Here is a 114,018-nt window from a genome sequence, read left to right on the forward strand (position 1 = left end):
AGCAAGTTCTAGAGTCCTGTAGCCCGATGGTGGGCGAGAAGGGACGATGAACGTATGGCTGGTCGGAAGCGGAACTCCGCAGAAGACATCGTGCGCAAACTGCGCCGTGCGGACGAACTGGCCGCCGAAGGCAAGACCGGCGAGGAAATCGCAGCCGAACTCGAGGTGTCTGCGGCGACGTTGTACAACTGGCGTCGCGCCTACGGCGGGATGGACACCGATGCCGCCAAGGAACTCAAGGAATTGCGCGAACAGAACGCCCGACTGAAGCGATTACTGGCCGAGGCCGAGCTGGTCAAAGACGCCTTGCGGGAGGTCGCAAAGGGAAAATTTTAGGCCCAGCTGCCAAGCGCCGCGCCGTCGGCATGCTCACCTCCATGATGGGCATGTCGGAACGGTTGGCGTGCAAAGCCGTTGGGCTGCCCCGCTCCACCTGCCGTCGCCTGCCGTTGTCGCAGACCCCCGCCGATCCCGATGCCGAGATGCGGGCCTGGCTGCGCACGTACGCGACGAAGAACCCATGCCATGGGTTCCGCCGTGCCTGGGCGGCGTTGCGCTACGACGAGCGCCGTGAGGTCAATTTGAAGAAGATCCACCGGCTGTGGCGCGAGGAAGGGCTGCAGGTGCGGGTGCACAGTCCGCGCAAGCGGGCCGGGGTGTCGTCGATCCCATCGATCGAGGCCGATGCCCCGAACGTGGTGTGGGCGATCGACTTCCAGTTCGATTCCACCGTCGACGGCAAGGCCATCAAGATCGCCTCGATGATCGACGAGCACACCCGCGTCTCACTGCTGCACATCGTTGAGCGGTCGATCACCGCCGACCGACTCGTCGCCGATCTCGCCAACGTGTTCGCCGCAGCGGGTGGGCCGCCGAAGGTGCTGCGGATGGACAACGGTCCGGAGTTCATTTCCCAAGCGCTGCAGCAGTTCTGTGACGGTCGGACTGGTATGTCGTATATCCCGCCAGGAGCGCCATGGAACAACGGACACATCGAATCGTTCAACAACCGACTACGCAAGGAGTGCCTCAACCGCAACCACTGGAACACCCTGCTCGAAGCCCGCGTGGTCATCGGCGACTTCAAGCACGAACACAACTACCGGCACCGCCACTCGGCCCTGGGCTACCGCACCCCGGCCGAGTACGCTGCCGTCTGCAGCTGCACCCACACCCCGATGGACTGCAACATCAACTGAAACTGGATCACACCACCCCGACTCAAGAACCGGGTGGACTCAGAATCGGGGACTCGCCAGCACGGCTGGGTGTCCGCGGCTCAATGCGTTACGCGGCGTGACACACGCCGATGGGACCGCGGCGTCAGACCAAGAGCGTTAGTTGATGCACGCGAAGCCGATTTGGCCGGATCGGTATTGATGTTGCGTAAGGATTCAAGCATCGCGTCTACGTCCGCATTCGTCATGCGCCATTGCCGCCCGAATTTGCGGGCGGGAACGCGGCCCGCGCGGATCTGCTCTTGCAGCCACCGCACGGATGGGGCGTTAATAGCGGCGACCACCTCGTCGAGCGAGTAAGTGGCGATGATAGGGGCGGCAAGCGTCATGGCAGTGTCTCCCGGTATGTAGTTGTAGGTGAAGCAACGCGAACGCTACGTCAGCAGTTACTCAAAATGGCGCCATGGTGCCCCAAATGACGTCTCAAAGCATTAAAGCCGTTGAGGTATCAACACTTCGGCGTCACGTTGTGTGTCCCGTCCCGGCCGGGGTCGAGCTGAGCGGCAATCGCGGCGGCGACCGCCTTGCCGTGCGAACGGTCCAGATGTCCGTACACGCCGACAGTGACCTGAATCGACTCATGCCCGAGGTGCTGCTGAATGGCGGGCAGCGGGACACCAGCAGCGATCAACCAGCTCGCGCACGTGTGCCGCAGATCGTGAATGCGGGGCTTCACGTCAAGGCCCGACCGCTTGATCGCGGGCTGCCAATGGTTCTCGTGAAAGTTGTGGCCGCGCACCGGGGCGCCGCGGGTATTGGCGAACAGCCACTCACCGGAATAGTCAAGCTTGTCGAGCACGGCGGGGTCGACGTTGATCGTGCGACGGGAGCGGTTGGTTTTGGGGGCGCCGAGCGCGTAGCCGCCACTCTCGTACGTGCGTTTCCATGCGCGAGAGATACGCACCGTGCAGTCGTCCCGGTTGACGTCGGAGGGGCGCAGTGCGGTGACCTCGCCCCAGCGCGCGCCGCTGGCGACCAAGAACTCCACGAGTGGTTGCCAACGCAGGGCAATGTTGTCGTGCAGCTTCGAGTACTGCTCTCTCGTGAGAAACACCATTTCGGCCCGCTCGGTACGCGGGACAGCGACGAGCCCGGCGCCACCCACCGCCGGGTTGGACTTGATATGCCCGGCGCTCGCCGCAACGTTGAGCGCCGAGGACAAGAATCCGTGCTTGTTCCGGATCGTCTTTTCGGCGAGGCCCCGCTCGTCGGCGAGCCACCGCACCCACTTGGCGACGTCTTCAGCCGTCAGCGCCGCGAGCGGAATCGCGGCGAGCACCGGCGCGATGTCTTTCTCGACGACCTTGCGATAGTCGTAAATGGTCGACTTCTCGACGCCGGTCTTGTGGTCGAGGTAATGGTTAAGCCAGGCGCCGAGCGTGTAGTGACGGGCGCTCGCGTCTGTCGACTCCAATACCTCCAGCGCCTTGGCCGGGCCTAGCTGATCGCACATCCGTTTGAACTCGACGGCCCGAGCAGCGTCGTCGAACGAGGTTGACGTCTCCTTGCCGTTCAGCCGATAGCGGACCTGCGTGTATGTGCTGCCGTCTTTGCGGGTGCCCGGCCGGAGCGATGCCATAGGCGTGGATACTAACGAAATGTGGATGGCAGTGTGGATATAGAAACGCCCCAATCAGAGAATATTTCTCTGACCAGGGCCTTCACAGGTGGAGCTGCCGGGAATTGAACCCGGGTCCTACGGCATTCCCTCAAGGCTTCTCCGTGCGCAGTTCGCTATGTCTCTACTTGGATCTCCTGCTCACGCGAACAAGTCAGGATGACGATCCCAGTCGCTGTTTGATGTCCCTACGGGTCCCGCGACCGAACCCGTAGGTGGGTCCCTCTAGCTGATGCCAGGGTCCGGGCCGAGGGCGCTCCCGGTCTGACAGACACGCAGTCGCTTAGGCAGCGAGTGCGTAGTCGCGCTGATGAGAATCGGCGCTTAATTGGTTGCAACGACGCTTACGGTGGTCATTTGCCTGCACCGGCACGCTTCCCTTGATTCGATGCGCGAAGTCGAAACCGTTCAGCCCCTCGCACCCTGGCCGAACTCCGGCCAGACGAACCATGCTACGCGATGTATAACCGCGAACTGAAGTGCATTAATTCCCGCGTCGAGATCGACGTTGCGACGGCCTTCTCCTGGGACTTCTCCCGCCGTTTGTCGGTTTCGGCGCGGAGAAAATGAGACTCTGTCTATTCTGAGCCGATGTCTGACGGCCTGCGGGTTCGCAAGCGGCAGCGGACCCGCGAACGCATCGCCACCGCGGCCGCCCATCTGGTCATGCGTGACGGCCTGGCGGCCACCACCGCCGACCGGATCGCCGAAGAGGCCGATATCGCGCGCGCCACGTTCTTCCGCTACTTCGAATCCAAGGAGTACGCCGTCGCCGAGGGCTTCACGTCGACGTGGACCGCGGCGATCACCGACGCGCTGCGCCGCCAACCACCGCAGCTGTCCCCCACCGCGGCATTGACCGCCGCGTTCAGTGAACTCGCCGCCGACTTCGATGTCGTCGGCAATCAGATCGCCGAGATCGAACTGCGCACTCGCGAGTCGCTGAGCCTGCGGGCCTGGACGCTGCTGTGCTACCTGAACTTCGAGACCGCGATCGCCGAGTCCATCGCCGCTCGGCTGCCCGGCCTGGGCGTCGACGACCCGCGTCCCCGGCTGATCGGCGCGCTGGCGATGGCGGCGGTCCGCATCAGCATCGACGACTGGCTGCGCGACGGCGGCTCGCTGGCTGACCGCATCTCCCGCGCCGTCAACGCAGTGGTTGTCCGCCCGATCAACGAACGAGGTCCCGATGAGTGGTGAGAAGTCCCTGGAGGCGTGGGCCTTCGTCCGCACGGTGCTCGACGACCTGACCGCGCAGATCACCGCCGACGCCCGTGACGAGCGTGAGCTGCTCGAGGGTCTGCGAGTGCTCAACCGGGTCAGCGCGCTGTGCACCGAACTGTCCGTCGACTCCGATCCCGACCATCCGCACTTCGTCGACATGAGCACCCCGTTCCGCTTCGTCGGCGGCCCCAACCCGCACGGTTCCTACCCGCTGGCCATGATCAGTGCCGACCGCGCCTACCGGGTCACCGGAAGCCGCGGCACGTCGACCTATCTGGGGTTGCAGGTGCTGGCCGGCACCGGAATGAACCCGCGCCGGATGAGCGACTACCTGTCCGACCGTGACCTCATCCTGGACGCCGACGGCCGCTTCGACATCGTCTTCGCCGCCGATCGCCCCGCCGATCTGGCCGGCGCACAGTGGGTGCAGATCCCTGCGGACGCCACGTCGATCGTGGTGCGCGACTACATTGCCGACCCCACCACGGAAACCGCTGCCCAGCTGAACATTTCACGGATCGGCCAGGCGCCCCCACCGGTGCCGCTGACCGACGATCAGCTGGCCGCGCAACTGACCGCGATGGGATGGACGATCGTCAAGCTGACCACTTTGCACCGCACCGTGCGGCCCGACCTGCTGGAGACGCCCAACATTCTGATCACCTCCGGCGCGGAGAATCTCGGCGGCGAGAACACCACCCCGGACAACCTCTACATGCTCGGCATGTTCTCGCTCGAGCCGCACCAGAACCTGCACCTGCAGTTCCGCCCACCCGAAACCCGGTATTGGTCGGTCACACTGGAGAGCATCTGGCATGAATGCCTCGAGCCGCTGACCACAACCAGTTCGGTGACCAACAAGGGCATCACCCCGGACGCCGACGGCTACGTCCGGCTGAGCATCGGCGCCGAGGACGACGACACCGGCTACTGGCTGGACACCGGCGGACGGGAGCGGGGCTTCGTCATCGTCCGGTGGCTGGACAACCCGAACGCCCCCGACGTCACAGTTCGTCTGCAGGACAGGAAGACTCAGCGATGACCAGTGCTATCGCCGCCCGGTTGGACCCGGAGACGCTGATCGAGCAGGCCTGCGAATTGGCCGGCAGTGACAACTTCGGCGAAGACGACGGCTGGCGCGAGAACCTCGACCGGCTGGTCGACGACCTGGTCGCCGAGGCGGACCTGTCGCCACTGGGCGTCGAGATCGCCGCCGGCGACATCGTCGTCCCACTGCGAAACCGGCTGCAGATCACCGCATGGCGCGCCGCCCACCCCGAGGTCGCCGGCGAACGGATCGAAGCACCGATCGTCATCATGGGTCAGCCCCGCACCGGGACCACGATCCTCTACGACCTGCTCACCCAGGATCCCGATCTGCGGGCGCCATTGACGTGGGAGGTGGACCGCCCCTTCCCCGTCCCGCAACCCGACACCTACCAGACCGACCCGCGGATCGAGGAGATCCAAGCCCAGCTGGAAATGGTCGAGCAGCTGATGCCCGGATTCATGAAGTGGCATCCGATGGGCGCGCGGCTCGGCCAGGAATGTGTGCGGATCACCGCCGGGACGTTCTGCAGCATGATCTACAGCACGCAGTATCGGCTGCCCAATTACGCGCACTGGCTGATGCACGAGGCCGACCACAGTGCGGCTTACCGCTACCACCGCAGGTACTTGCAGCACCTGCAGTCCGGGGTGCCCGGGCAGTGGCTGCTCAAGACCCCGGCGCACCTGTGGCAGCTGGACACGCTCATCGCCGAGTACCCCGACGCGATCCTGGTGCAGACCCACCGCGACCCGCTGGTGGTGATCTCCTCGATCAGCGCTCTGATGGCGCATCTGCAGAAGCTCGCCAGCGACGGGGCATCCGTGCGCCGCACCGCCGGGCAGTGCAGCGCCGAGATGCTGCTCGGCCTGGAGCGCGGGATGAGGATGGTCGACGACGGGGTGATCGCCGAGGACCGCATCATCGATGTCCGGTTCGCCGACTTCATGGCCGACCCGTTCGCCACCATCAGGACCGTCTACGAGCGGATCGGCCGGGATCTCACCCCGGTCGCCGAACAGCGGATGCGCGAACATCTTTCGGCCAACCCCGGGGACGGCGGCGGAAGCCGCTATCGGTGGGCCGACACCGGACTCGACTCCGCCGAGTTGCGCGAGAAGGTGCGCGCCTATCAGCAGCGCTACGACGTGCCCACCGAACCGCTGCGCTGAGCGCGGTCAGCGCAGCGAGATCATCGCGACGGCGGTCAGCGCCAGCACCATGCCGACGACCTGCCAGCGGGTGACCCGCTCGCGCAGCACCACGATCGCCAGCAGCACCGTGGCCGCCGGATAGAGCGACATGAGCACACTGGCCAGCGAGAGCATCGAGGCCTGCAACGCCAGCAGCATCGCCACGTTGGCGCCGGTATCCAACAGCGCGGCCGCCAACGCCAGCTTCAACGGAAAGCCGCGCGGTGCACGGAAATTGCCGGAACCGGCCGCCACCGCGAGCACGATCGCGGTCGCCGAGAGCCGCGCGAAGAACAGCGGCCACAGCCGAGCGTCGACCGGTGCCTGGTGGATCAGCACGAAGTTCAGCCCGAAGGCCAGACCCGAACCGATCGTCAGCCACGCGACAGACGCCGTGAAGCGGTGCGGACGGCTGTCCTGGTCAGTGGCCTCCCGGCTTACCAGCACGACGGCCAGCAGAGCCAGCACCGTCCCGACCCCGGCGAGCACCCCGGGCCGCTCACCCAGCGCCAACCCCACGCTGACCGGAACCGCGGCCACCAGCACCGCGGTCAGCGGCGAGACCACCGAGATCGGGCCCGAACCAAGCGCAGCGTAGAACCACCACACCCCGAAGGCCTGGCTCACTCCGCACAGCAGGCCCCACACCACCGCGGGCGTGGTGACCGTTCCCCCGACGACGGCCGCCAAGATCCCGAGCAGGACCATCGCCACCGGATAGGAGACCAGCACCACCCGCAGCGCGGCCACTCGCCGGGACGCGATTCCGCCGACGAAATCACTGATGCCGTAACCGACGGCGGAAGTCAGCGCGAGCAGAACCCCGATCAGGAGATGCCCTTGGCCCGGCGGCCGAGTTCTCGGATCACCTCGCGCTCGGCGTCACGGCGCGCCAGATCTTGGCGCTTGTCGTGCGCCTGCTTACCGCGCGCCAGCGCCAACTCCACCTTGACTCTGCCGTCGGTGAAGTACAGCGACAGTGGCACCAGGGTCAGGTTGCCGTCGCGGATCTTGCCCACCAGCGTGTCGATCTGGCTGCGGTGCAACAACAGCTTGCGGTTGCGTCGCGGCGCATGGTTGGTCCAGGTGCCGTGGTGATATTCGGGGATGTGCAGGTTGCGCAGCCAGATCTCGCCGTCGTCGACGGTCGCGAAGGCGTCGGCCAGCGAGGCATGACCCTCGCGCAGGCTCTTGACCTCGGTGCCCTGCAGCACCACCCCGGCCTCGTAGGTGTCGAGGATCGAATAGTTGTGACGCGCCTTGCGGTTGGTGGCCACGACCTTCTTACCGCCCTTGACATCACCTGCCTTGCTGGCCGGCAGCTTCTTGGCCACGGCTACCTCCGCACGTATAGGCGCAGCGTCACATAGCCTGTGACACCGGCCATCAACACGCCGACGGCGAACATGATCGGTGAGATGTAGAGAATGTCGGCGTAGTCGATCCTGGCGATCAGGTTGGCTTGGTAGAACTGGTTGAGCGCGTTCTCCAGGAACGCCGCCCGCACCACGATCAGCCCCACGATCGCGATCACCACACCGATCGTCGCTGCCAGCACCGCCTCCAGCAGGAAGGGCAGCTGGGTGTACCACCGCGTGGCGCCCACCATCCGCATGATGCCGATCTCGGTTCGTCTGGTGTATGCCGCGACTTGAACCATGTTGGCGATCAACAGGACCGCACCGATCGCCTGCACCACCGCCACTGCGAACGCCGCACTGGACAGCCCGTCGAGCACCGCGAAGAGCCGGTCGATCAGCTCCTTCTGGTTGAGCACGTTTAGCACACCCGGCTGCCCCTGCATCGCGGCGTCGAAATCCTTGTGCTGCTCGGGATTGTCGAGCTTGACGATGAACGACGCCGGGAAGGAGTCCTTGCTCGCGACATCCTTGTACTGGGGGAACTTGCGGATCGCGTCGTTGTAGGCGTCGTCGCGATCCAGGAACCGCACCGACTTCACGTCGTTGCGCGCCTCGATCTTGGCGCGCAACGCCTTGCACTGGTCGGCGTCACACGTCGGGTCGTTGGCCGAGAGGTCGTTGGTGAGGAACACCTGGGTCTCGACGCGATCGAGATAGATGTCGCGGGAGTGGTCGGCGAGCCGCACCACCAGCAGCCCGCCCCCGAACAGACCGATGGAGATCGCCGTAGTCAGGATCATCGCCACCGTCATGGTGACGTTGCGGCGAAGTCCGGTGTAGACCTCGTTGAGCAGGAAGCCGAAGCGCACTATCGATCCATTCCGTAGACACCACGCTGCTCGTCGCGGACGAGTCTGCCCAAGGACAGCTCCACCACACGCTGCCGCATGGAGTCGACGATGTGGTGGTCGTGGGTGGCCATCAACACGGTGGTGCCCGTCCGGTTGATCCGTTCGAGCAGATCCATGATGTCCTTACTGGTCTCTGGGTCGAGGTTTCCGGTGGGCTCGTCGGCCAGCAGCACCAGCGGACGGTTGACGAACGCCCGCGCGATCGCGACGCGCTGCTGCTCGCCGCCGGACAGCTCGCCGGGCAGCCGGTTGGCTTTGCCGGACAAGCCCACCATCTCGAGCACCTCGGGTACCACCCGGTTGATGGTGTCGGGCTTCTTGCCGATCACCTCCAAGGCGAAGGCGACATTCTCGAACACCGACTTCTGCTGCAGCAGCCGGAAGTCCTGGAACACACAGCCGATCACCTGCCGCAGCTTGGGGATGTGCCGGCCGGACAATTTGTTGACGTGGAACTTCGAAACCTGGATTTCGCCGGAGGTGGGCGTCTCCTCGGCGAGCAGCAGCCGCATGAAGGTCGACTTGCCCGAACCCGACGGACCGATGAGGAAGACGAACTCACCCTTGCCGATCTTGACGCTGACATTGTCGAGGGCTGGCCTAGCCGACGACTTGTACTGCTTGGAGACATGGTCAAGGGTGATCATCACGGCACGCCAGTGTAGCCGTCCGGGCCCGGCGGCCCGGTCGGCCGGTTACAGCGTCGGCGCGGCAGGGGTCGACATGGGCCCTTGCCCCGGCGCTGGAGACGGCGTCGGGGTGGGTGCCGGAAGGCCGGGGACGGGCGGCTCCGTGGTGGTCGGGGACGTCGGCGAAGTCGGGGATGTCGGCGGAGTTTCGGTGGGACTCGGCTCGGTCGGTGACGTCGTGTCGGTCGGCGGCGTCGTTTCGGTCGTCGTCGTGGTGGTGGTCGTCGTCGGTGTCGTCGTCAGGGTGCGGCGTACATCGGTGCGCGGCACCCAGGTGTAGGACGGGTCCGGGATGAAGCCCGGTGGCACCACCTGGGTCGCCGGCGCCTGCTGCGTAGCCGGGGGTTCGTAGTTCTGGTAGATCACGAACAGCGCCACGAACGCCACCGCCAGCGCGACCGTCGATGTCCGGACCCAGCCGCCGGGCAGATACTTCGGCCACACGTGGTCGTCGCGCTTGCCCTTACGTGGCGAATCGCTCATCGCTGTGTTTCCTGACCTCGCGCGGCCACCTCGTCGCTCGTCCCCGACGGTGTCATCGTGCCCAGGGTGGGTGTTCTTTCCGCCGGTGAGGTGATGCCAGCCTGAGCCAGCGCGGCGATCACCATCACACGCAGCCGCCGGCCGACGTCGAACTGCTTACCGGGCAACGTGCGCGCCACGATACGCAGGTTGACCGTGTCGACCTCGAGGCTCTCCACGCCCATCAACGCCGGCTTGTCGAGCAGCAGCTTGCGCAGACCGTCGTCCTCCATGGCATCGCTGCAGACTTTCTGCAACAGGTCGTTGACCCGGTTGAGGTCCGCTGAGGTCGGTACCGGCACGTCGACGACCGCGCGCGCCCAGTCCTTGGACAAGTTCAGGGACCTGACGATGTTGCCGTTGGGGACGGTGTACATCTCCCCTTCGGGGGTTCTCAGTTTGGTCACCCGCAAGGTGACCTCCTCGACGGTGCCCAAAGAATCGTTGGGCGCCCCGACCATGCTCAGCTGGACCAGGTCACCGAAGCCGTACTGGCGCTCGGTAATGATGAAAAACCCCGCCAGCAGATCCTTCACCAGGTTCTGCGCACCGAAGCCGAGCGCGGCACCCAATACCGCCGCCGGGGCCGCCAGCGAACTGACCGGAATCGACAACACGTCACCGATCTCGACGACGACCATCACGAACAACAGCGCGATGGACACCCAGGACACCACCGACGCCACGGCCTGCTGATGCTTGGCGCTCTCGGTGCGCACGATCTGGTCGGTCTGCTGATACTGGGCGTCGATCCTGTGCGTGATCCGCCTGGCAAGCCACGAGATGAACCGTGCTCCCAGCAGACCACCGATCAGCAGCAACGCGATCCGCACACCCCTGGTGACGATCCACACGCCGTACTGGCCCTGCCAGAAGCCGGTCCAGTGCTCGAGCAGGCCGAAGGCCAGGAGATTAGTCGTCATCGCGCCGGTTGCGCCATCGGATCCCCGCCTCCAGGAATCCGTCGATGTCCCCGTCCAGGACCGCCGAAGGATTGCCGACCTCGTACTCGGTCCGCAGATCCTTGACCATTTGGTAGGGGTGCAGCACGTAGGAGCGCATCTGGTTGCCCCAGGAGCTTCCGCCGTCACCCTTGAGCGCATCCATCTCGGCGCGCTCCTCCTGTCGCTTGCGTTCCAGCAGCTTGGCCTGAAGCACGCGCATCGCCGAGACCTTGTTCTGCAGCTGCGACTTCTCGTTCTGGCAGGTGACGACGATGCCGGTGGGAATGTGCGTGAGGCGGACCGCCGAGTCGGTGGTGTTCACCGACTGGCCGCCGGGGCCGCTGGAGCGGTAGACGTCGACCCGCACGTCCTGCTCGGGGATGTCGATGTGGTCGGTGGTTTCGGTGACCGGCAGCACCTCGACGTCGGCGAACGACGTCTGGCGCCGGTTCTGGTTGTCGAACGGGCTGATCCGCACCAGCCGGTGGGTGCCCTGCTCGACCGACAGCGTGCCGTAGGCGTAGGGCGCGTGGACGGCGAACGTGGCGCTCTTGATGCCGGCTTCCTCGGCGTAGGACGTGTCGAAGACCTCGACGCCGTAGTGGTGCTGCTCGGCCCAGCGGATGTACATCCGCATCAGCATCTCGGCCCAGTCCGCGGCGTCCACACCGCCGGCCCCGGACCGGATGGTCACCAGGGCTTCTCGCTCGTCGTACTCGCCGGACAGCAGCGTGCGCACTTCAAGCGTCTCGATGTCGGTCTGCAGCGACTTCAGTTCGGCGTCGGCCTCGGCGCGCGCCTCCTCAGCGGCGTTGCCCTCTTCCTCGTCGGCCATCTCGTAGAGCACGGGCAGGTCGTCGAGTCGCTGCCGCAGGCCTTCCACGCGGCGCAGTTCACCCTGGGCGTGCGACAGCTCGCTGGTGACCCGTTGGGCGTGACTCTGGTCGTCCCACAAGTTGGGATCGGCCGCCTCGTGCTCGAGCTTGTCGATCTTGGCGCGCAGACCATCGATGTCGAGCACCCGCTCCACCGTGGTGAGGGTGGTGTCCAGGGCGGCGATATCAGATTGACGGTCGAGGTCCACGGGTTCTCAGGGTACCGGCGCCGCGATGCGGTGTGATCCGCGGCAGCTCCTGGGAGTTCTGGGGTGCATAACCAGGTTCCGCGTTTAACATCACTTTCGTACCTAGGGTGTGTGCCGCGCGATCCTCCGCCGCGGCGCGTCTCGACTGCGGCGAGCAGCCCATCGCGCGCAGCCGGGCTGATGAGAAAGCTCGAGAATGCGTCCTTACTATGTCGCGATCGTTGGTGCAGGCCCCTCCGGATATTTCGCGGCGGCGGCGCTGCTGAAGTTCGCCGATACGTCGGTCACCGCGGGCGGCCCCGACGTGCGGGTCGACATGCTCGAGATGTTGCCCACCCCTTGGGGTCTGGTCCGCTCCGGCGTTGCTCCGGATCACCCGAAGATCAAGTCGGTCTCCAAGACATTCGAGAAGACCTCGAACGACCCGCGGTTCCGTTTCTTCGGCAACCTGACCGTCGGCGAGGACGTGCGGGCCGACGAGCTGGCCGACCGCTACGACGCGGTGATCTACGCCGTGGGTGCACAGTCCGACCGGGCGCTGCACATCCCCGGCGAGGAACTGGCGGGCAGTGTGGCCGCCGTCGACTTCGTCGGCTGGTACAACGCTCACCCACACTTCGAGGACATGGCTCCGGACATCACCAGCGGCCGCGCCGTCGTCGTCGGCAACGGCAACGTCGCTCTCGACGTCGCCCGCATCCTGGTCACCGATCCGACCGTCCTGGCCAACACAGACATCGCCGACCACGCCCTGCAATCACTGCACGACCGCGGTGTCGACGAGGTGGTGCTGCTCGGGCGTCGCGGCCCGCTGCAGTCCACCTTCACCACCCTCGAACTGCGCGAGCTCGGTGAGCTGGAGGGCGTCGACATCGTGGTGGACCCGGCCGACTTGACCGACATCAGCGACGAGGACGCCGAGGCGGCGGGCAAGATCACCAAGGGCAACATCAAAGTGCTGCGCGACTATGCGCACCGCGATCACACCCCGGGGCACCGCCGCATCGTGTTCCGATTCCGCACCTCCCCGATCGAGATCCGCGGGACTGAGCGGGTCGAGGAGATGGTCCTCGGCCGCAACGAGCTGGTGTCCGACGAGAGCGGACGAGTCGTCGCCAAGGACACCGGTGAGCGCGAGACGCTGCCGGTGCAGCTGGTGGTCCGTGCAGTCGGTTACCGCGGTGTACCGGTGCCCGGCCTGCCGTTCGACGAGAGCTCCGGGACCATCCCGCATTCGGCGGGCCGGGTCGCCGGCCGCGCCAAGGAGTACGTCGTGGGCTGGATCAAGCGCGGGCCGTCGGGGATCATCGGCACCAACAAGAAGGACTCCCAGGACACCGTCGACACCCTGCTGGCCGATCTGCAGGAGGCCCAGCTGCCCGACCTTGCGCCGGACTACCCCGACGAGTTGGTCAGGTGGCTGGTGGACCATCAGCCGCTGCTGGTCACCGACGACCACTGGCAGCTGATCGACGCCTACGAGCGCACGGCCGGCGAACCGCACGGCCGCCCGCGGGTGAAGATTGCCAACGTGGCCGAGCTGTTGCGCATCGGCCACGGCTGACCTCAGACCTTCGCACCCACCGATTCGGGGCACTCGGGCTCGACGGACAGACCGCTGACCGGACCGATCGAGCGGGCGACCAGCGGAGCCCCGGCGGCCAGCAGCGCCAGCAGTGCCGCGACGGCAACCACCGCGAACGGGCCGTGCGCGTCGGCGACCACGCCGCCGAGCGCCGTTCCGACCGCACCACCGGCCAGCGCACCACTGTTCAACCAGCCGAAGGCCTCGGCTGTCGAGTCCTGGTCGGTCTCGCGCGACACCATTACATAGATCGCGGCCAGCGCCGGGGCGAAGCCCAGACCGGAGGCGAACAGCGCCGCCAGCTGCAGGGCAAAACCGTCGACCAACCCGAAGACCAGCGTGCCCGCGGCGACCACGGTCATCGCAGCCGCCAGTCCGCGCACGCCCAACCGGCGGTGACCGAACACCACTCCGCCGACCAGTGACCCGAGACTGGCCACGCCCAGCGCGATGCCCGCCGACAGGTTGTGGTTGCCGTACAGCGCCAGCACACCGACCTCCAGCGCCATGAACGACGCCACCAGCGCGAGGCTGACGATCATGGCCAGGATGACCGCGCGGTTGGCCAGTACCTTGCCGAACGCCACCGCGCTGCGGACCATCTGGGGCCGGAAGTTACGGGCACTGGTCAGGAACCAGGCGGTTCCCGCGACGGTGACCGCCGCGGAGAAGATCAGGGGGATGGCGGTGGAGATCGTCGAGGCGAGGAAGGTCGCGGCGACGGGCCCGACCACCCAGATCAGCTCCTGCGCGGTGGTGTCGAGCGCGAACAGCGCCCGCAGCCCGTCGCCGGGCACCATCTGGGGGTAGAGGGTCCGCACCGCGGGCAGCAGCGGCGGGACCGAGGCCCCGATGGCGAAGCCCAGAACCATCAGCAGTCCGGCGGGCACGTGGAGGAGCGCCAGCGCCACCATGCTCACGCCGTTGACCACCGCAGCCGACACCAGCGTGGTGACCATGCCCAGGCGGCCAAGTAGGCGCGCGGTCATGGGCATGGCCAGCGCTTCGCCGATGCTCGTACAGGCCACGACCGCTCCGGCGACGGCGTAGGAACCGGTTCGCGCCTGCACATGCAGCAGGATCGCGAGCGACAGCATGCCCAGGGGTAGACGCGCGAACAGCTGCGAGGCGGTCACATTGACCACGCCCGGCACCCGAACGAGCTCGATGTAGGCGCGCACCGTTATCACTTCCTTACTAGATCAATCACGCCCCATCACTGTACCGTCCGGACGGTACAGGCCGAAAGCGAATAACTAGCGAATAAACTCGGGGCGATGACGACCTCGCGCGAGCGCATTCTCGACGCCTACGCCGAGGCGCTCGCCGTCGACGGGGAACGCCACGCCACCCTGGAGGCGGTCGCGACCCGGGCCGGCGTGTCCAAGGGCGGCCTGCTCTACCACTTCCCCAGCAAGGACAACCTGGCCGAAGCGTTGTGCGATCGGCTGGTCGCATTGGCCGCCGACGACATCGACGAAATGCGCAATGCTCCCGACGGTCCGGCCCGGCATTACATCCGCACCTCGCACTACGCCGACACCCAATTGGACCGCACGCTGGTCGCGGTGGCGCGGCTCCAACAGGCCGGCGACCCGCGGGCACGCGCCGCCATTGAGCTGATCTCCGATCAGTGGCTCAGCGTCCTGCACGAGGCGATCGGCGATCGGGACATCGCCCGCGCGATCAAGCTCATCGGCGACGGCCTCTACCACAACGCCCTGTCCAGCGCCCTCGGCGGCCAGCACATCCGCACCGAGCTCGACGAGGGCCTGCTGGCGGTCATCGACCGACTCGTCGGCCGCCGCCTCGACGCGCCCCTGCCCTGACTCGGAACAGTCGCCCTAATGCAGGTCGGGGGTCGGCTGCTCCGGCGGGGCGAAGTACCAGTTGTCCGGATTCTTCGGCGAATAGACGACGGGGATGAGCTGACCCATCGTCGGCCAGCTGTCCACGTCGACGGCCATCCGTTGGTACACCACATGCTCGACGACCGTGGGGCCGGTGATGACGCCGCTGATAGTGACGTACTGCTCGCCGGGGACGTCCGGGCGCGGGCTGACCCCCGTGACCAGCAGGGTGCCCTGGGCCATCTCGCCGCGCGGGCCGCGGCGCCTCAGCCGCGGGCCCAGCACGAGGACCAACGCACCGACGATCAACAGCAGCACCGCGAATTCCCACATGACGCCCATGGTAGGACTGCTGGCATGAGCGGCCATGGCGTACAAGCAGACCTCGCAGTGGCGTTGGACCTCGCCGAGCGGGCCGACGCGATCACCTCAGACCGATTCGGCGCGCTGGATCTGCGGGTCGACACCAAGCCCGACCTGACCCCGGTGACCGACGCCGACGAGGCCGTCGAGGCCGCCGTGCGGGAGATCCTCGCCCGCGAGCGACCCGAGGATGCGGTACTGGGCGAGGAGTACGGCGGCACCGCGGTGTTCGAAGGCCGCCAGTGGGTCATCGACCCGATCGACGGCACCAAGAACTTCGTCCGCGGCGTTCCGGTCTGGGCGAGTCTGATCGCCCTGCTCGAGGACGGCGTACCGGTGGTCGGCGTCGTGAGCGCGCCCGCCCTGAACCGCCGCTGGTGGGCCGGGCGCGGTCTCGGAGCGTTCGGCTCCGTCGGCGGCGGGGCGCCGCGCAACCTCGCGGTCTCGGGGGTGGCGGCGCTGGACTCGGCCAGCCTGTCGTTCTCCAGCCTGTCCGGATGGGCCGACCTCGGCCGGCGCGAGGCGTTCATCGAGCTGACCGACGCGGTGTGGCGGGTGCGGGGATACGGCGACTTCTACTCGTACTGCCTGGTCGCCGAGGGCGCCGTCGACGCCGCCGCCGAGCCCGAGGTCAAGCTCTGGGACCTCGCGGCGCTGGACATTCTGGTGCGCGAGGCCGGCGGCACCTTCACCAACCTGGCCGGCGATCCGGGCCCACACGGCGGCAGCGCGGTGGCCACCAACGGCCTGCTGCACGACGCCGTGCTGAGCCGCCTGGGCGTGTGAACCACCTAACAGACCGGGCTCACCTTACTCTGGAGTAAGATAGCGTTCAGGAGTTCTGTTCAGCACCGCCCACCGTCGCCGAGGCTGCCAATGACCAACACCCTTCCGCCCAAGTCCACCAACCCGCGTGCCCGTGACAGCGCGGTCGGACAGTACAAACACCGGCGCTCGGCCACCGACATCGGCCTGGCGATCATCACACCGCTGATCGGTCAGGAGTTCCTGGACCGCTACGGCCTGCGCGACCCGATGAACCGGGGCCTGAAATATGGTGTCAAGCAAGCATTCTCGACCGCAGGGGCGGCGACCCGGCAGTTCAAGAAGATCCAGGGCCTGGGTAAAGCACCGACTCGCCTGCGACCCAGCGGCGCCGACTACTTCGATCTCACCCCCGACGACGACCAGAAGATGATCGTCGAGACGGTCAACGAGTTCGCCGCGGAGATTCTTCGTCCGGCTGCCCACGACGCCGACGACGCGGCCGCCTATCCCCCGGATCTGATCGCCAAAGCGGCCGAACTCGGCATCACCGCGATCAACGTGCCCGAGGATTTCGACGGCATCGCCGAACATCGCAGCACGGTGACCAACGCACTGGTCGCCGAGGCCATGGCCTACGGCGACATGGGGCTGGCGCTGCCGATCCTGGCGCCCGGCGGGGTGGCGTCCGCGCTGACCCACTGGGGCAGCGCGGATCAGCAGGCCACCTATCTGGCGGAGTTCGCCGGCGACCGGGTGCCGCAGGCCTGCGTGGCCATCGCCGAGCCGCACGCCCTGTTCGATCCGACCGCACTGAAGACCACCGCGGTGCGCACGCCCAGCGGCTACCGGCTCGACGGAGTCAAGTCGCTGGTGCCCGCCGCCGCAGACGCCGAATTATTCATCATCGCAGCACAATTGAACGGAAAGCCGACGCTGTTCATCGTCGAATCGGCCACCGCGGGGCTGTCAGTGACCCCCGACCCGAGCATGGGCATCCGCGCCGCCGCACTGGGCCGAGTCGAGTTGGACAAGGTGTCGGTGCCGCTGTCGGCGCGCCTCGGCGGCGGCGGCGCCGACGAAGCCGACTACGCCCGGTCCTACTCGGAGGCCATCGCGCTGTCCCGGCTGGGCTGGGCGGCGTTGGCCGTGGGAACCTCACATGCGGTGCTGGACTACGTCATTCCCTACGTGAAGGACCGGGAAGCGTTCGGCGAACCCATCGCCCGCCGCCAGGCGGTGGCGTTCATGTGCGCCAACATCGCCATCGAGCTCGACGGGCTTCGGCTGATCACCTGGCGCGGCGCCGCCCGCGCCGAGCAGGGGCTGCCGTTCGCGCGGGAGGCCGCCCTGGCCAAGAAACTCGGCACCGACAAGGGCATGCAGATCGGCCTCGACGGCGTCCAGTTGCTCGGCGGTCACGGCTACACCAAGGAACACCCGGTCGAACGCTGGTATCGCGATCTGCGCGCTATCGGCGTCGCCGAGGGTGTCGTCGTTCTCTGAGTCCTTTCCCGAACGCTACCGGTCAACGAACGGAAAACACTGTCATGGCAATCAATCTCGAAATGCCGCGCAAGCTGGAAGCCGTGATCGAGAAGGCTCACCAAGGCGCAGCGGAGATGTTGCGCCCCATCTCGCGCAAGTACGATCTCGACGAGCACGCCTACCCCGTCGAGCTCGACACCCTGGCCACCCTGTTCGAGGGGATCTCCGAAGCCAACACCATCTCCTTCGCCGGCACGGAGGCTTTCCGCGACAGCGAAAGCGGACCCAAGGGAAACATCAACGGCGGCAACATGTCAGCGTTGCTCAACGCCCTCGAGATCTCCTGGGGGGACATCGCGCTGCTGCTGTCGGTGCCCCGTCAGGGACTGGGCAACGCCGCGATCTCCGGGGTTGCCACCGACGAACAACTCCAGCGGTTGGGCAAGAACGTGTGGGCCGCCATGGCCATCACCGAGCCCTCGTTCGGGTCGGACTCTGCAGCGGTGTCCACCACTGCGGTTCTCGACGGCGACGAGTACGTGATCAACGGCGAGAAGATCTACGTCACCGCCGGCTCGCGCGCCACTCACATCGTGGTGTGGGCGACGCTGGACAAGTCTAAGGGCCGTGCCGCTATCAAGTCGTTCATCGTGCCGCGCGACCATCCCGGCGTCACGGTCGAGCGGCTGGAACACAAACTGGGCATCAAGGCCTCCGACACCGCGGCGATCCGCTTCGACAATGCCCGCATCCCGAAGGAGAACCTGCTCGGCAGCCCCGAGATCGAGGTCGAGAAGGGCTTCGCCGGGGTCATGGAGACCTTCGACAACACCCGCCCGATCGTAGCGGCCATGGCCGTCGGCGTGGCCCGGGCCGCTTTGGAGGAACTGCGCCAGATCCTGATCGACGCCGGTGTGCAGATCGACTACGACAAGCCGGCCCACGCCCAGAGCGCGGCAGCCGCGGAGTTCCTGCGGATGGAGGCCGACTGGGAAGCCGGCTATCTGCTGACCGTGCGCTCGGCATGGCAGGCCGACAACGGGATTCCCAACTCCAAAGAGGCGTCGATGGGTAAGGCCAAGGCCGCCAGAGTGGCCAGCGACGTCACCCTCAAGTCCGTCGAAATGGCCGGCACCACCGGGTATTCCGAGCAGACGCTGCTGGAGAAGTGGGCCCGCGACTCGAAGATCCTGGACATCTTCGAAGGTACCCAGCAGATCCAGCAGTTGGTGGTGGCGCGCCGACTGTTGGGCTTGTCGTCCACCGAGCTGAAGTAGTCAGGCCACTGTCGTCAGGCCACGGTCGTCAGGCCGCGGCGGTCAGCTCGCGCTGGGTCTCCGCACCGAGTTGGATGTCTGCCACGGCGAGGTTTTCCTCCAGGTGGGCCAACGAGGACGTGCCCGGGATCAGTAGCACGTTGTCGGCCACGCCGAGCGTCCAGGCGAGCGCGATCTGGGCTGGGGTTCTCCCCAGTTGCTCGGCGGCCCGTTGGATGACATGGTGCGACAGAACCGGATTCACCTCGTGGAAAGCCGAACCGAGCGGGAAGAACGGCACGAACGCGATGTCGCGGGCGATGCACTCGTCGAGCACCGCCTGTGACGAACGGTCGACGAGGTTGAACGGGTTCTGCACGCAGGCGATGTCGGTGAGGTCCAGGGCATGCAGCAGCTGTTCGTGATTGACGTTGCTCAGCCCGATACCGTTGATCAGCCCCTCGTCGCGGGCAGTGATCATCACGCCGAGCTGGTCGGTGAACAGCTGGTTGGTCTCGCCGTCGTCCATCAGCCGCAGGTTGACCGCCGCCAGCCGGTCGGTGCCCAGGGCGCGAAGGTTCTCCTCGATACCGGCGCGCAGTCGGTGCGGTTCGGCGTCCGGCAACCATGCGCCCGCGCCGTCCCGCCTGGCACCGACCTTGCTGACCAGAGCGAGGTTCTCGGGGTACGGGTGCAGCGCCTCGCGGATGAGTTCGTTGGCGACGTCGGGACCGTAGAACTGGGCGGTGTCGATGTGATCGACGCCGCGATCGACCGCCCTGCGCAGCACGGCCAACGCCTGATCACGGTCACGGGGAGGCCCGAAGACGCCGGGGCCGGGCAGTTGCATGGCACCGAATCCGACACGGTGGACGTCGAAGCCCGCAAGCGGAAAGCGTGGCATAAACGATGCTCCATTCCCCAAATAAGTTGACATCAAATTGTTTGATCTCAAACTATATTGCGGGCGCGGTACGCTCCCTGTCAACCCCGAGGAGGTGAGCCACATTCCGCACCCAACACCCGGCGCCGACCGGGCCGCGCAACTCGCCGACGCATTCGGGCGGGCCGGCAAGACACTGGTCCGCGCGCTCGACGAGCGCCTCGGCGACCACGGGGTGTCCACTCCGCGCTCGAAGGTGCTGTTCGAAGTGAACCGCTGCGGTCCGGTCCGCCTCACCGACCTCGCCAGGACCGTCGGCATCACCCAGGGGACCGCCTCCACCCTGATCGAAGCCTTGGTCCGCGAGGGACTGGTGGAACGATGCGCCGACGACTCCGACCGGCGGGTGACGCTGCTGCAGACCACCGCGGCCGGTCGCCGTCACGCCGACAGCTGGGGAGAGGCCTATACCGCGGCGGCGCAGGAGGTGTTGGCGGGACTGTCCGCCAAGGAGCAGGCCCAGCTCACCGATCTTCTCAACCGGCTCGCCGATTCGGTCGGCGACTGAGCCACAACCCCCAAACGACGAAGCGGGCCACCGGTTTTCACCGGTGGCCCGCTTTGCGAAACGACTGCGTCAGCCCTGCGGAGTGGCTCCCAGGTGGCTGATCAGGTCGGGCTTCATCGCCTGCAGTTCACGACCCCAGTAGGCCCAGTTGTGGGTGCCGTTGTCGGGGAAGTTGAACACACCGTTCTTACCGCCCGCGGCCAGGTAGTTGTCGCGGAAGGTGAGGTTGGTGCGGATCGTCAGACCCTCGAGGAAGGTGGCCGGCAGGTCTCCGCCGCCCAGCTCGTCGGGCTGGCCGTTACCGCAGTAGATCCAGATGCGGGTGCCGTTGGCGACGATCTTGGGAATCTGCACCATCGGGTCGTTGCGTTTCCAGCCGCTGTTCGGATCCTGCGTCGGGCCCCACATGTCGTTGGCTTTGAAGCCACCGGCGTCGCCCATCGAGATGTTGATCAGGAACGGCCAGGAACCCTCGGAAGGGTTCAGGAAGCCGGACAGCGAGGAAGCGTAGATGAACTGCTCCGGGTGGTACACCGAAAGGATCAGCGAGGCGGAACCGGCCATCGACAGGCCGACAGCAGCGCTTCCGGTGGGCTTGACATCCCGGTTAGCGGACAGCCACTGCGGCAGCTCCTGGGTCAGGAACGTCTCCCACTTGTAGGTCTGGCATCCCGTCTTGCCGCAGGCTGGCGAGTACCAGTCCGCGTAGAAGCTGGACTGCCCACCGACCGGCATGACGATCGACAGACCGGACTGGTAGTACCACTCGAACGCCTGGGTGTTGATGTCCCAGCCGTTGAAGTCGTCCTGCGCGCGCAGTCCGTCCAGCAGGTACACCGCGGGAGAGTTGGGACCACCGCTCTGGAACTGAACCTTGATGTCGTGGCCCATAGACGGTGACGGAACCATCAGGTATTCGACCGGAAGGCCGGGCCGGGAGAAGGCCCCCGCCGTTGCCGATCCGCCCACCAACCCGATCAGGCCGGGCAGCGTCGCCACCATGGTTGCGACGATCGCGAATCGGCGCGGCCAGCCGCGCACCTTGTCGAACATGGACTTCACCAATCCACCCCAGCTTTCTATGACCCCGGTTCACGGATTTCAGACTTGAGTAAAACACGCCGTCGTGAGCCATTGAAAGTCCATGAGGCTACACAACAGCTGCTCGACCCTTGCCAGCAGCCTGAACAAAAACTAATGTCACTTTTAGTTTTCTGGGCGCCCGTACCTCAACGCCGAAACCGGGAGAATCCATGGAATCCTTCACCCACCTGCGCAAAGGCACCACCCCGCGGCGCGTGCACGCCGACCTGGACGGTCTCAAGGACGACGAGCTGGGCCGCGGTGGATTCACCGGCCGGACCGCCAATCTCTACCGACGTAACGATCCGACTCATTTCCGCGCCACCGGCCCATTGCGTCCGATCGGCGTGTTGTCCAGTGAGCTGAAACCGGACGATGCCACCGACGCTTCGGGCGCACCGCTGCTGATGTTCTCCAACGCCGATTGCCGCATCTCGCTGAGCAAGCGCAGCCAGCCGATGCCGTTCTACGTCCGCTACGTCGACGGTGACCTGCTGTGCTTCGTCCATGAGGGCGCCGGGCGCCTGGAGACCGAGTTCGGGCCGATGTCCTACCGCGCCGGCGACTGGATCTATCTGCCCAAGGCGACCACCTGGCGCCAACTGCCGTCCTCGGGGACCGATCCGGCCGCGAGCACCTGGCTAATGATCGAGGCCACCGACGAGTTCCGGGTACCCCCCGCCGGTCCACTGGGACGGCACTGGCCGTTCGACCCGGCCCAAGCTGTCGTGCCCGACCCGGCCGCGCTCGACGACGACGGTCGCGACGAGTACGAAGTGCGCCTCTACCACCGGCCCGTCGACGGCATCGAGAGCACGACGCTGCGGTATCCGCACCATCCGCTCGATGTCGAGGGATGGCGCGGGGACAACTACGCGTTCACCTTCAACATCGCCGACTACAACGTCATCACCTCCGACAGCGTGCACCTGCCGCCGATGGTGCATCTGTTCATGGCGGCCACCGGCGTCTACGTCTGCAATTTCCTGCCCAAGCCGGCCGAATCGGTGCCCGGAACCGAGCGCACACCCTGGTATCACCGCAACGTCGACTTCGACGAGATCGCGTTCTTCCACGGCGGCTCGCTCTACGGCATCCCGATGCCACCCGGCCTCATCAGCCACGCCCCGCAGGGTGTGCACCACGGCGCACCCGAGAAGGCGCGGGAGCGCGCCCGGCGCACGTTCGACGAGTACCACAGCGTCGACTGGCAGGTGATCGCCGTCGACACCCGGCGACGGTTGACCCCGTCGGCCGAAGTGCTGGCCAACGATCTCGAAGCGGCAGTGGCCGCGACATCGGACCAAGGCCAGCACTGATGGTCGCACCGGTCAAGCAGACCTACGAACGTCTCCCCTATCTCGTCGCCTACCGCAACGATTCGAGTGTCCGCGACGTCTACGGCGGCGTCGCCGAGCTCGTCGTGCTGGAGAGCTACCTGCTCAAACCCTCGACACCCTCGGACACCGTGCTGGTGTTCATGCATCCCATCGGCGGCGGCGCCTACCTGCCGATGATCAACGCCCTGGCCCGAGCCGGTCATCACGTCGTCTACTGCAACAGCCGGTTCCGGGGCACCGACTCCGCGCTGCTGATGGAGAAGGTGGTCCAAGATCTCGGTGAGGCCATCAAGGACGCCAAGAACCGGCTCGGCTACGCCAAGGTGGTCTTGGCGGGCTGGAGCGGCGGCGGCTCGCTGTCGCTGTTCTATCAGCAGCAGGCGCAGAAACCGACCGTCACCGCGAGCCCGTCCGGCGACGGACCCGACCTGACCAAGCTCGGATTGCTCCCGGCCGACGGCATCATGCTGCTGGCTGCCCACATCAGCCGCCACGGCACCCTGACCGAATGGCTGGATGCGTCCATCCTCGAAGAGTCGGACCCGTCCAAGCGCGATCCCGAACTCGACCTCTACAACCCCGACAACCCCAACCAGCCGCCGTACTCCCCCGAATTCCTGGAGCGCTACCGCCAGGCGCAGATCGCGCGGAACCGGCGGATCACGGCGTGGGTCAAGGCAAAGCTGGCCGAACTCAGGGCGAGCGGACGTCCAGACGACGAGTTCGGGTTCGTGGTGCACGGGACCATGGCTGACCCGCGCTGGCTGGATCCCACCGTCGACCCCAACGACCGCACCCCGGGGACCTGCTACCTGGGTGATCCCGCGGTGGTGAACATGAGTCCGGTCGGCCTGGCCCGGTTCTGCTCGCTGCGCAGCTGGCTGTCGCAGTGGAGCTACGACGACGCCCATGGCGACGGCGTCGAATGCGGTCGCGACATCGCGGTACCTGCCCTGGTGATCGGCAACCTCGCCGACGACGCGTGCACGCCGAGCCACACCCGCCGGCTCTTCGAGGCCATCGGGCACCCGGACAAAGAGATGTACGAGATCGACGGCGCCAACCACTACTACTCCGGGCCGGATCAGCGTGGCACCCTGGCCAAGGCGGTCGGCGTCGTGACCGACTGGCTGACCCGGCACGACTTCGCAAAGGTGGATTGATGACAGGTGACACGGTCACCGGCGCACTGGACGGCATCCGGGTGCTCGAGGTCGGCACCCTGATCTCCGGGCCGTTCGCGGGCCGGCTACTCGGCGACATGGGCGCCGAGGTGATCAAGATCGAGCCGCCGGGTGCCCCGGACCCGCTGCGCACCTGGGGCCAGGCCGAGGTCGACGGGCACCACTTCTTCTGGACGGTGCATGCCCGCAACAAGAAGGCCGTCACCCTCAACCTGCGCCAGCCCCGCGGTCGTGAGCTTTTCCTGAAGCTGGTCGAACAATCCGACGTGATCGTCGAGAACTTCCGGCCCGGCACGCTGGAGAAGTGGGGACTGGGCTATGACGTTCTGCGCGAACGCAATCGGGGCATCATCCTGGTGCGCGTCTCGGGTTACGGGCAGACCGGGCCCGACGCACACAAGGCGGGATACGCCTCGGTGGCGGAGGCGGCCAGCGGTCTGCGGCACATGAACGGCTTCCCCGGTGGTCCGCCGCCGCGGCTGGCACTGTCGCTGGGCGACAGCCTGGCCGGCATGTTCGCCGCACAGGGCGCGCTGGCGGCGCTCTACCGGCGCAGCGTCACCGGGGAAGGTCAGGTCGTCGATGCCGCACTGACCGAGGCGTGCCTGGCCATCCAGGAATCCACCATCCCCGACTACGACGCCGGCGGAGTGGTGCGCGGCCCGTCGGGGACCCGGCTGGAGGGCATCGCGCCGTCGAACATCTACCGGACCGCCGACGGCAGCTGGGTGGTGATCGCCGCGAACCAGGACACCGTATTCCGCCGGCTGTGTGCGGCGATGGGCCAACCCGAGCTGGCCACCGACGACCGGTTCGTCGACCACGGCGCGCGCGGGCGCAACCAGGACGAGCTGGACAAGATCATCGGCGACTGGGCCGCCCAGCGACAGCCCGACGACATCATCGAGACACTCAGTGCGGCCGGTGTCATCGCCGGACCGATCAACACCGTCGCCGAGGTGGTGCTCGATCCGCAACTGCGCGCCCGCGGGATGCTGGTCGAGCACTACGACGAAGGGATCGGCCGTACCGTGCTGGGCCCCGGTGTTATCCCGGTGCTCTCCCAGACCCCGGGCGGCGTACGCAGCGCTGGGCCCGCCCGGCCCGGCCAGCACAACGCCGAGGTCTACGGCGAGCTGCTGGGCCTCGACGCCGAGGAGATCACCGACCTCGAAGGCCAGGGGGTGTTGTGAGCGCGCTGCCCGAGCACGTCACGATCCGAGAGGTCGCCCTGCGCGACGGCCTGCAGATCGAGGCGCCGATTCCGTTGTCCGCCAAGCTCGAACTGCTCGCGGCTATCGCGGCCACCGGGGTCCGCGAAGTGGAGGCGACGGCCTTCGTGTCGCCGTCGAAGGTCCCGGCCCTGGCCGACGCGCCGGAGCTGGCCGCCGCCCTCGGCGACTACCCGGACATCGAGTTCTCCGCCCTCGTCGCCAGCCCGAACGGCGCCAGGCGGGCCATCGCGGCCGGCCTGCGCTCGCTGGAGTACGTGGTGTCGGCGGCCGACGGACACAGCCGCGCCAACGTCGGGCGCAGCAGCGCCGAGGCCGCCGCCCAGATCCCGGAGATCGTCGCCATCGCCCACGACTGCGGCGCTAGTGTCGAGGTCATCATCGCCACCGCGTGGGACTGCCCGTTCGACGGGCCCACCCCGGCCCGGCGGGTACTCGACATCGTCGACGCCGCGGTCGATCACGGCGCTGATCGGCTGGCCATCGCCGACACCATCGGCACCACCACGCCCGGCCGAGTGACCGCGTTGGTCGATCAGGTGCGGCCGCGCATCGGTGATCTGCCGCTGGGCGCGCATTTTCACAACACCCGCGGGGCCGGGCTGGCGAGCGCCTACGCCGCGGTGGCCGCCGGGGTCCGGCGGCTGGACTCGTCGGTGGGCGGGTTGGGCGGCTGCCCGTTCGCCCCCGGCGCCAGCGGCAACATCGCCACCGAAGACCTGGTCTATCTGTTGCGCGACAGCGGAATCGGGGTGGACGTCGACCTGCCGGCAGCCATCCACGCCGCCGCGGTCGCACGCGATGTGGTCGGCCACGAGCTGCCCAGCGCGCTGCTGCGCGCCGGGGACCGCATCCTGCATTGAGGCCCGGCAGGCCATGATGGGTGTCATGGAGGCGACCCGCGTCGATCGATGGTTGTGGGCGGTCCGGCTGACCAAGACCCGGCCCGACGCCGCCGCGGCATGCCGCGGCGGGCACGTCCGCGTCAACGACCGGCTGGCCAAACCGTCGACGATGGTGTCCCCCGGCGACCAGATACGAGCCCGGGTCGGCGAGACGACCCGCATCGTCGAGGTGGCGCGGATCATCGCGAAACGGGTCGGCGCCGTCGATGCCGCGACCTGTTATCTGGACCGGACACCCCCACCGCCGCCGATCGCCGCGGTGCCGGTCGCCGCCCGCGACCGCGGCGCGGGCCGGCCCACCAAGCACGACCGCCGAGCGCTGGAGAAGTGGCGAGCCAGTCAGCGCTGAGGTCTGGCGTCCATTTGGTCAGGGTGAACTGACAAACGTCGGTGTAGCGGTTACCGAACAGATCCGCGCACCCGGTCAGGTATCGCATGTAGGTGTCGTAGACCTCTTCGGACTGCAGCGCGATCGCCTCGCCGCGACGCGACTCCAGGGCCGCGGCCCAAGAGGTCCAACGTCCTGGCGTGGCGCGGCCGCAGCGGTTGCACCAGGTCGACGGAGAACCCGGCCTTGCCGGACAGTCCTCGACCAGGTCGGCCGTGGGCAGGCGCCCGCCGGGAGAGATCTCCACCGAGATGAACTTGAAGAACTTCAGCAGGCTCATCGTGATCGGCAGGCCGAGTTTGCCGAGCGAGAGGTCGATCTTGGCCAGCTGCGCTTGCTGCAGCGTCATGTCGTCGCGCTCGAAGTAGGCGCAGCTGTAGGTCTGCGTGAGGTCGAGGAAGAGTCGGAAAGAGTCGTCAGACAGGTCGTAGTGGGACTGGACGTCTTCAAAGTGGGGCACACCCACGTGCCGAACGCCCGCCGGTGTGGCGCTCTTGCCATCCGGAAAAACCAAAAGTAATGTCAACTTCAGTTTTTGACCGGCAACCGCGGGGGCCCCTCATGGAACCGTCCAGCCGTTCGCACCGGGCGGACGGGAGTGCCGACAGCCCCCGCGCACTGAGCTCCAAGGGCCGCCAGACGCGTCAGGCGATCGAAGAAGCCGCGCGAAAACTGTTCGCCGAGCGTGGTTTCCACGGCACCAACCTGGTCGATATCACCTCGGCAGCAGGCAAATCCCCCGCAGTCTTCTACCGGTACTTCGACGACAAGGAGGACCTGCTGGCCGCGATGGCCGAGGAGTTTCTGCACCAGTCCGTTCTCCCGTCCGGTCTGCGGGTCCATCTGCCGGACTCACCGCACGACATCCGATTCTTCGAGACCGTCGTGACCGCCTACTGGGCGATGTTCAAGCCGAACATCGGCATCATGGTCGGCATCGACCAGCTCGCTAACACGATGCCCCGATTTGCGTTGCTGCAGAACCAGTTCCGCCAGTTCGGCATCGACATCGTCACCGCGTCGGTGCGGCGGGCCCAGGACCACGGCTACGCCGCCACCCTCCAGCCTGAACACACCGCGCTGGCCATCGCGCTGCTGTTCGAGCAGTTCACCACCGTCTGTCTACGCCCGGATGCCGCCGGCCTGGGTTTGCGACTGTCCGACACCGAGGCCATCGCCACCCTGTCCGCAATCTGGAAGAAGACGCTCTACGGCTTCTAACCGAGCAAGGAGATCACCGTGGATTTCACGCTGCCCGAACACCTGTCCGATCTACTGACCGAGATGGACGCCTTCATCGAGGCGGAGATCAAGCCGCTCGAGCATGAGCACATGCAGTATTTCGACCGGCGCCGCGAGTTCGCCCGCACCGATATCGACAACGGTGGGATCCCGCGCCGGGAGTGGGAGGACCTGCTCGACGAGATGCGCCGCCGCGCCGATGCGGCCGGCTGGCTGCGCTACGGCCTGCCGTCGAAGTTCGGGGGCCGCGACGGCAGCAACCTCGACATGGCCGTCATCCGGGAACATCTGGCGCACAAGGGACTCGGGCTGCACAACGATCTGCAGGACGAGTCGTCGATCGTCGGGAACTTCCCGCAGGTCATCATGATGGACAGGTTCGGTACCGAGGATCAGAAGGCCGAGTGGATCGAGGCGATGCTGACCGGCACCCGCTCGATGGCGTTCGGTCTCACCGAGCCCGAGCACGGATCCGACGCGACCTGGCTGGAGACCACCGCGGTGCGAGACGGTGCCTCACCTGATTCAGACTGGGTGATCAACGGCTCGAAGCGCTGGAACACCGGCGTGCACCGCGCGACCCACGATCTGGTGTTCGCCCGGACCTCCGGCGAGCCGGGCCAGGCCCGCGGCATCACCGCCTTCCTCGTCCCCTGCGACGCCAAGGGCTTCGCGGTGCCCTACTACTGGTGGACGTTCAACATGCCCAGCGACCACGCCGAGGTGGAACTGCGCGACGTCCGCGTCCCCGCCGACGCGGTACTCGGCCAGGTCGACCACGGACTGGAGGTGGCGCAGACGTTCCTGCACGAGAACAGGATTCGCCAGGCCGCCAGCAGCCTTGGTGCTGCGCAGTACTGCATTGACCGCGCGGTGGACTATGCGGGCAGACGGGTGACGTTCGGCAAGCCGCTCTCGGTCAACCAGGCCGTGCAGTGGCCACTGGTCGAGTTGCAGACCGAGGCACAGATGGTCCGGCTCCTGGTCCGGTACGCGGCCTGGGAGCTCGACCGCAACCACCACCTCGAAGTGTCCGACAAGGTGTCGATGGCCAACTACCGCGCCAACCGACTCGTCTGCGAAGCCGCCGACCGGGCCATGCAGGTGCACGGCGGCATCGGCTACAGCCGCCACGAACCGTTCGAGCACATCTACCGCCACCACCGCCGCTACCGGATCACCGAGGGCGCCGAGGAGATCCAGATGCGCCGGGTGGCGCAGCGGATGTTCAAGTTCGGCAAGCCGGCCCGCTGATATGACCACCGCAACCCTGGCCACCGGCTTGGCGACGGTACTCGCCCCCGTCTTGGGTGCGCCGACCGACGTCGACAACCTGCGGGCGCTGACTGGTGGCGCCAGCCGCACCACCTGGGCGTTCGACGCGGTGACCGGCTCTACCCGGCGCGCGCTGATCCTGCGCACCGCACCACCCGACGATATCCATGCCGGCATGGAACTCGAGGCGGCCGTCCAGTCGGCGGCAGCAGCGGCGGGCGCGCCGGTGCCCCACGTGCTGATCGCCTCTAATTCCTTTGCCGCGCTGGGTCACCCGTTCCTGATCTGCGACGAGATCGCCGGTGAGACGATCGTGCGGCGCATCCAGCGGCAGCTCGACGATGACGGGCGGGCACGGCTGCTGGCACAGTGCGCGCAGGCCCTGGCCGCGATCCATCGCGCCACGACCGATGTCCCCGGGCTGACCGAACAGGACCAGCTGGCGCAGTGGCGCGAACGTCTCGACGAGATGGGCGATACCACAGCGACTTTCGAGTGGGCGATCCGCTGGCTGTCGGCGCACCGGCCACCCCCGTCCACGCCGCGGCTGGTGCACGGCGACTTCCGGATGGGCAACCTCATCATCGGCGACTCCGGCCTGGCGGCGGTGCTGGACTGGGAACTGGTGCACATCGGTGAGATCTACGAGGACCTGGCGTGGTTCTGCATCCGCGCCTGGCGATTCGGTGCCCCGCCGGAGTTGGGCGCCGGCGGCCTGGGCAGCATCGACGAGTTCGTGTCGGCCTACGAGTCGGCCGCGGGTGTCGACGTCGACCGCGGGGTGTTGCGCTGGTGGCTGGTGTTGGCGACATTGCGCTGGGGGGTGATCTGCCGGTTCCAGGCCGAACGGCACCTGAGCGGACAGACCCGGTCGGTGGAACTCGCTGCGATCGGCCGCCGGGTGTGCGAAACCGAATGCGATGTGCTCGATCTGCTGGAGGCTGAGCTGTGAGCGGACTCAATGGGCGCCCCACGGCCGCGGAGCTGGTCGCCGCCGTCGCGGAATTCCTCGAGGGCGACGTCCGTTTGGCTACCACCGGTTCGGTGCAGTTCCACGCCCGCGTCGCGGCCAACGTGCTACGCACCGTCGAGCGCGAGCTGCTCGACACGAGTTCCGTCGAACCGCTGGCCGCGCTGGACTCGCTGGGCTATCCCGACGAGGACGCATTGGCGGCGGCGATCCGGGCCGGTGATCTCGACGACCGCAGCGCCGAGGTGCTGGCGTGCCTGCGTTCGCTGGTGCGGCATCGGCTCGCCATCGCCCATCCCGGCTACGACCAGTCCGGCCAGGCGAGGCCATGATGCGCGGCACGAGCTGATCGTCGACGCCGCCGATCAAAAGTTCGCCGCGATCGCCCAGAGCGACCCCGGCTGGTTCGTCGGCGCCACCCCGGATCGGCGAAACGGTGGCGTTGCGGGTATGTCTGGTGGTGAAGATGGGACAGCACGGCCTGATCTGGCTCCGCTGCACGGCCTGATCTGGCTCCGCTGCTGTCCTGAACGGAACAAGACACGGAGGCGACATGACCACCCTGCACGCGCTACTCACCGACCCGGACGTCGTCGGCGCCTGGAATGTGGTGCCGGCCCGCTCGTCGGTGCGGTTCCGGAACAAGACCTTCTGGGGGTTGCTGACCGTCAAGGGCGAATTCACCGAATTCAGCGGTGACGGCCAGATCACCGCCAAAGGTGCGGTGTTCGGCAGCCTCGACATCCGTGCGGCGTCGCTGAGCACCGGCATCAAGAAGCGCGACGAGCACCTGCGCTCCCCGGATTTCTTCGACGTCGAGAACCATCCCGAGATCCGGGTCGAGGTCACCGGCCTGGAGCCCACCGGAGAGAGCACCGCCGACCTGCGTGCCACGCTTACCGTGCGCGGTACCACCGCGCCGCTGCCGCTGACCGCGACGGTCAGCCGGCTCGGTGACGGCAACATACAGGTGTCGGCACGCGCCACGGTCGACCGCACCACGCTGGGCGTCAACGGCAACATGGTGGGCATGATCCCGGCCGGCACCGCGCTGGTGGCCGACATCGTCTTCGCCAAAGAGTGATTTCGGCGCGCTTTCGTTCGCCCAGCGAACGTTTCCGCGCCGAAATCGCAGATGCGGCAGTAGCATCGGCGGCGTGTCTCGCCCCGGTGCGCAACCGATCCGTGTCCTGATCTACAGCAGCAATGCGCGCACCCGCGAGCAGGTGCGCCTCGCGCTGGGCCCACGGGTCCACCCCGAACTGCCGGAGCTGGCCTACACCGACGTCGCCACCGGCGCCATGGTGATCCAGTTGATGGACGGCGGCGGCTTCGATCTGGTGATCCTCGACGGCGAGGCCTCCCCGGTCGGCGGCATGGGCATTGCCAAACAACTCAAGGATGAGATCAGCGACTGCCCGCCGGTGTTGGTCCTGACCGGACGGGCCGACGACGCGTGGCTGGCCAACTGGTCGCAGGCCGAGGCAGCGGTCCCCCATCCCATCGATCCGATCCGGTTGGGTGAGGCGGTCGTCAGTTTGCTACGAACCAAGATTCAGTAGCCCGCGCAGCAATTGCACTGTCGCCCTTGCCCTCTCGACTCGAGAAGGCTGCGTCCAGCTCTTGAAGACATCCTAACGAAAACGCGCCGACCCACGTCCGGACATCTGTAGGCTGTGTCGTAGCTCACATCCAGCTCACATCGGCAGCCCAGAGCGAGGAGCGGCACAGCGGTATGAGTCTTTACACGCCCATTTTGGTGTTGGGGATTATCGCGGCAGGTTTCGCGGTGGTGTCTGTGGTCATCGCGCTGGTGGTCGGTCCGCGACGGTTCAACCGGGCGAAGCTGGAGGCCTACGAGTGCGGGATCGAGCCGGTGGCGGGCGGCGCGGTCGGCCAGCGGTTCCCGGTGAAGTACTACCTGACCGCGATGTTGTTCATCGTGTTCGACATCGAGATCGTGTTCCTCTATCCGTGGGCGGTGACGTTCGACGCGCTGGGCACCTTCGCGCTGGTCGAAATGCTGATCTTCATGGCAACGGTTTTCGTTGCCTATGGGTATGTGTGGCGGCGAGGCGGCCTGGAATGGGATTAGAGGAACAGCTGCCGGGCGGCATCTTGCTGTCCACCGTGGAGAAGGTGGCCGGGTTTGTCCGCAAGGGTTCGTTGTGGCCGGCGACGTTCGGGTTGGCGTGTTGCGCCATCGAGATGATGGCGACCGCCGGACCACGCTTCGACATCGCCCGCTTCGGGATGGAGCGGTTCTCCGCAACCCCGCGCCAGGCCGATCTGATGATCGTGGCGGGTCGAGTGAGCCAGAAGATGGCGCCGGTGTTGCGACAGGTCTACGACCAGATGGCCGAGCCGAAGTGGGTGCTGGCCATGGGCGTGTGCGCCTCCAGCGGCGGAATGTTCAACAACTATGCGGTGGTCCAGGGCGTGGATCACGTGGTGCCGGTGGACATTTATCTGCCCGGCTGTCCGCCACGCCCGGAGATGTTGTTGCACGCCATTCTCGCGTTGCACGCCAAGATCGCACAGATGCCGCTGGGCGTACATCGCGCCGAGGCGGTCGCCGCCGCCGAGCAGGCCGCGCTGGCCGCCCCGACCACCCTGGAGCTCAAAGGACTGCTGCGGTGAACGACGGGGAGAGCATCGGTGTCCGGCGCGGCATGTTCGGCATCAACGGCAGCGGTGACACCTCGGGGTACGGTCGCCTGGTCCGCGAGGTCGCCCTGCCGGGAAGCTCTCCGCGGCCCTACGGCGGTTACTTCGACGAGGTCGTCGACCGGCTGGCCGAGGTGCTCGGCACCGGTACTTTCGAATCAGCCGTCGAACGGGTCGTGGTGTTCCGCAGCCAGCTGACGCTGGAAGTGCGGCGCGAGCACCTGATGGACACCGCACAAGCGTTGCGTGACGACGAGGCGCTGCGGTTCGAGTTGTGTTGCGGCGTCTCGGGTGTGCACTACCCGCAGGACACCGGCCGTGAGTTGCACGCGCTCTACCCGCTGATGTCGATCACACACAATCGGCGCGTCCAGGTGGAGACGACCTGCCCGGACGCCGATCCCCATGTGCCGTCGCTGTTTTCGGTGTACCCCACGTGCGACTGGCACGAGCGGGAGACCTACGACTTCTTCGGTATCGTCTTCGACGGGCATCCGGGTTTGACCCGCATCGAGATGCCCGACGACTGGGTCGGCCATCCGCAGCGCAAGGACTATCCGCTCGGCGGTGTACCCGTGGAATATCACGGTGCGCAGATCCCCCCGCCCGACCAGCGCCGGTCGTATCACTGATGGGCGAGGAGATGTCCGGTGGCGACGGCGTGATCGTCCTGGGCGGACAGGACTGGGACGAGATCGTCGCCGCCGCACGCCAGGGCGAGGCCGGTGAGCGGATCGTCGTCAACATGGGACCCCAGCATCCCTCCACCCACGGGGTTCTACGACTGATCCTGGAGATCGAGGGCGAGACGGTCACCGAGGCCCGCTGCGGAATCGGCTATCTGCACACCGGCATCGAGAAGAACCTCGAGTACCGCACCTGGACGCAGGGCGTCACCTTCGTCACCCGGATGGACTACCTATCGCCGTTCTTCAACGAGACCGCGTACTGCCTTGGAGTGGAACAACTTCTGGACGTCACCGAGCAGATCCCGCCCCGCGCCGCAGTGGTGCGGGTCATGCTGATGGAACTCAACCGGATCTCCAGCCATCTGGTGGCCCTGGCCACCGGCGGCATGGAGCTGGGGGCGATGACGCCGATGTTCTTCGGATTCCGGGAACGCGAACTGATCCTCAGCGTGTTCGAGGCCATCACCGGTCTGCGGATGAACAACTCCTACATCCGGCCCGGCGGGCTGGCCGCGGACCTGCCCGACGACGGCGCGCAGCGAGTTGCCGACCTGCTGAAGATCATGCCAGGCCGGTTGCGCGAGCTGGAAGACCTGTTGACCGAGAGCTACATCTGGAAGGCCCGCACCCAGGGCGTCGGCTACCTGGATCTGACCGGCTGCATGGCGCTGGGTATCACCGGCCCGGTGTTGCGCTCGACCGGCCTGCCGCACGATCTGCGCAAGAGCCAACCGTATTGCGGCTACGAGACTTACGACTTCGACGTCGTGACCGACACCGGCGCCGACTGCTACGGCCGCTACCTGATCCGCGTCGGTGAGATGCACCAGTCGCTGCGCATCGTCGAGCAGTGCCTGGAGCGGCTCGAGCCGGGACCGGTGATGATCGAGGACAAGAAGCTGGCCTGGCCCGCCGATCTCAAGCTCGGCCCCGACGGGCTGGGCAACTCTCCCGAGCACATCGCCAAGATCATGGGCACCTCGATGGAGGGGCTGATCCACCACTTCAAACTCGTCACCGAGGGCATCCGGGTGCCGGCCGGCCAGGTGTATGTCGCCGTGGAATCCCCGCGCGGGGAACTTGGCGTACACATGATCTCCGACGGCGGCACCCGCCCCTACCGGGTGCACTACCGAGACCCCAGCTTCACCAATCTGCAAGCGGTGGCCGCGATGTGCGAAGGCGGCATGGTCGCCGACGTCATCGCCGCCGTCGCCTCCATCGATCCGGTGATGGGAGGCGTGGACAGGTGAGAGCTCGATGACAATTGATTTGGTCCTAGGCCCCCGGCCGGAGGAACCCGGCCCCCCGATCGGCGGACGGGAGTCCTATCCCCCTGACGTCGAACAGCGCCTCGCCGCCGACGCCGCCGCCGTCGTCGCCCGCTATCCCCAGCCGCGTTCGGCACTGCTGCCGCTGCTGCACCTGGTGCAGTCCGAGGACGGCTACCTCACCACCGCAGGCGTCCGCTTCTGCGCAGCCCAACTGGGATTGGCCGAGGCGGAGGTCGCCGCGGTGGCTACCTTCTACTCGATGTACCGGCGCACCCCCACCGGCGACTATCTGGTCGGGGTCTGCACCAACACCCTGTGTGCGGTGATGGGCGGCGACGCGATCCTCGAGGTGTTGGAGGCCGAGCTGGCCCTCAGCGCAGGTGAGACGACCCCCGACGGGCGGATCACCCTGGAACACATCGAATGCAACGCGGCCTGCGACTACGCCCCGGTCGTCATGGTCAACTGGGAGTTCTTCGACAACCAAACACCGTCGAGCGCACGCCAACTCGTCGCAGACATTCGCACCGGACAGCGACCGCAAGCCACTCGCGGCGGCCAGGTCTGCCCGTTCCGGGAAACCGCACGCACGCTCGCGGGACTGCCGGGTGCGGCGGCCGGCGACGGCGGCGGACCGGGCACGGCGACGCTGGCCGGCCTGCGCATCGCCCACGAACGGGGCATGGCGGCGCCGCCCCGCCCGGACGGGGAGGCCCGATGACGCCCGCCACGCCATTGACGCCGGTGCTGAGCCGGTTCTGGGACGAACCCAAGCCATGGACGCTGCAGACCTACCTGCGCCACGACGGATACCAAGCCCTGCGTTCGGCATTGAGCATGAAGCCCGACGACGTCATCGCCACCGTCAAGGAATCCGGGCTGCGCGGCCGCGGCGGTGCGGGCTTCCCGACCGGGACGAAGTGGTCGTTCATCCCCCAGGACGCGACCGGCGCGGGGGCCAAACCCAAGTACCTGGTGGTCAACGCCGACGAGTCCGAACCCGGCACGTGCAAAGACATTCCGCTGATGCTGACCACGCCGCATTTCCTCGTCGAGGGCGCGATCATCGCCGCGTATGCCATTCGCGCGCGGCATGCGTTCATCTACGTGCGCGGTGAGGTCGTTCCGGTGTTGCGGCGGTTGCAAGCCGCGGTGGCCGAGGCCTATTCCGCGGGCTATCTGGGTACTGACATCCAGGGTTCGGGATTCGACCTGGACCTGATCGTGCATGCCGGAGCAGGCGCCTACATCTGCGGTGAGGAGACCGCACTGCTGGACTCGCTGGAAGGCCGGCGCGGCCAACCGCGGCTGCGTCCACCGTTTCCCGCGGTCGCCGGTCTGTACGCCAGTCCGACCGTGGTCAACAATGTCGAATCCATCGCCAGCGTCCCGCCGATCCTGCTCGGCGGAGTGGACTGGTTCAAGTCGATGGGCTCGGAGAAATCCCCCGGATTCACGCTGTATTCGCTGTCGGGACACGTCACCACCCCCGGTCAGTACGAAGCCCCGCTTGGCATCACCCTGCGCGAGTTGCTCGAGTATGCCGGCGGCGTCCGGACCGGTCACGAACTGAAATTCTGGACCCCGGGCGGGTCGTCGACCCCGTTGTTGACCGCCGAACACCTCGACGTGCCACTGGATTACGAGGGAATGGCCTCGGTCGGTTCGATGCTGGGCACCAAGGCGCTGCAGATCTTCGACGAGACCACCTGTGTGGTGCGCGCGGTGCGCCGCTGGACCCAGTTCTACGCCCACGAATCCTGCGGCAAGTGCACCCCGTGCCGGGAGGGCACCTATTGGCTCACCCAGATCTACGAGCGGCTCGAAACCGGCCGCGGCACCGAGGAAGACATCGCCAAACTCCTCGACATCTCCGACATCATCTTCGGAAAGTCGTTCTGCGCGTTGGGTGACGGGGCGGCATCGCCGATCATCTCCTCGATCAAGCACTTCCGCGCCGAATACGAAGCACATCTGGAGGGCAGTTGCCCGTTCGACCCGTACGCCTCGATGTTGGCCGCACCGGAAGGAGTGGGCGCATGACTCGTATTCCTTCCGCGACCAGACACAAACTTATAGTTTTGACGCTGATTTCGCATAAGTTTGTGTCTGCTCGCGGCAGAACTCGCGGCAAAGACGGGGTGCGGGTATGACGCAGACCTCGGACACCGGGACGCAGGACGCGCCGGCGGTGGAGATGGTCAGCCTGGTCATCGACGACGCCGAGGTGACGGTTCCCAAGGGCACGTTGGTAATTCGCGCCGCAGAGCTGATGGGGGTGCAGATCCCCCGATTCTGCGATCATCCGCTGCTCGATCCGGTCGGGGCGTGCCGGCAGTGTCTGGTGGAAGTCGAGGGCCAGCGCAAACCGATGGCATCGTGCACCATCACCGTCTCCGAAGGCATGGTGGTACGCACCCAGTTCACCTCGGCGGCGGCCGACAAAGCCCAGCACGGGGTCATGGAGCTGCTGTTGATCAACCACCCGCTGGACTGCCCGGTCTGCGACAAGGGCGGCGAGTGCCCGCTGCAGAACCAGGCGATGTCCAACGGCCGGGCCGAGACCCGCTTCACCGACGTCAAACGCACGTTCCCCAAGCCGATCAACCTGTCCGCGCAGGTTCTGTTGGACCGCGAGCGCTGCGTGCTGTGTGCCCGCTGCACCCGGTTCTCCGAACAGATCGCCGGCGATCCCTTCATCTCGCTGCTGGAACGTGGGGCACTGCAGCAGGTGGGCATCGCCGCGGGCGAGCCGTTCGATTCCTACTTCAGCGGCAACACCGTCCAGATCTGCCCGGTCGGGGCCCTGACCGGTGCGGCGTACCGATTCCGGGCCCGGCCGTTCGATCTGGTGTCGAGCCCGAGCGTGTGCGAGCACTGCGCCTGCGGCTGCGCCCAGCGCACCGACCACCGCCGCGGCGTGGTGCTGCGCCGGCTGGCCGGTGACGACCCCGAAGTCAACGAAGAATGGAACTGTGACAAGGGGCGCTGGGCCTTCACCTACCCCCGCGTCGGTGACCGGCTGACCACCCCTTTGCTACGCGACGAGACCGGCGCGCTGCGGCCCGCGTCCTGGTCGGAGGCCGTCGCGGTGGCCGCCGCGGGACTGTCCACCGGTCGAACCGGCGTCCTGGTGGGAGGCCGGGTCAGTGCCGAGGATGCCTACGCGTATTCGAAGTTCGCTCGCATCGCGCTCGGCACCAACGACATCGACTTCCGGTCCCGGCCGCACTCGCTGGAGGAGCAGGACTTTCTGGCGGCTCACGTCGCTGGCCGGCGCGACGTCACCTACACCGACGTGGAGGCAGCACCGCTGGTGGTGCTGGCCGGTTTCGAACCCGAGGACGAGTCCCCGATCGTGTTCCTGCGGTTGCGCAAGGCCGTCCGCAGACGGGGCCTGCCCGTCATCAGCATCGCACCGCTGGCCTCCCGCGGGTCGACCAAGCTTGCAGCGCAGGTGATCCTGACCACGCCCGGCACCGAGGCCGACGCGCTCGACGCACTGGCCGCCGACCTGCCGCCGGGGACCATCATCCTCGCCGGTGAACGGCTGGCCACCAGTCCGGGTGCGTTGTCGGCGGTTGCCCGGCTCGCCGCGAACACCGGCGCCCGGCTCGCGTGGATCCCCCGCCGCGCCGGCGACCGCGGCGCCGTCGAAGCCGGATGCCTGCCCAATCTGCTGCCCGGCGCCCGGCCGGTCACCGATCCCACCGCCCGCGAGCAGCTTTCGTCTTCCTGGAACGTCGACGAGCTGCCGGCCGAGCCCGGCCGCGATACCGTCGGCATCCTGGATGCCGCGGCCGCGGGCGACCTCGACGCATTGCTCATCGGTGGACTGGACCCCGCCGATCTGGCCGACCCGCACGCCGCGCTGGCCGCGATCGAGTCGGCGGATTTCGTGGTCAGCCTGGAACTGCGCGAGTCCGCGGTCACCGCACTGGCCGATGTCGTGTTCCCGGTCGCGCCGGTCGCCGAGAAGGCCGGCTCGTTCCTCAGCTGGGAGGGTCGGGTGCGCTCCTTCGCACCGGCCCTGTCCTCCAACGCATTTCCCGATCTACGGGTGCTGCAGATCATGGCCGACGAGCTCGGCGTGGACCTCGGCTTCCGCACCGCCGAGCAGGCCCGCCGCGAACTGAGTGAACTGGGGTTATGGGACGGCCACCGCCCGACGCCGCCGGGCACGCCCGCCACACCGCCGACTCTCGTGGAGCCCGGTGAGGCCGTGCTGGCCGGCTGGCGGCTGCTGTTGGACGACGGGCGGCTCCAGGACGGCGAGCCCCACCTGGCGGGCACCGCCCGCCGTGCGGTGGTGCGACTGTCCGCGGCCACCGCCGCCGGAATCGGTGCGGTCGACGCAGACCTGGTCAGTGTGTCCAGCGGCCGCGGCACGATCAGCCTGCCGCTGGTGATCGCAGACGTGCCCGACGGGGTGGTCTGGCTGCCGCTGAACTCGCCCGGCAGCGCGGTGCACCGGGAGCTCGCGCTCACCACCGGAGCAGTGGTGCGCATCGAGCGGGAGGCGACGCGGTGAGCTACCCGGACATGACGGTGTTCGGCCACGACCCGTGGTGGCTGGTGCTGGGCAAGGCGGTGGGCATCTTCGTCTTCCTTCTGCTGACAGTGCTGGTGGCGATTCTGCTCGAACGAAAAGTGCTGGGCCGCATGCAGATGCGCTACGGACCCAACCGGGTCGGACCGTTCGGGATCCTGCAGTCGCTGGCCGACGGGATCAAACTGGCCCTCAAGGAGGGGCTGGTTCCGGCCGGCGTCGACCGGCCGATCTACCTGATGGCGCCGGTCATCTCGGTGATCACCGCGATCCTGGGCTTCGCCGTGATGCCGCTAGGTCCGGTGGTTTCGGTGTTCGGGCACCGGACTCCGCTGCAGCTGACCGATCTGCCGGTGGCGGTGCTCTATGTGCTGGCGATCACCTCGATCGGGGTGTACGGAATCGTGCTGGCCGGCTGGTCGTCGGGGTCCACCTATCCCCTGCTCGGTGGCCTGCGGTCCACCGCCCAGGTGGTGTCCTACGAGACCGCGATGGCGCTGTGCTTCGCCGCGGTGTTCCTCTACTCCGGCACAATGTCGACCTCGGGCATCGTGGCCGCCCAGGAGAAGACCTGGTATGTGTTCCTGCTGCTCCCGTCGTTCGCGGTCTACCTGACCGCGATGGTTGGTGAGACCAACCGCGCACCGTTCGACCTGCCCGAGGCCGAAGGTGAACTCGTCGGCGGTTTCCACACCGAGTACAGCTCATTGAAGTTCGCCATGTTCTACCTCGCCGAGTACGTCAACATGACGACCGTCTCGGCGCTGGCCACCACGTTGTTCCTGGGGGGTTGGCATGCGCCGTGGCCGATCAGCCTGATTCCCGGGGCCAACACCGGCTGGTGGCCGTTGATCTGGTTCGTGGCCAAGGTGTGGGCGTTCCTGTTCCTGTTCATGTGGCTGCGCGCCACCCTGCCCCGGCTGCGCTACGACCAGTTCATGGCCCTGGGCTGGAAGCTGCTCATCCCGGTGTCGCTGGTGTGGATCGTGGTCGTCGCCCTGCTGCGCACCGCGAACCTGACCGGTGTGATGCCCGGCCTGATCGCCGCCCTGGCATTGCTGCTCGCCCTCGTCGCGGTCAACACGTTGCGGCACAGGCGGATCCGGCGGACGGTAGTCCCGACGCCACCTGCCGACGCTCGAGCGTTCCCGATCCCCGCGCTGCCGGTAACCCCGACAGTCCGCCCCGCAGTCAGCAAGGAGACAGCCGATGCCTAAGTTCCTGGATGCGGTCAAGGGTTTCGGCGTGACGTTCTCGACGATGTTCAAGCGGCCGATCACCGAGGAGTACCCGGAGAAGCCGGGTCCGGTGGCGCCGCGCTACCACGGCCGCCACCAACTCAACCGCTACCCCGACGGCCTGGAGAAGTGCATCGGCTGTGAGCTGTGCGCCTGGGCCTGCCCCGCCGATGCCATCTACGTGGAGGGTGCGGACAACACCGAGACCGAACGCTATTCACCCGGTGAGCGCTACGGGCGGGTGTACCAGATCAACTATCTGCGCTGCATCGGCTGCGGGCTGTGTATCGAGGCCTGCCCCACCCGTGCGCTGACCATGACCAACATCTACGAACTCGCCGACGACAACCGCTCCGACCTGATCTACGACAAAGACAAGTTGCTGGCTCCCCTGACGCCCGGCATGACGGCGCCGCCGCACCCGATGGCGCCTGGGCTGTCCGACGACGACTACTACCTCGGGCAGGTGCCGGGCGGGCTGCGACAGGCCGGGGAGGTGACCCGATGACCGTCGCACTGCTGGCCGCCGAAACCCTCACCCGCACCTCCACTGCCGAGGCGGTGGCGTTCTGGATCCTCGCCGCCGTCGCGGTGACCGGCGCAGTCGGGGTGGTCGCGGCACCCAAGGCGGTGTACGGGGCGATCTTCCTGGCGACGACGATGATCGCCCTGGCCCTGATGTACGTGGCGCAGGACGCGCTGTTCCTCGGAGTCGTGCAGGTGGTGGTCTACACCGGTGCGGTGATGATGTTGTTCCTGTTCGTCTTGATGCTCATCGGCGTAGATTCCTCGGAGTCGCTGACCGAAACCATTCGGGGCCAACGCTGGGCGGCCGGGGTGGCCGGAGTCGGCTTCGGCATCCTGCTGATCGCCGGGATCGGCAGCGCTGCCACAACGGGTTTCACCGGGCTGGCCGCGGCCAACGAGGGCGGCAACGTCCAAGGTCTGGCGATGCTGATCTTCACCCGCGACCTGTGGGCGTTCGAGTTGACCAGTGCACTGTTGATCACCGCGGCGCTGGGCGCGATGGTGCTGGCGCACCGGGAACGCTTCGAGCGGCGAAAGACCCAGCGCGAGTTGGTCGTCGAGCGGTTCCAAACCGGGGCGCGCGCCACCCCGCTGCCCAACCCCGGTGTCTATGCCCGCCACAACGCCGTCGACACCATGGCCCGGCTACCCGACGGCTCCCGGGAGCGGTCCTCGGTGAGCACCATCCTGCACCGCGACGAGACCGGGGACGATCAGCGATGAACCCGGGCAACTACCTGTACCTGTCGGCGCTGCTATTCACCATCGGTGCGGCCGGGGTTCTGCTGCGGCGCAACGCCATCGTGATGTTCATGTGCGTCGAGCTCATGCTCAACGCTGCCAACCTCGCATTCGTCACCTTCTCGCGTATGCACGGACACCTCGACGGTCAGGTGGTCGCGTTCTTCACCATGGTGGTGGCCGCCTGCGAGGTGGTCGTCGGACTGGCGATCATCATGACCATCTTCCGGACCCGACGCTCGGCGAACGTCGACGACGCCCACCTGCTGCGGCATTGAACGGCACCGGGATGCAGACACTTCTCTTTCTGACCGTGGCCCTGCCGCTGGCCGGTGCGGTGGTGCTCCTGTTGGGCGGGAAAGCCACCGACGCGTGGGGCCACCTGCTGGCCTGCGCCGCCGTCCTCGGCGCCTTCACCTGTGGTGCGGTGCTGTTCACCCATCTGCTCGGGCTGCCCGCCGAGCGGCGAGCCGTGCACGAGGTGTTGTTCTCCTGGGTACCGGTCGGGGTGCTCAAGGTGGACTTCGGCCTGCAACTCGACGCGCTGTCGGTGTGTTTCGTGCTCCTCATCACCGGAGTGGGTGCGCTGATCCACATCTACTCCATCGGCTACATGGCCCATGACCCCGGCCGCCGTAGGTTTTTCGCCTATCTCAACCTGTTCGTCGCCGCCATGCTGCTGCTCGTTCTCGCCGACAACTACCTCGGCCTGTACACGGGTTGGGAGGGCGTCGGTCTGGCGTCCTATTTGTTGATCGGGTTCTGGTCGCACAAGCCGTCGGCGGCAACCGCGGCCAAGAAGGCGTTCGTGGTCAACCGGGTCGGCGACATGGGGCTGGCGATCGCCCTGATGGTGCTGTTCGCCACCGTCGGATCGGTCACGTTCAGCACCGTCTTCGCCGCCGTCCCCGCCATGGGCGACGGGGTGTTGACCGCGGTCGGATTGCTGCTGCTGCTCGGCGCATGCGGCAAGAGCGCCCAAGTGCCGCTGCAGTCCTGGCTCGGTGACGCCATGGAGGGCCCCACCCCGGTCTCGGCCCTGATCCACGCGGCCACCATGGTCACCGCCGGGGTGTACCTGATCGTGCGGTCCGGGCCGGTGTTCACCGCGGCGCCGGCCGCGCAGGCCGCCGTGGTGACCGTAGGAGCGGTCACGCTGTTGTTCGGAGCGATCATCGGCTGCGCCAAGGACGACATCAAGAAGGCCCTCGCCGCCTCGACGATGTCCCAGATCGGCTACATGGTGCTCGCCGCCGGCCTGGGCCCGGCCGGCTACGCGGTGGCCATCCTGCACCTGCTCACCCACGGCTTCTTCAAGGCCGGGCTATTCCTCGGTGCAGGCTCGGTGATGCACGCCATGGGCGACGAGACCGACATGCGCCGCTACGGCGAGCTGCGCAAGGTCCTGCCCATCACGTTCGTGACCTTCGGGCTGGGGTACCTCGCGATCATCGGTGTGCCGCCGTTCGCCGGGTTCTTCTCCAAGGACGCCATCATCGAAACCGCCTTCAATTCGGGAGGTTTGAGGGGTTGGGTGCTTGGCGGCGCGGCCCTGCTGGGGGCGGGTATCACCGCCTTCTACATGACCCGCGTCATGCTGCTCACCTTCTTCGGCCGGGCTCGCTGGACCGAGAAGGCCACCGAAACCTACCCGCACGAATCACCGGCGTCCATGACCGCGCCCATGATCGTCCTGGCGCTGGGTTCCGTCGGCGCCGGCGCCCTGCTCACGATCGGTCACACCCTGGCACGCTGGCTCGAGCCCGTGGTCGGCAGCCACGAGTCCGAACACGTCGTGCCCGCCTGGATGATGACGACCACCGCGCTGGGCGTCGTCGCCATCGGTGTCGCGGTGGCCTACCGCCAATACGCCAACCACAACGTGGCCAGCGAAGCCCCGCGAGACGTCTCCGCGCTCACCGTGGCGGCCCGCCGCGACCTCTACGGCGACGCCGTCAACGAGGCCGTGTTCATGCGCGGCGGTCAGGAGTTCACCAAAGGCCTTGTCATCGTGGATGAGAAGGCGATCGAGGGGGTCACCCAGGGCCTGGCGCGCGCCGTCGGCCGGGGATCGCAGCGGTTGGCTCAACTGCAGACCGGTTTCGCCCGCTCCTATGCCCTGTCCATGCTGGCCGGTACGGCGCTGGTGATCGCCGTCGTCCTGTTCACGGCGTGGCAGTGACTGCCATGACAACCGTGCCGTTGCTGACCGTCCTGTGGGCGATCCCCGTCGCGGGGGCCGCCCTGATCATCGTGCTGCCCGCCTCGCTGCGCCAGTTCGCCAAATACGCCGGCCTGGCCGTCTCGCTGGCGGTGCTCGTCGTAGCTGTGTTGCTTGCGGCGAGGTTCGACCCAGGCGGTGCACAGTTCCAGTTCGTCGAAAACCACCCGTGGATACCGTCGTTCGGGACGGGCTACGTGCTCGGCGTGGACGGGATCGCGCTGGCACTGGTGGTACTCACCGCGGTGCTGGTGCCGCTGCTGCTGATCGCCGGCTGGCACGACGCCGACGAGCGGCCGGGGTTGTCCGGCCGCGGACCGCACAGCTACATCGCCCTGATGCTGGCTGTCGAGGGCATGGTGCTCATGTCGCTGGTGGCGCTGGACATCTTGCTGTTTTACGTCTTCTTCGAAGCCATGTTGATCCCGATGTACTTCCTCATCGGCGGATTCGGGGGAGGAAACCGGGCCCAGTCGAATGTCGCCGGCTCCGCGGCTCCGGCGGCTGCGGTGAAGTTCCTGCTGTACAACCTGTTCGGTGGGCTGATCATGCTGGCCGCCGTCATCGGGCTCTATGTGGTGACCGCCGCCAGCACGGTTTTCGACGCGGGCACGTTCGACTTCCGCGCGATCGCCGCCGCAGTGGCCGACGGGTCGTTCACCATTCAGCCCGGCATCGCCAACGCACTCTTCGGTGGCTTCATGTTCGCGTTCGCGGTGAAGGCTCCGCTGTGGCCGTTCCACCGATGGCTGCCCGACGCCGCCGTCCAGGCCACGCCGGCGTCGGCGGTGCTGATGATGGCGGTGATGGACAAGGTCGGAACCTTCGGCATGCTGCGGTACTGCCTGCCGTTGTTCCCCGACTCGGCCACCCTGTTCCGGCCGATCGTCATCGCGCTGGCGGTCGTGGGCATCGTCTACGGCGCCGTCCTGGCCATCGGGCAGACCGACGTCATGCGGCTCATCGCCTACACCTCGATCAGCCACTTCGGGTTCATCATCCTGGGCATCTTCGCGATGACCAGCCAAGGCCAGGCCGGCTCCACCCTCTACATGGTCAACCACGGGATCTCCACCGCCGCACTGTTCCTGATCGCCGGGTTCCTGGTCAGCCGCCGCGGCACCCGCGCCATCGCTGCCTACGGCGGAGTTCAAAAGGTCGCGCCCGTGCTCGCCGGCACCTTCCTGGTAGCCGGCCTGGCCACCCTGTCGCTCCCCGGCCTGGCGCCGTTCATCAGTGAGTTCCTGGTCCTTATCGGCACATTCACCCGCTACCCGGTGTTCGCCGTCATCGCCTCGACCGCGCTGGTGCTCTCGGCGGTCTACGTGCTGTGGCTCTACCAGCGGATGATGACCGGCCCGGTGACCGACGGCAACGAGCAGGTCCGCGACCTCGGCAAGCGCGAACTGCTGGTGGTGGCGCCGCTCATCGCCCTGCTGATCGGGCTCGGCATCTATCCCAAGATCGCACTCGACGTCATCAACCCGGCGGTCACCGCCACCCTGACCTCGATCCATGAGCCCGACCCGGCGCCCACGCTCGCAGAGGGAGCCCACCCATGACCCCGCCGAGCATCGAATACACCCAGCTCTCGCCAATGCTGATCGTGCTCGGCACCGCCGTCGCCGGGGTGGTCGCCGAGGCGTTCCTGCCACGTAAGAGCCGCTACCCCACCCAGGTCGCGCTGAGCCTCACCGGACTGGTGGCCGCGTTCGTGGCGGTCGTCCTACTGGCCCGTGACCTGCGCGGCGGGCTGGGCCAGTCCGCGGTGTCCGGTGCCGTCGTCCTCGACCGGCCCGCGCTGTTCCTGCAGGGCACCATCCTGCTCATCGGTGTGCTCGGGGTGCTGTTGATCGCCGAACGACGCGCCCCCGTCGAATATGACGACAGCGCAGTCGCTCTGGACGCCTTCACCGCCGACGCTTCGACGGTCCCGGGCAGCGTGGCCGAGAAGATCGCCACCAAGGCCGCGCTGGTGCAGACCGAGGTCTTCCCACTGACGATGTTCGCCGTCGGCGGCATGATGTTGTTCCCGGCTGCCGGTGATCTGCTGACCATGTTCATCGCGCTTGAGGTGTTCTCGCTGCCGCTGTACCTGATGTGCGGCCTGGCCCGGCGCCGCCGGCTGTTGTCCCAGGAAGCTGCCCTGAAATACTTTCTGCTGGGTTCCTTCTCGTCGGCGTTCTTCCTCTACGGCATCGCCCTGCTCTACGGCTTCGCCGGCACCCTGAGCCTGACCGGCATCGCCGCCGCCACCCGCACCGAAACCGACGACACCACCCTGGCACTGGTCGGCGCCGCCCTGCTCACCGTCGGTGTGTTGTTCAAAGTCGGTGCCGTGCCGTTCCATTCCTGGATACCCGATGTCTACCAGGGTGCCCCCACCCCGATCACGGCGTTCATGGCCGCCGCCACCAAGGTCGCCGCCTTCGGTGCGATGCTGCGCATCTTCTACGTCGCCGTTGCCGGCCTGGCCCATGACTGGCGACCCGCACTGTGGGTGGTGGCGATCCTGACCATGGTGGTTGGCACCGTGACCGCGGTGACGCAGACCGATGTGAAACGAATGCTCGCGTATTCGGCTGTGGCGCATGCCGGCTTCATTCTGGTCGGCGTGATCGCCGCCAATCCGGCCGGCCTGTCGGGGACGCTGTTCTACCTGTTCGCCTACGCCTTCTCCACCCTGGGTGCCTTCGCGGTGGTGAGTGTGGTCCGCGACGCGGCCGGCGCCGAAGAGACGGACATGGCGCGCTGGGCAGGCCTGGGCCGGCGTTATCCCCTGGTGGGGGTGGTGTTCTCGCTGTTCCTGCTGGCCTTCGCCGGCATCCCGCTCACCAGTGGGTTCGTCAGCAAGTTCGCGGTGTTCAAGGCCGCCGGCCAAGGCGGGGCGATCCCACTGGTCATCGTTGGTGTGATGGCCTCGGCCGTGGCCGCCTACTTCTACGTGCGGGTCATCGTGTTGATGTTCTTCACCGAGCCGCCCGAGGACGCCCCCGAGGTCGTCACGCCCAGTGCGCTGAGCGTCGCGACCATCACGCTGACCGCGGCGATCACCTTCGCCTTGGGTGCATTGCCCCAGCCGCTGCTCGACCTCGCCGACAGTGCGGCTAGATTCCTGACTTGATGATCCTTCTCAGCGACGACCACGGCATGGTCCGGGTCTTGACGATGAACCGGCCCGCGGTGCGAAACGCGTTGAGCACCGAGCTGTTCGAGGCACTTTACGCCGCACTGGGCGCGGCAGACGCCGACGACGCAGTCCGTGCCGTGGTGCTCACCGGTACCGACCCGGCGTTCTGCGCCGGCGTCGACCTCAAGCAGGCGCAGAATCTGGGCCGCGATTACTTCGCCCGGTTCGACAAGATGAACTGCATGGACGCGATCGCCGGCCTGCGCAAGCCGGTGATCGCCGCGATCAACGGCGCGACGTTCACCGGCGGTTTGGAGATCGCGCTGGCGTGTGACTTCATGATCGCCTCACAACGGGCGTATTTCGCCGACACCCATGCCCGGGTCGGCATCCTGCCCGGCGGCGGTATGACCGCTCGGCTGCCGCAGGTGGTGGGATCGGCGATGGCACGACGGCTGTCGATGACCGGCGAGGTGGTCGACGCCGCGCGCGCCGAGCAGATCGGGTTGGTCACCGAAGTCGTTGCCCACGAACACCTTCTACCGCGCGCACTGGAACTCGCCAGCCAGATCGCGGAGGTGCCGGCCGTGACCATGGCCGGGCTGACAGAGATCTACCGCAGCGGAAGCGCGGCCGTCACCGATCCTGCGCTGGCAGCTGAACGCACGGTGGCCGCGACGGCCTCCGTGGATCTGGGCGGTCTGGCCGCGCGCCAGCGTGAAGTCGCCGACCGCAACAGGCAGCAGATCGGTCCGAGTTAGGCCGATAGCAGCGGCCCGTCACCGATGAGCTACCCCAGCGCCGATGCGGTGTCGGTGAACGGGGCGAAGCTGCCGTCGAGCACTTCGAGGTGGCCGACGGTGCGGCCGGTGACCTCAGCGGCGTCCACCAAAGTGAGCTCCACGACTGCGCGGGCGAACTCGTCTTCGGTTGAAACGCTGGCGAATTCGCTGCGGTAGTACGACAGTCCCGGGGTCTGAATCGGGCGCGACGGCGCGAGTGCGTTGACGGCGATGTTGTGCCGTTGCAGATCGAAGGCGGCGCACGAGGTCAGGTGTTCCAGCGCCGCCTTGGATCCGCCGTAACCCGGCAGTACGCCGCCGTCGAAGTTTCGGTACGGCCCGTCGCCGGGCACCCGCGAGGCTACCGATGTCACGTTGACGACCGAACCGACGCCGGCCTCGACCATGTCCGGGCAGACCAGCTGCATCAGCTCATACGGGGCGAACACCCCGATCTCGAAGTGCCTGCGGTAGGCACCCACCGGAATGGTGAGAAAGCCCGGCCAATCGGTGTTGCCAGTGCTCGATTTGTTCACCGGGGCCACCTTCTTCGGCGGCGCGCCCAGCCTCGGCGGTCGCCCGGGCGCGGTGAAGGCGGCGTTGTTGACCAGGATGGTGATGGGCCCGAGCGCTTCGCGTGCCTGGTCGACCAACCGCGGGAGGTCGTCGCGGTCGAGCAGGTCGGCCTGGATGGCGACGGCGCGGCCGCCGGCCGATTCGATGGCCGCGACGGTCTCGCCGATGGTGCCGGGCAGCCGCTCGTCCCACTGCTGCTCGGTGCGCGCCACCACCGCCACCGCGGCGCCCTCGGCCGCCAGCGCCAGGGCCGTCGCCCGGCCAAGCCCGCGGCTGGCGCCGGTGACGATGGCGGTGCGGCCTGCCAGTCGTGCTGTCATCGCGTCATCCTCCGTGTCATCGCAAGGTCACAGGGCCACACCGTGTACCAGGATGGCCGTCGTCTGGTCGACCCAGCTGTCGTCCACGGCGTCCTCGGGGTACAGCAACAACCGCATCATCGTCACACCACCGATCAGTTCGATGAGGCGGTCGGGGTTGACGTCGGGATGCACCTCGCGACAGTGCACCGCCTCGACCAGACGATCGCGCACCGTGGCGAACAGCCCGGTGAACCTGGCCAGCACGCGCGCGTTGAGCGCGGGGTCGGCGCCCATGTCGGCGATCAGCCCGGGCAGGGCCGCCCGCACCACCGGGCTGGTGAACACGTCGCGGGTGGAGGCCAGCATGGCGCGTACGTCGGCGGCGATGTCACCCGCCGGGGCGAGCAGCGCGGTGGGCGTGACCGGGAAGGCCGCCTCGTGCACTAACTCGGCCTTGCTCGACCAGCGCCGGTACAGCGCGGTCTTGGTCGTGCCGGCGCGTTCGGCGACGGCCGCCAAAGTCAGATTGGGATAACCGATTTCGACAAGCAGCTCCGCAGTAGCGAGCAGTATGGCAGCGTCGATACGCGGATCGCGGGGACGCCCGGCGGTCCCGGCCTTGTCAACCGATGATGGGTCTGCTTTCATAACGCTACCCACCGTATCGTAATAGGGTTGGAGGACAAAGGTGACCAACCAACCGAACGTCGACGTCGACGTCGACGTCGACGTCGACCGGCTACAGCGCTCCGGCCGTGACGTGAGCACCATTCCAGGCGTGCTGTCGAAATGGCTGTCCACGGTGATGCCCGACGGCGTCACGCCCGAGGTGACCGTCGAAAGCGGCATCGACTCCAACGGCATGTCCTCGGAGACCATCATCCTCACCGGCCGCTGGGAGCGAGACGGCACACCCGTCGAGCAGAAATGGGTCGCCCGGGTGGCCCCCACCCAGCAGGACGTTCCGGTATTCATCACCTACCGGATGGACCACCAGTTCGACGTCATCCGGTTGGTGGAGGAACTGACCGACGTTCCGGTGCCGAAGGTGCGGTGGATCGACGCCGCCGGCGACGTCCTCGGCAGCCCGTTCTTCCTGATGGATCACGTCGAGGGCGTCGTGCCGCCCGACGTGATGCCGTATACGTTCGGCGGGAACTGGTTCGCCGACGCGACGCCCGAGCAGCAGCGCGCCCTGCAGGACGCGACGATCGAGATCCTGGCCAAGCTGCACTCGATCCCCGACGCGGCCGACACATTCGACTTCCTCGCCCAGGCCCAGCCGGCCGGCGATACCCCGTTGCGCCGGCAACTGAATTGGCTCAAGGGCTGGTACGAGTTCGCGGTGCCCGACATCGGGCGCTCACCGCTGGTCGAGAACGCACTGGGCTGGCTGGAGGAAAACTTCCCGGCCGACGTCGCGGCCGGCGAGCCGGTGCTGGCGTGGGGCGACTCGCGCGTCGGCAATGTGCTCTACGAGGACTTCCGCCCCGTCGCCGTGCTGGATTGGGAGATGGCGACGCTGGGCCCGCGGGAGCTGGACGTCGCATGGATCATCTTCGCGCACATGGTTTTCCAGGAACTCGCGGGCTTAGCCGGCATGCCGGGCCTGCCGGAGGTGATGCGCGAGCAGGACGTGCGCGACACCTACCAGAAGCTGACCGGCGTCGAGCTCGGTGACCTGACCTGGTTCTACGTGTACTCCGGGGTGATCTGGTGCTGTGTGTTCATGCGCACCGGCGCGCGACGGGTGCACTTCGGTGAGATCGAGAAGCCAGAGGACGTCGAGTCGATGTTCTACCACGCCGGGCTGCTGCGCCGGTTGATTGAGGATCCGGCGGGCAGGAGCGCAGCGCCCCGGGGAAACAAGGAGGCCTGAGGCCCATGCTCGGACCGCTCGACGAATACCCCGTCCACCAGGCGCCGCTACCGATCGCCTCGCCGAGCTCCTCGGACCGGAACTTCTACGACCGCAGCTATTTCAACGCCCACGACCGCACCGGTGACATCTTCCTGATCACCGGTATCGGGTACTACCCGAATCTCGGGGTGAAGGACGCGTACGTGCTGGTGCGCCAGGGCGACTCGCAGACTGCGGTGCACCTGTCCGACTCGATCGACCAGGACCGGCTCAACCAGCACGTCGGCGCCTATCGCGTCGAGGTCGTCGATCCGCTGCAGACCGTGCGGATCGTGATGGACGAAACCGAAGGAATGGCAGTCGATCTCACCTGGCGCGGATTGTTCCCGGTGGTCCAGGAGCAGCCACACATCATGCGGCAGGGCAACCGGGTCACCTTGGACGCCCAGCGGTTCGCCCAATTGGGTTCATGGGAAGGTCATCTCGTCATCGACGGGCGAGAGATCGCCGTCGACCCGTCGGTGTGGATCGGCAGCCGCGACCGGTCCTGGGGCATCCGCCCGATCGGTGAGGCCGAACCCGCCGGGCGGCCGGCCGACCCACCATTCGAGGGCATGTGGTGGCTGTACGTCCCGATGGCGTTCGAGGACTTCGCGATCGTCCTCATCATCCAGGAGGCGCCCGACGGTTTCCGCTCGCTCAACGACTGCACGCGGATCTGGCGCGACGGCCGCGTCGAGCAGCTGGGCTGGCCGCGGGTCAAGATCCACTACCGCTCGGGCACCCGCATCCCCACCGGCGCCACCATCGAGGCCACCGATTCCGCCGGCGCGGCACTGCGTTTCGACGTGGAGTCCAAACTTCCGGTGCCCATCCACGTCGGCGGCGGTTACGGCGGTGACTCGGACTGGATCCATGGGATGTGGAAGGGCGATAGGTTCACCGAACGGCTCACGTACGACATGAACGATCCGGCGATTATCGGCCGCGCGGCGTTCGGGGTGATCGACCACGTCGGGCGGGCGGTCTGCCACGACGGCGGGTCCTCAGCCGAGGGGTGGGGCTTGTTCGAACACGGCGCGCTGGGGCGGCACGACCCGTCGGGCTTCACCGATTGGCTGACGGTCGCACCCTGATTGCCCCCGATACCCGCCCGTTCGTGCACCGAGGTCGGGGACTATGGACCCATGGGTTACGACGTAGTGGTGATCGGCGCGGGCTTCGCGGGCCTGACCGCCGCCCGTGAACTGACCAGAAGCGGCTTCCACACCGTGGTGCTGGAGGGCCGCGACCGCGTCGGCGGACGTTCGGACACCGCGACACTGGCCGGTGTGCCCGTCGATCTCGGCGGCACCTTCGTCGGCCCGACCCAGGACGCGGTGCTCACGCTGGCCGCCGAACTCGGCTGCGCCACCACACCGACCTACCACCAGGGCGCCAACCTGATCCGCTGGCGGGGCAAGGTCCGCTCCTACCGCGGCACCATCCCGCGGCTGTCGCTGCTCACCCTGCTCGACATCGGCCGCATTCAGTGGCAGGTCGAACGGCTCGGCCGAGACGTCGACATCCGCCGGCCCTGGGCGTCGCCGAAGGCGAAGAAGCTCGACGCGGTGACGCTGGCGCAGTGGCTGCACTCGGTCGGTGCCAGCCGGGCATCCCACGATCTGCTGGCGATCATGGCCAGGGTGACCTGGGGCGCCGAACCCGACGAGCTCTCGATGCTGCACGTGGTGCGCTACATCAAGGCTGCGGGTGGGCTGGACCGCCTGCTCGACGTCGTCGGTGGCGCTCAGCAGGACCACTTCCCCGGCGGCACCCAGCAGATCGCCGAGACGATGGCCGCCGAGCTCGGCGACCGGGTGCGCCTGGGCGCCGTGGTGTCCCGGATCGAATGGTCCGAGGACGCGGTCGCCGTCGCCTCGTCGACGCCGGTGGTGGAGGCCCGCCGCGCCGTGCTGGCGATCCCCCCGGCCCACCGGCTGGGCATCGACATCGCCCCGCCACCGCCGATCGGTTACCAGCAACTCGCCCAGCGGTGGCCGCAGGGCGCGCTGAGCAAGGCCTATGCCGCCTATCCCCGGCCGTTCTGGCGCGAGCGCGGGCTGTCCGGGCAGTCGTTGTCCGATCAGGGTCCGGTCTTCATCACCTTCGACATCAGCCCCGGCGACGACGGTCCCGGGATCCTGCTCGGGTTCGTCGACTCCCGCGGCTTCGATGCGCTGGATCCCGAGCAGCGCCGCCGGCATGCGATCGACGGCTTCACCGCATTGTTCGGCCCGGACGCCGAGAGCCCGATCGACTACCTCGACCAGTGCTGGGGCGCAGAGACATTCGCGCCCGGCGGCCCCACGGCAGCGGTACCACCGGGCATGTGGACCGAGTTCGGTCCGCTGCTGCGCAGGCCGGTCGGGCCGCTGCACTGGGCCGGCACCGAGACCGCCGACGAATGGACGGGCTTCCTGGACGGGGCGGTCCGCTCCGGGCTGCGGGTGGCCGCAGAGGTCGCCGCCACGCTCAGGAGCTGATGCGCTGGGCGCTCACCGTCTCCACGAGCGCCCGCAGGTGCCCGTTGACCGCTTCGGGGTGTTCCAGGATCGCGCAGTGACCGCCGGGCATCTCGACCAGCTCGACCAGGTTGGGGGCGGCCGCGGCGATCTTGCGGGCCTGACACATCGGCAGCAGCCGGTCCTGGGTACTGCCGATGACCAGGGTCGGCACCGTCAAACCGCTGAGGTCGATGTGCTTCTTCCCCATCTGCTCGACGAGCACCCGCGCCCATGCGCCGCGCCCGGCGGCGGGGGTGGCGGCGAACAGGTCGTGGACGAAGTCGGCCACCGACGGATCGGCCTGCGCGCCGACGGCCATCATCGCCACGAACCGGCGGCTGCCGGGCTGGGCGCCGCGGATCAGCGGGGCCCCGCCGAAGGTCTGGATCATCCGGCGCGCAGCCAGTGACCGGCCGCCGGCCAGCAGGCGCGGCACCCGCAGCAGGTTGATCTCCTCGAGCAGGTCACCGGTGGTCGTGTTGATCAGAGCGACGGCGTCCGCGCGACGTTCGACGCGGTGGCGATAGCGATCCGACCACGAGCTGATAGCGATGCCGCCCATCGAATGACCGGCGATGACGGCCCGCTCCCCGGGGCGCAGCGTGGCCGACAGCACCGCGTCGAGGTCGCCGGCCAGGTGGCCGAGGCTGTAACCGGAGCGGGGCGGCAAGCCGGAGCGGCCGTGGCCGCGGTGGTCGTAGGCGATGACCCGATAGTCGCGGGAGAGATCGTTGATCTGCTCGTGCCAGACCCGCAGGGCACAGGTGATGCCGTGGGCCAGCACGATGGGATAGCCGTCGTCCGGGCCGAAGACCTCGGCGTGCAGGCGGGTGCCGTCGGCGGCGCGAACATCGACCATCCGGCTCCGGGGCAGCTTGGGACCGCTGATGACGGCCGTCCTGGACGCTGACATGGCCCACTCCTCGCTCAGTGTGGCGACCCTGCCGCACCGGAGTTTCAGATTAACCCGCACCTGGGGATTCGACTGGAGGACGGCACGGGTCGTTACCGCACCGGGACCCTCTCTAGGATGGCCCGGTGACCGAGCACGCGTTCTCCGCGCCGGAGCGCCGCGCGGTATATCGGGTGATCAACGAACGCCGGGATATGCGCCGGTTCGTCCCCGGACAGCCGCTGTCTGAGCCGGTTCTGGCGCGATTGCTGGCCGCGGCCCACGCCGCGCCCAGCGTGGGGCTGATGCAGCCGTGGCGGTTCATCCGCATCACCGACGAAAATCTGAGGGGGGCCATCCACGCCCTGGTCGACGAGGAACGCCGGCGCACCGCGGACGCGCTGGGCGATCGGGGTGACGAGTTCCTGGCGTTGAAGGTCGAAGGCGTCCGGGACTGCGCCGAATTGCTGGTGGTGGCCCTCGGCGACGGCCGCGACGCCCATATCTTCGGTCGGCGCACCATGCCGCACATGGACCTGGCCTCGGTGTCGTGCGCCATTCAGAATCTGTGGCTGGCGGCACGCGCCGAAGGTCTCGGCATGGGCTGGGTGTCGATCTTCGATCCGCGCCGGCTGGGTGAATTGCTGGGCATGCCGACGGGCGCCGAACCGGTGGCCATTCTGTGCCTCGGTCCGGTGCCCGACTTCCCCGACCGACCCGCGCTGGAGATCGACGAGTGGACGTTCGGACGGCCGCTGAACGAGTTCGTCAGCGAAAACTGTTGGGATTAGCCGACGTTCGCGCAACCCACGTAGGGGATGCAACCACTGGCGCCACCCGGACCTGCCGATCCGCTCGGGCCGTTCGGGATGACGCCGCTGGCGCCGCCGGGACCTGCACTGCCGGCGGGGCCGCCGGGGATGACGCCGGCCGCGCCGTCGGGACCGGCGGTGGCCACCGGGCACGGGCTGCCGTCGGGGTTGACGCAACCGGGCGGTGCCGGCTCTGCTGTTGCCAGCGGTGCGAATGCGACAGCCGTGGCCGCAGCACCGGCGAGGAAACCTGAGGTGAGAGAGATCTTCTTCAGTGCCATGCCATTGCTGTACCCTCCGCGCCGCAAAAAAACTCATCCCAGCTGCCCCGAGTGCATCGATGTTCGGTCCGGCCCGAACACGTGTAGGCTTGGCACAGGTTGACTTTCCAGCCGCGGTATTCGTCGCAGGCGTGCGGTGTGCTCTGCACCCGCTATGCGAGCCTCTCGGGCGCGTCCCACACAGCGTGTGTATTTCCTCCTAAACCTCATCGGAGTCATCGCCATGACTTGTTCCAACCCGAGTACGCCGGTGACCGGCCGAGCCGGTCCCCGCAACCTCGACAGCACTGACCAGAGCGCAAATCGCCTGCAGCTCTTCACCGAATGGTGTAACAGCACCGACGTGCGGATCACCGCGGTGGGCCATATCGACATGTCGACCGCTCACCGGTTCAGTGACTACGTCTTCCGGCGCGCGGGCAACTGCCGTCAACTCACCCTCGATCTGAGCCAGGTCAGTTTCTTTGACTGCGCGGCCTTTTCCGCGCTCTGCCACATCGACGACCGATGCCACATGGCAGAGGTCGCCTGGACGGTGCACCCGTCCGACTGCGTTTCCCGGGTTGTGGAGATCTGCGATCCGCTTGACCGGCTCCCGCTCTCGACCACCGCCGAAGCCGCCTGAACACCCACTTCCACCGAAGGGATCTGTCATGGATCAGCTTTTCTCGCACCCCGTCCAGCCCGAGCCTGTCGTGACCGAAAACGAGCAGTCCTCGGCACCCGTAGAGAACCCGGTGTTCTCCGACCGCCAGATCACGGGTGCTTCTTAGGCCCCTTACCCGGCCCGTGACCCGGGCCGGGCGGCGTGTCCGCCTGAACCGGCTCGGAACTCGGCACGGGAGCCGGCGGTACCACCGTCGGCGATGACTCCGCCGTGCTGGCGACGACCGGTTCCTGCGCAGGCGCCGACGCCGGCGGATCGCTGGCCAGCGCCAGCACGGAGACGACCAGAGCCACCAACGCCAGGGCCCCGAACACCGCCCTGCGTGCGGTGGGCCGCCGGTGCCGGCGCGGCGGCGGCACCACGTACGGGGCTGACGCGACGGGATGTTCCAGCACCTTGGTCGGCGGCCGCGACACGGCAGCCGGACCGATTAACGCCTGCCGATCACCGGCCAGGGCCGCCCGCATCTGATCGGCACTGGCAAAGCGCTGCAACGGGTTTCGAGTCATTGCTCGATCGACGACGGCGGCAAGAATCGGGTCGACGTCGGAGCGGACCGCGGCGACGGGCGGCAGCGTGGTGTTCATGATCGCGCCGGCCATAGCCGCGGCATCGTCGTGCCGGAACGCCGGCCGGCCCACTAGCGCCTCGTACGCCATCAGACCCACCGCATAGAGATCGTCACCCACCGACGCCGGCTCGCCGGCGAGCCGTTGCGGGCTCAGGTAGCTCATCGTGCCGACGATCTGCCCGGTCGTCGTGTGCGCGGTGCCGACAGTCTTAGCAATGCCGAAATCGGCGACCTTCATGGCGTCGCCCGTCGCGGAGACCAGGATGTTGCCCGGTTTGACGTCGCGGTGCAGCATCCCGGCGTTGTGCGCCGCGCCCAACCCGGCGAGGACGTCGTCGAGCATGGACCGGACATGCTGGACCGGCATGGGACCGGCGCCGATCAGGTCTGCCAGCGTGCGCCCCGGTAGACGCTCGAGCACGATGAACGGGTTGCCCCGGTGCTCGCCGAAGTCGTAGACGGCGACGATATTGGGATGGGACAGGCTGGCCGCCGAGCGGGCCTCGTCTTCGAAGCGACGCCGGAAGTGAGCTTCGCAGCTCAGCGCCGGATGGAGCAGCTTGACAGCAACCTGCCTGGTCAGCCGGGTGTCCCAGCCGTCGCGGACTTCTGCCATGCCGCCGCGGCCGAGAACCCCGAAGAGCGCATAGCGACCCAGGACCAATTCGCGGCCGATCATCTGGTGTCCGTAGCCCGAACCGCAGCGGCGCAAACCCGGACGGGTCGAATAGTCAGACGATTGTGGAGTCACCGCTCCCATGCCGAGCCGGTCATCACAACGCTTAGTTCCTGCCATGCTCTCTGCGGCGAAAGGAACGGTATGAAGTTCGCGCAGTCGAGCAGGTTGTCCAGCCTCTCGCACGAGATGCCGGGCCCGATCGGGGAGCATGCCACGCGGTTCGAGGCGGAGGGGCACGCCGTGGTGCGGCTCGACACCGGCGATCCGTATCCATTCGGGTTCGACTCACCCAGACCCGGGATGGTGTTGAGCGCGCCCCCGCGGGAGGCGCGATGGTCGACGGCGTAGTCGACTACTCGTGGACGTACCACGGAACTGCGCCTGTCATGACCCCCGTCTAGTCGGTCTAACTGGCCCGAACCCTAATGCAGTCGGACCCCGTTCGAGGGGTCTTGAGGTGGCGGACAAGCCGTTCGGCGAGCTCACCGAGTGGGTGGGCCCCGGACTAGCGCGGACTAGCGCGGACTGGCCGTCGCCGCCAGATCGGCCGGCAGCGCTTGGTTGCGCACGCTGTCGAGCGCCTTGGCGAGCAAGCGCGAGACGTGCATCTGCGAGCAGCCGACTCGCTCCGCGATCTGAGTCTGGGTGAGGTTGTCGAAGAACCGCAGGGCCAGCACAACACGCTGCCGCTCGGGTAGAGCGGCGATCAAGGGCCGCACCGTCTCGATGTTGAGCACCCTGTCCAGGTGCGGGTCGATGTCACCGAAGGTGTCGGCGATGGTTCTGGTCTGGTCGCCGGCGCCCATGGGCGCATCGCTGGGCACGGTGGCGTAGTTGCCGCCACCGATGGTCGCCTGGACGACGACGTCTCGGTCGATGCCGAGATGGTTGGCGATCTCGGTAGCGGTGGGCGCTCGATTCAGCCGTTGCGTCAGCTCGGCTCGGGCCCTGATCATTTGCGGCTGAAGCTCTTTGATCCCGCGGGGAACCTTGACCGCCCAGCCGTAGTCGCGGAAGTGGCGGCGGACTTCGCCCATCATCGTCGGTACCGCGAACGACACGAACGCAGCACCGGAGTCGACGTCGAAGCGATTCACGGAGTTGAGCAGGCCCACCCGGGCGGCCTGCACCAGGTCGTCGAACGGTTCGCCGCGACCCCGGTAACGGCGCGCGATGTGGTGGGCGAGGGGCAGGCTGCGCTCGATGATGGCGTCACGGAGTCGACGGAATGCCGGTGACCCCTCGTCGAGTTGCTTGAGGCGCCGGAACATCTCCGTCACGTCGGAATAATCTGACTTGGGAGCGTGGCGTTCGGGCATCGGCAGATCCTCACGATCATCGGTAAGCGGTAAGTCGTCACCGGCTCGTGATCTGAACCTGCGATTGGAGTATTACCCAGCCATCTACCAGGCCAAAAGTTCACCAGGCCGGGCGCCTCCCGGCGGCGATCCGGCACCGTGACAGACGAGTGCCCCTACCGCTGCACGAGGCAGCGGCGCGCACACCCTTTCGACTGGACAACAGGCGGGACATGACCGACACTCTAAAGGTCGACCAACCAACCTTTAAGAGATCCACGGCGGCTCTCGCACTGCCCTGAGGATCGAGATGATCTACCGTCAACAACTGTCCGGCGTCACCTTTACGTTCGACGGCCTGGTCGATGTGATGGCGAAGGCGACCCCACTGCGGTCGGGCGATCAGCTGGCGGGCTGCGCGGCCGAGTCCGACGCGGAACGGGCGGCCGCAGCCTGGGTGCTGGCCGATCTACCCCTGGACATCTTCCTGCGCGAGGCTGTGGTCCCCTACGAGACCGACGAAGTCACCCGGTTGATCATCGACAGCCACGACCGAAACGCCTTTTCTGCCATCTCACACCTCACGGTCGGCGGATTTCGCGACTGGCTGCTGGAGAACTCCTCTGAAGCTGACAGCGCGTCGCGGCTCACCGCCATTGGAGCGGGTGTCACCCCGGAGATGGCGGCCGCGGTCAGCAAGATCATGCGCAACCAGGACCTCATTGCCGTGGCGTCGGCGATGGAGGTCACCGCAGCGTTCCGCACAACCGTCGGCGCGCGGGGCACGATGGCCACCCGCCTGCAGCCGAACCATCCCACCGACGATCCGCGCGGGGTCGCCGCCGCCGTGCTCGACGGACTCCTGATGGGATGCGGTGACGCCGTCATCGGGATCAACCCGGCGACCGACTCGCCGCACGCCACCTCCGACCTGCTGCGGCTGCTCGACTCGATCCGGGACAGGTTCGACATTCCCACCCAATCCTGCGTGCTGTCGCACATCACCACGACCATCGGGCTGATCGACGAGGGCGCTCCCGTCGACCTCGTCTTCCAATCGATCGCCGGAACCGAGGGGGCCAACGCCGCCTTCGGAGTGAACATCGAGCTGCTGCGCGAGGGTAATGCCGCCGCCCGCTCACTGCAGCGGGGAACCGTCGGGGACAACGTGATGTATCTCGAGACCGGACAGGGGTCGGCCTTGAGCTCCGGTGCCCATCTGGGCACCGGCGGAAAGCCGGTGGATCAACAGACCTTGGAGGTGCGCGCCTACGCCGTCGCGCGCGATCTCCAGCCGCTGCTGGTCAATACGGTGGTGGGCTTCATCGGCCCGGAGTACCTGTACGACGGGCGGCAGATCATCCGAGCGGGTCTGGAGGATCACTTCTGCGGCAAGCTGCTCGGGCTGCCGATGGGTGTCGACGTCTGCTACACCAACCATGCCGAAGCCGACCAGAACGACATGGACAACCTGTTGACCCTGCTGGCCGCGGCCGGCGTCGCCTTCGTCATCACCGTCCCGGGCGCCGACGACGTGATGCTGGGCTATCAGAGTTTGTCGTTTCACGACGTGCTGCTGACGCGGCAGACTCTGGGCCTGCGGCCCGCTTCGGAGTTCGAGGACTGGCTGCGCACCGTCGGCATGGTCGACGAACGGGGCCGCCCGAAGCCGTTCGACGTGACGAGTTCACCACTGCGAGAGCTGACGTCGGCGGAGAGCCGATGACGGACAATGTTGCGCGCCAACAGTTCTGGGACACGCTGCGGCAGAGCACGCAGGCCCGGATTGGGTTGGGACGCGCCGGGAATGCCTTGCCGACACGCGAAGTGCTCCAGTTCGCCGCGGCACACGCGGCCGCGCGCGACGCGGTGCACATCCCGCTGGACACCGAACGCGTGGCCGCCGCGATCGGCGATATCGGCATCGGTGAGCCCGCTCTGGTTACCAGTCAAGCGTCGTCGCGGGGTGAGTACCTGCGCCGCCCTGATCTCGGCCGGTTGCCCGCGGATCTGTCGTCGGTTCCTGTCGTGCCGGCGGACATCGGATTCGTGCTCGCCGACGGGCTCTCACCCAGCGCGCTGATGCATCACGGGGCGGCGCTGCTGGAAGCTCTGGTCACCGAATTGGGTTCTGGCTACACGCTGGCGCCGCCGGTGATCGCGACCCAGGCGCGGGTGGCCCTCGGCGACCACATCGGCGCGCGCGGGCAGTACACCACGCTGGTGGTGCTCATCGGCGAGCGGCCAGGGCTCAGCGTCGCCGACAGCCTGGGTATCTACCTCACCCACCGGCCGCGGCCCGGATGCACTGACGCCGAACGCAACTGCGTCTCGAACATCCATCCCCCCGACGGTCTGGGGTACCGCGAAGCCGCGCGGATCGCCGCGGGTCTGGTCGCCGGGGCGCGTCGGCTCGGGCGATCTGGGGTGGAGCTCAAGGACACCTCGCGTGGGGTGGCCGTTGAGGGTCCGGGACCCGGGGAGCTGGGGTAGCTCGGGTTCCTCCCCCGGCTAGGCGTTACCCGTCGTCGAGTTTCCATAGTCCCAAGACCGGGTTCGCACCGGGGTCATGTAGATGTAGGCGGCACCTGGTCTGGGTGCGGTGGGCCATTCGGCCTCTGGCACGCCGCGGGCCTTGGCGCCCCGCCGCGCGAGCTCGAGTGCTTCACCTGGTTCCCGAACGATGCGGGCCAGACCTTGGAACATCACGCCCCGAATATCGGCCATCGTGGAGCCGTCTTCGAGCATGATGCTCACCTTGGGATTGCTTTCGATGTTCGCCACTTTGCGTGTCCGGTCCCGCACACCCATGACGATGTCGGTGCCTAGGCGAAAGTAACCCAGGGGCACGGTGTGCGGAAACCCGTCCTCGTCGATGGTGGTCAACATCGCCCATCCCGGGCGGCTATCGAGAAACGCCTCGATTTGTTCGTCACTGAGCTTTGCCGGCATGCGCAAAAGGTTAACAACGGCGAAGTCGGCTCTCGGCCAGCCGCCATCATGGCGGGCACCTCTGCCACACGGTCCGTCAGAACCGATCGAAGATCGAGTTGACGATGTCGTCGCCGATGCCAATGCCAGCGCCGGTCACCATCGCCTGGCCGAAACGCCCGCCGAGGAAGCGCTGCAGCGCGCCACCTCCGGGGGCGGGCTGTTGATACTGCGGGTATTGCGGCGCAGCCGGATACGCGGCGGGGCCGGAGTATGCGGCTTGCGGCACCGCTGGCTGTTGCGCAGACGCCACGTGGTTGTCGACGAGGGCGTGAATGGCTTGCAGCAGTTCGGTGGTCGTGGTCTGCTCGTCTCTGATCGCCAAGGCGATCTCTTTCAGGTCGAGCCCCCACTCACGGGCGTTCGCGTCACCCGCTGCCGCGGCCGTCGACAACTTGTCGGCCAACGCGCGGATCAACGATGCGGTCTGGTCGGCCTGCGTTTGCAGCGCGGCGAACTGCCGGTCCACGGTGTCGGTATTCATCAATAGCGTCCTTTCGCTCTTCTCCCCTCCGACCTACTCCAGCCAACTGAGCACCAGCTGAGAGATGGCTGATGGGAGACGGATTGGGACGCACAGCACAGTGTGGAATGGTTTTGACTTCCGGCAGTGCCGGGGCCATGATCGACCGCGGTCAGCACCTTGCTAGGTGAGGCTCCTACGTGAACACAGGCCACTGATCTGACGACGTCGAGAGACGCCCAAGATCAGGACAGGTCTTCCCGGATTAAGGGATGACCCAAAGTGGCTCCCCGCGATGGTGGGGTACGTCGCGTAGTGCCGAAGCCCTGTGCGCCATTCGTAACCCGTCGGCGAACACTGCAGCGAGTACCACCGCCTTCCGGCTAGTACACCGACTACTCCGAGGTTCTCGTCGAGACGTCCCGCGGCAGGTCGCTATGATCGGCGCCGGCATCAAGTGTCGTCCCTTCGAATGGATTCACCATGACCGAACACGTCGAACAGCTGGAGTTCCAGGCCGAGGCCCGCCAGCTGCTGGACCTGATGGTCCACTCCATCTACTCCAACAAGGACTCCTACCTGCGGGAGTTGATCTCCAACGCGTCCGACGCGCTGGACAAACTGCGCCTGGAGGCGTTCCGCAACAAGGACCTCGACGTCGACACCTCCGATCTGCACATCGAGATCGACATCGATAAGGCCGCCCGCACCCTGACGATCCGCGACAACGGGATCGGGATGACCCGCGACGAGGTGGTCGCCCTGATCGGCACGTTGGCGAAATCGGGCACCGCCGAACTGCGCCAGCAACTGCGCGAAGCCCAGAACGCCGCGGCCTCCGAGGAGTTGATCGGACAGTTCGGGATCGGCTTCTACTCGTCGTTCATGGTGGCCGACAAAGTCACCCTGGTGACCCGTAAGGCGGGCGAGGCTTCGGCGACGCGCTGGGAGTCCGCCGGCGATGGCACCTACACCGTGGCCACTGTCGACGATGCTCCGCAGGGCACGTCGGTCACCTTGCACCTCAAGCCCGAGGACGCCGAGGACGAGCTGCACGACTACACCGCGGAATGGAAGATCCGGGCGCTGGTCAAGCAGTACTCGGACTTCATCGCCTGGCCGATCCGGATGCAGGTCGAGCGCCGCAGCCCGGCCGACGAGGACGGCGGCGAGGAGCAGGTCACCATCGAGACCGAAACCATCAACTCGATGAAGGCCTTGTGGGCCCGTCCCAAAGACGAAGTGTCCCAGGAGGAGTACGTCGAGTTCTACAAGCACATCGCGCACGCCTGGGACGACCCGCTGGACGTCATCCCGATGAAGGCGGAGGGCAACTTCGAATATCAGGCCCTGTTGTTCATTCCGTCGCATGCGCCGTTCGACATGTTCAACGCCGACGCCCGGATCGGTGTACAGCTGTACGTGCGGCGGGTCTTCATCATGGCCGACTGCGAGGAGTTGCTGCCGCCGTACCTGCGGTTCGTCAAGGGTGTCGTCGACGCGGCGGACATGTCGCTCAACGTGTCTCGGGAGATCTTGCAGCAAGACCGGCAGATCAAGGCGATCCGGCGCCGGCTCACCAAGAAGGTGCTCTCGACGATCGCCGAGATGCAGAAGGAGCGGGCCGAGGACTACCGCACGTTCTGGGGCCAGTTCGGCCGAGTCCTCAAGGAAGGCCTGCTCTCCGACGTCGACAACAAGGACACGCTGCTGGCGGTGTCGTCGTTCGCCTCGACGCACAGCGACGAGCAGGCCACCACGCTGGCCGAGTACGTCGGGCGGATGAAGGACGGTCAGGAGCAGATCTTCTATGCCACCGGTGAATCCCGTACGCAGCTGCTGAGTTCACCGCACCTGGAGGCGTTCAAGGCCAAGGGTTATGAGGTACTGCTGCTCACCGACCCGGTCGACGAGGTCTGGGTGGACATGGTGCCCGAATTCGACGGCAAGCGACTGCAGTCGGTCGCCAAGGGCGAGGTGGACCTGGACGCCGAGGAAGACAAGAGCGAGGCCGAACGGTCGCAGCTGGAGCAGGAATTCGGTGATCTGCTGGAATGGCTCAAGGAGACCCTCTCCGAGCAGGTGAAGGAAGTGCGGTTGTCGACCCGCCTCACCGAGTCGCCGGCCTGCCTGATCACCGACAGCTTCGGCATCACACCGGCGCTCGCCCGGATGCTGCAGGCCTCCGGACAGCCGGTCCCCACCGAGAAACGCATCCTCGAGCTCAACCCTGATCACCCGCTGATCGCCGGGGTGCGGGAGGCGTTCACGTCACGGGGCGGTGATCCGGCCCTGACCGAAACGGCTGAACTGCTCTACGGCACCGCACTTCTGGCTGAGGGCGGCACACTGGACGATCCAGCGAAGTTCGCCGGGCTACTCGCTCAGCGGCTGGCGCGCACCGTCTAGCGGCCTGTAACGAGGCCATACGGTGGCAACCCGACACCGCTGACCATGAGCTGGCCGGACGGGATTTTCTCGACCAGCCGCACCCGGACCGGGCAACGCTGTCCGGCGACCTCGAGTTCGGCCTCGCCGTCGAATACACCGTCGTCTGTGCTCACAGGAAGTTGGCCCGCGTCCACATCCGCCGGCTGATCCGGTTTGAATCCCCCGGCGAGTCCGGGTGCTCCCCTTCTTGGGAAGGTTGGGGTCAGCTCAGGTGGTTAGTCGAGGAGGTACCCGCCGGAGCTGCGTGAGCGGGCGGTGCGGATGGTCGCCGAGATCAGTGATCAGCATGAGTCGGAGTGGGCAGCGATGACCGAGGTCGCCCGGTTGTTGGGGGTCGGGACGGCCGAGACGGTCCGCAAGTGGGTCCGTCAGGCTCAGGTCGATGCCGGCGCCCGGCCCGGGACCACGGCCGAGGAGTCCGCTGAGTTGAAGAAGCTGTGCCGGGAGAACGCTGAATTACGAAGGGCCAATGCGATTTTGAAGACGGCATCGGCTTTCTTCGCGGCCGAACTGGACCGGCCACACCACTGACCTGACGGTTCATCGCCGAGCATCAAGGCCATCGAGACGGCCCTGATGGTCTGCGGTGGGGATCTCAAGGCTGAGATCACTCGTGTCCACGCCGCCAACTACGGGGTCTACGGGGCCCGCAAAGTGTGGTTGGCGCTCCACCGTAAGGGCGTTGACCTGGCCCGATGCACCGTCGAGCGGCTGATCGCTGAGCTCGGCCTGCGTGGAGTGGTGCGCGGCAAGGTCAGACGCACCACGATCGCCGACCCCGAGGCTGTCCGCCCGGCCGACCTGGTCAACCGTGTATTCGGCCCCCGAGCGCCGGATCGGCTGTGGGTGGCCGACCCGACCTATGTGTCGACCGGGTCGGGATTCGCCAACGTCGCGTTCGTCACCGACGCCTATGCTCGGCGGACCCTGGGCTGGCGGATGGCAGCGACCATGGCCACCTGCAACTGAGCACCGCGCAATGGGTCGACTGGTTCAACCACCACCGGCTCTACGAGTACTGCGGCTACACACCACCAGCCCAGCTTGAGGCCGCCCACCACGCTCAACAACAGACACCAGCCGCCGGCCGAGTTCTCACATCAGGAAGTCTCCGGACTCACCCGGGGGGACTCAGCACTCCAGGTCCACTTCTCTGCAGCCCTGGCCCCCTGTCGGCCTGGCAAGAGCATTCGAGAAGGAAGTTTTGAGAGGCGGGACTCTGATTCCCAGGATTTTGTTCAATTGCGCCGAAAGGGACGCACAGATGACAACCCAACTGGGATTAGGACAAATCTACTGGGATCCTACACCATCATTGACACAACTCGGTCTGTGTCGTAATCATAAGACATGACCGCAGTTGTGTCTCACACCGCCCCGGCCCGGTTCGAGTTGGCGACGGCACAGACGTGGGGCGACCCCTGGCCGATGTACCGGGCGCTGCGCGACAACGACCCCGTGCACCACGTCGTGCCGGACAACCCCGATCACGACTACTGGGTGCTCTCGCGGCACGCCGACATCTGGCAGGCCGCCCGCGACCATCAGACGTTCTCCTCCGCGCAAGGCCTGACCGTCAACTACCGCGAGCTGGAACTGATCGGGCTGCAGGACAACCCACCCATGGTGATGCAGGATCCGCCGTCGCACACCGAGTTTCGCAAACTGGTCGCCCGCGGGTTCACCCCCCGCCAGGTCGAGGCAGTCGAACCGAAGGTCCGCGAGTTCGTCGTCGAGCGCATCGAGCGACTGCGTGCCGCCGGCGGCGGGGACATCGTCGCCGAGTTGTTCAAGCCGCTGCCGTCGATGGTCGTCGCGCACTACCTCGGCGTCCCCGAGCAGGACCGCGCCCAGTTCGACGGCTGGACCGAGGCAATCGTGGCCGCGAACGCCAGTGGGTTGGATGCCCTGGGCTCGGTCGGCGACGCGATCGGGTCGATGATGGCCTACTTCACCGAACTGATCGAGCGACGCAGGCGTGAACCCGGGGATGACACCGTCTCCCACCTGGTGGCCGCCGGGGTGGGGGCTGACGGCGACCTCGCCGGCACCCTGTCAGTGCTGGCGTTCACGTTCACCATGGTCACCGGCGGCAACGACACCACCACCGGGATGCTCGGCGGCTCGGTCCAGCTGTTGCATCAGCAGCCCGACCAGCGCCGCCTGCTGGTCGACTCACAAGACCTGATCCCCGACGCCGTCGACGAGTTGCTGCGGCTGACCTCACCGGTCCAGGGGCTGGCCCGCACCACCACCCGTGACGTGGAATTGCACGGCAGGACAATCCCATTCGGCCGTAAGGTGCTGCTGCTCTACGGCTCGGCCAACCGCGACGAACGCCAGTACGGCCCCGACGCCGGCGAACTCGACGTCACGCGCCGGCCGCGCAACATCCTGACGTTCAGCCACGGCGCCCACCACTGCCTCGGAGCCGCGGCAGCCCGCATGCAGGCACGGGTGGCTCTGACCGAACTGCTGACCCGCTGCCCAGATTTCGACGTCGACGAAGCCGGTATCGAATGGGCCGGTGGCGGCTACGTCCGCCGACCGTTGTCCGTCCCGTTCCGGGTGCGCAGCTGATGGCGGGCAACAACTGGCTGGCCTCGCGGCGCGCGGAGGTGGCCGCCGACCGCATCCTCGACGCCGCCGGTGAACTGTTCGCCCGACGCGATGTCGGCAGCGTGGGCATGAACGACATCGCCCGCACCGCGGGGTGTTCCCGGGCGACGCTGTACCGCTACTTCGAGAACCGCGACATGCTGCACACCGCCTACGTACACCGGGAGGCCTACCGGCTGCACGAGCAGATGTCGGAGTCGATCGGCGGCATCGCCGACCCACGCGAACGCTTGCTCGCAGGGCTGACGATGTCGATGAAGGTGGTCCGCGAAAGTCCGGCGCTGTCATCGTGGTTCGCCACTGCCGACTCCCCCATCGGCGCGGAGATGGCCGAGCAGTCCGAGGTCATCCAGGCGCTGACGTCGGGCTTCTTGCTCTCGCTGCGGCCCGACGACCCCGCGGTGGTGAACCGCCGGGCGCGTTGGCTGGTGCGGGTGCTCACCTCGCTGCTGATCTTCCCCGGCCGCGACGCCGACGACGAGCGGGCGATGCTCGAAGAATTCGTAGTCCCGATGGTGTGCCCAGCCGAGTCCGACCCTGCGGTGGACGCGCCGAGTCTGCGCACAGATCGACCTTCATCCCCATAGGGACGCGCTGGGCGCAGACTCGGTAACCCCGGAAGCGGTCGTCGGTCGCACAGTGTCGGCATGACGACCCTCGACGACCCGTTCATCGGTAGCGAAGCAATTGCCAAAGGCGTTCTGCGCGACCATCAACTACGCGCGCGCTATCGCAGGGTTTTTCCCGGCGTCTATGCCCAGCAGGGAGTTGAGTTGACCGTCGCCCAGCGCGCGCGGGCGGCATGGTTGTGGTCGCACCGCAGCGGGATTGTCATGGGGCTTACGGCAGCTGCGCTGCACGGGACGAAGTGGCTGGATGCCAGCTTGCCGGTCGAGCTGGTGGCGTCGAATGCCAGGCCGCCGCGCGGTGTGCGCACCCACGATGTGTGCATCGACCCCGACGAGCGCACGTGGTTGGGCGATCTGCCGGTCACCACCGCACCGCGTACGGCATTTGACATCGGCCGACGCCATCCCACGCGCTCGACGGTCGCCCGGATGGATGCACTGTTACGCGCCACAGGCATTGGAAGTGACGACGTCGCCGCAGTGGCGGCCCGACACCGCGGAGCGCGAGGCCTGCGCCAGCTTGAGACCGTGCTGGATCTGACCGACACAGGCGCGCAGTCACCGCGGGAGACCTGGCTGCGGTTGACTCTCGTCGACGCCGGCTTCCCCCGTCCACGAACACAGATTCCCGTGCCCTGCCCCGACTCATCCGCGACCTACTACCTCGACATGGGATGGGAAGAGGTCATGGTCGCCGTGGAGTACGACGGGGACCACCACCGCACGGATCGGTGGCAGTACACCAAAGACGTTCGCCGGCACGAAGATCTGGAGCGGCTCGGGTGGATCGTGATCCGGGTGCTGGCCGCAGACTCAACAAGCGACATCGTCCGCCGGGTACGCGACGCCTTTGCGCGGCGGACCTCGAGTCTGCGGTGAGCGCATCGAGTCTGCGCTCAGCGCGAAGTTCGGCCGAGAATCGCGCGCTCACCGCAGACTCGAGCTGATTGGGACGCCTACGTGCGCACCCGGGTGAATCGATGCAGCAGCCACGCCACCGGGATCGTCATGAGCAGGGTGACCACGAACAACGCCGGCATCGAGCCGGTGTAGACCGGCCAGCCCAGCACCTCCACCATGGCGATCTCCATCACCACCAGGTGCACCAGGAAGATCTCGTAGGAGATCTCCCCCAGCCACACCATCGGCCGGCTCGCCAGCAGCCGCGCATACCAGCCGCGGTTGCCCAGCGCCAACGGCGCCACCACGAGTGTCGCGATAACGGCGTAGAAGCCGGTCTTGACCAGTGCCTCGGTCAGGCCGGTCGGGGATGTCGTGGGCTCACCGGCGATCGGGGTGGACACGATGAGAAAACAAATGACCGCCAACGGAACCGTGATGAAGCCGTAGACGCGAACTCCCTTGACCTGCAACACGGTCAGCAGCATGCCGCCGACGAACCAGGCCAGGTAGCCGGGCAGCCACAGCCGCGCCCCGCTCGGCAGGAAGTGCGTGGAGTGCACCAGCGCCATCCATGCCGGGCTGACCAGAGCGAGCACCACCAGACCGGTCAGCAGCACACCCGGGCGCCACTGACGGCGGCACAGCACCACGATCAACAGGTAGGCCAACACCGGCAGCGCGACATAGAACGCCACCTCGACGGCCAGGCTCCACATCTGTGTCAATCCCTGGTGCAGATAGCCGTTGAACATGTAGTTGTCGGTGTAGATCTGGGTCAGCGTCAGGTTGCGCAGCAGCCCGACCCAGGTGTGGCCCGGGTTGGGTCCGGCGTCACGGAAGTGATAGATCAGGTAAGCCGCCAGCACAGTGACGACATAGGCGGGCATGATGCGCCGCACCCGATGCCAGGCGTAGCGCCGCACCGACGGCGACGGCCCGGCATCGGCGAGTGCCCGCACCCACGGCCCGAACAATAGGTAGCCGGAGAGCACGAAGAAGATCGGCACACCGATCTCCATCCGCGAATACACCAGGCCGACAAAGCCGTGGGTGTACTTGCCGGTGGTGTAGGCAGCGTGGGTGGCGAGCACCAGCAGCGCCGCCACCGCGCGCACCCCCGTGAGGGAGGCAACCCGGTCGACTCCCACGACGGCCTCCAGGCCGCCCTGGTCGACCGCGCCGGACGCGGTCATCGGCTCGGGCGCCGGGGCTTCCCGCCGGAGGGACGCGAGTCGTATCGTGGGCTGCCACGGTCGGGCTTGAGGTCGATCAGGATCCCGGAGATCCGGGTCTTCTCAAGGGCTTTCAATGTCGACTTGGACAGGTCGGTGGGCAGTTCGACCAGCGAGAAGTCACTCTTGATGGTGATGTGCCCGAAATCGCTGCGGTGCAGGCCGCCCTCGTTGGCGATCGCCCCCACGATCGAGCCGGGACCCACCTTGTGCCGCTTGCCGACGGCGATGCGGTAGGTGGTCAGGTCGTCACGGGTCTTGCGGGGGGCGCGCTCACGATCGCCCCGATCGGACGACTCCCGCTCGCGGCGCTTCTCCGGCGGCGGTTCGGTCATCAGGAACTCCGCGCCGTTGCGGCTCTGCAACGCCAGTGCGGCGGCGATGTCGGCCATCGGCACGTCGTGGTCGCGCTCGTAATCCTCGATGAGGCGACGGAACATGTCGAAGCCCGGCGCGTTGAGCGCCTCGGTGATCGAATCGTGGAACTTGGCCACCCGCTGGGCGTTGACGTCTTCGACGCTGGGCAACTGGTCTTCGGTGACCGGCTGGCGGGTGACCTTCTCGATCGACTTCAGCAGGTGGCGTTCCCGAGGCGAGACGAACAGCAGCGCGGTCCCGGATCGCCCGGCTCGCCCAGTGCGCCCGATCCGGTGCACATAGGACTCCGGATCGTGCGGGATGTCGTAGTTCAGCACATGGGAGATGCGTTCGACGTCCAGCCCGCGCGCCGCGACATCGGTGGCGACCAGGATGTCGATCGCCCCGCTCTTGAGCGCGGCGATGGTCCGCTCGCGAAGCGCCTGCGGGATATCGCCGTTGATGGCCGAGGCGGCGAACCCGCGGGCTCGCAGCTTCTCGGCGACCTCCTCGGTGGCCTGCTTGGTCCGGACGAACACGATCATCGCCTCGAACGGCTCGACCTCGAGCAGCCGGGTCAGGGCGTCCATCTTCCGCGGCCCCGCGACCTGGATGTAGCGCTGGGTGATGTTCTCGGCGGTGGCGGTCTTCGACTTGACCGCCACCTCCACCGCGTCGTGCAGGTACTTGGAGGTGATCTTGCGGATCCCCGGCGGCATCGTCGCCGAGAACAGCGCGACCTGCTTGTATTCCGGGGTGTCGGCCAGGATCCGCTCGACGTCCTCGGCGAAACCCATCTGCAGCATCTCGTCGGCCTCGTCGAGCACCAGGTAATCCAGGTGCGAGAGGTCCAGGCTGCCCTTCTCCAGGTGGTCGATGACGCGCCCGGGCGTCCCGACGACGACCTGCGCGCCGCGCTTGAGTCCGGCCAACTGCGGGACGTAGGACGAACCGCCGTAAATCGGCAGCACATTGATGTTTCGGTGCGCGCCGTAGCGGCTAAACGCCTCGGCGACCTGCAGGGCCAACTCACGCGTCGGGGCCAGCACCAGCGCCTGGGTGACGCGGCTGGTCGGGTCGATCTTGGACAGGATCGGGATCGCGAACGCCGCGGTCTTGCCCGTGCCGGTCTGCGCCAGACCGACCACGTCGGAACCGGCCAGCAGCGCCGGAATGGTGGCCGCCTGAATCGCTGACGGCGTTTCGTAACCGACGTCAGCAACGGCTTGCAGGACGGCGGGGTGTATCTGCAGGTCGGCGAAGGTCTGCGGGGTGGCCTCGTCGGCGTCGGGGCCGGCGTCTTCCGAGATTGTCATTGGATCTGCAGTCTAATGCCGGAGCGTGCCGTAACCCCGCTCCGGCGCCGAGGGACGGTACCGTCAGCCGATGTGGGGCATCGGCTGAGCATGGCTGCGGCGGGCGCGGCGCTGGCCGCAACCCTGGTGAGCTGCAGCTCGGGGGACTCCACCGTGGCCAAGACCCCGGACGTGACGACACCGGCTGTGACCACCACCTCCACGCCACCGCCGCCGCCGACCGCTGTGCCGCCGCCCCCGCCGCCCCCGGCTCCGGCGCCCGATCCGTGTGCGGTCAACCTCGCCGCGCCCGCCATCGCGCAGGCCGTGTCAGACCTTCCCCGCGACCCACGCAGCAACCAGGGCTGGTACCCCGTGCCGGTGGCCGGAAACTACAACGAGTGCGCGCAGCTGTCCGCGGTGATCGTGCGGGCCAACACCAACGCCGAAAATCCCAACACCCGTGCGGTGCTGTTCCACCTCGGCAAGTACATCCCGACCGGAGTGCCCGACACCTACGGATTCAACGGCCTCGACTCCACCCAGAGCACCGGCGACACCGTCGCCCTGGCCTACGTCAACGGTCTGGGCATGCAGAGCGTGGTGAAGTTCCGCTGGAACGGCAACGGCGTCGAGCTGATCGGCAACACCTGAGGCGTCGGTGGGCGGCGATCACCGAGGCAAACTGAGCGCGTCGGCGACACCGCAACGCCTGCCGCATATTCTTGCCTAACCCGACGAACTGGCAAACCAAAGCACACCGAGGCCAGGTTACCGGCGCGTAAACTGCGGGCCTGGAGGCATCGGAGGGGCCATGAAGGGCATCATCTTCAACCTGCTCGAAGACGTAGTGATCGCCGGCCACGGGGACCAAGCCTGGGAGGATCTGCTCGATCGAGCCGGACTGGATGGGGTCTATACCTCGCTGGGGAGCTACGACGACGCGGAGATGATGCGGCTGGTCGCGGCCGCCGGGACCGAACTATCGTTGACCGACGACGAGGTCTTGCGCTGGTTCGGACGACGGGCGATCCCCTTCATGAGCGAGCGTTGGCCAGCCTTCTTCTCCGCTCACCAGCACACGGTGCCGTTCCTGCGCACCCTCAACAGCGTCATTCATCCCGAGGTGCGCAAGCTCTACGCCGGAGCTTATTGCCCACATTTCGATTTCACCTCGGCCGCGGACGGAAGTCTGTTGATCGGTTACCGATCGCAGCGCCGGCTCTGCGGGCTGGCCCACGGCTTCATCCTGGGTGCCGGCGACCACTATGGGGAGGAGCTGACCGTGCGGCATGAACAGTGCACGTCCCGTGGTGCGGACCGATGCGTGCTAGCGGTCAGCCCTGCGTAGGCGCTGTGATGGCGGGGGATGACGCACTCGACTCAGCCTCTGATGGGTTGGTCGAGGCACTGACGGCAGAGAACAAGCGTGTACGTCGGCGACTGGAACGGGAACGCAAGATCCGGCACCAAGCCGAGGAGATCGCCGAACAGGGCCTGCGCGATCTCTACCACCAGCAGCGTGAACTCGAATTCCTCTCCGAGATCACCATCATGGCCAACCAGGCCGGTTCGGCCAGAGAGGTGCTGGCGTCCGCACTGCGGTATATCTGCCACTTCACCGGATGGCCGGCCGCACATGCCTACATCGTCGGCGGGGAGGGCCCGGCCCGGAGGATGTGGCCGTCCAACATCTGGTATCACGATCCCGCCCTGGACATCTCCGAATTACAAACCACCACAGCAGAACTCGTATTCGCGCTCGGTGAGGGCCTGCCCGGCCAGGTCTGGCAGACAGGTGCAGCTCAATGGCTGGATGATGTGACGACGAGCAAGAACTTTCCCCGCGCCCATAGCGCGTTGCGATCCGGCCTGCGCTGCGCATTCAGCGCCCCGCTCCTGATCGGATCCGAGGTGGCGGCATCGCTCGAGTTCTTCGGGCCCAATCCGACGGCGGAGGATGCGGCCCTGCTGTCGATGATCTCCAGGGCCGGAACTCAACTCGGCCGGGTGATCGAACGGGATCGTGCCAAGGCGCGGCTGCACGACGCGATGCATGACTCGCTCACCAACCTGCCCAACCGCGCCCATTTCGTGCAAGAGGTGGAGCAGGCGTTCCGGGAATACTGCCTGGACCGACAAGCCGGTTTCTGCGTCCTATTCGTCGACTTGGACCGGTTCAAGATGGTCAACGACAGTTTGGGCCATGCTGCGGGGGATGCCTTGATCATCCAGGTCGGCGCCCGGCTGAAGGATGCGATCCGGGACGGCGAGGTCACCGGCCAGCGCCCCGGCGATGAACCCCGGGCGCTGCTGGCACGCATGGGCGGCGACGAGTTCACATTGCTGGTGCGCCAGATCGGCAAATCCAGCGAAGCTACGGCGATCGCGGACCGGATCCAGGCGTTGCTGCGTAAACCCTTCCGGGTGGAGGGGCATGAGGTTGCGACCGGGGCGAGCATCGGGATCGCGATGAGCTCCCCAGAGCACGGTTCGGCGGACGAGATGGTGCGGCACGCGGACATGGCGATGTATCGCGCCAAGGCCCAGGGCAAGGCTCGCTGCGAAATCTACGACGCAACCATGCAGGACCTCGCGACGCGGCGGATGACACTGCACAACGAGCTCCGCCGCGCCGTACGCGACGAGTCGTTCGAACTGCATTACCAACCGGTGGTGTCCATCGCCGACGGTGAGGTCGTCGGGTTCGAAGCGCTGGTCCGTTGGCGGACGTCACCGACCACACTGCGTTACCCCGACGAGTTCATCCCGGCCGCCGAGGAAACCGGGCTGATCATCCCGATCGGCGCCTGGGTGTTGCGTGAGGCGTGCCTGGCCGTACACCGTTGGAACGCCAACCGGGACGGTCAGCGGCCGTTGACGGTCAGCGTCAATCTCTCCCCACGCCAGTTCGCCCAGGCAAACCTGGTCGAACAAGTGCGGAGCATCATGGCCGAGACCAAAGTCGAGCCGGAGATGCTGAGGCTCGAAATCACCGAGTCCATGACGATGGACCACGCCGATCACGCCACCGATGTGCTCACCCGTCTCGGTGCGCTCGGTATCCGGATCAGCATCGACGACTTCGGGACCGGCTTTTCCTGCCTCAGCTATCTGCACAGGTTCCCCCTGCATGTGCTGAAGATCGACCGCTCATTCATCTCCCGGATGGAAACCCACATGGAGAGCCTGCAGATCGTGAACACGATCGTGGTGCTGGCGCGCAGTCTGGGGATGGAGGTCGTGGCCGAGGGGGCCGAAACCCTGGAGGAGGTTGACCGGCTGCGGTCGCTCGGCTGCGATTTCTGTCAAGGCAACTACTTCTCACCGCCCTTGCCCCCCGAGGAGTTGGGCCCATTTCTCGAGCCTGTCCCGCCGACGCTGCCGCTCAGCGACGTTCCGTGAGGCAGCCGCGGCTGACGCGTCGGTGCGCCCGCCTACAGTAAGTCTGTGTTCGTCGCCGACGACCGCGTCATCTACAGCGCATCCGATCTCGCGGCGGCCGCCCGTTGCGAGTACGCGCTGCTCCGCGCCTTCGATGCCAAGCTGGGCCGGGGCCCTGCGGTGTCCGTCGAAGACGAGTTGCTGGCCCGTACCGCCGAGCTCGGCGGCCAGCATGAGGAACGCCACCTCGATGAGCTGCGCTCGGCGACTGACGTCACGGTCATCGGCAGGCCCGCCTACACCGTCGCGGGACTGACCGCGGCCGCCGAGGCCACCCTGGCCGCGGTCGAGCAACGCGCGCCCGTCATCTACCAGGCCGCGATGTTCGACGGCCGGTTCGCCGGATTCGCGGACTTCCTGCTGCTGGATGCCGACCGATATCGGCTACGCGACACCAAGCTCGCCCGATCGGTGAAGGTCGAAGCACTGCTGCAACTGGCCGCGTACGCCGAGACACTGTCGGCTGCGGGGGTGGCCGTGCACGACGAGGTGGAATTGGTGCTGGGCAACGGAACAACGCGGGCCTACCGGGTCGACGAGTTGCTGCCGGTGTACCGGTCCCGGCGCACCGCCCTGCAGGACCTACTGGATCGGCACCTCGCCGGTGATGTCGCGGTGAGTTGGGAGGACGAGTCCGTGCGCGCGTGTATGCGCTGCCCGGAGTGCCAGGCGCAGGTTCGCCGACACGATGACCTGCTACTGGTCGCGGGCATGCGAATCAGCCAGCGGGCCCGGCTGATCGATGCCGGCATCACCACCGTTGCCGAACTGGCCGCCCACGAAGGCCCCGTTCCCGGCATGCCCGCCCGCGCGGTCGCCGCGCTGAGCGGGCAGGCGCGACTTCAGATTGCTCCGCGGGTTGCCGGAGAGCCACCATTCGAGGTGGTCGACCCACAGCCGCTGATGCTGTTGCCCGATCACGACAAGGGTGATCTGTTCTTCGACTTCGAAGGTGACCCGCTGTGGACGGCCGACGGTACCGACTGGGGTCTGGAATACCTGTTCGGCGTGCTCGGTGTCGGCGGAGAATTCCGGCCGCTGTGGGCCCATGACCGCCGACAAGAACGCAAGGCGCTCAAGGGCTTTCTGGAGATGGTCCGCAAGCGGCGCAAGCGGTATCCCAAGATGCACATCTACCACTACGCGGCGTACGAGAAGACGGCCCTGCTTCGGCTCGCCGGCCGCTACGGCGAAGGCGAGAACGAGGTCGACGACCTGCTGCGCAACGGCGTCCTGGTGGACCTGTATCCCCTTGTCCGCAAGAGCATTCGGGTCGGCACCGAGAACTACAGCCTCAAGTCGCTCGAGCCCCTGTATATGGATGCCGAACTGCGCACCGGCGATGTCACCACCGCCACCGACTCGATCACGATGTATGCCCGTTACTGCGAACTGCGCGCCGACGGCAACCACGACGAGGCCGCGACTGTACTCAAGGAGATCGAGGACTACAACCTCTACGACTGCCGATCCACCCGCAAGCTGCGGGACTGGTTGCTGCAGCGCGCATTCGAATCCGGTGTCCCGCCGCTGGGCTTCCAACCGGTGCACGAATCCGGTCAGGTCGAGGTCGATGACGACGTGGCTCGCACGCTGACCCGGTTCGCCGGCGACGACATCACCACCCGCAGCCCGCAGCAGCGGGCAGCCGCCATGGTCGCGGCGGCAAGCGGCTACCACCGGCGCGAGGACAAGCCGTTCTGGTGGGGACATTTCGACCGGCTCAACAGCCCGGTCGACGAATGGTCCGACACCCCAGGGGTTTTCCTGGCCGAGCGCGCCGAACTCGAGGCCGACTGGCACGTTCCGCCGCGGGCCCGAAAACCCCAGCGGCGACTGCGACTGACGGGCTCGATCGCCGCCGGGGAGCTCAGCGGCGAGATGTTCGCCCTCTACGAGCCGCCGACGCCGGCCGGGCTGTCCGACGATCCCGAACGGCGGGGCTGCAGTGCGGTGACCGTCCTCGAGTGCGACGATCCGGCCGCCCCGACCGAGGTGCTCGTCTTGGAGCGAGAACCCAAGCAAGGCGGTCCTTTCGGTCAGGTGCCGTTCGCCCTCACCCCCGGTCCACCGTTCCACACGAAGGCACTGCGGGAGTCGATCGACGCCACCGCCGCAGACATCGCGGCCACGCTTCCGCAGTTGCCGGCGTCCGCGGTCGTCGACATCCTGTTGCGCCGCCCACCCCGCACCGGCGGCCCATTGCCGCGCACCGGGGACAGCGCTGCCGACATCACCGCCGCGCTGCTGGCCCTGGACTCCTCGTACGTGGCCGTGCACGGGCCGCCCGGCACCGGCAAGACACACACCGCGGCGCGCGTCATCGCCGGCCTGGTCAACGACCGGCGCTGGCGCATCGGGGTGGTCGCACAGTCCCACGCCGTGGTGGAGAACCTGTTTCGCGACATCATCGCCGCCGGGGTCGACCCGGGTGCCGTCGCCAAGAAGCCGGGCGGCACCGGGCCGTGGACGGTCATCAACGAAAAGGACTATCCGGCGTTCATCGCCGGTGCCGAGGGTTGCGTGATCGGCGGCACGGCATGGGATTTCGCCAACGCCTCGCGGGTGCCCCGCAGCAGCCTGCAGCTGCTGGTGATCGAGGAGGCAGGACAGTTCAGCCTGGCCAACACCATCGCCGTCGCACCGGCGGCGGCGAACCTGCTGCTGCTGGGCGATCCGCAGCAGCTGCCGCAGGTCAGTCAGGGCACCCATCCCGAGCCGGTGGACGCCTCGGCGCTGGGCTGGCTCGTCGACGGCCACCATACGCTGCCTGAGCAACTCGGCTATTTCCTGGATCGGTCCTACCGCATGCATCCGGCGGTGTGCGCCGCGGTCTCCCGGCTGTCCTACGATCGGCGGCTGCACTCGGTGCAGGACCGCACGGCAGCTCGCCGCCTGGCCGGCTTCGAGCCCGGGGTGCACGTCCTGAGCATCGATCACGACGGCAACTCGACTGACAGCATCGAGGAGGCCGAGGCGATCGTCGCCGAGACCACCCGGCTGCTCGGTTCGGCATGGACCGACGAGGACGGCACCCGCGCGCTGACCGGCGCCGACGTGCTGGTCGTCACCCCCTATAACGCGCAGGTGCTGCTGCTGCGCCGGCTGCTCGACGCCGCAGGCCTGACCGACGTGCAGGCCGGCACGGTGGACAAGTTCCAGGGCAGACAGGCCGCGGTGGTGTTCGTGTCGATGGTGGCGTCCTCGATCGCCGAGGTCCCCCGCGGAATCTCGTTCCTGCTCAACCGGAATCGCCTCAACGTCGCCGTGAGCCGAGCCAAGTACGCCGCGGTGATCGTCCGCTCGGCGATGCTGACCGACTATCTGCCGTCGACGCCGGCCGGTCTGGTCGAGTTGGGGGCGTTTCTCGCGATGTGTGATAAACCCTCGCCATGACCGCTTCACTGACCCAGACCCTGCAAGGCATCGTCGGCCCCGCACACGTCGTCACCGATGCCGATGTGCTCGACGGGCGCAGTGTCGACTACACCGGGCGCTACCGCGGGCACGCCAGCGCGCTGGTGCGCCCGGCGTCGGCCGACGAGGTGGCCGCGGTGCTACGGGCATGTCGGGACGCGGGGGTCTGCGTGACGGTGCAGGGCGGGCGGACCTCGCTGGTGGCGGGAACCGTGCCCGAACACGACGACGTGCTGTTGTCCACCGAACGACTGACCGAAGTCGGCGAGGTCGATGTCGACGAACGGCGGATCAGGGTCGGCGCCGGCGTCACCGCGGCGGCGGTGCAGCGGGCGGCCGCCGCGGCGGGCCTGCTATTCGGGGTCGACCTGGCCGCCCGGGACTCGGCCACCGTCGGCGGGATGGCGTCCACCAACGCCGGCGGGCTACGCACGGTGCGCTACGGCAACATGGGCGAACAGGTCATCGGTCTGGACCTCGCCCTGCCCGACGGCACGGTGGTGCACCGGCACAGCCAGGTGCGCGCCGACAACACCGGCTACGACCTGGCCTCGCTGTTCATCGGCGCCGAGGGCACCCTCGGGGTGATCACCTCGCTGGACCTCCGCCTGCACCCCATTCCGGCGCACCGGGTTACGGCGGTGTGCGGCTTCGCCGACCTGGCGGCGTTGGTGGCCGCCGGCCGGGTGTTGCGGGACACCGAGTCGGTGGCCGCGCTGGAGCTCGTCGACGGCCGCGCCGCGGCACTGGCGGCCAAGCATTTCGACGTCGCGGTCCCCACCGACGCCGACTGGTTGCTGCTAGTCGAGCTGGCCGGGGACAGCGACCTGACCGAACGCCTCGCTGACGCACTCGACGGTGCCGAGCTCAGCGACGAGCCCGCGGTGGGAGTGGACAACACCGCCCAGCAGCGTCTCTGGCAGGTCCGCGAATCCACCGCCGAGGTGGTGGGACTGTTCGGGCCGCCGCTGAAATTCGATGTGTCGCTTCCCTTGTCGGCGATTCCGGCGTTCGCCGACGACTCCGCCGCGTTGATCGGCACGCACGCGCCCGACGCGATCGGCGTGCTGTTCGGCCACATCGGCGAGGGCAACCTGCACTTGAACGTGCTGCGCTGCGGCGTCGAACAGGAAAGCCAGCTGTACGCGGCCATGATGAATCTCATCGCCGCCCACGGCGGCAACGTCAGCTCCGAACACGGGGTCGGCAGCCGCAAACGCGCTTACCTGGGGATGTCTCGGGAGGACTCCGACATCGCCGCCATGCGCACGATCAAGGCGGCCTTCGACCCCACGGGGTTCCTGAACCCGGCGGTGTTGTTCGACTGACCGCTCGGTCGGCCCGACGGCCGACTAGGACCGCGGCCGTACGAGCACCGACTGCTGGATGCTGCCCACCGCGCCGTCGTCGTCGAACAGGGTGCCCACCGTCGTCCCGATCCCGTCAGGTCCGTACCTCGTCTCCGAGCGGATGCCGACCCACTCACCGACCGGCACCCGGTGGACGTGCACCGCGAGGTCGGTGTTCATGAACGTGTACTTGGTGATGTCGATCTTGGTGCCGATCCCGTTGGCCGAGTCGGCGATGGCGAACAGCCGCTCCAGCGGTGTCATCGTCTCGCCGTGCACCAGACCCGCCAGTGGGCGGATCCACGACTCGCCGGGACCGGCCGCCAGCGGCTTGGTCAGCCACAGCCACTCGGTGCTGTGCACGTAGTTGCGGTCGAACTTCTCGGCGAGGTTGCGGTTGACGCCGGCCGTGCGCGGGGCCAGCGGTGGCACCGGGGCAGCAGTCAGGCCGGGGGTGGGAACGGTCCGCAGCCGCCAGCCGCTGGCCTTGGCCACCGGCCGGGGGCTGCCGTCGGGTCCCTGCCCCAGCATCACCGCGCTCACCAACTCGATCTGCCGGCCGGCCCGCTCGACGGTGGCAGCGACCCACAGGTCTCCGTCGGCGGGCACCCCGCCGAGCAGATCCACCACCACCCGGCTCAACCGGGTGTCGTCGCGCTGCTCGCAACGCTGCATCGCCCGCACCAGCAGCGCCGACACCGGACCGCCGTGCTGGATACGCGGAGACCACGTGCTGCGCACCAGATCGGTGGCGCCGAACCGCTCACCGCGCGGATCGGCGGGGTCGAGCAGCTCGTAGTAGCTGTCGGTCATGCTCACCTTTCGATCGACGGATAGCCGGCGCCGGGGATCTCGACCCTGACGGTCTCGACGCAGGAGCGGCGCGTGCCGGCCAGCCGTTGCGGGTAGGCGTCCGAACTCGACACCAGGAACAGGGTGCGCCGGTCGGGGCCGCCGAGCATGCAGGCGATCGCCGCCCGCTCGCCGATATCGATGCGATCGGTGACCGCACCACCGGCGACCACCCGCTGGAACTGATGCGCCAGCGTCATCGCCGTCCACACGCCGCCCTCGGCGTCCAGCGCGATACCGTCCGGCGGCCCCTCGAGCCCGTCGGCGAACACCCGGCGCGCCGACAGCGCACCGTCGGCGTCGACGTCATAGGCGGTGAGGCGACGGCCGGTCGACTCGGCGACGATCAGGGTCCCGCCATCGCCGGTGATGGCCATGCCGTTGGGGAAGTCGAGGTCGTCGGCGACCACGGCGACCGTGCCGTCGGGGTCGATGCGCACGATGACCCCGCCCTGGCGGGCCTGCGCGCCGACATAGGCCCGGCCGTGGGCGTCGACCACCATGTCTCCGACGCCGGCCGGCACGACGCCGGACAGGTCGGCGATCGGGGTGGTCTCCTCCCCGTCGTACCGCAGCACCATCCGGCGTTCGGTGGAGGCGATCAGCAGCGTCCCGTCGGGACGGAATCCGAGGCCGGCTGGGGCGTGGCCGTCGAGTGTCAGCGTGGTCACCGATCCGTCCAGGCTGACGGTGTGCACAGCCGCGCCGAGCATGTCGGACAACCACAGCAGGCCCTCGAACCAGCGCGGCCCCTCACCGAAGGAGAACCCGTCGGCCAGCGGGGTCGGCCGCAGCGAACCGGCGACACTCACGTGATCGCCGTACCTTTACAAAACATCGGACAAGTGTCACGCTCCGTACGTGGCACTGTCAACGACGCGTACGACGCGGGAAGGCTGACCCGTGTGGTGTTACCGACTCGTCGCGCCCTATACCTTCGAGCGTGGGACGCTACCGCAGCCGGCGCCCGATGAGCTGCGCGACGGGCAGGTGCTGCTGAAATTTCTCGCCGCCGGAGTCTGCGGCAGCGACCTGCCCGGGTTCAAGGGCGTGCAGGGACGGCTGCCCGGCGACACCGGGACACAGGCCGCCGAGATGGCGGGATTTCCCATCCACGAGATCGCCGGCGAGGTGGTGGCCAGCGCGCACCCCGGCCACCGTAGCGGCGACCGGGTGGTGGGCTGGGCATCCGGCTTCGACGGCCTGATGGAATTCGTCGTCTCCGACGGAAACGGGCTGGCACCCTACGATCCGGCCCTGTCCCCCACCCATGCCGTGGGCCTGCAACCGCTGGCCTGCATTCTCTATGCGCTCGAACAACTCCCACCGCTGACCGGCAAGCATGTGGCCGTGATCGGACAGGGCTCGATCGGCCTGCTGTTCTCCTACGTCGCCAAGGCTCGTGGCGCGACCCGCGTCACCGGCGTCGACCCAATCTACCGTGACGACGTGGGCGCGAAGTTCGGCGTCGACACCGTGGTGCGTTCCACCAGCGACCGCTGGGTGGCCCACCTGTCACCGCACGACAAACCCGACATCGTCATCGAGGCGGTGGGCCATCAGGTGTCCACCCTCAACAACGCCGTGGAGGCAGCCGCCTTCGGTGGCACCGTGTTCTACTTCGGCGTTCCCGACGACGACAGCTACCCGATCAGCATGCGCACCATGCTGCGCAACAACCTGACGCTGAAATCCGGTGTGACGCTAGATCGCCGGCGCGTGCTGGACGAGGCCGACGAGTTCGCTCGCGAGCATCCGGACCTGCTGGGGATGTACGTCACCCACACCTTTCCGGCCACCGAGGTTCAGGATGCCTTCGAGTTCGCCTGCCGGCCGACCCCCGGACGGGTGAAGATCGCGATCACCGCGCCGTGACCCCGAGCAGACTGCAGGAGTCACTGGCCGCCAAAAGCACTGTCTGGGGCGGCTGGGTCACCGGCCCGTCGTTCGCCGGACCCGAAGAATTCGCAAGGGCCGGATACGATTACGTCGGCTTCGACATCCAGCACGGTTATCTCGACGACGCCGACGTCGCGGTGATCCTGCGCCGCCTGGAGCAGGTCCCGATCGCCACCGCGGTGCGGGTGCCGACCGCGGCGGCCGCCCCCATCGGGCGGGTGCTCGACGCGGGTGCCGACGCCGTGATCGTCGCGATGGTCGACAGTCCAGAGCAGGCCGCCGAGGCGGTGGCCGCGGCCCGATTCGCCCCTGACGGGATCCGCAGCTTCGGACCGCTGCGCGCCACCCTCGGCCACGACCCCGCCGAGCTGGCCGCGCGGGTCAGCGTGTTCGCGATGATCGAAACACAGGCCGGCCTGGCGGCGGTGGACGAGATCTGTGCGGTGCCGGGGCTGACCGGCGTGTACGTCGGTCCGGCAGATCTGGCGATCACGCTGGGCGCTTCGGTGCCGGGGGCGACGAGCCACCCCGCGGTACGTGCGGCGATGATCCGGGTACAACACGCAGCCACGGCGGCCGGAATCGTGGCCGGCGTCCATGCCGGAGACGGTCTGATCGGAAAAGAACTGGCGGCGTTGGGGTTTCAGATGATCACCCTCAGTGCGGAATCTCAGGCGTTGCGCCGCGGCGCAACGCAGTACCTGCGCGAGGCGGGGGGACTGCCGTGAACGGACCGAAGGTCGCCCTGGTCACCGGGGCCGCGCGAGGCCAGGGCCAGGCGATCGTCCGGCGGCTGCGCGCCGATGGGTTCTCGGTGGCTGCCGCCGACCGCCTCGACATCGCCACCGACGATCCCGGGGTGCTGCCAATCGAACTCGACGTGACGTCACAGGAGCAGTGGACCGCCGGGATCGCCCGGGTGGTCGAGCGGTTCGGCGCACTGAGCGCCCTGGTGAACAATGCCGGAGTGCTGCACCGTGCGCCGTTGGACGAGGAGACGGCCGAGGGATTCGAACGGGCTTGGCGGGTCAACACCTTGGGCCCCTTCCTCGGTATTCGCGCGGCACTGCCGCAGCTGCGCGACACCGAGGGCGCCGCGATCGTCAACACCTGCAGCACCGGAGCCATCCGGCCGTTTCCCTTCCACGCCGCCTACGGTTCGTCGAAGTGGGCCCTAAGGGGCCTGACCCAGATCTCCGCAGCCGAGCTGGCCGGTGCGGGCGTTCGCGTCAACGCCGTGTTCCCCGGCCCGGTGGAGACACCGATGCTCGACGACAGGACACGCGAGCGGCTGGTGGCGCGGGCCTACAGCGGACGGCTGGGTCAGCCGATGGAGATCGCGGACGCAGTGGCCTTCCTGCTCTCCGACCAGGCGTCGTTCATCACCGGCGCGGAACTCGTCATCGACGGTGGCCAGTGCCTACGAATCGGCTGAGTCCCACCGTCGGCATCATCGGTGCCGGACCAGGGGGCATCGCACTCGGAATCTTCTTGCGCAAGGCCGGCTTTCACGACTTCACCATCTTCGACCGGGAGGACGGCGTCGGCGGTACGTGGCGCATCAACAGCTATCCCGGCCTGGCCTGCGATGTGAAATCGCACCTGTATTCCTACTCGTTCGACCTCAACCCCGACTGGAGCCGGCTGTGGCCCGGGCAGCCGGAACTGCTGGACTACTTCGAACGCTCCGCCGACCGCCACGGCGTGCGTCCACACCTGCGGCTGAACACCGAGATCACCTCGGCGCACTGGAACGCCGGCCAACGCAGCTGGACGTTGACCACCTCGGCGGGGCAGCAGCACACCTTCGACATCGTGATCTCGGCGGTGGGCATGTTCACCCGGCCGCTGCTCCCCGACCTCGAAGAGCAGGAGCCCTTCACCGGGACGCTCATGCACACCGCGCAGTGGGACCACAGCGTCGACCTCACCGGGGCGCGGGTAGCGGTGCTGGGCACCGGTTCGACGGCATCGCAACTACTGCCCGAGGTCGCGAAGGTGGCCGAGACGGTGTACTCGGTGCAGCGCTCCCCCACCTGGGTACTGCCCAAGCCCGACCGGCCCTACACCGAGCGGGAACGCTGGCTGTTCCGGCGAATACCGCTGGCCAAGAAGCTGTATCGGATCCGGTTGTGGTTGCGCAGCGAAGCCAACATCGCGGTCATCGAGAACGGCAGCGACAAAACCCAGGAGTTCAAGAACATCTCGCTGCGCTTCCTGGAATCGGAAGTCGACGATCCGCAGTTGCGCGCCCGCCTCACCCCGGACCATCCACTGGGCTGCAAGCGCCTGGTGTTCGCCGCCGACTATCTGTCGACGCTGGCCCAGCCGCATGTCCAGGTGGTCGCCAGCCCGGCCCGCGCACTGCGCGCCCGCTCGCTGGTCACCGAGGACGGCTCGGAACTGGACGTGGACGTCGTGCTGTGCGCCACCGGGTATGCCGCCACCGACTATCTCGGCCAGATCGACGTGGTCGGTGAGGGCGGGCGGTCGCTGCACGACACCTGGCGCGACGGCGCGTTCGCCTATCTGGGCATGGCCGTCCCCGGCTTCCCGAACTTCTTCCTGCTCTACGGCCCCAACACCAATGTCGGCTCCAACAGTGTGCTGTTTGTCCTGGAGGCCCAGGCCCGCTACATCGTGCGGGCCCTAAAACACCTGCGCCGGAACCGCTACCGCTACATCGCGGTCCGAGCGGAGACGACCGCACAGTTCCTGGCCGACATCGACCGCTGGATGGAAGGCACCGTCTGGACCACCCGGTGCAGCAACTACTTTCGCGCACCGAACGGGCGGGTGGTGACCCAGTGGCCGCGCAGCGCCCGCGCGTTCTGGGCGATGACCCGCCGGTTCCGGTCTCGTGACTACACGTTCACGCCCCCGGGAAACGGGTGACGGCACTGGACACCCGGCTGCTCGACCGACTGGACCCGGCACTGCACCCGTTCACGGCGGCACGCATCGACCTGTCCGTCGACGGCCTTGCGGGCGTGCGGGTTTCACTCAACGATCGACGTCGAGATGCCGTCGCACTGGTCGACGCCACCGGGGTGCAGATCAGCCAGGCCACAGTGCCGCGCGAGGATGGGCCACCGGTCGCCATCCGCCTCTACCGTGCGGCCCCGGCACCATCGCCGGTGGTGATCTACCTGCACTCCGGGGCCTTCGTGCTCGGCAACCTCGATACCGACCACCGCCAATGCGTCGAACTGGCCCGCCGCGGCGGCTGCACCGTGGTGTCGGTCGACTACCGGCTGGCCCCCGAGCACCCCTACCCGGCCGCACTCGACGACGCCGCCGCGGTACTGCGGTGGGTGTGGACGACGGCGTCGGAGGCGGGGTTCGACCACACCCGGCTGGCCCTGGCCGGCAACAGTGCAGGCGGCGCACTGGCGGCCGGGCTCGCCCAGCGGGCAGCGGCAGGCACCCTACCGCCTGTCGTCGGCGTGCTGTTGCACCAGCCGGTGCTCGACGACCGGCCGACGGCGACCAAGGCAGAGTTCGTCATCGCACCGGGTTTCGACGGGGCCGCCGCGGCGCAGATGTGGCGGCACTACCTCGGTGACAGCACGCCGGGTCCGACATTTGTTCCGGCGCGGTACAGCCGATTGACCGGTCTACCAAGCACATTCATCACCTGCTCGGAGCTCGACCCGTTGCGCGACGAGGCTGTCGACTACGCCGGGAGATTGCTGCGGGCGGGCGTGCGTACCGACCTGCATCTGTTCAGCGGAACCTGTCACGGCTTCGATTCACTGTGCCCGGACTGGGAGGTGAGCCGGGCCGTCCTAGACCTGCACGGCGCCGCACTCCGGGGCTTCCTCGGCAAAGCATGAGCTTTACAGATTAACGCTTGAATGTCACGCTGGTGGGCGTGCGTGCACCCGGTGATGGAAGGTCCGCGAGAGCCGACATGTCCGACCTCGACGAGCCGCCCCGGACGCCGCGGCGCGCCGGGACCCGGCAGCGGGCGAGCTACCGGCTCGACGTGATCGGTATCCACGTCGCCGACGTGGTGAACTCGGCCGGCGGGTGGCTGTTCGACCGGGTGATGGCGGGCTGGGATGTCCGGGTGGCCGTCTCCGAGGACAGCGACATGGCGGCGCTGCAGATCCTCGGCGTGCGCACGGCGGACCTGGCGACCATCGTCGGCAACGGCGAAAAACCGCTTGCGCTCGCCGTGGCGGGATCGCTGTGTGGAGCCGACGAGCGGGTCGGCGATGTGGTAACCGCCGCCGCCCGCTCGACACGTACCGAAGTGACGGTGTGGGGCGAGTTCTGGGTACCGGGGATGCGCCGCACCGGGAACGAAGTTCGGCACGAATTGAGCGCGGCCGCACGGGTGTTCAAGGCGCAGGCCGTGCTGGCCGCCGGGGCCGGCCCGACCGCCCCGGGCGCCTACGAGATGTTTCGCAGCCACGGCCGGACGGCGCCGACCGAATACCCGGACCTGCTCCCGGTCCGCTGACGGCTGGGCGTAGGTGTCAGTCGCGCCGGGGCATCGAGTGGCGGCCGTAGCTTTCGTGTTCGTCCCCCTCGCCCCGGTAGTGCCGCGCAGATCGCTGATCTCCCTCGTCGCTGAGCCGATGCCGCGACGGCTGCTCGATGTCGACGCTCACACCGTCCAGGCTCGGTGACCTCTCGATCCCGAAACCGTTGAGGGCGGGCGCTCGGTACAGCTGCGGCTCCGGCACCGACCACGCGATGCGTTCGGTCTCGTCGTCGAACTCATCGTCGCGCTCGTCGTCGAGCTCATCGCCGCGCTCGAAGACCGTCGGGCGATGCACGGGCTCCCGGTCGAGGAGGTACTCGACGTAGGCGTCGTCGTCATAACCCTCGTCGTAACCCTCGTCATACACCGGGATTTCGTCGGTGATCTCCTCGTCGGCATGGTCCGAATCGCTGCTGCGCCCGACCAAGCCGCCGAGCAGGAACACCGCGCCGACGATGCCGAACAGCGCGACGAATGCCGGCAGCAGCATCGACTGCGACAAGGCGGCGGCGAACGACTCGTGCAAGAACGAGGGCAAGGCCAACACCGCCGCCTCGCCGGGCGTCGCGCCGACTGATGCCGCAGGCAGCTCGTCCCCGATCCGCGCTGCCATGAACGCCGCCATGCCGGCGCTGCCCAGGACCGAGCCGACCTGCCGCGTCGCGTTGTAGACACCCGAACCGGCGCCGGCCAGCTGCGGCGGCAGGTTACGGGTCGCGGTGGCCGCCAGCGGCGACCAGATGAACGCCATCCCGATGCCCATCGCGGTCAGCGGCACCACCAGCCGCCAGATCGGAGTCGTCGGCGTCATGTCGGTCGAAAGCCAGGTCAGGGCAATCGCCAGCACCGAGAACCCGAAGCCGATGATCGGCCCGGGATGGGCCCGGTCGACCAGCCGGCCCACGAATGGCGCGAGCACGCCGCTGGCTACCGCCATCGGCGCGATCAGCAACGCTGACCGGGTCGGACTCAGACCGCACACCACCTGCGCGTAGAACATGACCGGCACGATCATCGCGGTGACCACGAACCCGATCACCGCGACGCCGAGATTGGCCAGGCTGAAGTCGCGGTCGGCGAACATCGCCAGCGGGACCAGCGGCTCGTCGCGGTTCATCGCCTGCCAGTAGACGAAGGCCGTGAAGAACCCGATGCCGGCAACGATGACGGCCCAGATCCACGCCGCCCAGTGATGGCTCTGCCCCTCCTGCAGTCCGAACACCACGAGGAACATCCCCAGCCCGGACAGCACCACACCGGGCACGTCGAAGTCGTGCCGGCGGGTGGGCAGCGCGGGGATCAGCCACACCGCCAGCGCCAGCCCGATCACGCCGACCGGCACGTTGACGAAGAAGATCCACTCCCAGCCCAGATGCCCGACGAGCACGCCGCCGGCGAGCGGTCCGACCAACGTCGCCACTCCGGCCGTCGCGCCCCACAGGCTCATGGCCACGCCCCGACGCTCCGGCGGAAAGATGCGGGTGATCGTCGACAGGGTCTGTGGCGTCAGCAGCGCCGCGCCCAGGCCCTGGACCACACGCGCGGCGATCAGGGTGTCGATGGAACCGGCCATCCCGCACCACAGGGAAGACGCCGTGAAGACGGCCAGACCCACGATGTAGAGGTTCTTGGGTCCATAACGGTCGCCGAGCCGGCCGGCCAGCAGCAGCGGTACCGCATAGGCGAGCAGGTAGGCGCTGGTCACCCAGATCACGGTGTCGTAGTCGGTGATCTCCAGCGCGTCCATGATGCTGGGGTTGGCCACCGCGACGATGGTCGAGTCGACCAAGATCATGAAGAAGCCGACCATCATGGCCCACAGCGCAGGCCATGGATTCGCCGGCGGCCCGTCAGCCGGCCGCGGGCCGGTTTCCAAGTCCACGCCCGGCTCCCGGCCGGCCATGTTCCTGGTCATATCCACACCTCGTTTCGGCTTACTGCGACGCTGTCGGCCAACCGCTGCTGCCGCCGCACCGGATCGATCGATCGTGGTACCCGGGTGCATAACGCCGCCACCGGTGCGCACACTTCCGGCGGTCGCGCTGCCCCGGTCGAGACTATCGACTCGCCGATCAGGTACCCGGAAGCGGCCTGTCGACGAAGGGCCCCGTAGGCGTACGTTGATGAGGTCAGCTGTCGAGGGTTCAGCCCCTGTGCGATCCCTGTGGAGAACCGACACCGCAACGATTTACAGCTGAGGAGTAGCCATGCATTCGGATCGATTCCGCCCGTTGGTGGACGCGAAGGGTCCGTTCGTCTCAATCTATTTCGACGACTCTCATGACACCGAGGACGCCGCCGCCCAGCTCGACGCCCGGCTACGTGACATCCGCAAGCACCTGGAGGGCGAGTCCGTCGAGCCCGCGGTGATCGAGGCCATCGACAGTGCCGTCCGCGGCGCCCATCCGCCGGTGGGCCGCAGTGGGCGGGCGGTGATCGCCGCCGGTGACACGATCGTCTTCGACGAGCGCCTCATCAGACCACCGACCACCACGATCATCCGGGTCTCCGAGCTGCCTTACCTACTGCCGGTCGTCGAGCACGGACCCCTGCACACCGTCTACCTCCTGGTGGCCGTCGATCACGCCGGCGCCGACATCACCGTGCACCGGCCCAACCGGGTCGACACCGAAAGCGTCGAGGGCGACGGCTACCCGGTGCACAAGGCCAAGTCGGCCGAGGGCCACGAGTACGGCAAGGAGCACGCCGTCGAAGAGGCCACCCGCAGGAACATCCGCGGGGTCGCCGATCGGGTCACTCATCTCCTCGACGATGCGGGCGCGCAGGTCGTGTTCATCAAGGGTGAGGTCAGCTCGCGCACCGACCTGGTGTCCGCCCTGCCCGACCGGGTGGCAGACAAGGCGGTGCAGCTGCATGCCGGAGCCCGCACCGGCGGCACCGACGAGACCGAGGAACAGGACGAGATCACCCAGGAACTGCTCAAGCGGCGACTCGCGGTCATCGACGACGCGGCGCAGCGCTTCGCGGCAGGGCGCGGCACCGGCCTGGCCGTCGAAGGACTGGCCGACGTGACAGCCGCACTGCGCGACGGCGCGGTGGACACCCTGATCATCGGGGAGATCGGGGACGTCACCGTCGTCGCCGACACCGACCTGGCGATGGTCGCGCCGGACGCCGACACCCTGTCCGACCTCGGCGGCGCGCCCGAGCGCACACTGCGGGCCGACGAGGCACTGCCGCTACTGGCGGTGTCGACCGGCGCGGCGTTGGTCCGCACCGACGAGCGGCTCAACCCCGCCGACGGGATCGCCGCGGTGCTGCGGTACGCGGAGAACAGCTCCGCGGGTTAGCCCGCCGAGTACGAGTAGCGGTGGCGTCAGGCCTCATCCGGGGCCGGCGCGCCGACCGCCACCAACGCCAGCAGGGCGATCGCGACGCCAGCGGTCATCACCAACGAAAGCGCGAGTTCGTCGTTGCCGAGCAGGCCGACCACCGGGGCGATGACCGCGCCGAGGCCGAACTGCGCCGCCCCGAGCAGCGCGGCGGCCGTTCCGGCGGCCTCGTGATGGCGCGAGAGCGCCACCGCGGGGGCATTGGGCATGACGAAACCCAGCATGGCCAGCATCGCCCACACCGGTAGTACGAAGCCGAACAATCCGCCGGTGTGCGTCGCCGAGAGCGCGATGAACACCACGCCGCACCCGGCGGCCGCGGCCAGCGCGGACACCGCGATGCGCTGCGGCGAGAAACGGCGCAGCAACACCACGTTGAACTGGGTGGCGCTGATCAACGCGATCGCGCCCGCACCGAACACCAGCGCGAAGCTCTGTTGGTCCAGGCCATAGCGGCCCTGCAGCACGAACGATGCGCCGGCGATGTAGGCGAACAAACCCGCCATGGCCAGCGCCGCGACCAGCACCAGGACCACGAACCGCACATCACGCATCAGCATCAGATAGGTGGCCGCGATCGAGCGCACCCGCAGCGGGCGCCGATGCGCGGTGGGCAGCGTCTCCGGTAGTGCCAGGGCAGCCATCACCAGCAGCAATCCCGCCAGCACGATCAGCACGGCGAACACCCAATGCCACGACGCCTTCAACAGCACCACCGCGCCCAGCGACGGCGCGACCACCGGGGCCACTCCGAGGACCAGCATCAGCCGGGACATCACGGTGGCCGCCTGGGTGTCGTCGAACAGGTCGCCCACCACCGCGATCGCCACCACCATGGCCGCGGCCGCCCCCATCCCCTGCAGTCCGCGTGCCAGGCTCAGCACCGCCACGCTGGGCGCCACCAGGCACAAGACCGAGGCCAGCATGTGCAGCACGATCCCGGCGATCAGCGGGCGGCGCCGGCCGAGCGAGTCCGACAGCGGACCCACGATGAGCTGGCCCAGCGCCAGACCCGCCAGCGTTCCGGTCAGCGTCAGCTGGGCCACCGACGAGGACACCCCGAGTTCCTCGGCGATGCGCGGCAGCGCGGGCAGGTACATGTCGATGGTCAGTGGCCCCAGCGCCACCAGTGCGCCCAGCACCAGAATCATCCGAATTCGGCCGGGCGCCTGCGTCTCCGGGGCGACCGGCGGTGTGCTTCGGGTGTCGGTCACACTCTGGGATGTTGCCATGACTGACCACAGCACGCCGGGCCGGTTATTTGTTCCTCCTGCGGCAACTACGGCACGCGGTGACAGGGATCACCGCGGGGCACGTCGAGGGGGCATCCGTTCGTTAGCCTGGTGGGACCAGCAGGAAGGCGCAGGCATGAAAGTTCGACGACGGGGCACTGGCTCTGATGCCACCGGCCGAGCGGCTGCCCAGCTGCCGGCCCAGATCGACGGTGGCAGCGAGGATGACGCCAGCATGTCGGCGCGGGTGCTGTCCCAGATCCTCGAGCGCAGCGCCCGGGCCCAGGCCCCGGCGGTCAAGGCTTATGTGGGCAGGCTGCGCCGCTCGCATCCCGACGCCACCCCCGCCGAGATCGTCACCAAGCTGGAAAAGCGCTACCTGGCCGCGGTGATGGCCAGCGGCGCCGCCGTCGGTTCGGCCGCCGCCTTCCCCGGCATCGGCACGCTGGCCGCCCTGTCGGCGGTAGCCGGTGAGACGCTGGTGTTCCTGGAGGCGACGTCGGTGTTCGTGCTGGCCGTCGCCGAGGTGCACAACATCCCGCTCGAACAGCGGGAGCGGCGCCGGGCGCTGGTGCTGGCCGTGCTGGTGGGTGAGGAAAGCAAGGGCGCGATCGCCGAACTGATCGGGCCGGCGCGTACCAGCGGCGCCTGGCTCACCGAGAGCGCCGAGTTGTTGCCGCTGCCGGCTTTGTCGCAGCTCAACACGCGGCTGATGCGGTACTTCGTCAAGCGCTACACGATCAAGCGTTCGGCGATGGCATTTGGCAAGATGCTGCCCGTCGGCATCGGCGCAGCCATCGGTGGTGGCGGCAACCGAATGATGGGCAAGAAGATCGTGAACAACGCGCGCACCGCCTTCGGGCCTGCGCCAAATCGGTGGCCGGCGAGCCTGCACCTGCTGCCTGCCATTACCAACGAAAGGTAGCCCCGAGGTAACCGCTCGCCGACGGAGTCGAACCGGTTGCCGCAGTAGTTCTGACCATGGCGCTGAGGTGCTTCGGGAACACCGAAGAGGGGTTAGCCTTTTAAGCGGCGGCCATGTGTCGGGGCACAAAAGTGGGGGCAATCCGTCCAAACGCGGCTTGCCCGGATGAAGGAATTGAGGCGAGCACCTGCCGTGAGCAGTACGAGTTCACCATTCGGCCAGAACGAGTGGCTGGTCGAGGAGATGTACCGCAAGTTCCGCGACGACCCCTCCTCGGTCGACCCGAGTTGGCACGAGTTCCTGGTCGACTACAACCCGGAGCCGACGACGGAGACGGCCCCCACCGGTAAGTCGACCGGGAATGGCCGCGCGGTCCCGAGCGCGGCACCGGCCGCCCCGCCGCAAGCCGCGCCGACCGCACCGGTGACCGCCAAGGCGGCGCCGACCCCGGCCCCCGCCAAGGCCGCCCCGTCGGGCAACGGCTCCCCCGTACCGGCCGCCAAGGCACCGGCCCCCAAGCCGGCCCCGGCTGCCGCGGTGTCTGCGGACAATGGCGAGGAGACGCAGGTGCTCCGTGGTGCGGCGGCGGCCGTCGTCAAGAACATGAACGCCTCGCTGGAGATCCCGACCGCCACCAGCGTTCGCGCGATCCCGGCGAAACTGATGATCGACAACCGGATCGTCGTCAACAACCACCTCAAGCGCACCCGCGGCGGGAAGATCTCCTTCACCCACCTGCTCGGCTACGCGATCGTGCAGGCGGTCAAGAAGTTCCCGAACTTGAACCGCCACTACGCCGAGATCGACGGCAAGCCCAACGCCGTCACCCCGGCACACACCAATCTGGGCCTGGCCATCGACCTGCAGGGCAAGAACGGCAGCCGGTCGCTTGTCGTCGCGGCGATCAAGAACTGCGAAACCATGCGGTTCGGTCAGTTCATCGCCGCCTACGAGGACATCGTGCGCCGCGCCCGCGACGGCAAGCTGACCGCCGAGGACTTCGCCGGTGTGACGATCTCGCTGACCAACCCCGGCACCATCGGCACCGTGCACTCGGTTCCGCGGCTGATGTCCGGGCAGGGCGCCATCATCGGTGCGGGCGCCATGGAGTACCCGGCCGAATTCCAGGGTGCCAGCGAGGAGCGGATCGCCGAGCTGGGTATCGGCAAGCTGATCACGCTGACGTCGACCTACGACCACCGGATCATCCAGGGTGCGGAGTCGGGTGACTTCCTGCGCACCATCCACGAACTGCTGCTCTCCGACGACTTCTACGACGAGATCTTCTTCGAGCTCGGCATCCCCTACGAGCCGGTCCGGTGGCGCACCGACAACCCGGACTCGATCGTCGACAAGAACGCGCGTGTCATCGAGCTGATCGCCGCCTACCGCAACCGCGGCCACCTGATGGCCGACATCGACCCGCTGCGGCTGGACAAGACGCGTTTCCGCAGCCACCCGGATCTTGACGTCAACACTCACGGTCTGACGCTGTGGGACCTCGACCGGGTGTTCCGCGTCGACGGGTTCGCCGGCAAGGAATCCAAGAAGCTGCGCGACGTGCTCGGCCTGCTGCGCGACGCCTACTGCCGCCACGTCGGGGTGGAGTACACCCACATCCTCGAACCCGAGCAACAGAAGTGGCTGCAGGAGCGCATCGAGGTCAAGCACGACAAGCCGACCGTCGCCCAGCAGAAGTACATTCTGTCCAAGCTCAACGCCGCCGAAGCGTTCGAGACCTTCTTGCAGACCAAATACGTTGGCCAGAAGCGCTTCTCATTGGAAGGCGCCGAGACCGTCATCCCGATGATGGACGCGGCGATCGACCAGGCCGCCGAGCATGCGCTCGACGAGGTCGTGATCGGTATGCCGCACCGCGGCCGGCTCAACGTGCTGGCCAACATCGTCGGCAAGCCCTACTCGCAGATCTTCAGCGAGTTCGAGGGCAACCTCAACCCGTCGCAGGCGCACGGCTCCGGTGACGTCAAGTATCACCTCGGTGCTCGCGGCGACTACATCCAGATGTTCGGCGACAACGACATTCAGGTGTCGCTGACCGCCAACCCGTCGCACCTCGAGGCTGTCGACCCGGTGATGGAAGGCATCGTTCGGGCCAAACAGGACCTGCTGGACATCGCGAACGGGGGCGACGACGCCGCGAAATTCACCGTCATGCCGATGATGCTGCACGGCGACGCGGCGTTCGCCGGCCAGGGCGTGGTGGCCGAGACGCTCAACCTGGCGCTGCTACGCGGCTACCGCACCGGCGGCACGGTCCACATCATCGTCAACAACCAGATCGGCTTCACCACCTCGCCGCAGGACTCGCGGTCCTCGGAGTACTGCACCGACGTCGCGAAAATGGTTGGCGCGCCGATCTTCCACGTCAACGGCGACGACCCCGAGGCGTGCGTGTGGGTGGCCCGGCTGGCCGTGGACTTCCGGCAGAAGTTCAACAAGGACGTCATCATCGACATGCTCTGCTACCGCAGACGTGGCCATAACGAGGGTGACGATCCCTCGATGACGCAGCCGTACATGTACGACGTGATCGACACCAAGCGCGGCGTGCGCAAGTCCTACACCGAATCCCTGATCGGCCGCGGCGACATCTCGATGAAGGAGGCCGAGGACGCGCTGCGCGATTACCAGGGCCAGCTGGAGCGGGTGTTCAACGAAGTCCGCGAGCTGGAAAAGGTTGAGGTCGAACCCAGCGAGTCGGTCGAAGAAGACCAGATGATTCCGCGCGGGATGACCACCGCGGTGGACAAGTCGCTGCTGGCCCGCATCGGTGACGCCCACATGTCCTTCCCCGAGGGATTCAGCGTGCACCCCCGGGTCAAGCCGGTGCTGGAGAAGCGCCGCGAGATGGCCTACGAGGGCAAGGTCGACTGGGCGTTCGGCGAGCTGCTGGCGCTGGGCTCGTTCCTGGCCGAGGGCAAGCTGATCAGGTTCTCCGGGCAGGACACCCGCCGCGGCACGTTCACCCAGCGACATGCGGTGATCATCGACCGCAAGACCGGCGAGGAATTCACCCCGCTGGATCTGCTGACGATCAACCCGGACGGCACGCCGACCGGCGGCAAGCTGATGGTCTACGACTCGGCACTCTCGGAGTATGCGGCCGTGGGCTTCGAATACGGCTACTCGGTGGGCAACCCCGACGCACTGGTGTTGTGGGAGGCCCAGTTCGGCGACTTCGTCAACGGCGCCCAGTCGATCATCGACGAGTTCATCAGCTCCGGCGAGGCCAAGTGGGGCCAGCTCTCCGACGTGGTGCTGCTGCTGCCGCACGGCCACGAGGGCCAGGGTCCGGATCACACCTCGGGCCGCATCGAACGGTTCCTGCAGCTGTGGGCCGAAGGGTCGATGACGATCGCCCTGCCGTCGACGCCGGCGAACTACTTCCACCTGTTGCGCCGCCACGGCCTCGACGGTGTGCACCGGCCGCTGATCGTGTTCACGCCGAAGTCGATGCTGCGCAACAAGGCCGCTGTCAGCGACATCCGGGACTTCACCGAGCAGAAGTTCCGCTCGATCCTGGAGGAGCGGACCTACACCGATGGTGACGGCGACCGCAGCAAGGTCACGCGAATCCTGTTGACCAGCGGCAAGATCTACTACGAGCTGGCCGCCCGCAAGGAGAAGGACAAGCGCGACGACGTCGCGATCGTGCGTGTCGAACAGCTGGCACCACTGCCCAAGCGCCGGCTGAGCAACACCCTCGACTCGTATCCGAACGCCAACCAGTTCTTCTGGGTGCAGGAGGAGCCGGCCAACCAAGGTGCGTGGCCGACCTTCGGGTTGACCCTGCCGGAGTTGTTGCCGGAGAAGCTGACCGGCATCAAGCGGATCTCCCGGCGCGCCATGTCCGCGCCGTCGTCGGGTTCGTCGAAGGTGCACGCTGTCGAGCAGCAGGAGATCATCGACGAAGCGTTCGGCTAGAACGCTCGACTGTGGGGCCTATGCACGCCAGATCGCGGTGTCGCGTGCATAGGGCCCACGCTCGGGCCTAGAAGCCGAAGTTGTTCAGCAAGTCCAGCGGGATGGGCGACTGACCGTTGGCCAGGTCCTGCATGGCACGCGGGCAGAAGAACGAGACCGCGATACCGGTGAACATGGTGGCGGGGCCCAGCGGCCGGCCGAGCGCATCGGAGACCGTCGAGGCGATGTCGGCGGTGTTCTGGCTGCGGTCGGCCAGCATCGGGCAGATCGACTGTCCCAGCTCGACGGCCTGTGCCGGATCCACTCCGGTGATGCCGGCGTTGCCCAAGGCCGAGAGGAAGTCGGCGGTGGTGGTGTCGTCGGCGTGGGCGGGTGCGGCGAAGGCTGCCGCCCCGCCGATCAGACTGGCGATCAATCCGGCGGCCAGACCGGCGCCCGTCATACGGCGAAACGTCATGCCCTAAGCATCGCCCTTCGGCATGCCGCTGTTACCCCCGGGTAGGTCACCGGCTAACGTGGGCGCATTCAACACACGTCAAACAACCCGAGGAGCGTCCATGCAGGGGTTTGCCGGAAAGGTTGCGGTCATCACCGGGGCCGGGTCGGGCATCGGTCAGGCACTGGCCGTCGAGCTGGGCCGATCAGGCGCCAGCGTGGCGATCAGCGACATCGACACCGAGGGACTGGCGGTGACCGAGCAGCGACTGAAGGCCATCGGCGCCCCGGTCCGGGCCGACCGCCTCAATGTCACCGAGCGTGAGGCGTTCCAGGCCTACGCCGACACCGTCAAGGACCACTTCGGCAAGGTCAACCAGATCTACAACAACGCCGGCATCGCCTTCTCCGGTGACGTCGAGATCAGCCAGTTCAAGGACATCGAGCGGGTGATGGACGTCGACTACTGGGGCGTGGTCAACGGCACCAAGGTGTTCCTGCCGCACCTCATCGCCTCCGGCGACGGACACGTCATCAACGTCTCAAGCCTCTTCGGCCTGTTCTCGGTACCCGGCCAGGCGGCCTACAACTCGGCCAAGTTCGCGGTCCGCGGCTTCACCGAGGCACTGCGCCAAGAGATGATCCTGGCCAAGCACCCGGTGAAGGTGACCACCGTGCATCCCGGTGGCATCAAGACCGCGATCGCCCGCAATGCGACCGCCGCCGAGGGACTCGATCAGGCCTCACTGGCCGCGGCGTTCGACAAGAAGCTGGCTCGCACCACACCCGAACGGGCCGCCCAGATCATCCTCGACGCTGTCCGCAAGAACCGGGCCAGGGTTCTGGTCGGCGCCGACGCCAAGATCCTGGACCTCGTCGTGCGCGCCACCGGCTCGGGCTACCAGCGGCTGTTCTCCAGCGTCCTGCCCAGGCTTTCTCCACCGATGCGCTGAGAGCGTCAGCGCCCCAACGGGTGTGCGGACAACCACTCCTCGGCCACCGTTCGCGGATCGGCGCCCTCGGCCACCTGGCGACGCATGTCCACCAGTGAGCCGGTGTCCAAGACTCCGGCGAGTTCGTTGACCGCGCGGATCTGTTGCTGGTCGAGTTCGTTGCGTCGGTAGAGCGGCACGATGTTCTCGGCCTGCACCAGTGCCGGCTTGCCGTCGGCCAGTACGACCAGGTCGCCGGGTACACCGTTGTCGGCGGTGCCGGTCCATCCCGCCGTGACGACACCGGCGCGCACCGCCGCGAACATGGCTGCCTTGTCGGGGAACTCGCGCGCCGGCGGCAGGGTGCAGCTGCCCACCGCGGTCGGAAGCCACCGCGCACCGGCGACCGCCCCGATCCGCAGTCCCGCACAGTGGCGCACCAGGGCGCTCAGGTCGCGACTGCCCCAGGCCGCGGCGGTCGCGTCGGTGACCGCGAGCGCCGGCTTGTCCTCGGCTCCGGTCGTGTAGTCACCGGCGGCGACCCCTTCGGGCAACACCCCGAGCAGCGCCCGGTAAACCTGCTCGTCCGAGCGGACGGCCGTGCCCGGTGCAAAGGTCTGCAGCAACCGACCGGTGAAGCCGGGTACGACGCTGACGTCGCCGGAATCCAATGCAGAAAGCGGATTCTCGACGGTTCGCACCTGGGCGCCGGTGCCGTAGGAGCGCAACCCCGCCGCGTACAGGTTGGCCAGCAGCGTCGTCTCGGGATCGGCCGTCGTCCCCACGGCCAACGACGGGGCGGGCGGCGGCGCGGCACAGGCGACGACCAGCAGCGCCACCAGCCCCGGCAGCAGCCGGCGAATCGTCGTCGGCATCAGGATCGCTCGCTCAGACGTCGGCAGCAGCGGCGACCGCGGCGGCCACCGCCGGGCCCACCCGCGGATCCAGCGGGCTCGGGACGATGTGGTCGGCTGCCAGGTCGTCGCCCACGACGGAGAAGATCGCCTCGGCCGCCGCGACTTTCATCTTCTCCGTGATGCGCCGCGCGCCGGCGTCCAGCGCACCTCGGAACACCCCGGGGAAGGCCAGCACGTTGTTGATCTGGTTGGGGAAGTCACTTCGACCGGTCGCCACGATCGCCGCGTGCTTGCGCGCCGCGTCCGGATGGATCTCGGGATCGGGGTTGGACAGCGCGAAGACGATGCCGCCCGGGGCCATCGTCGCGATCAGCTCCTCGGGCACCAAACCGGCCGATACCCCGAGGAAGGCGTCGGCACCGTCGAGCGCTTCGGCCAATCCGCCGGTGCGCCCCTCCGGGTTGGTGATCTCGGCCAGTTCCTGCTTGAACGAATTGAGGTTGCCCCGGCCGCTGTGCACGATGCCCTGCGAGTCGAGCACCGTGATGTGCGTCAGGCCGGCGGCCAGCAGGATCTTCGTGCAGGCGACGCCGGCGGCGCCGGCCCCGGAGACCACCAGGCGCAGCGAACTCATGTCGCGGCCCAGGACCTTGGTCGCGCCCAGCAGGGCCGCGAGCACGACGATGGCGGTGCCGTGCTGGTCGTCGTGCATCACCGGGCAGTCCAGCGCCTCGATGACGCGCCGCTCGATCTCGAAGCACCGCGGTGCGGAGATGTCTTCGAGGTTGACCGCCCCGAACGTGGGCCGCAGCCGGATCAACGTCTCGACGATCTCGTCGGGGTCCTTGGTGTCGAGCACGATCGGGATCGAATTCAGCCCGCCGAACGTCTTGAACAGCGCGGCCTTGCCCTCCATGACCGGCAGCGAGGCGGCGGGGCCGATGTCGCCGAGGCCGAGCACTGCGCTTCCGTCGCTGACCACCGCGACCAGCCGATTGGCCCAGGTGTAGCGCTCGGCGAGGGTGTGGTCGGCGGCGATCGCCCGGCTCACCTGAGCGACGCCGGGGGTGTAGGCGATCGACAGCGCGCGCTGAGTGTCCAGCGGCGCCTTCAGCTCGACGGACAGCTTGCCGCCGAGGTGGGCGGCGAAGATATCCTCGTCGTCGATGACGAGGTGGGGGGTACGCATCGTTTCAGACACGGCGGTCAGGGTACTCGCCCCCGAACCTCACCAGACGGTGTTCCCCCACCGTGAAGTTCACCGTCGACACTACTGGCGCGTAGCATTTTGCGCGGGTCCGGTGGGGCCCGGCCGTTGCGTGAGGGGAGGTCGCATCATGCCGTCGTTTCGCGCTTTGCCGCCGTCGTTGCTGGGCTCAGCCCGCGGCGTCGGCTCTCAGACCGACGTCGACGCCCGACGCATCCATGTCCCCGTCGCCCGGGCGATGGTGGACTGTGCGATCTACGTCGAGGGTGAACGTCTGCCGGGCAAGTACACCCACGCCGCGGCACTTGCCCGGGTGCACGAGCTGAGCGCCGGTGGCCAGAAGGCGTTCGTGTGGCTGGGATTGCACGAACCCGACGAGCACCAGATGGAATCGGTGGCGCACACCTTCAACTTGCACCCGATCGCCGTCGAGGACGCCGTGCACGCCCACCAGCGGCCCAAGGTGGAGCGCTACGACGACGCCCTGTTCCTCATCGTCAAGACGGTGAAGTACGTGCCGCACGAATCCGTCGCTCAGGCCCGCCAGATCGTCGAGACTGGCGAGATCATGGTGTTCGTCGGCGCCGACTATGTCGTGACGGTCCGCCACGGCGACCACAGTGGCCTGGCCGGGCTGCGCCACAAACTCGAGGCCGAGCAGAGCCAGCTCGCGTTAGGCCCCTACGCCGTGATGCACGCGATCGCCGAGCACGTGGTGGAGAGCTACCTCGACGTGGCGCGGCTGATGGAGTGCGACATCGACACCATCGAAGAAGAGGCCTTCTCCCCCGACCTGAAGACCGACATCGCGCAGATCTACATGCTCAAGCGCGAAGTGGTCGAGATGCGCCGCGCGGTCGGACCGCTGACCGCCGCGCTGCAGAAGATCACCACCGATCACAAAGACCTGATGACCAAGGAAGTCACCCGTTACATGCGCGACGCGCTGAGCCTGCAGAGCCAGGCCGGTGACCAGATCGCCAGCTACGACGAGCTGCTCAGCTCGCTGGTTCAGGCCGAACTGGCGAAGGTGGGCCTGCAGCAGAACCTCGACATGCGCAAGATTTCGGCATGGGTGGCCATCGCCGCGGTGCCCACCATGATCGCCGGCATCTACGGCATGAACTTCGAGCACATGCCCGAGTTGTCATGGGCGTACGGCTATCCCGCGGTCCTGGCGCTGATGGCGGCGGTGTGTGGGTTCCTGTACTTCAACTTCCGCCGTAACCACTGGCTCTGAAAGCTGTCCGGCTGCGCCTCGATTGGTACGGACCAAGCTTTTGCCGCAGTGAACCCGACCATCAGCTGCGCGAGCCGGAAGTCCTTGCTTAGCCAGTTAGTTTGTGACGTGTCTCGAGCACGAACCGCGCGTAAATATTTGCTGTCTCCTTTTGCTTGGCCATTCACAGGTCAATCGTTTCTGTGCGTCAATGAATTCCAAACGTCCAGAATGCACAGATTGGGGCAGCAATCGTGGCTACGCCGTCGCGGAATCAGTCGCTGAGTCGTGGACGTCACAAGCGCGACCTACCTGTGTTGCGTTGGCTCCAGATCGGCACGGCAGCAACGGGTCTAGGCGCGGCACTGCTGGCCGCGCCCGCGGTCGCCTCAGCCGACAGCGCTTCGACGACGGGGGGCGGCTCGAATGCGAAGTCGGCGCATACCTCGCGCAGCGCGAATGGGGCAACCCGGTCCCACACCAAGACCACGAAGCCCGGCCGAAGCGTCGACTCAGCCACTCGTGTCATAGCCAAGCGCCCCGATGTATCGACATCGACGAGCAGTCGAGCCACGACGGCGGCGAGGTCGATCCGGCCCGCTTATCCCACACCGATCAGCGCACCGGTGACCCAGAAAGCGATTGTCACCGAGGCACTGAACTGGGCTGGTCTGGCAGATCTGGGGTCTAGGCTGCCGGTGCCCGATGCGCCGGTTTCGGACCTGGTCGCCGGGGCCTGGATCGGCGTGCGCCGCTTCCACTACACGTACTTCAACTCGCGGCCGACCGGGTTACCGCCACTCCTCAACACGGCAGTGTCACCGTGTCCGAAGACGGTAACTACACCTACACCCCTGATCCCTCGTACGCCCACGTCGGTGGCAGCGACAGCTTCACCGTCACGGCCACCGACATGACCGCAAACCCTTGGCACAACCACACGCTGGATCGATTCCTCGACGGGATCACTATGGGCCTGGCCCGCCGCGGGCTGACTGCCCCGCCCGCGCTCCCCAGCACCGACACCATCACCGTCACCGTCGAACCCATCAACCACGCCCCCACCATCACTGATGACGCCTTCACGACCGACCAGGACACTCCGTTGACCATCGCTGCCGCCCAACTCTCGAGCAACGACGTTGACGCCGATGGTGATGCGCTGATCGTCAATTCAGTCACCGAGCCCTCTCACGGCACCCTGACGAGCAACGCCGATGACAGCTACACCTACGCCCCAGCAGCAACCTTCACTGGGACCGACACATTCACCTACACGGTTACCGACGCCATCGGCGGGACCAGCCCGCCGGCCACTGTGACTGTCACGGTGCGCGCAGCCGGTCCGACCGTGGTCGCCTCGATCACCGCGGTCAGCCGCCCGAAGGGGCTGGTACTGAGCCGCGACGCCACCACCCTGTACGTCGCCAACGTCATCGACAACACCATCACAGTCATCAACACCGGGCGCGATGCTGAAGTCCAGACCTAGTCCATCGGTATTGACTGTGGCACAGTTCCGTTCGCCTATCTCCGGCAGCTGCAGGCATGCCCAGCGCTGGTGGTCGCACATGCGGTGAGTTGGCGATCCGAAGGCCCAGGCATGCGCCCGCGCCACGATCTGCCCGATTGTCAGTAGCGACCATCTGCACATCTACTTACAGGAGAGAAAAACCTCGCTCGCGACTCTAGCTAGTGCCCCTGACGGGACATAGGTTTTAGGAACGAAAGACTCTGCGCGCCAACATAAAAGGAGACGATCATGGATACAACGCCGAGACGAAAGGGGAAGACCGTGGTTGCAACGAAACTGGTGGGTCGAGTGGGCGCATTGGCCGTGTCCCTCGGAGTGGGCGTCGCCCTGGCATCAGGTGCGGGCGTTGCGAGCGCCGATACCGGCGCATCCGGTTCCGCGCCGACGAAGGCCTCACACGGAAAGGCCAAGTCGGCCAGGGCCGGTGCTGCTCGATCGGCCGTCCGCAAATCACGTAAGTCGTCCCGCCTGGCTGTCGCCCCTTCCGGGTCCGCCTCCGCCGGTGCACCGGCGTCACCAACCGGTTCGGTGACGCTGACGACATCAGTCAGCATGGTCAACAAAGCGATGACAGGTACCCTGCGCCGACAGGCAGCAGACTCGGTCTCGACAACGAATTCGCCATCGGTTGAGGATGTTTCATCGGCGACCTCTGATCAGGTCGCGGCCTCTAACGTCTCGGCTGCAACGACCGGAAAGCTCAGTGCATCAACACCAAACACGGCTCTCAACAGGGTAGCCCAGTTCGGACCGGGCAGTCCGCTGACGCCCCGCCCTGGTGAGCCGCTGGTGGTGACCGTACTCGCCTGGGCCGGCCGCGAGCTCGATGCTGCTATCGACCGTACCCGCCGCCAGATCAACGCCGCACTGTTCAACAGCTCGCCGACCGGCGCACCTCTGCTGTTCGGCGAGAATCCCGAAGGCACCGTCACCGGCACTCTCGGTGCTGCCGATGCCGAAAGCGATCCTCTCAGCTACGCCGTAGTCACCGGGCCCGCTCATGGCGCAGTGGTGGTCAACGATGACGGCACGTTCACCTACACCCCCACCGAAGCGACAACTGACGCGGGCGGTACCGACAGTTTCCTGGTCCGGATCACCGACACCGGAAACCATCTGCACCTGTTCCACGGAAACGGAACCGTCACTGTGCCGGTCTCCTTGACCGTGGACGCCGGCGATGCGATGAGCGTCGGCAGCTTACCGGTCGCGGTGGCCACGAGCGCTGACGGCAAACGCATGTACATCGTCGATGCCCAAAGCAATTCGGTCAAGGTATACGACGCCGCCACCAACGACCCCATTGGCGCCATCCGGGTCGGCGCCTCGCCCTACAGCATCGCCCTGAGTCCCGACGGCACCCGTGCCTACGTCGTCAACTCCGACGACCACACGATCTCGGTCATCGACACCACCACCATGACCACCGTCGCCGACCCGATCGCACTCGGTGGCAACCCCACCGGGATCGCGGTGGGCCCCGATGGTGCCCACATTTACGTCACCAACAGCACGCAGAACCGAGTGTCCGTCATCGACACCGCATCCGGAAAGATCGCGAAGTCGATCACTGTGGGCTCCCGGCCATACGGGGTTGCTGTCGATGCGGCCGGCGGCCGTCTATACGTAACCAACGAGTACAGCGACACCGTGTCAGTCATCGACATCGCCACCAATACCGTGACCGCCACCATCGCGGTCGGTGACGCTCCCACCGCCATCGCGGTCAACGCCAGCAACGGAAAAGCCTACGTCACCAACACCGGCTCCCCATCCATCGACGGCGACGGCACCGTCTCGGTTATCGACATGGCCACGAACGCCGTCGTCGGCGGCCCGATCGCCGTCGGCGAATTCCCGATTGCGGTGACGTTCAGCGCTGATGGCCGACTGGCATTCGTCGCCAACCGCGGCTACGACTCGGTCACGGTCATAGACACCAAGACAGACACCGTCGCCGACACCGACCCGACATCCGCGGCGATCGATGCGCTCGCGGTCGGAGACGGGCCCGGCGGACTTGCCGTGGATGGGACCAATCTGATCGTGGCCCACACCTGGGACGGATCCATCGTCTCGATCCCGATCGTGGATTGGCTCGGCACATCGGCACCTATGACGAAAGACCCGACTATGACGGAAGACTCCGCCATGGCGGAAGGCTCCGCTATGACGGATGAACCCACTACCGAGTACATCGCAGTCCCGACGACGATCTCGACCGGCACGCATGCGACGGCGTCGAGCGTTGCATCAGTCGCTGACAACGACAGCGGCTATGAGTCGCCATCGACTTGGGGCACCACCGGATTCAACGTCACCAACAACACCACCGCGACGCTGACGCTGACCGGATTCGTCGGCAGCGACCGGCCGCAACAGGGTGGCCCCGAGATCGGCAGTACCCTGGCCCCGGGCGCAAGCGCCCACTTCGAGATCAACAGCCGCTTTGTCGACCAGGAACAAGTCCAGGCCGTCTACACCGACCAGTCCACCGGCGAGACCTACACCGCCCAGATGTACGGCTTCACAGTCGGGGTCGGCTTTCTTTACTCGTCAGATCCCGCGTCGGCGGCGTGCGCCCACTCGGGGGGCATCGGTACCTGCAGCACCGGCAACACCACCGACATCTACTTCCAGCCCGGGTCCAACTGGGAGGCTGATTCCAGCTTGGGCTCACAAGGATTCGATATCTACAACCTGACGCAGTACACACTGACGTTCACCGGCTACGACAGTGCCGACCGTCCACAGTTCGGTGGGCCGGCGCCGGGTGACACTCTACTGCCGGGAGAATCGACGCACGTCGAGGTGAACACAAACTGGGTAGATCAGGATGACGTGGAGTTGACCTACGATTCGTCCAGCGGTGAGACCTGGACCGCATCGCTGCTCGGGTCGGCGCTGTTGTCGAGCCCCTTAAGCCCCACCAAGGTCGCGTCGACCGCCTGTGCACACTCCGGAGGCAACGGCTCCTGCAATGCGTCCTACGCGTCCACCGAGGTCGACTTCCTCGACGCACCGAACACCGTTGTCTCAGTGGCCGCCAGCGACGCTATCGCGCAACGGTTCGTGGACGCCTGTGCGTCCAGCTCCGCACGTTGCGTATTCAAGACCACCAGCGTGTCGGACGGGATGACGGCGCCGATCTACATCACGACGGTCAACAACGCCACCCCGAACAGCGCGACCGACGCGGTCGCACTCACCAAGACACTGACCACGACCACGAGCCTGCAGCTCGGCGCCCAGGCATCGGCGAAGGTCTTCGGTCTGGTCAACGCTCAGCTCAGCGCGCAGTACACATTCTCGACGGCGACGACGAACACGGTGACCAGCACGGTCACCGAGACGATCCCCGCCCAATCACAACTGGTGGCCTACGGTAAGTACCCCACCCACGTGGTGGTTGGTGACCTCACCGCGGTGCTCGGTAACACCACGATCACCCTGTCCGGCGCCACCTTCGTCATCCCGGACACCGACCCCACCCGCTCGCCGGTGTACACCTTCACGACCACACCGATCGGTGGCTCGGCTTCGGAAAGCCAAGCGGCATTGGCGCTCTGAGCACACCAGTCAACCAGTACCGCGGATCGGCCCACTCCCCTGTCCCCGCAGGGCGAGTGGGCCGTTTCGTTCCTCGCTGCGCGCAGCTCAGCTCGGCGACGACGCCCGCCGATTCGGATCCAGCACATCGACACCGTCGTCGAGCCACGCCTGGCGCATGGCGTCGGCGCCCTTGAGCCGTACCCACGCCGCCTCGGTCGGGGTGACCGGTACCGCTGCCAGGAAGTGAACCGGATCGCGGGGCGCGTCCAGCGGAAGGTCGGCGATCACCGAATCACCAAGCAGCACAGCGGTGAACGCCGCACCGTCCCACAGCGGCGCAGACAGGTCGATCAACGCGTCGGCGACCAGCACCACACCCTCCACAGCAGGGGTGGCCGCCACCACTGCCAGGCTGCGAGCCAGCCCAGGAGTGGGTGTGGTGGTCCGCAGGCTCAACGTGACCTCGGCCCGCGGACCGTGCAGGGGGTCAGCCACACCGGAGGCCGCTTCGGCCATCGGGTGCCGCGAACAGCCAAGTGTCACATAGTGCGCCACGCCATCCGGGGTGGGGCCGAACCGCAAGACCTCGAGGCGCTCCAGGCCCAGGAACGTCACACTGGCCGAATCCGGCTCGGCCGCGATCCCGGCGTCGGTGAAGTGTGCGCGGACGTGAGCACGGACCGGTTCGAGCGGCTGGGTCACTGAGGCGGCGGGATGGTCAAGTTCACTCCGCTGTCCGCGTCGAAGATGTGCACCTTGGCGGTGTCGAACGCCAATTCGACGGGCTGGCCGGCGGCCGCCTTGGAATCAGCGGAAAGCCTTGCCACAAACTCGTTCTCACCTGCACCCCACTCGGCGGCCAACTCGGCCAGCTGGGCGGAGCGGGCCCCGTCACCGGAATTCTTGAAGTACACGTACTTGTCCGCGCCCAGCGATTCGACCAGGTCGACGGTCACCTCGAAGGTCAGCGCCCGGATGCGCTCGTAGACGTCGAGCAACGCGGCGTCCTCGAAGTGCTCGGGGCGGATGCCGACGATGACGTTCTCGGGCGTCGGGTGGCGGCGCATGACTTCCTGGATCTCCTGGGTCAGCGTCACCTCCCCGAAGGGTAGCCGCAGACCTATATCGGTGAGCGTGGCCGGGAAGAAGTTCATCGCCGGTGAGCCGATAAAGCCGGCGACGAAGAGATTGGTCGGCCGCTCGTAAAGTTCGGCGGGGGTACCGATCTGCTGCGCCTCACCGGCCCGCAGCACCACCACCCGGTCGCCGAGCGTCATCGCCTCGATCTGGTCGTGGGTCACATAGACCGTGGTGGTACCCAGTCGCTTCTGCAGCCGGGCGATCTCACCACGCATCTGCACGCGCAGCTTTGCGTCGAGGTTGCTCAGCGGCTCATCCATCAGGAATGCCTTGGGCTGGCGCACGATTGCCCGTCCCATCGCCACCCGCTGGCGCTGCCCACCGGACAGCTGCGAAGGCTTGCGGTCCAGCAACCCGCCCAGATCGAGGATTTTGGCGGTCTCGTCGACCTTCTGCGCGATGTCGGCCTTGCTCATCTTGGCCAGCGTCAGCGGGAACGCGATGTTCTGCCGGACGGTCATGTGGGGGTAGAGCGCATACGACTGGAACACCATGGCGATGTCACGGTCACGAGGTGCCTTCTCGTTGACCCGGTCCCCACCGATGCGCAACTCGCCGGAGCTGATCTCCTCCAGGCCGGCAATCATGTTCAGCGTGGTGGACTTTCCGCAGCCCGACGGGCCGACCAGGATGATGAACTCGCCGTCGGCGATGGTCAGGCTCAGGTCCTTCACGGCCACCGCGCCGTCGGGGTAGCTCTTGGTTACGTGGTCCAGGACGATCTCGGCCATGGCAAACCCTGCTATCCCTTCACCGCGCCGGAGGTGAGTCCGGCGACGATCCGTCGTTGGAAAATCAGAACAAACACGATGATCGGGATCGTGATCACCATCGCGCCCGCGGCGATGGAACCGGTCGGCTCCTCGAATTGCGAACTGCCGGTGAAGTTCGCAATGGCCACCGGCGCAGTGATCGCGGCGTCGGTGGCGGTCAGCGACAGCGCCAGCAGCAGGTCATTCCACGCGAAGATGAACACCAGGATGGCCGCGGTCACAATGCCCGGCGCGGCGAGCGGCGCAATCACCCGACGAAACGCCTGCGCCGGTGTGGCGCCATCCATCTTGGCGGCCTTCTCCAGGTCCCACGGGATCTCGCGGAAGAACGCCGACATCGTGTAGATCGCCAGCGGAAGCGCAAAGGTGATGTAGGGAATGATCAAGCCGGGCCAGGTGTCAAACAGCCCGAGCCGGCGCTCGATGTTGAACAGCGGTGTCACCAGCGAGATCTGGGGAAACATCGCGATCAGCAGGGCGGCGCCTACGAGTGCCTTCTTGCCGGCGAAGTCCAGCCGCGCCACCGCGTAGGCCGCCATCCCGCCGATCACCACGGCGATCACTGTGGTGATCAACCCGATGCCGATGGAGTTGACCAGTGCCGAGGAGAACGCGTTGCCGGTGAAGATGCCCTTGTAGTTGTCGAACGTGATCTGGGCCGGAATCAGCTTGCCGTCCTTGACCGAGGAGGTGGGCTTGAGCGACAGGCTCAGGATCCACAACACCGGGAGCAACGCATAGACCACGACGAGGACGTCGATGACGACCCAGCTCACCGTTCGGCGCGTACTCACCCGTTCCGACATTTCTCAGCGCACCTCGTTGTCCGCGCCGGGTGCCGAGGCACCGAACAGCTTGATGAAGATGAACGCGATGATCGCCACGCACAGGAACACCAGCACGCTGATCGCCGAGCCTAGGCCGAGGTTGAACGCCTTGAACAGGTTGTCGTAGCCCAGGATCGACACTGACGCCGTGTCGTTCGACCCGCCGGTGAGCACGTAGATGTTGTCGAAGATGCGGAACGCGTCGAGCGTCCGGAAGAGCAGCGCCACCAGAATGGCGGGCTTGATCAGCGGCAGCGTCACCCTGACCAGCCGTGTCCACGGTCCGGCACCGTCCATCTGGGCCGCTTTGAGCAGATCCTCGGGCACCAGCGCCAGACCCGCCAGCAACAGCAGGGCCATGAACGGTGTCGTCTTCCAGACCTCGGCCAGCACGATGGTTCCCAGCGACGGGATCTGTTGCGTCAGCGGCGCGCTGCCGTCGGGAAGCAGGTTCGCCAGGTAGCCGGTTCCCGGCGTCCAGGCGTAGTACCAACTGTAGGAGGCGGCGACGGTAACAATGCCGTACGGGATCAGGATTGCGGTGCGCACCAGACCTTTTCCGAAGATCGTGCGGTGCATCACCAGGGCCAGCGCCATGCCGAGCACGAATTCGACGGCCACCGAGATCACGGTGATGACGACGGTGATGAAAAAGGCTGTCCACCAGTACTTGTCACTCAAGATCGTCTGGTAGTTCTCCAACCAGACGAATTTGGTGTCGTTGGGGCTGGCCAGGTTGTAGCGCTGCAGACTCAGCCACAGCGCGTAGACGATCGGGTAGGCGGTCACCGCCAGCATCAGGATGACGGCGGGAGCGATGAGCAGGTAGGCCAACTTGCGCTGGGAACGACAGTCGTCGCCGCGAGTGGTGGCGGTGGTCATGGGATCAGCCCCTTACCGTCGATCGCCTTCTGCACCTGCTCGGTGAGCTCGTCCGCGGTCCTGTCCGGGTCGATCGCGGTGATGGGCGCCAGCGTCGCCGAGATTCGGGTCGACACCGCCTGGTAGTTCGGGGTCGCCGGGCGCACCGCGGCCGTGGTCAGCTGATCGCGGATGATCGCGTACTGCGGATACTTCTGCTGGAACGCGGGATCGGAGTACAACGAGGTCCGCACCGCGGGCAGGCCGCCCTCGATCGAGGTGTACTTCTGGTTCTCCAGGTTGCGGATGCAGCGCACCGCCTCGAACGCCTCGGCGCGGTGCCGGGTGGTCTTGGCCACGGCGAGGTTGAGCCCGCCCAGCGTCACCCGGGCCGGCTGTCCGGCGATCACGCCCGGGTACGGGGCGAACCCGAACACCTCCTTGGAGGCGTCGAAGGCCGTCGTGAACTGGTCGTCGGTGGGGCTGAACGTGCCGGCGTCGTTGATGCTTCCGGCCAACTCGGGCTTGTCGTTGAGCGGCAGGAACGGTACGCCGCCCTTGACCGCGTTCTCGAGCATCGAGGCGAACACGAACGGCCAGTTGACCTCCAACGCCGCCTTGCCTTGCTCGAGGGCGAGCCTGGCGGTGCCCTCGTCGGTCTGGGTCACCGACGGGTCGGCGCCGGGAGCGGTCGCCACCGCCTTGATGATCTGCAGCGCTTTCACCGTCGCGGCCCGATGCTCGGGAGTATCGGTCAACGTGACGGTCTTGCCGTCGTCGGAAAGAACCTGTCCGCCCGCACTTTCCAGCAGCGTGTTGAACCACACCACCAGGCCCTCGTACTGCTTCGCCTGCACCGCGATCCAGCTGGGCTTCCCCTCGGCGTGCAGCCGGGTGGCCTCGGCCACCATCGCGTCCCAGGTGTCCGGCGGCGGGGCCACCAAATCGGCTCGGTACCAGAGCAATTGGGTGTTGGTAGTCACGGGTGCGGCATAAAGCTTGCCCTGCCACTTGGCGGTGTCCAGCGGCCCGGGCAGTGTGTCGTCGACAGCGTCGGCCTCGGCGCGGCCCTCGGGGTCGTCGGAAAGCGGCAACGCCCAACCAGCCTCGGCGAACTCCGCGGTCCACACCACGTCGAGAGCCATCAAGTCCAGTGTCCGGTCGTTGCCGGTGAGCCGGCGCGCGAGCTGCAGCCGCTGATCGTCGGCGGCCTTGGGCAGGCTGCGCTGCTCGATGCGGAAGCGACCGGCGAGTTCTTCGTTGCATCGCTTGGCGACGGCGGTGAAGGTGCCCGACTCACTGGCCGGGGTGTAAAGGCTGACGACCAGACCGTTGTCAGCGGAACCGCACGAGGACACCAATGAGGCGCATGTCAGAGCGGCCAGCGCGGCCGCGCCCACTCGCCGAGCGCGCACGCCTGGGCTTGCCACGACGACCGCCTCCCGTCTTCTCGACACGCACCACAGCGCCCCGGTCAGGCGCATGCCGCAGCACGGCGGGGCAAAGCCCCGCGGGCAAACCGTAGAACCCCAGCGGCGTGATGTGCAACACTCCCCCGCCGTATGCGGCGCAATCGTGACCCGCGCCGCTCTGCCGGGCAGCCGCTAAATCGTCAAGCGTGCCAGCATGTCCCGCGCCTGCTCGGCGCTCTGCGGATCGCACAGCACGTCGTAGCGGCCGGCCACCAATTGCATGGTGGAGCTGAAATCCCTTGTGCCCTTGGCCATCGCATACGGAACGGCGGATGTGATCAATCCGAAGACGACGCCGGCGACCACGCCGGTGATCAGCGAGGCCCACGGGTTGGGACTGAAGAAGCCGAGCACCAGGCCGATGAAGATGCCCAGCCACGCGCCGGTGATCACGCCGCCGCCGAGGACCTTCGGCCACGACAGCCGACCGGTGACGCGTTCGACCTGCATCAGGTCGACGCCGACGATGGTCACCTGGTGCACCGGGAACTGCTGGTCGGACAGGTAGTCGACGGCCTTCTGAGCCTCGGCGTAGGTGGGGTAGGAGCCGATCGGCCAGCCCTTCGGCGGGGTCGGCAGACCGACCGGGCCGCGGCGGGAGGCGGCGGCCGAGCCGCCGGAATTCTGGCCGGGTGGGAAGGGGCTGGTCATAGCTGCTCATTCTCCTGTCGTACGCGCCATTTGTCGCGTGTTGTCCTCCGCACAAAGCGGACTGCTACCTGATCAACGTGCTGCCGCCGGCATTGGTGCCGGCAGAGAAGCCAGTCTCGCTCCACCTGCACATACGCTAGGTTGAACAGCATGACAGCTTCCGGCGGTGAGTCCGGCGAAAAGCCGCAGAACGAGGGTGAGCGGGGGCCTTCCGAAGGCACCTACGAGGCCCCGCCCATCGAGCAGGGGCAGGCACCCGCGGGCTATGACGTGCCGCCCGGGTACCAGCCTCCGCCACCACCGGCCTATCCGGGATATGAGGCGCCGAGCGGATTTCCGCCGTCGGGCTATCCCCCACCGAGTTACCCGCCGCCCGGATACGGCCAGCAGCCGGGTTATCCGCCGCCGCCGGCCCCGTCGGCCGGCTACGGCCCCTCGGGCTATCCGGAGCCGTCTGCCTACCCGCCGCCGCAATACGGTGGCGGCTATCCGCCGCCGCCGGGGTACGGCGCAGCGCCCCAACCGGGCGGCTTCGGCTACCCGGCTCCCGAAGCGGGGACCAACACGCTGGCCATCGGCTCGCTGGTGGCCTCGGTCATCGGTGTGCTGTGCGGCATCGGCTCGATTGTCGGCATCGTGCTCGGCGTCGTCGCCCTCAACCAGATCAAGAAGACCCGCCAGAGCGGATACGGACTGGCGGTGGCCGGGATCATCGTCGGGGTGGCCTCGTTGATCATCAGCATGATCTGGGCGATCTACGCCTGGAGCTGACCCGATGACGCAGCCCCCGCCGCCGGAGGGCACCCCGCCGCCGTCTGACCCCTACGCGCCGGTCGACTATCCGGCCAGCTATTCGCCGGGCTATCCGGCCACCTATTCGCAGGGCCTGCCGCCGGTCTATCCGGCGCCGTATGCATATCCGCCGGCCTACCCCGGCTATGCCTACGACCCCTACGACCCCTACCGGCCGACCAAGCCGCCGGGCACCAACGGCAAAGCCATCGCCGCACTGGTGACCTCGCTGGCCGGACTTCTGCTGTGCGGCCTGCCGTCGATCGCGGGCATCATCCTCGGGATCGTCGCGATGCGCGAGACCAAGCGGACCGGCCAGGACGGCTTCGGCCTGGCCGTCGCCGGCGTGGCGATCGGTGCCGCGGTTCTGGCGCTGGTCGTGGTCTACATCGCGTTCGTGGTGGTCATCGCGGCCAACACGACCATCTCGCCGGGGACCTATCCGCGCTACTAGCTCGGCGGGACGAACCGGCTGCCCTGGCGCGCCATCCCGGCGGCACGCCCCTTGCCCGCGACCACCAGCGCCATCTTGCGGCTGGCCTCGTCGATCATCTCGTCACCGAGCATCACCGCCCCGCGCGCACCGCCCGCCGTCGAGGTATGCCATTGGTAGGCCTCCAGGATCAGCTCGGCGTGGTCGTACTCGTCCTGGGCCGGCGAGAAGATCTCGTTGCCCGCGGCGATCTGGTCGGGATGCAGCACCCACTTGCCGTCGTATCCCAGCGCCGCCGCACGCCCGGCCACCAGCCGGAACGCCGCCACGTCACGCACCTTCAGGTACGGGCCGTCGATCGCGGCGATGCCGTGTGCCCGCGCCGCGACCAGGATGGTCATCAGCACATGGTGATAGGCGTCGCCGACGTCGTAGCCCGGCGGCTGCTCCCCCACCACCAGCGTGCGCACGTTGAGGCTGGCCATCAGATCCGCCGGGCCGAGCACCAGCGCCTGCACCCGCGGCGAACCGGCGATCGCGTGGATGTTGGTCAGCCCCTTGGCATCTTCGATCTGAGCGTCGATACCGATCCCCCCGACCGGCAGGCCGTGGGTCCGCTCGAGCTGGGTCAGCAGCAGATCCAGCGCACGGACATGGCCGGCGTCGCTCACCTTCGGCAGCACGATGACGTCCAGGTGGCCGGTGGGCGACGACGCGACCTCGGACACGACGTCGATCACGTCGGAGTACGTCCACGGGGTGGTCCAGTCGTTGACCCGCACGCCGCGCAGCTGACCCGCCCAGCCGGGACTAGCCAGGGCCGCGCCGACCTGTCGGCGCGCCTGCGCCTTGGCATCCGGGGCGACCGCGTCCTCGAGGTCGAGGAACACCTCGTCAGCGGGCAGCCCCTTGGCCTTCTCGATCATCTTGAGATTGCTGCCCGGAACCGACAGGCACGTTCGGCGGGGCCGA

106 protein-coding genes, 1 other RNA gene, 2 pseudogenes and 1 riboswitch (1 of these 110 only partly in view) are annotated in these 114,018 nt (G+C 67.3%); of the genes and pseudogenes, 69 read left to right on the forward strand and 40 right to left on the reverse strand.

The features are described 5' to 3' along the window. The first annotated feature begins 54 nt into the window (after positions 1-54). Positions 55-1,199, forward strand: a protein-coding gene (locus ACXDF8_RS19750) for an IS3 family transposase (protein WP_457221679.1) whose coding sequence is annotated in 2 segments (ribosomal slippage) — positions 55-322 and positions 322-1,199 — 1,146 coding nt in all. Because the reading frame shifts where the segments join, the coding sequence is not laid out codon by codon here. Positions 1,200-1,279: 80 nt separating this feature from the next. On the opposite strand, the gene ACXDF8_RS19755 is transcribed toward ACXDF8_RS19750, so the two are convergent. From ACXDF8_RS19755 to ssrA, 3 genes are all read right to left on the reverse strand, one after another. Continuing rightward, positions 1,280-1,567 (reverse strand): helix-turn-helix domain-containing protein, encoded by a 288-nt coding sequence (locus ACXDF8_RS19755; RefSeq protein WP_457224980.1) that lies wholly within the window; start codon positions 1,565-1,567, stop codon positions 1,280-1,282. A gap of 119 nt (positions 1,568-1,686) precedes the next feature. Then, complete coding sequence (locus tag ACXDF8_RS19760) at positions 1,687-2,817, reverse strand: tyrosine-type recombinase/integrase (RefSeq protein WP_457224981.1); 1,131 nt, start codon at positions 2,815-2,817, stop codon at positions 1,687-1,689. An 86-nt stretch (positions 2,818-2,903) separates the two neighbouring features. Continuing rightward, positions 2,904-3,272: a transfer-messenger RNA gene (gene ssrA, locus ACXDF8_RS19765) on the reverse strand. Positions 3,273-3,447: 175 nt separating this feature from the next. Here ssrA and ACXDF8_RS19770 point away from each other — a divergent pair. From ACXDF8_RS19770 to ACXDF8_RS19780, 3 genes are read left to right on the forward strand one after another with little or no spacing between them, the layout of a single operon-like run. Continuing rightward, entirely contained in the window at positions 3,448-4,056 is a 609-nt protein-coding gene (locus ACXDF8_RS19770; RefSeq protein ID WP_457224982.1) for a TetR family transcriptional regulator, read from the forward strand. Continuing rightward, positions 4,046-5,122 carry a DUF1214 domain-containing protein gene (locus ACXDF8_RS19775; RefSeq protein ID WP_457224983.1) on the forward strand — a complete coding sequence of 359 codons (1,077 nt, stop codon included), beginning with the start codon at positions 4,046-4,048 and terminating at the stop codon, positions 5,120-5,122. Before ACXDF8_RS19770 ends, ACXDF8_RS19775 begins: the two co-directional genes overlap by 11 nt. After that, on the forward strand, positions 5,119-6,300 hold the full coding sequence (locus ACXDF8_RS19780; RefSeq protein WP_457224984.1) for a sulfotransferase family protein: 1,182 nt from the start codon (positions 5,119-5,121) through the stop codon (positions 6,298-6,300). Before ACXDF8_RS19775 ends, ACXDF8_RS19780 begins: the two co-directional genes overlap by 4 nt. A gap of 6 nt (positions 6,301-6,306) precedes the next feature. Here the strand turns inward: ACXDF8_RS19780 and ACXDF8_RS19785 are convergent, their stop codons facing one another. The 7 genes from ACXDF8_RS19785 to prfB are packed head-to-tail and all read right to left on the reverse strand — an operon-like array spanning position 6,307 to position 11,832. Beyond that, positions 6,307-7,152, reverse strand: coding sequence for an EamA family transporter (locus ACXDF8_RS19785; RefSeq protein WP_457225112.1), 846 nt, complete (start codon positions 7,150-7,152; stop codon positions 6,307-6,309). Next, positions 7,149-7,655, reverse strand: coding sequence for an SsrA-binding protein SmpB (gene smpB / locus ACXDF8_RS19790; RefSeq protein ID WP_457224985.1), 507 nt, complete (start codon positions 7,653-7,655; stop codon positions 7,149-7,151). The genes ACXDF8_RS19785 and smpB overlap by 4 nt, the downstream gene beginning before the upstream one ends. A gap of 2 nt (positions 7,656-7,657) precedes the next feature. Continuing rightward, positions 7,658-8,551 (reverse strand): permease-like cell division protein FtsX, encoded by an 894-nt coding sequence (ftsX, locus tag ACXDF8_RS19795; RefSeq protein ID WP_457224986.1) that lies wholly within the window; start codon positions 8,549-8,551, stop codon positions 7,658-7,660. Continuing rightward, complete coding sequence (gene ftsE / locus ACXDF8_RS19800; RefSeq protein ID WP_457225113.1) at positions 8,551-9,240, reverse strand: cell division ATP-binding protein FtsE; 690 nt, start codon at positions 9,238-9,240, stop codon at positions 8,551-8,553. The genes ftsX and ftsE overlap by 1 nt, the downstream gene beginning before the upstream one ends. Positions 9,241-9,288: 48 nt before the next feature. Further along, positions 9,289-9,765, reverse strand: a complete 477-nt coding sequence (locus ACXDF8_RS19805; protein WP_457224987.1) for an Rv3103c family proline-rich protein — start codon at positions 9,763-9,765, stop codon at positions 9,289-9,291. Continuing rightward, positions 9,762-10,727, reverse strand: coding sequence for a mechanosensitive ion channel family protein (locus ACXDF8_RS19810; RefSeq protein ID WP_457224988.1), 966 nt, complete (start codon positions 10,725-10,727; stop codon positions 9,762-9,764). Before ACXDF8_RS19810 ends, ACXDF8_RS19805 begins: the two co-directional genes overlap by 4 nt. Further along, positions 10,717-11,832, reverse strand: coding sequence for a peptide chain release factor 2 (gene prfB, locus ACXDF8_RS19815; protein ID WP_457224989.1), 1,116 nt, complete (start codon positions 11,830-11,832; stop codon positions 10,717-10,719). Before prfB ends, ACXDF8_RS19810 begins: the two co-directional genes overlap by 11 nt. Before the next feature lie 196 nt (positions 11,833-12,028). On the opposite strand from prfB, the gene ACXDF8_RS19820 reads away from it, so the two are divergent. Further along, a complete protein-coding gene (locus tag ACXDF8_RS19820) occupies positions 12,029-13,396 on the forward strand; it encodes an FAD-dependent oxidoreductase (RefSeq protein ID WP_457224990.1) in 1,368 nt (455 codons plus the stop codon). A 2-nt stretch (positions 13,397-13,398) separates the two neighbouring features. On the opposite strand, the gene ACXDF8_RS19825 is transcribed toward ACXDF8_RS19820, so the two are convergent. Further along, positions 13,399-14,598 (reverse strand): MFS transporter, encoded by a 1,200-nt coding sequence (locus ACXDF8_RS19825; protein ID WP_457224991.1) that lies wholly within the window; start codon positions 14,596-14,598, stop codon positions 13,399-13,401. Between the two features lie 96 nt (positions 14,599-14,694). Between ACXDF8_RS19825 and ACXDF8_RS19830 the strand changes: the two genes are divergently transcribed. Next, complete coding sequence (locus ACXDF8_RS19830) at positions 14,695-15,246, forward strand: TetR/AcrR family transcriptional regulator (protein ID WP_457224992.1); 552 nt, start codon at positions 14,695-14,697, stop codon at positions 15,244-15,246. Positions 15,247-15,261: 15 nt separating this feature from the next. On the opposite strand, the gene ACXDF8_RS19835 is transcribed toward ACXDF8_RS19830, so the two are convergent. After that, a complete protein-coding gene (locus ACXDF8_RS19835; protein ID WP_457224993.1) occupies positions 15,262-15,600 on the reverse strand; it encodes a hypothetical protein in 339 nt (112 codons plus the stop codon). Between the two features lie 24 nt (positions 15,601-15,624). On the opposite strand from ACXDF8_RS19835, the gene hisN reads away from it, so the two are divergent. From hisN to ACXDF8_RS19850, 3 genes are all read left to right on the forward strand, one after another. After that, positions 15,625-16,416: a histidinol-phosphatase gene (gene hisN / locus ACXDF8_RS19840; protein WP_457224994.1), complete on the forward strand. Its 792-nt coding sequence runs from the start codon at positions 15,625-15,627 to the stop codon at positions 16,414-16,416. 90 nt (positions 16,417-16,506) lie between these two features. Beyond that, the gene (locus ACXDF8_RS19845; protein WP_457224995.1) at positions 16,507-17,901 is read left to right on the forward strand and encodes an acyl-CoA dehydrogenase family protein; all 1,395 of its coding nucleotides are present in this window, start codon (positions 16,507-16,509) and stop codon (positions 17,899-17,901) included. A 44-nt stretch (positions 17,902-17,945) separates the two neighbouring features. Then, positions 17,946-19,160: an acyl-CoA dehydrogenase family protein gene (locus ACXDF8_RS19850; RefSeq protein WP_457224996.1), complete on the forward strand. Its 1,215-nt coding sequence runs from the start codon at positions 17,946-17,948 to the stop codon at positions 19,158-19,160. A 28-nt stretch (positions 19,161-19,188) separates the two neighbouring features. Here the strand turns inward: ACXDF8_RS19850 and ACXDF8_RS19855 are convergent, their stop codons facing one another. Then, a complete protein-coding gene (locus tag ACXDF8_RS19855; protein WP_457224997.1) occupies positions 19,189-20,043 on the reverse strand; it encodes an oxidoreductase in 855 nt (284 codons plus the stop codon). Positions 20,044-20,137: 94 nt separating this feature from the next. On the opposite strand from ACXDF8_RS19855, the gene ACXDF8_RS19860 reads away from it, so the two are divergent. After that, positions 20,138-20,590, forward strand: coding sequence for a MarR family winged helix-turn-helix transcriptional regulator (locus ACXDF8_RS19860; RefSeq protein WP_457224998.1), 453 nt, complete (start codon positions 20,138-20,140; stop codon positions 20,588-20,590). Positions 20,591-20,659: 69 nt separating this feature from the next. Here ACXDF8_RS19860 and ACXDF8_RS19865 read toward each other — a convergent pair whose 3' ends face one another. Continuing rightward, complete coding sequence (locus ACXDF8_RS19865; RefSeq protein WP_457225114.1) at positions 20,660-21,643, reverse strand: esterase family protein; 984 nt, start codon at positions 21,641-21,643, stop codon at positions 20,660-20,662. A gap of 200 nt (positions 21,644-21,843) precedes the next feature. Between ACXDF8_RS19865 and ACXDF8_RS19870 the strand changes: the two genes are divergently transcribed. From ACXDF8_RS19870 to ACXDF8_RS19890, 5 genes are read left to right on the forward strand one after another with little or no spacing between them, the layout of a single operon-like run. Next, positions 21,844-22,992: a homogentisate 1,2-dioxygenase gene (locus ACXDF8_RS19870; protein WP_457224999.1), complete on the forward strand. Its 1,149-nt coding sequence runs from the start codon at positions 21,844-21,846 to the stop codon at positions 22,990-22,992. Beyond that, entirely contained in the window at positions 22,992-24,176 is a 1,185-nt protein-coding gene (locus ACXDF8_RS19875; RefSeq protein ID WP_457225000.1) for an alpha/beta hydrolase family protein, read from the forward strand. The genes ACXDF8_RS19870 and ACXDF8_RS19875 overlap by 1 nt, the downstream gene beginning before the upstream one ends. Further along, a complete protein-coding gene (locus tag ACXDF8_RS19880) occupies positions 24,176-25,390 on the forward strand; it encodes a CaiB/BaiF CoA transferase family protein (RefSeq protein ID WP_457225001.1) in 1,215 nt (404 codons plus the stop codon). The genes ACXDF8_RS19875 and ACXDF8_RS19880 overlap by 1 nt, the downstream gene beginning before the upstream one ends. Further along, entirely contained in the window at positions 25,387-26,292 is a 906-nt protein-coding gene (locus tag ACXDF8_RS19885) for a hydroxymethylglutaryl-CoA lyase (RefSeq protein WP_457225002.1), read from the forward strand. The genes ACXDF8_RS19880 and ACXDF8_RS19885 overlap by 4 nt, the downstream gene beginning before the upstream one ends. Positions 26,293-26,317: 25 nt before the next feature. After that, positions 26,318-26,683 carry an Hsp15 family ribosome-associated heat shock protein gene (locus tag ACXDF8_RS19890; RefSeq protein WP_457225003.1) on the forward strand — a complete coding sequence of 122 codons (366 nt, stop codon included), beginning with the start codon at positions 26,318-26,320 and terminating at the stop codon, positions 26,681-26,683. A 37-nt stretch (positions 26,684-26,720) separates the two neighbouring features. Here ACXDF8_RS19890 and ACXDF8_RS19895 read toward each other — a convergent pair. After that, positions 26,721-27,188: pseudogene (locus ACXDF8_RS19895) on the reverse strand (class I SAM-dependent methyltransferase); the annotation flags it as partial. A gap of 95 nt (positions 27,189-27,283) precedes the next feature. Here ACXDF8_RS19895 and ACXDF8_RS19900 point away from each other — a divergent pair. From ACXDF8_RS19900 to ACXDF8_RS20000, 21 genes are all read left to right on the forward strand, one after another. Further along, entirely contained in the window at positions 27,284-27,943 is a 660-nt protein-coding gene (locus ACXDF8_RS19900) for a TetR/AcrR family transcriptional regulator (RefSeq protein WP_457225004.1), read from the forward strand. 18 nt (positions 27,944-27,961) lie between these two features. Beyond that, positions 27,962-29,218 (forward strand): acyl-CoA dehydrogenase family protein, encoded by a 1,257-nt coding sequence (locus tag ACXDF8_RS19905; protein ID WP_457225005.1) that lies wholly within the window; start codon positions 27,962-27,964, stop codon positions 29,216-29,218. Between the two features lies 1 nt (position 29,219). Next, complete coding sequence (locus ACXDF8_RS19910) at positions 29,220-30,191, forward strand: phosphotransferase family protein (protein WP_457225006.1); 972 nt, start codon at positions 29,220-29,222, stop codon at positions 30,189-30,191. Further along, positions 30,188-30,541 (forward strand): DUF6285 domain-containing protein, encoded by a 354-nt coding sequence (locus ACXDF8_RS19915; RefSeq protein ID WP_457225007.1) that lies wholly within the window; start codon positions 30,188-30,190, stop codon positions 30,539-30,541. Before ACXDF8_RS19910 ends, ACXDF8_RS19915 begins: the two co-directional genes overlap by 4 nt. 221 nt (positions 30,542-30,762) lie before the next feature. After that, a complete protein-coding gene (locus ACXDF8_RS19920) occupies positions 30,763-31,293 on the forward strand; it encodes a YceI family protein (protein WP_457225008.1) in 531 nt (176 codons plus the stop codon). 73 nt (positions 31,294-31,366) lie between these two features. Continuing rightward, positions 31,367-31,771, forward strand: a complete 405-nt coding sequence (locus tag ACXDF8_RS19925; RefSeq protein ID WP_457225009.1) for an Rv3143 family two-component system response regulator — start codon at positions 31,367-31,369, stop codon at positions 31,769-31,771. Between the two features lie 173 nt (positions 31,772-31,944). Continuing rightward, entirely contained in the window at positions 31,945-32,304 is a 360-nt protein-coding gene (locus ACXDF8_RS19930) for an NADH-quinone oxidoreductase subunit A (protein WP_078020355.1), read from the forward strand. Then, a complete protein-coding gene (locus tag ACXDF8_RS19935; protein ID WP_457225010.1) occupies positions 32,295-32,849 on the forward strand; it encodes a NuoB/complex I 20 kDa subunit family protein in 555 nt (184 codons plus the stop codon). Before ACXDF8_RS19930 ends, ACXDF8_RS19935 begins: the two co-directional genes overlap by 10 nt. Then, complete coding sequence (locus ACXDF8_RS19940; protein ID WP_457225011.1) at positions 32,846-33,508, forward strand: NADH-quinone oxidoreductase subunit C; 663 nt, start codon at positions 32,846-32,848, stop codon at positions 33,506-33,508. Before ACXDF8_RS19935 ends, ACXDF8_RS19940 begins: the two co-directional genes overlap by 4 nt. Further along, complete coding sequence (gene nuoD / locus ACXDF8_RS19945) at positions 33,508-34,818, forward strand: NADH dehydrogenase (quinone) subunit D (RefSeq protein WP_457225012.1); 1,311 nt, start codon at positions 33,508-33,510, stop codon at positions 34,816-34,818. The genes ACXDF8_RS19940 and nuoD overlap by 1 nt, the downstream gene beginning before the upstream one ends. A 7-nt stretch (positions 34,819-34,825) precedes the next feature. Further along, positions 34,826-35,560: an NADH-quinone oxidoreductase subunit NuoE gene (gene nuoE / locus ACXDF8_RS19950; RefSeq protein ID WP_457225013.1), complete on the forward strand. Its 735-nt coding sequence runs from the start codon at positions 34,826-34,828 to the stop codon at positions 35,558-35,560. Further along, positions 35,557-36,882 carry an NADH-quinone oxidoreductase subunit NuoF gene (gene nuoF / locus ACXDF8_RS19955; protein WP_457225014.1) on the forward strand — a complete coding sequence of 442 codons (1,326 nt, stop codon included), beginning with the start codon at positions 35,557-35,559 and terminating at the stop codon, positions 36,880-36,882. The genes nuoE and nuoF overlap by 4 nt, the downstream gene beginning before the upstream one ends. A gap of 106 nt (positions 36,883-36,988) precedes the next feature. After that, positions 36,989-39,370: an NADH-quinone oxidoreductase subunit G gene (locus tag ACXDF8_RS19960; RefSeq protein WP_457225015.1), complete on the forward strand. Its 2,382-nt coding sequence runs from the start codon at positions 36,989-36,991 to the stop codon at positions 39,368-39,370. Further along, on the forward strand, positions 39,367-40,605 hold the full coding sequence (nuoH, locus tag ACXDF8_RS19965) for an NADH-quinone oxidoreductase subunit NuoH (protein ID WP_457225016.1): 1,239 nt from the start codon (positions 39,367-39,369) through the stop codon (positions 40,603-40,605). The genes ACXDF8_RS19960 and nuoH overlap by 4 nt, the downstream gene beginning before the upstream one ends. Then, a complete protein-coding gene (gene nuoI / locus ACXDF8_RS19970; protein WP_457225017.1) occupies positions 40,598-41,134 on the forward strand; it encodes an NADH-quinone oxidoreductase subunit NuoI in 537 nt (178 codons plus the stop codon). Before nuoH ends, nuoI begins: the two co-directional genes overlap by 8 nt. After that, positions 41,131-41,877 carry an NADH-quinone oxidoreductase subunit J gene (locus ACXDF8_RS19975; RefSeq protein WP_457225018.1) on the forward strand — a complete coding sequence of 249 codons (747 nt, stop codon included), beginning with the start codon at positions 41,131-41,133 and terminating at the stop codon, positions 41,875-41,877. The genes nuoI and ACXDF8_RS19975 overlap by 4 nt, the downstream gene beginning before the upstream one ends. Next, entirely contained in the window at positions 41,874-42,173 is a 300-nt protein-coding gene (gene nuoK, locus ACXDF8_RS19980) for an NADH-quinone oxidoreductase subunit NuoK (RefSeq protein WP_078020092.1), read from the forward strand. The genes ACXDF8_RS19975 and nuoK overlap by 4 nt, the downstream gene beginning before the upstream one ends. Positions 42,174-42,184: 11 nt before the next feature. After that, positions 42,185-44,077, forward strand: coding sequence for an NADH-quinone oxidoreductase subunit L (gene nuoL, locus ACXDF8_RS19985; RefSeq protein ID WP_457225019.1), 1,893 nt, complete (start codon positions 42,185-42,187; stop codon positions 44,075-44,077). Positions 44,078-44,082: 5 nt separating this feature from the next. Then, the gene (locus tag ACXDF8_RS19990; protein WP_457225020.1) at positions 44,083-45,678 is read left to right on the forward strand and encodes an NADH-quinone oxidoreductase subunit M; all 1,596 of its coding nucleotides are present in this window, start codon (positions 44,083-44,085) and stop codon (positions 45,676-45,678) included. Then, entirely contained in the window at positions 45,675-47,240 is a 1,566-nt protein-coding gene (nuoN, locus tag ACXDF8_RS19995) for an NADH-quinone oxidoreductase subunit NuoN (protein WP_457225021.1), read from the forward strand. Before ACXDF8_RS19990 ends, nuoN begins: the two co-directional genes overlap by 4 nt. Beyond that, positions 47,240-48,007: an enoyl-CoA hydratase gene (locus ACXDF8_RS20000; RefSeq protein ID WP_457225022.1), complete on the forward strand. Its 768-nt coding sequence runs from the start codon at positions 47,240-47,242 to the stop codon at positions 48,005-48,007. Before nuoN ends, ACXDF8_RS20000 begins: the two co-directional genes overlap by 1 nt. Before the next feature lie 29 nt (positions 48,008-48,036). Here the strand turns inward: ACXDF8_RS20000 and ACXDF8_RS20005 are convergent, their stop codons facing one another. Then, positions 48,037-48,924, reverse strand: coding sequence for an SDR family NAD(P)-dependent oxidoreductase (locus tag ACXDF8_RS20005; RefSeq protein ID WP_457225023.1), 888 nt, complete (start codon positions 48,922-48,924; stop codon positions 48,037-48,039). Positions 48,925-48,951: 27 nt separating this feature from the next. Then, positions 48,952-49,554 (reverse strand): TetR/AcrR family transcriptional regulator C-terminal ligand-binding domain-containing protein, encoded by a 603-nt coding sequence (locus ACXDF8_RS20010; protein ID WP_457225024.1) that lies wholly within the window; start codon positions 49,552-49,554, stop codon positions 48,952-48,954. 40 nt (positions 49,555-49,594) lie between these two features. Between ACXDF8_RS20010 and ACXDF8_RS20015 the strand changes: the two genes are divergently transcribed. Genes ACXDF8_RS20015 through ACXDF8_RS20025 form a run of 3 tightly spaced genes read left to right on the forward strand, consistent with a single transcriptional unit; the run spans position 49,595 to position 53,292 of the window. Continuing rightward, positions 49,595-50,785 carry a phosphotransferase family protein gene (locus ACXDF8_RS20015; RefSeq protein ID WP_457225025.1) on the forward strand — a complete coding sequence of 397 codons (1,191 nt, stop codon included), beginning with the start codon at positions 49,595-49,597 and terminating at the stop codon, positions 50,783-50,785. A gap of 5 nt (positions 50,786-50,790) precedes the next feature. Further along, positions 50,791-51,903 carry an Rv3169 family protein gene (locus tag ACXDF8_RS20020; RefSeq protein WP_457225026.1) on the forward strand — a complete coding sequence of 371 codons (1,113 nt, stop codon included), beginning with the start codon at positions 50,791-50,793 and terminating at the stop codon, positions 51,901-51,903. Between the two features lie 51 nt (positions 51,904-51,954). Continuing rightward, positions 51,955-53,292, forward strand: a complete 1,338-nt coding sequence (locus ACXDF8_RS20025) for a flavin monoamine oxidase family protein (RefSeq protein ID WP_457225027.1) — start codon at positions 51,955-51,957, stop codon at positions 53,290-53,292. On the opposite strand, the gene ACXDF8_RS20030 is transcribed toward ACXDF8_RS20025, so the two are convergent. After that, positions 53,282-54,226, reverse strand: coding sequence for an alpha/beta fold hydrolase (locus tag ACXDF8_RS20030; RefSeq protein ID WP_457225028.1), 945 nt, complete (start codon positions 54,224-54,226; stop codon positions 53,282-53,284). The two genes, ACXDF8_RS20025 and ACXDF8_RS20030, sit on opposite strands and share 11 nt — an antisense overlap. A 125-nt stretch (positions 54,227-54,351) precedes the next feature. On the opposite strand from ACXDF8_RS20030, the gene bluB reads away from it, so the two are divergent. Next, positions 54,352-54,996: a 5,6-dimethylbenzimidazole synthase gene (bluB, locus tag ACXDF8_RS20035; protein WP_457225029.1), complete on the forward strand. Its 645-nt coding sequence runs from the start codon at positions 54,352-54,354 to the stop codon at positions 54,994-54,996. On the opposite strand, the gene ACXDF8_RS20040 is transcribed toward bluB, so the two are convergent. Continuing rightward, positions 54,993-55,298: a hypothetical protein gene (locus ACXDF8_RS20040; protein ID WP_457225030.1), complete on the reverse strand. Its 306-nt coding sequence runs from the start codon at positions 55,296-55,298 to the stop codon at positions 54,993-54,995. The genes bluB and ACXDF8_RS20040 overlap by 4 nt on opposite strands. A 223-nt stretch (positions 55,299-55,521) precedes the next feature. Between ACXDF8_RS20040 and ACXDF8_RS20045 the strand changes: the two genes are divergently transcribed. Next, a complete protein-coding gene (locus ACXDF8_RS20045) occupies positions 55,522-55,923 on the forward strand; it encodes an STAS domain-containing protein (RefSeq protein ID WP_457225031.1) in 402 nt (133 codons plus the stop codon). Positions 55,924-56,054: 131 nt separating this feature from the next. On the opposite strand, the gene ACXDF8_RS20050 is transcribed toward ACXDF8_RS20045, so the two are convergent. After that, positions 56,055-57,215 carry a serine/threonine-protein kinase gene (locus ACXDF8_RS20050; protein WP_457225032.1) on the reverse strand — a complete coding sequence of 387 codons (1,161 nt, stop codon included), beginning with the start codon at positions 57,213-57,215 and terminating at the stop codon, positions 56,055-56,057. A gap of 141 nt (positions 57,216-57,356) precedes the next feature. On the opposite strand from ACXDF8_RS20050, the gene ACXDF8_RS20055 reads away from it, so the two are divergent. Beyond that, positions 57,357-57,563, forward strand: coding sequence for a hypothetical protein (locus ACXDF8_RS20055; protein WP_457225033.1), 207 nt, complete (start codon positions 57,357-57,359; stop codon positions 57,561-57,563). Between the two features lie 167 nt (positions 57,564-57,730). Here the strand turns inward: ACXDF8_RS20055 and ACXDF8_RS20060 are convergent, their stop codons facing one another. Then, positions 57,731-58,534, reverse strand: coding sequence for a SigB/SigF/SigG family RNA polymerase sigma factor (locus ACXDF8_RS20060; RefSeq protein ID WP_457225034.1), 804 nt, complete (start codon positions 58,532-58,534; stop codon positions 57,731-57,733). A 289-nt stretch (positions 58,535-58,823) separates the two neighbouring features. Between ACXDF8_RS20060 and ACXDF8_RS20065 the strand changes: the two genes are divergently transcribed. Further along, positions 58,824-60,239, forward strand: a complete 1,416-nt coding sequence (locus tag ACXDF8_RS20065; RefSeq protein ID WP_457225035.1) for an ethanolamine ammonia-lyase subunit EutB — start codon at positions 58,824-58,826, stop codon at positions 60,237-60,239. Then, on the forward strand, positions 60,236-61,006 hold the full coding sequence (gene eutC / locus ACXDF8_RS20070; protein WP_457225036.1) for an ethanolamine ammonia-lyase subunit EutC: 771 nt from the start codon (positions 60,236-60,238) through the stop codon (positions 61,004-61,006). The genes ACXDF8_RS20065 and eutC overlap by 4 nt, the downstream gene beginning before the upstream one ends. An 18-nt stretch (positions 61,007-61,024) precedes the next feature. Here the strand turns inward: eutC and ACXDF8_RS20075 are convergent, their stop codons facing one another. Together ACXDF8_RS20075 and ACXDF8_RS20080 are read right to left on the reverse strand one after the other, a co-directional pair. Further along, positions 61,025-61,465 (reverse strand): pyridoxamine 5'-phosphate oxidase family protein, encoded by a 441-nt coding sequence (locus ACXDF8_RS20075; RefSeq protein ID WP_457225037.1) that lies wholly within the window; start codon positions 61,463-61,465, stop codon positions 61,025-61,027. A 76-nt stretch (positions 61,466-61,541) separates the two neighbouring features. After that, a complete protein-coding gene (locus tag ACXDF8_RS20080; protein ID WP_457225038.1) occupies positions 61,542-61,973 on the reverse strand; it encodes a hypothetical protein in 432 nt (143 codons plus the stop codon). A gap of 166 nt (positions 61,974-62,139) precedes the next feature. Continuing rightward, a riboswitch (M-box (ykoK) riboswitch) is annotated at positions 62,140-62,313 on the forward strand. Positions 62,314-62,450: 137 nt separating this feature from the next. On the opposite strand from ACXDF8_RS20080, the gene htpG reads away from it, so the two are divergent. Continuing rightward, a complete protein-coding gene (htpG, locus tag ACXDF8_RS20085) occupies positions 62,451-64,376 on the forward strand; it encodes a molecular chaperone HtpG (protein WP_457225039.1) in 1,926 nt (641 codons plus the stop codon). Here the strand turns inward: htpG and ACXDF8_RS20090 are convergent. Beyond that, the gene (locus tag ACXDF8_RS20090) at positions 64,373-64,531 is read right to left on the reverse strand and encodes a hypothetical protein (protein WP_457225040.1); all 159 of its coding nucleotides are present in this window, start codon (positions 64,529-64,531) and stop codon (positions 64,373-64,375) included. The two genes, htpG and ACXDF8_RS20090, sit on opposite strands and share 4 nt — an antisense overlap. 148 nt (positions 64,532-64,679) lie before the next feature. Between ACXDF8_RS20090 and ACXDF8_RS20095 the strand changes: the two are divergent. The 4 genes and pseudogenes from ACXDF8_RS20095 to ACXDF8_RS20110 all read left to right on the forward strand — a co-directional run. Then, positions 64,680-65,506 (forward strand): annotated as a pseudogene (locus ACXDF8_RS20095) (transposase); the annotation flags it as partial. A 262-nt stretch (positions 65,507-65,768) separates the two neighbouring features. Continuing rightward, complete coding sequence (locus tag ACXDF8_RS20100) at positions 65,769-66,998, forward strand: cytochrome P450 (RefSeq protein WP_457225041.1); 1,230 nt, start codon at positions 65,769-65,771, stop codon at positions 66,996-66,998. Beyond that, positions 66,998-67,624, forward strand: a complete 627-nt coding sequence (locus ACXDF8_RS20105; RefSeq protein ID WP_457225042.1) for a TetR/AcrR family transcriptional regulator — start codon at positions 66,998-67,000, stop codon at positions 67,622-67,624. Before ACXDF8_RS20100 ends, ACXDF8_RS20105 begins: the two co-directional genes overlap by 1 nt. A 60-nt stretch (positions 67,625-67,684) precedes the next feature. After that, positions 67,685-68,545, forward strand: coding sequence for an endonuclease domain-containing protein (locus ACXDF8_RS20110; protein WP_457225043.1), 861 nt, complete (start codon positions 67,685-67,687; stop codon positions 68,543-68,545). Between the two features lie 77 nt (positions 68,546-68,622). On the opposite strand, the gene ACXDF8_RS20115 is transcribed toward ACXDF8_RS20110, so the two are convergent. Together ACXDF8_RS20115 and ACXDF8_RS20120 are read right to left on the reverse strand one after the other, a co-directional pair. Further along, on the reverse strand, positions 68,623-69,762 hold the full coding sequence (locus tag ACXDF8_RS20115) for an acyltransferase family protein (protein WP_457225044.1): 1,140 nt from the start codon (positions 69,760-69,762) through the stop codon (positions 68,623-68,625). After that, the gene (locus tag ACXDF8_RS20120) at positions 69,759-71,474 is read right to left on the reverse strand and encodes a DEAD/DEAH box helicase (RefSeq protein WP_457225045.1); all 1,716 of its coding nucleotides are present in this window, start codon (positions 71,472-71,474) and stop codon (positions 69,759-69,761) included. Before ACXDF8_RS20120 ends, ACXDF8_RS20115 begins: the two co-directional genes overlap by 4 nt. Before the next feature lie 90 nt (positions 71,475-71,564). Between ACXDF8_RS20120 and ACXDF8_RS20125 the strand changes: the two genes are divergently transcribed. The 5 genes from ACXDF8_RS20125 to ACXDF8_RS20145 all read left to right on the forward strand — a co-directional run bounded on the left by ACXDF8_RS20125 (position 71,565) and on the right by ACXDF8_RS20145 (position 79,642). Then, positions 71,565-72,107 carry an LppP/LprE family lipoprotein gene (locus ACXDF8_RS20125; RefSeq protein ID WP_457225115.1) on the forward strand — a complete coding sequence of 181 codons (543 nt, stop codon included), beginning with the start codon at positions 71,565-71,567 and terminating at the stop codon, positions 72,105-72,107. Between the two features lie 160 nt (positions 72,108-72,267). Then, positions 72,268-72,804 carry a heme NO-binding domain-containing protein gene (locus ACXDF8_RS20130; protein ID WP_457225046.1) on the forward strand — a complete coding sequence of 179 codons (537 nt, stop codon included), beginning with the start codon at positions 72,268-72,270 and terminating at the stop codon, positions 72,802-72,804. An 8-nt stretch (positions 72,805-72,812) separates the two neighbouring features. Next, positions 72,813-74,858 carry a putative bifunctional diguanylate cyclase/phosphodiesterase gene (locus ACXDF8_RS20135; RefSeq protein WP_457225047.1) on the forward strand — a complete coding sequence of 682 codons (2,046 nt, stop codon included), beginning with the start codon at positions 72,813-72,815 and terminating at the stop codon, positions 74,856-74,858. A 45-nt stretch (positions 74,859-74,903) separates the two neighbouring features. Beyond that, positions 74,904-78,293 carry a TM0106 family RecB-like putative nuclease gene (locus ACXDF8_RS20140; RefSeq protein ID WP_457225048.1) on the forward strand — a complete coding sequence of 1,130 codons (3,390 nt, stop codon included), beginning with the start codon at positions 74,904-74,906 and terminating at the stop codon, positions 78,291-78,293. Beyond that, a complete protein-coding gene (locus tag ACXDF8_RS20145) occupies positions 78,290-79,642 on the forward strand; it encodes an FAD-binding oxidoreductase (protein WP_457225049.1) in 1,353 nt (450 codons plus the stop codon). Before ACXDF8_RS20140 ends, ACXDF8_RS20145 begins: the two co-directional genes overlap by 4 nt. A 24-nt stretch (positions 79,643-79,666) precedes the next feature. On the opposite strand, the gene ACXDF8_RS20150 is transcribed toward ACXDF8_RS20145, so the two are convergent. Together ACXDF8_RS20150 and ACXDF8_RS20155 are read right to left on the reverse strand one after the other, a co-directional pair. After that, positions 79,667-80,476, reverse strand: coding sequence for a thioesterase family protein (locus ACXDF8_RS20150; RefSeq protein ID WP_457225050.1), 810 nt, complete (start codon positions 80,474-80,476; stop codon positions 79,667-79,669). Between the two features lie 2 nt (positions 80,477-80,478). After that, complete coding sequence (locus ACXDF8_RS20155; protein ID WP_457225116.1) at positions 80,479-81,309, reverse strand: SMP-30/gluconolactonase/LRE family protein; 831 nt, start codon at positions 81,307-81,309, stop codon at positions 80,479-80,481. Positions 81,310-81,418: 109 nt separating this feature from the next. On the opposite strand from ACXDF8_RS20155, the gene ACXDF8_RS20160 reads away from it, so the two are divergent. From ACXDF8_RS20160 to ACXDF8_RS20185, 6 genes are read left to right on the forward strand one after another with little or no spacing between them, the layout of a single operon-like run. After that, positions 81,419-82,390, forward strand: a complete 972-nt coding sequence (locus ACXDF8_RS20160; protein WP_457225051.1) for a zinc-binding dehydrogenase — start codon at positions 81,419-81,421, stop codon at positions 82,388-82,390. Next, on the forward strand, positions 82,387-83,142 hold the full coding sequence (locus tag ACXDF8_RS20165; RefSeq protein WP_457225052.1) for an HpcH/HpaI aldolase family protein: 756 nt from the start codon (positions 82,387-82,389) through the stop codon (positions 83,140-83,142). The genes ACXDF8_RS20160 and ACXDF8_RS20165 overlap by 4 nt, the downstream gene beginning before the upstream one ends. Then, positions 83,139-83,849 carry an SDR family NAD(P)-dependent oxidoreductase gene (locus ACXDF8_RS20170; RefSeq protein WP_457225053.1) on the forward strand — a complete coding sequence of 237 codons (711 nt, stop codon included), beginning with the start codon at positions 83,139-83,141 and terminating at the stop codon, positions 83,847-83,849. Before ACXDF8_RS20165 ends, ACXDF8_RS20170 begins: the two co-directional genes overlap by 4 nt. After that, a complete protein-coding gene (locus ACXDF8_RS20175) occupies positions 83,831-85,309 on the forward strand; it encodes a flavin-containing monooxygenase (RefSeq protein ID WP_457225054.1) in 1,479 nt (492 codons plus the stop codon). Before ACXDF8_RS20170 ends, ACXDF8_RS20175 begins: the two co-directional genes overlap by 19 nt. Beyond that, the gene (locus ACXDF8_RS20180) at positions 85,306-86,250 is read left to right on the forward strand and encodes an alpha/beta hydrolase (RefSeq protein WP_457225055.1); all 945 of its coding nucleotides are present in this window, start codon (positions 85,306-85,308) and stop codon (positions 86,248-86,250) included. The genes ACXDF8_RS20175 and ACXDF8_RS20180 overlap by 4 nt, the downstream gene beginning before the upstream one ends. A 38-nt stretch (positions 86,251-86,288) precedes the next feature. Further along, positions 86,289-86,882, forward strand: a complete 594-nt coding sequence (locus ACXDF8_RS20185) for a hypothetical protein (RefSeq protein ID WP_457225056.1) — start codon at positions 86,289-86,291, stop codon at positions 86,880-86,882. 16 nt (positions 86,883-86,898) lie between these two features. Here ACXDF8_RS20185 and ACXDF8_RS20190 read toward each other — a convergent pair whose 3' ends face one another. Beyond that, the gene (locus ACXDF8_RS20190) at positions 86,899-88,821 is read right to left on the reverse strand and encodes an MFS transporter (protein WP_457225057.1); all 1,923 of its coding nucleotides are present in this window, start codon (positions 88,819-88,821) and stop codon (positions 86,899-86,901) included. A gap of 292 nt (positions 88,822-89,113) precedes the next feature. Between ACXDF8_RS20190 and ACXDF8_RS20195 the strand changes: the two genes are divergently transcribed. Beyond that, positions 89,114-90,217, forward strand: coding sequence for an Rv2629 family ribosome hibernation factor (locus ACXDF8_RS20195; RefSeq protein ID WP_457225058.1), 1,104 nt, complete (start codon positions 89,114-89,116; stop codon positions 90,215-90,217). A gap of 26 nt (positions 90,218-90,243) precedes the next feature. On the opposite strand, the gene ACXDF8_RS20200 is transcribed toward ACXDF8_RS20195, so the two are convergent. After that, entirely contained in the window at positions 90,244-91,491 is a 1,248-nt protein-coding gene (locus tag ACXDF8_RS20200) for a multidrug effflux MFS transporter (protein WP_457225059.1), read from the reverse strand. Positions 91,492-91,627: 136 nt separating this feature from the next. Between ACXDF8_RS20200 and ACXDF8_RS20205 the strand changes: the two genes are divergently transcribed. Together ACXDF8_RS20205 and ACXDF8_RS20210 are read left to right on the forward strand one after the other, a co-directional pair. Then, on the forward strand, positions 91,628-92,416 hold the full coding sequence (locus ACXDF8_RS20205; RefSeq protein ID WP_457225060.1) for a hypothetical protein: 789 nt from the start codon (positions 91,628-91,630) through the stop codon (positions 92,414-92,416). 192 nt (positions 92,417-92,608) lie between these two features. After that, the gene (locus tag ACXDF8_RS20210; RefSeq protein ID WP_457225061.1) at positions 92,609-96,361 is read left to right on the forward strand and encodes a multifunctional oxoglutarate decarboxylase/oxoglutarate dehydrogenase thiamine pyrophosphate-binding subunit/dihydrolipoyllysine-residue succinyltransferase subunit; all 3,753 of its coding nucleotides are present in this window, start codon (positions 92,609-92,611) and stop codon (positions 96,359-96,361) included. Positions 96,362-96,428: 67 nt separating this feature from the next. Here ACXDF8_RS20210 and ACXDF8_RS20215 read toward each other — a convergent pair whose 3' ends face one another. Continuing rightward, on the reverse strand, positions 96,429-96,818 hold the full coding sequence (locus tag ACXDF8_RS20215; RefSeq protein WP_457225062.1) for a DUF732 domain-containing protein: 390 nt from the start codon (positions 96,816-96,818) through the stop codon (positions 96,429-96,431). A gap of 100 nt (positions 96,819-96,918) precedes the next feature. On the opposite strand from ACXDF8_RS20215, the gene ACXDF8_RS20220 reads away from it, so the two are divergent. Next, positions 96,919-97,749: an SDR family NAD(P)-dependent oxidoreductase gene (locus tag ACXDF8_RS20220; RefSeq protein WP_457225063.1), complete on the forward strand. Its 831-nt coding sequence runs from the start codon at positions 96,919-96,921 to the stop codon at positions 97,747-97,749. A gap of 5 nt (positions 97,750-97,754) precedes the next feature. Here ACXDF8_RS20220 and ACXDF8_RS20225 read toward each other — a convergent pair whose 3' ends face one another. Together ACXDF8_RS20225 and ACXDF8_RS20230 are read right to left on the reverse strand one after the other, a co-directional pair. After that, entirely contained in the window at positions 97,755-98,603 is an 849-nt protein-coding gene (locus tag ACXDF8_RS20225; protein ID WP_457225064.1) for a glycine betaine ABC transporter substrate-binding protein, read from the reverse strand. Positions 98,604-98,616: 13 nt separating this feature from the next. Further along, positions 98,617-99,774, reverse strand: a complete 1,158-nt coding sequence (locus ACXDF8_RS20230; RefSeq protein ID WP_457225117.1) for an NAD(P)-dependent malic enzyme — start codon at positions 99,772-99,774, stop codon at positions 98,617-98,619. 148 nt (positions 99,775-99,922) lie between these two features. Here ACXDF8_RS20230 and ACXDF8_RS20235 point away from each other — a divergent pair, with 148 nt between their 5' ends. From ACXDF8_RS20235 to ACXDF8_RS20245, 3 genes are all read left to right on the forward strand, one after another. Beyond that, complete coding sequence (locus ACXDF8_RS20235; protein WP_457225065.1) at positions 99,923-101,032, forward strand: magnesium and cobalt transport protein CorA; 1,110 nt, start codon at positions 99,923-99,925, stop codon at positions 101,030-101,032. A 715-nt stretch (positions 101,033-101,747) separates the two neighbouring features. Then, positions 101,748-102,503, forward strand: a complete 756-nt coding sequence (locus ACXDF8_RS20240; protein ID WP_457225118.1) for a cadherin-like domain-containing protein — start codon at positions 101,748-101,750, stop codon at positions 102,501-102,503. An 834-nt stretch (positions 102,504-103,337) separates the two neighbouring features. After that, positions 103,338-106,115: a YVTN family beta-propeller repeat protein gene (locus ACXDF8_RS20245; protein WP_457225066.1), complete on the forward strand. Its 2,778-nt coding sequence runs from the start codon at positions 103,338-103,340 to the stop codon at positions 106,113-106,115. Between the two features lie 87 nt (positions 106,116-106,202). On the opposite strand, the gene ACXDF8_RS20250 is transcribed toward ACXDF8_RS20245, so the two are convergent. The 6 genes from ACXDF8_RS20250 to ACXDF8_RS20275 all read right to left on the reverse strand — a co-directional run bounded on the left by ACXDF8_RS20250 (position 106,203) and on the right by ACXDF8_RS20275 (position 111,821). Further along, a complete protein-coding gene (locus ACXDF8_RS20250) occupies positions 106,203-106,799 on the reverse strand; it encodes a suppressor of fused domain protein (protein ID WP_457225067.1) in 597 nt (198 codons plus the stop codon). Next, on the reverse strand, positions 106,796-107,968 hold the full coding sequence (locus ACXDF8_RS20255; RefSeq protein WP_457225068.1) for an ABC transporter ATP-binding protein: 1,173 nt from the start codon (positions 107,966-107,968) through the stop codon (positions 106,796-106,798). Before ACXDF8_RS20255 ends, ACXDF8_RS20250 begins: the two co-directional genes overlap by 4 nt. Before the next feature lie 11 nt (positions 107,969-107,979). Next, on the reverse strand, positions 107,980-108,816 hold the full coding sequence (locus ACXDF8_RS20260; protein WP_457225069.1) for a carbohydrate ABC transporter permease: 837 nt from the start codon (positions 108,814-108,816) through the stop codon (positions 107,980-107,982). A gap of 3 nt (positions 108,817-108,819) precedes the next feature. Next, entirely contained in the window at positions 108,820-109,719 is a 900-nt protein-coding gene (locus ACXDF8_RS20265) for a carbohydrate ABC transporter permease (RefSeq protein ID WP_457225070.1), read from the reverse strand. After that, a complete protein-coding gene (locus ACXDF8_RS20270) occupies positions 109,716-111,113 on the reverse strand; it encodes an ABC transporter substrate-binding protein (RefSeq protein ID WP_457225119.1) in 1,398 nt (465 codons plus the stop codon). The genes ACXDF8_RS20265 and ACXDF8_RS20270 overlap by 4 nt, the downstream gene beginning before the upstream one ends. Before the next feature lie 189 nt (positions 111,114-111,302). After that, complete coding sequence (locus ACXDF8_RS20275) at positions 111,303-111,821, reverse strand: YflT domain-containing protein (protein WP_457225071.1); 519 nt, start codon at positions 111,819-111,821, stop codon at positions 111,303-111,305. Between the two features lie 150 nt (positions 111,822-111,971). Between ACXDF8_RS20275 and ACXDF8_RS20280 the strand changes: the two genes are divergently transcribed. Continuing rightward, the gene (locus tag ACXDF8_RS20280) at positions 111,972-112,592 is read left to right on the forward strand and encodes a DUF4190 domain-containing protein (protein ID WP_457225072.1); all 621 of its coding nucleotides are present in this window, start codon (positions 111,972-111,974) and stop codon (positions 112,590-112,592) included. Between the two features lie 4 nt (positions 112,593-112,596). Next, the gene (locus ACXDF8_RS20285; protein ID WP_457225073.1) at positions 112,597-113,067 is read left to right on the forward strand and encodes a DUF4190 domain-containing protein; all 471 of its coding nucleotides are present in this window, start codon (positions 112,597-112,599) and stop codon (positions 113,065-113,067) included. On the opposite strand, the gene ACXDF8_RS20290 is transcribed toward ACXDF8_RS20285, so the two are convergent. Next, positions 113,064-114,018, reverse strand: the 3' portion of a protein-coding gene (locus ACXDF8_RS20290) for an HpcH/HpaI aldolase/citrate lyase family protein (RefSeq protein WP_457225074.1). 14 nt of this gene lie beyond the right edge of the window; 955 of the gene's 969 nt are visible here — the last part of the coding sequence; its start codon lies off the right edge, out of view; it ends in the stop codon at positions 113,064-113,066. The two genes, ACXDF8_RS20285 and ACXDF8_RS20290, sit on opposite strands and share 4 nt — an antisense overlap.

It is taken from the genome of Mycolicibacterium sp. CBM1, from assembly GCF_054073305.1.

What these genes read in the sequence shown, in the direction of transcription:
- ACXDF8_RS20255 (WP_457225068.1), bottom strand. Translation starts at nt 107,968, where the DNA reads ATGGCCGAGATCGTCCTGGACCACGTAACCAAGAGCTACCCCGACGGC.
- ACXDF8_RS20285 (WP_457225073.1), top strand. Translation starts at nt 112,597, where the DNA reads ATGACGCAGCCCCCGCCGCCGGAGGGCACCCCGCCGCCGTCTGACCCC.
- nuoI (WP_457225017.1), top strand. Translation starts at nt 40,598, where the DNA reads ATGCCTAAGTTCCTGGATGCGGTCAAGGGTTTCGGCGTGACGTTCTCG.
- ftsE (WP_457225113.1), bottom strand. Translation starts at nt 9,240, where the DNA reads ATGATCACCCTTGACCATGTCTCCAAGCAGTACAAGTCGTCGGCTAGG.
- ACXDF8_RS20150 (WP_457225050.1), bottom strand. Translation starts at nt 80,476, where the DNA reads ATGACCGACAGCTACTACGAGCTGCTCGACCCCGCCGATCCGCGCGGT.
- ACXDF8_RS19845 (WP_457224995.1), top strand. Translation starts at nt 16,507, where the DNA reads ATGACCAACACCCTTCCGCCCAAGTCCACCAACCCGCGTGCCCGTGAC.
- hisN (WP_457224994.1), top strand. Translation starts at nt 15,625, where the DNA reads ATGAGCGGCCATGGCGTACAAGCAGACCTCGCAGTGGCGTTGGACCTC.
- ACXDF8_RS19920 (WP_457225008.1), top strand. Translation starts at nt 30,763, where the DNA reads ATGACCACCCTGCACGCGCTACTCACCGACCCGGACGTCGTCGGCGCC.
- nuoN (WP_457225021.1), top strand. Translation starts at nt 45,675, where the DNA reads ATGACCCCGCCGAGCATCGAATACACCCAGCTCTCGCCAATGCTGATC.
- ACXDF8_RS20065 (WP_457225035.1), top strand. Translation starts at nt 58,824, where the DNA reads ATGATCTACCGTCAACAACTGTCCGGCGTCACCTTTACGTTCGACGGC.
- ACXDF8_RS20225 (WP_457225064.1), bottom strand. Translation starts at nt 98,603, where the DNA reads ATGCCGACGACGATTCGCCGGCTGCTGCCGGGGCTGGTGGCGCTGCTG.
- ACXDF8_RS19890 (WP_457225003.1), top strand. Translation starts at nt 26,318, where the DNA reads ATGGAGGCGACCCGCGTCGATCGATGGTTGTGGGCGGTCCGGCTGACC.
- ACXDF8_RS20040 (WP_457225030.1), bottom strand. Translation starts at nt 55,298, where the DNA reads ATGGCACTGAAGAAGATCTCTCTCACCTCAGGTTTCCTCGCCGGTGCT.
- ACXDF8_RS20110 (WP_457225043.1), top strand. Translation starts at nt 67,685, where the DNA reads ATGACGACCCTCGACGACCCGTTCATCGGTAGCGAAGCAATTGCCAAA.
- ACXDF8_RS20100 (WP_457225041.1), top strand. Translation starts at nt 65,769, where the DNA reads ATGACCGCAGTTGTGTCTCACACCGCCCCGGCCCGGTTCGAGTTGGCG.
- ACXDF8_RS19935 (WP_457225010.1), top strand. Translation starts at nt 32,295, where the DNA reads ATGGGATTAGAGGAACAGCTGCCGGGCGGCATCTTGCTGTCCACCGTG.
- nuoD (WP_457225012.1), top strand. Translation starts at nt 33,508, where the DNA reads ATGGGCGAGGAGATGTCCGGTGGCGACGGCGTGATCGTCCTGGGCGGA.
- ACXDF8_RS20115 (WP_457225044.1), bottom strand. Translation starts at nt 69,762, where the DNA reads ATGACCGCGTCCGGCGCGGTCGACCAGGGCGGCCTGGAGGCCGTCGTG.
- ACXDF8_RS20125 (WP_457225115.1), top strand. Translation starts at nt 71,565, where the DNA reads ATGGCTGCGGCGGGCGCGGCGCTGGCCGCAACCCTGGTGAGCTGCAGC.
- ACXDF8_RS19775 (WP_457224983.1), top strand. Translation starts at nt 4,046, where the DNA reads ATGAGTGGTGAGAAGTCCCTGGAGGCGTGGGCCTTCGTCCGCACGGTG.
- ACXDF8_RS20215 (WP_457225062.1), bottom strand. Translation starts at nt 96,818, where the DNA reads ATGACGTTTCGCCGTATGACGGGCGCCGGTCTGGCCGCCGGATTGATC.
- ACXDF8_RS20145 (WP_457225049.1), top strand. Translation starts at nt 78,290, where the DNA reads ATGACCGCTTCACTGACCCAGACCCTGCAAGGCATCGTCGGCCCCGCA.
- ACXDF8_RS20055 (WP_457225033.1), top strand. Translation starts at nt 57,357, where the DNA reads ATGAAGTTCGCGCAGTCGAGCAGGTTGTCCAGCCTCTCGCACGAGATG.
- ACXDF8_RS19870 (WP_457224999.1), top strand. Translation starts at nt 21,844, where the DNA reads ATGGAATCCTTCACCCACCTGCGCAAAGGCACCACCCCGCGGCGCGTG.
- ACXDF8_RS20280 (WP_457225072.1), top strand. Translation starts at nt 111,972, where the DNA reads ATGACAGCTTCCGGCGGTGAGTCCGGCGAAAAGCCGCAGAACGAGGGT.
- ACXDF8_RS19900 (WP_457225004.1), top strand. Translation starts at nt 27,284, where the DNA reads ATGGAACCGTCCAGCCGTTCGCACCGGGCGGACGGGAGTGCCGACAGC.
- ACXDF8_RS20050 (WP_457225032.1), bottom strand. Translation starts at nt 57,215, where the DNA reads ATGATCGGCCGCGAATTGGTCCTGGGTCGCTATGCGCTCTTCGGGGTT.
- nuoK (WP_078020092.1), top strand. Translation starts at nt 41,874, where the DNA reads ATGAACCCGGGCAACTACCTGTACCTGTCGGCGCTGCTATTCACCATC.
- ACXDF8_RS20120 (WP_457225045.1), bottom strand. Translation starts at nt 71,474, where the DNA reads ATGACAATCTCGGAAGACGCCGGCCCCGACGCCGACGAGGCCACCCCG.
- ACXDF8_RS20260 (WP_457225069.1), bottom strand. Translation starts at nt 108,816, where the DNA reads ATGTCGGAACGGGTGAGTACGCGCCGAACGGTGAGCTGGGTCGTCATC.
- ACXDF8_RS19850 (WP_457224996.1), top strand. Translation starts at nt 17,946, where the DNA reads ATGGCAATCAATCTCGAAATGCCGCGCAAGCTGGAAGCCGTGATCGAG.
- ACXDF8_RS20195 (WP_457225058.1), top strand. Translation starts at nt 89,114, where the DNA reads ATGCATTCGGATCGATTCCGCCCGTTGGTGGACGCGAAGGGTCCGTTC.
- ACXDF8_RS19910 (WP_457225006.1), top strand. Translation starts at nt 29,220, where the DNA reads ATGACCACCGCAACCCTGGCCACCGGCTTGGCGACGGTACTCGCCCCC.
- ACXDF8_RS20235 (WP_457225065.1), top strand. Translation starts at nt 99,923, where the DNA reads ATGCCGTCGTTTCGCGCTTTGCCGCCGTCGTTGCTGGGCTCAGCCCGC.
- ACXDF8_RS20230 (WP_457225117.1), bottom strand. Translation starts at nt 99,774, where the DNA reads ATGCGTACCCCCCACCTCGTCATCGACGACGAGGATATCTTCGCCGCC.
- ACXDF8_RS19975 (WP_457225018.1), top strand. Translation starts at nt 41,131, where the DNA reads ATGACCGTCGCACTGCTGGCCGCCGAAACCCTCACCCGCACCTCCACT.
- ACXDF8_RS20010 (WP_457225024.1), bottom strand. Translation starts at nt 49,554, where the DNA reads ATGAAAGCAGACCCATCATCGGTTGACAAGGCCGGGACCGCCGGGCGT.
- ACXDF8_RS19770 (WP_457224982.1), top strand. Translation starts at nt 3,448, where the DNA reads ATGTCTGACGGCCTGCGGGTTCGCAAGCGGCAGCGGACCCGCGAACGC.
- nuoL (WP_457225019.1), top strand. Translation starts at nt 42,185, where the DNA reads ATGCAGACACTTCTCTTTCTGACCGTGGCCCTGCCGCTGGCCGGTGCG.
- ACXDF8_RS20005 (WP_457225023.1), bottom strand. Translation starts at nt 48,924, where the DNA reads ATGACAGCACGACTGGCAGGCCGCACCGCCATCGTCACCGGCGCCAGC.
- eutC (WP_457225036.1), top strand. Translation starts at nt 60,236, where the DNA reads ATGACGGACAATGTTGCGCGCCAACAGTTCTGGGACACGCTGCGGCAG.
- ACXDF8_RS20135 (WP_457225047.1), top strand. Translation starts at nt 72,813, where the DNA reads ATGGCGGGGGATGACGCACTCGACTCAGCCTCTGATGGGTTGGTCGAG.
- ACXDF8_RS20105 (WP_457225042.1), top strand. Translation starts at nt 66,998, where the DNA reads ATGGCGGGCAACAACTGGCTGGCCTCGCGGCGCGCGGAGGTGGCCGCC.
- ACXDF8_RS20060 (WP_457225034.1), bottom strand. Translation starts at nt 58,534, where the DNA reads ATGCCCGAACGCCACGCTCCCAAGTCAGATTATTCCGACGTGACGGAG.
- ACXDF8_RS19830 (WP_457224992.1), top strand. Translation starts at nt 14,695, where the DNA reads ATGACGACCTCGCGCGAGCGCATTCTCGACGCCTACGCCGAGGCGCTC.
- ACXDF8_RS19865 (WP_457225114.1), bottom strand. Translation starts at nt 21,643, where the DNA reads ATGTTCGACAAGGTGCGCGGCTGGCCGCGCCGATTCGCGATCGTCGCA.
- ACXDF8_RS20020 (WP_457225026.1), top strand. Translation starts at nt 50,791, where the DNA reads ATGCTCGGACCGCTCGACGAATACCCCGTCCACCAGGCGCCGCTACCG.
- ACXDF8_RS20200 (WP_457225059.1), bottom strand. Translation starts at nt 91,491, where the DNA reads ATGGCAACATCCCAGAGTGTGACCGACACCCGAAGCACACCGCCGGTC.
- ACXDF8_RS19760 (WP_457224981.1), bottom strand. Translation starts at nt 2,817, where the DNA reads ATGGCATCGCTCCGGCCGGGCACCCGCAAAGACGGCAGCACATACACG.
- ACXDF8_RS20220 (WP_457225063.1), top strand. Translation starts at nt 96,919, where the DNA reads ATGCAGGGGTTTGCCGGAAAGGTTGCGGTCATCACCGGGGCCGGGTCG.
- htpG (WP_457225039.1), top strand. Translation starts at nt 62,451, where the DNA reads ATGACCGAACACGTCGAACAGCTGGAGTTCCAGGCCGAGGCCCGCCAG.
- ACXDF8_RS20025 (WP_457225027.1), top strand. Translation starts at nt 51,955, where the DNA reads ATGGGTTACGACGTAGTGGTGATCGGCGCGGGCTTCGCGGGCCTGACC.
- nuoF (WP_457225014.1), top strand. Translation starts at nt 35,557, where the DNA reads ATGACGCCCGCCACGCCATTGACGCCGGTGCTGAGCCGGTTCTGGGAC.
- ACXDF8_RS20130 (WP_457225046.1), top strand. Translation starts at nt 72,268, where the DNA reads ATGAAGGGCATCATCTTCAACCTGCTCGAAGACGTAGTGATCGCCGGC.
- nuoE (WP_457225013.1), top strand. Translation starts at nt 34,826, where the DNA reads ATGACAATTGATTTGGTCCTAGGCCCCCGGCCGGAGGAACCCGGCCCC.
- ACXDF8_RS19960 (WP_457225015.1), top strand. Translation starts at nt 36,989, where the DNA reads ATGACGCAGACCTCGGACACCGGGACGCAGGACGCGCCGGCGGTGGAG.
- ACXDF8_RS19855 (WP_457224997.1), bottom strand. Translation starts at nt 20,043, where the DNA reads ATGCCACGCTTTCCGCTTGCGGGCTTCGACGTCCACCGTGTCGGATTC.
- ACXDF8_RS20030 (WP_457225028.1), bottom strand. Translation starts at nt 54,226, where the DNA reads ATGTCAGCGTCCAGGACGGCCGTCATCAGCGGTCCCAAGCTGCCCCGG.
- ACXDF8_RS19755 (WP_457224980.1), bottom strand. Translation starts at nt 1,567, where the DNA reads ATGACGCTTGCCGCCCCTATCATCGCCACTTACTCGCTCGACGAGGTG.
- ACXDF8_RS19780 (WP_457224984.1), top strand. Translation starts at nt 5,119, where the DNA reads ATGACCAGTGCTATCGCCGCCCGGTTGGACCCGGAGACGCTGATCGAG.
- ACXDF8_RS19835 (WP_457224993.1), bottom strand. Translation starts at nt 15,600, where the DNA reads ATGTGGGAATTCGCGGTGCTGCTGTTGATCGTCGGTGCGTTGGTCCTC.
- ACXDF8_RS19990 (WP_457225020.1), top strand. Translation starts at nt 44,083, where the DNA reads ATGACAACCGTGCCGTTGCTGACCGTCCTGTGGGCGATCCCCGTCGCG.
- ACXDF8_RS20075 (WP_457225037.1), bottom strand. Translation starts at nt 61,465, where the DNA reads ATGCCGGCAAAGCTCAGTGACGAACAAATCGAGGCGTTTCTCGATAGC.
- ACXDF8_RS19810 (WP_457224988.1), bottom strand. Translation starts at nt 10,727, where the DNA reads ATGACGACTAATCTCCTGGCCTTCGGCCTGCTCGAGCACTGGACCGGC.
- ACXDF8_RS19875 (WP_457225000.1), top strand. Translation starts at nt 22,992, where the DNA reads ATGGTCGCACCGGTCAAGCAGACCTACGAACGTCTCCCCTATCTCGTC.
- ACXDF8_RS20045 (WP_457225031.1), top strand. Translation starts at nt 55,522, where the DNA reads ATGACTTGTTCCAACCCGAGTACGCCGGTGACCGGCCGAGCCGGTCCC.
- ACXDF8_RS19930 (WP_078020355.1), top strand. Translation starts at nt 31,945, where the DNA reads ATGAGTCTTTACACGCCCATTTTGGTGTTGGGGATTATCGCGGCAGGT.
- ACXDF8_RS20000 (WP_457225022.1), top strand. Translation starts at nt 47,240, where the DNA reads ATGATCCTTCTCAGCGACGACCACGGCATGGTCCGGGTCTTGACGATG.
- ACXDF8_RS20275 (WP_457225071.1), bottom strand. Translation starts at nt 111,821, where the DNA reads ATGACCAGCCCCTTCCCACCCGGCCAGAATTCCGGCGGCTCGGCCGCC.
- ACXDF8_RS20190 (WP_457225057.1), bottom strand. Translation starts at nt 88,821, where the DNA reads ATGACCAGGAACATGGCCGGCCGGGAGCCGGGCGTGGACTTGGAAACC.
- ACXDF8_RS20265 (WP_457225070.1), bottom strand. Translation starts at nt 109,719, where the DNA reads ATGACCACCGCCACCACTCGCGGCGACGACTGTCGTTCCCAGCGCAAG.
- ACXDF8_RS20205 (WP_457225060.1), top strand. Translation starts at nt 91,628, where the DNA reads ATGAAAGTTCGACGACGGGGCACTGGCTCTGATGCCACCGGCCGAGCG.
- ACXDF8_RS19880 (WP_457225001.1), top strand. Translation starts at nt 24,176, where the DNA reads ATGACAGGTGACACGGTCACCGGCGCACTGGACGGCATCCGGGTGCTC.
- ACXDF8_RS19820 (WP_457224990.1), top strand. Translation starts at nt 12,029, where the DNA reads ATGCGTCCTTACTATGTCGCGATCGTTGGTGCAGGCCCCTCCGGATAT.
- ACXDF8_RS19805 (WP_457224987.1), bottom strand. Translation starts at nt 9,765, where the DNA reads ATGAGCGATTCGCCACGTAAGGGCAAGCGCGACGACCACGTGTGGCCG.